Below are 104,423 nucleotides of genomic sequence, written 5' to 3'. Positions count from 1 at the left end.
CCTCCGACTTGCCACCGCGGCCAGCCCGGTCCCGAGTGGCACGGCACCGGCGCCGAGCGCGGCGGCACGGGCGCCGGTCCGCGCCGCGGCCGACCCGCGCCGCGCGAGGCCGGTGAGGTCGGTCGCCGTTGCGGCGGCGAGGCCGTGCGCCCGGAGGTCCGCCGCGCCCTCCAGCGCGGTGGTGGTGTCCCGCAGCGCGGCGATCCGCAGCTCGGCCTCGGCCCGGGCGGCGCCGGCGTCCACCCGCCGGTGCACGGCCAGGACCGTCGCGACCGTGGCCAGCAGCACCAGCCCGGCCGCACCCGCGGCGGCCGGCGACACCAGCGCCAGCGCGGCGGCCGTGGCCGCGGTGACGACGCCGGCCACCAGGGCGGGCGGCACCACCCGCACCGAGAGGTCCTGCACGAGGCCGACGTCCCCCACGACGCGGGCGAGGGCGGAGCCCGGCGTCCGGTCTGCGGCGATGCCCTGCCGGGCCAGCGCCCGCCACACCCCGACCCGCAGGTCGGCGGCCATGCGGAGCGCCGCGTCGTGCGCGGTCATCCGCTCCACCCAGCGCAGGCCGGCCCGGCCGAGCCCGAACGCCCGCACGCCCACGATGGCGACGAGGAGCGTGAGCACCGGGGGCATCTCCGCCGCGCGCACGATGAGCCAGCCGGAGACGGCGGTCAGGGCGATCCCGGCGCCGGCCGACGCGGTGCCGGCGGCGACCGCCCGCGCCAGCGCCCTCCGCGGCCACCCGAGCGGGCGCAGCTCCGGACTCTCGGCGTGGAGAGGGCGGTCAGTCCGGTCGGGGGGCGGACTTTCCGCGCCGGAAGTCCGGTCATGGTCCGGACTCTCGGCGCGGAGGGTCCCGTGCGGGAGGGTGACCGTCCGGTCGGCGAGGGCGGCCAGGGCGGGGTCGTGGGTGACCAGGACGATCGTCACCGTGCCGCGCAGGGCGGCCAGCACGGCGGAGACCCGTGCGGCGGCCGCGTCGTCCAGGTGCGCGGTCGGCTCGTCCAGCAGCAGCAGGCGGGCTCCGCGGCGGATCCGCACGAGCGCGCGGGCGAGCGCGACGCGCTGCAGCTCGCCGGGGGACAGGGTGGCGCAGCTGCGGCCCGCGAGCTCGGCCGCTCCCACCCGGGCCAGCGCGTCGACGGCGAACGCCTCACCCACGACCTCGTCCACCCCGGGCTCCGAGGCCGCGTGCCGGCGGAGCTCGTCGGCGACCGTCTCGCCGGTGGTGCGCGGGTGCTGCGGCACGACCGCGACCGCACCGGCAGGGACGCCGGTCACCGTCCCCTCCACCGCGGCCGTCGGCGGCAGCAGCCCGGCCAGGACGGCGAGCAGCGTCGACTTGCCCGAACCGCTGGCCCCGGCGACGGCGACCAGCTCGCCGGGGCGGACGTCCAGGTCCACGGGCGGCAGCGCCGGGACGGCCCGCCCGGGGTGGCGCACGGTCAGCCCGCGGACGGCGACGTCGGCACCCCGCGGGTCGTCGTCCGCCGGCTCGGGGATGACCGGCGGGAGTGCCGGTGCGGCCAGCACCGTGCGCGCCTCGGCCGCGGCCAGGGCGGCGTCCTCCGAGGCGTGGTGGGCGGCGCCGAGCGCGCGCAGCGGGGCGAAGGCCTCCGGCGCCAGCAGCAGCGCGGTCAGCCCGACGGCCAGCGCGAGGTCGCCGTGCACCAGCCGCAGGCCGACGGTCACCGCGACCAGCGCGACCGAGAGGGTCGCGATCAGCTCCAGCACCAGGGCGGAGAGGAACGCCAGCCGCAGCGTCGCCAGCGTGCGGCGTCGGGACGCCTCGCCGAGCTCGGCCAGGGTGGCGGCCTGCTCGGCGGCCCGGCCCAGCCCGACCAGCACCGGGAGTCCGCGGACCAGCTCGGCGACGTGCGCGGCGATGCGGTCCAGGGCGCGGGCGGCGGCGGTCGTGCCGTCCCGCGTGGTGAGGCCGACCAGCACCATGAACACCGGCACCAGCGGCAGCGTGACCGCGACCAGCACGGCCGAGAGCAGGTCGGTCCAGGCCAGCACGACCAGCAGGGCCGGCGGGACGACGAGCGCCTGCGCCAGCGCCGGGAGCTGGGCCGCCAGCCCGGGACCGAGGTCGGCCAGCCGGGTCGTGGCCAGCACCGCCGCCGGCCCGGGGCCGCCGGCCGCCGCCACCGCGGCCGGGGAGTCGGCGAGCCGGGCGACCAGCGCGGCGCGCAGCTCCTCCTCGGCGCGGCAGGCGTCGCGGTCGGCGAGCAGCTCGCCGGCCCACGCGGTGACCGCGCGCAGAGCGACCCCGGCGGCGGCCACCAGCAGCGGAGCGGCCACCGGCCCGTCGGCGTGCCCGGCGGCGCGGGCGACGGCGTGCGCCAGCCCGGCGGCCAGCAGCACGAGACCCGCCGTCTGCACCAGCGCGACGGCGGCCTGCCGGACCAGCGCGGCGGTCAGCCCCGGGACGCCGGCCAGCGCCGCCAGCGGCCCGCGCCCCCGGCGGTTTCCGCGGAAATCGCCGGTCGGGGCGGGCCTCCCGCGGCTCATGCGTGCACCGGCTCGGCGGTCAGCCGCTTGCGGAACACCCAGTAGGTCCAGGCCTGGTAGCCGAGCACCACCGGCAGGCCGATCCCGGCCGCCCACGTCATGACGGTCAGCGTGTAGGCGCTCACCGAGGCGTCGGTGACCGTGACGTCGAACGCCGGATCGATCGTCGAGGGGACGACGACGGGATACGCCGCTCCGAAGACGGCCGCCGCGGCGGCGACCAGCATCCCGCCCCACGCCGCGAACGCCTGCCCCTCCCGCCCGGCCCGCAGCCGCGCCCACGCGACCACGACGGCCAGCGCCGCGACCGCCCACAGCACCGCGGTGACCGGGGTGCCGTACCGCAGGTGCGCGATCCCGGCCCAGGCCAGCAGCGGCAGTGCGGCCACCGGCGCCCAGCGCCGGGCGAACGCGCGGGCGGCGACCCGCACCGGCCCGTCGGTCTTCAGCGCGAGGAACACCGCGCCGTGCACGACCGAGAACGCGAGGACGGCGGCCGCGCCGAGCAGCGCCGGCCACCCGAGCCCGGCCAGGGCGCCGCCCACCCGGGAGCCGTCGGCGTCGATCGGCAGCCCCAGCGTGGTCGCACCCAGCGCGGCACCGATCCCGGCCGCGGCGATGAGCGAGCCGGCGGTGATGACCCGCGTCCACGTCGCGTCCCAGGCCTCGGTGTGGTGCGAGTGCCGCCACTCGAAGGCGACCGCCCGGATGATCAACCCGAACAGCACGAGCACGAACGGCAGGTACAGCGCCGGCAGCCAGGTGGCGTACCAGCCGGGGAAGGCCGCGAACACCGCGCCGACGGCGGTGATCAGCCAGACCTCGTTGCCGTCCCACAGCGGGCCGATGGTCCGCAGCAGGAGGTGGCGGTCGGCGGGGCGGCGGCCGAGCACCGGCAGCAGCGCGGCGACGCCGAAGTCGAACCCCTCGAGCAGCAGGAAGCCGATCCAGAGCACCGCGACGGCGGCGAACCAGAGGGTCTGCAGGTCCATGGTCAGCTCCAGCTCAGTAGGCGAACGAGAGGACGTCGTCGTCGCGGTCGGCCGGCCGGTCGGCGTCCGGCGGGTGTCCGGGTGTGGGCGCGCCGTCCCCCGTGGTCACGCCCCGGCGGACGAAGCGGGTGATCAGCCACAGCTCGACGACGGCGAGCGCTCCGTAGACGGCGGTCAGCGCGATCAGCGACGTCCACACCTCGGTGGCGCTGATGCCGGGGGAGACGGCCTGCGCGGTGAAGAACCAGACCTGCTCGTCGACGGGCACGTCCGGGTTGGGGTAGACGACGAACGGCTGGCGGCCCATCTCGGTGAAGATCCAGCCGGTCGCGTTGGCGACGAACGGCGCGGCGACGGCGAGCAGCGCGCCGTACACGCCGATCCGCCAGGTCGGCACCCGTCCCCTGCGCGTAGCCCACAGCGCGTAGGCGGCGACGCCGGCCGACACCGCGCCCATGCCGATCATCAGCCGGAAGCTCCAGTAGGTGACCCCGAGCAGCGGCGTGTAGTCGATCTCCTCGCCGGCCAGCGCGCCGAAGCGCGACGGGTCGTCGGGGTAGGTCTCGCCGTAGACCTCGCCGTAACGCTCCTGCAGCTCGTTCACGCCGGGAACGGCGGTCGAGAAGTCGCCGTGGGCCAGGTAGGAGAGCAGGTACGGCACGGTGATCGAGTGCACGTCGTCGCACTCGTTGGAGCCGAGCTTGCCCCAGGCGAAGATCGAGAAGGAGGCCGGCGCCTCGGTCTCGCACAGCGCCTCGGCGGAGCTCATCTTGAGCGGCTGCTGCTGGTACATGAGCTTGCCCTGCCAGTCGCCGGTGAGGGCGACGAGGGCGAAGGCGGCCAGCGACACCCAGCCGCCGAGCCGCACCGACCGGCGCCACACGGCGTGGTCGACGTCGGTGGTCGGCCGGTCCGCCAGCTTCCGGCGGCGCAGGTGCCACAGCCCGACGCCGACCAGCAGCGCGCCGGCGACCATGAGCGCGGCGACGATCGCGTGGCTGAACGCGGCCAGTGCGGTGTTGTTGGTGAAGACGGCGAGGAAGTCGACCTGGACCGGCCGCCCGTCCTCGCTCACGGCGACGCCGACCGGGTGCTGCATCCACGAGTTGGCCGCGATGATGAAGTACGCGCTCACCACCGAGCCGATGACGGCGGCCCAGAGCGCGGCCAGGTGCAGCTTCTTCGGGATCCGGCCCCAGCCGAAGATCCACAGGCCGAGGAAGGTCGACTCGAGGAAGAACGCCAGCAGCGCCTCGAGGGCCAGCAGCGAGCCGAAGACGTCGCCGACGAACCGGCTGTACTCGCTCCACGCCAGGCCGAACTGGAACTCCTGCACCAGCCCGGTGGCGACGCCGAGCACGAAGTTGATCAGGTAGACCCGGCCCCAGAACCGGGTCATCCGCAGCCACTCGGGCTTGTCGGTCCGCACCCACATCGTGTGCATGACCGCGACCAGGATCCCCAGGCCGATGGTCAGCGGGACCATCAGGAAGTGGTAGACGGTCGTGATCCCGAACTGCCAGCGCGCCACGTCCAGGACGTCCACGGCCGCTCTCCTCACTGGGCGACGTACGATCGGTCGATTTCTTTCTACGCCGGGTAGAAGACGAAGTTCTACGATACGTAGAAGACGGTCGTGTGATCCGCAGGACAGGAGGACCCGTGGCGTCGCTGGGCGAGCTGGAGCGGGCGGTGATGGAGCGGCTGTGGTCGGCCGGCGGTCCGGTTGCGGCCACCGAGCTGCGCGACGGGCTGGCCGACCGGGGCCTGGCGCTGACGACCGTGCACACGGTGCTCAGCCGGCTGGAGCAGAAGGGCTTCGTCGTCCACGACGAGGCCCGGCCGCGCCGCTTCCGGGCGCGGGCCACCCGCGAGGAGCACGCCGCCGAGCTCATGCACGAGGTGCTCGGGCAGGCCGGTGACCGGCAGGCGGCGCTGGCCCGGTTCGTCGGGGGTGTCGACGCAGACGAGGCGCGGCTGCTGCGCGAGCTCCTGGCCGGGGCGGGTCCCGACACCGCGCGCTGAGCATGCTCCCCGCCACCGCGGCCGCCCTCGCCGTGCTGGCCGCGCTGCTGGCCTGGCCCGTGCCGGCGCTGCTGGCCCGGGCCGGGTGGCCGCGCCGCGACCCGCTGGTCGCGCTGGTCTGCTGGCAGGCGATCGGGCTGGCCGGTGGCCTGTCCATCATCGGCGCGCTGCTCGTGCACGGTCTCGCGCCGTGGGGTCACTCGCTGCCGGAGGCGGGCTGGTCGGTGCTCACCGGGCACCCGGCGGCGGACCCGGTGCGCGGCGACCACTGGGTCACGCTGACCCTCGCCGCGGTGCTCGCCTCGGAGCTGGTCGGCGTCCTGCTGCTGTCGTGGCTGCGCACCGCCCGCACCCGCCGCCGCCACCGGGAGCTGCTGGAGCTCGTCGTCCGCCCGGCCGCGGTGCCCGACGCGCGGCTGCTCGAGCACCCCGCGCCGGTGGCCTTCTGCATCCCCGGCGCCAGGCCGCTGCTGGTGCTCTCCTCCGGGATGGTCGCCGAGCTCGACGCCGACCAGCTGGCCGCCGTCGTCGCGCACGAGCGCGCCCACCTGCGCGAGCACCACCACCTGTACCTGCTGCCGTTCGTGGCATGGGAGGCGGCGCTGCCGGTGCTGCCCGCGGCCGCCCGAGCGCACGCCGCGGTGCGGGCGCTGGTGGAGATGCGGGCCGACGACGTCGCGCTGGGGTCCCTCGGCGGGGCGGCGCCGCGGCGGACGCTGGCCCAGGCGATCGTCGTCGCGGCCGGCGGCGCCGGGGGAGCGGTGCCCAGCGGGGCGCTGGCGGTGACCGGCGGGGCGGTCGGCGCGCGGGTCCGGCGGCTGCTCGAACCGCCGTCCCCCCTGCCCGGCTGGGCGCGGGCGGCGGCGCTGCTGTCGGCCGGCCTGCTCCTCCTGGTGCCGACCGCCCTCCTGCTCCTCCCCGCCCTCTGACCCCGCCGGTCCCCGCGGAAACCGACGGAAGGGTCGCGGACTCCCGGCGGGGACTTGCGGCGCGGAGAGTCCGAGTCGGTCAGGCGGGGACGGCGGTGGTGGCGTCGGCGTTGCCCGGCAGCGGGGCGAACCGGCGCAGCCGCAGGCTGTTGGTCACCACGAAGACCGAGCTGAACGCCATCGCCGCGCCGGCGATCATCGGGTTGAGCAGCCCCGCGGCGGCCAGCGGCAGCGCGGCGACGTTGTAGGCGAACGCCCAGAAGAGGTTGCCCTTGATGGTCGCCAGCGTGCTGCGGGCGAGCCGGATGGCGTCCGCGGCCGCGCGGAGGTCGCCGCGGACCAGGGTGAGGTCCGAGGCCTGGATCGCGACGTCCGTGCCGGTTCCCATGGCCAGCCCGAGGTCGGCGGCGGCCAGCGCCGCGGCGTCGTTCACGCCGTCGCCGACCATGGCCACGACCCGGCCCTCGGCCTGCAGCCGCCGGACTACGGCCACCTTGTCCCGCGGCAGCACCTCGGCGACCACCTCGTCGATGCCGACCTCCACCGCCACCGAGCGGGCCACCGCCGCGTTGTCCCCGGTCAGCAGCACCGGGTGCAGGCCGAGCCCGCGCAGCTGGGCAACCGCGGCGGCCGAGGTCGGCTTGACCACGTCGGCGACGACCAGCAGCCCGCGCGCCGCGCCGTCCACCGCGACGAGCACGGCGGTGCGTCCGTCGGCCTCGGCCGCTCCCCGGGCCCGCTCCAGCTCGACCGGCAGGGCGACGGACTCCAGCAGGCGCGGCCGGCCGACCAGCACCGCGGCGCCCTCGACGACGCCGCGCACGCCGAGCCCCTCGAGCGAGGTGAACCCGTCGACCGACGGCAGCGGACCGGCCCGCTCGGCGGCGGCCGCGGCGACCGCCCGCGCGATCGGGTGCTCCGAGCCGTGCTCCACGGCACCCGCCAGCCGCAGCACCCGGTCGGGGTCCTCGCCGTCGGCCGGGACGACGTCGACCAGGGTCATCCGGCCGGTGGTGACCGTGCCGGTCTTGTCCAGGACGACGGTGTCGACGGCGCGGGTGGACTCCAGCACCTCCGGCCCCCTGATCAGGATGCCGAGCTGGGCGCCGCGGCCGGTGCCGACCATGAGCGCGGTCGGCGTGGCCAGCCCGAGGGCGCAGGGGCAGGCGATGATCAGCACGGCCACGGCCGCGGTGAAGGCGGCCGGGAGACCCGCGCCGGCGCCGACCCAGAAGCCGAGGGTGGCCACCGCCAGCACCAGCACGACCGGCACGAAGACGCCGGACACCCGGTCGGCCAGCCGCTGCACCTCGGCCTTGCCGTTCTGCGCCTCCTCGACCAGCCGGGCCATCTGCGCGAGCTGGGTCTCCGCGCCGATCCGGGTGGCCCGCACGACCAGCCGGCCACCGGCGTTCACGGTGGCCCCGACGACGGCGTCGCCCGGTCCGACCTCCACCGGCACCGACTCCCCGGTGACCATCGAGGCGTCGACCGCCGAGGCGCCCTCGGTCACCTCGCCGTCCGCGGCGATCTTCTCCCCGGGCCGGACGACGAAGAGGTCGCCGACCGCCAGCTGCTCGACCGGCACCCACCGCTCGGCGCCCCCGCGGAGCACCGACACCTCCTTGGCGCCCAGCTCCAGCAGGGCCCGCAGCGCCGCACCCGCCCGCCGCTTGGACCGCGCCTCGGCGAACCGCCCGGCCAGCAGGAACGTGGTCACCCCGGCGGCGGCCTCCAGGTAGATGGTCGCGGCCCCGTCGCTCCGGGCGATGGTGAGCTCGAAGGGGTGTCGCATCCCGGGTTCGCCGGCGGTGCCCAGGAACAGCGCGTACAGCGACCAGAGGAACGCCGCTCCGGTGCCGAGCGAGACGAGGGTGTCCATGGTCGCGGCGCCGTGCCGCAGGTTGGTCCACGCAGCCCGGTGGAACGGCAGCCCGCCCCACACGACCACCGGGGCGGCCAGCGTCAGCGAGAGCCACTGCCAGTACTCGACCTGCAGCGCCGGGACCATCGCCATGGCCACCACCGGCACGGTGAGCACGGTGGAGACCACCAAGCGGGTGCGCAGCGGGTCCGCGGCCGGGCGCTCCTCGGGACGGGGCCGGGGCAGCGTCGCGGTGTACCCGGTCTTCTCGACCGTGGCGATCAGGTCCGCGGGGGTGACCGCGCCGGCGTAACTGACCCGCGCCTTCTCCGTGGCGTAGTTGACCGTCGCGGTGACGCCCTCCAGCCGGTTGAGCTTCTTCTCGATCCGGGCGGCGCACGAGGCGCACGTCATGCCGCCGATCGCGAGCTCGAGCTCGCCGGCCGGGGGCGGGGTGGTGGTGCTCACACGGGTCTCCTCAGTCGCCGTGACCGTGGCCGGCCGGCGCGTCGGGGGCGGTCGCGTCGCCGTCGGGGCCGACGCCGCCGGGGTCGACGCGGACGGTGAAGGCGGCGGTGTGGACGGCGTCGTCGTGCCGGAAGTCCAGGAACAGCCGGTAGGTCCCCGGGGACGCCGCCGGCGCGACGTAGGTCTTGTGCGGTCCGGCGGTGGGGGCGGTGCCCGCCGGCGGCTCGGCCGGGTGCGGGTGCAGGTAGGCGAGGTCGCCCGTCCGCAGCGCCACCAGGATGCCGTAGGCGCCGAGGTAGGGCTGCAGGTCGGTGACCGGCCGGCCGTCGCGGCTGACGCTGAAGGTCAGCTCCGACTCCTGCCCGGCCGCGAGCCCCCCGGTCAGGGCGACCGAGTAACCGTCGACCTCGGCGACCGCGGCGGGCTCCGGCAGCGGCTGAGGGTCGTAGCCGCCGGCCACCTGCAGGTCGGTGCCCAGGGTCAGGTTCCGGCCGAGGGCGCTCGGGGTGAAGTCGGCGACCACCCGCCAGCTGCCCGGCGTCAGCTCCAGCGGCACCCGCCACGTCCCGTCCGGGCCGAGCTCGGGGTGCAGGCGCTGGTAGCCGGTGAGGTCGCGGCGGGCCGCGACGAGGTGCAGGTCCTCCACGTGCTCGACGTCGTAGTCGGCCACCGGAGCGCCGTCGGGCCCCAGCACACGGAAGGCCAGGGACGCCGTGCCGGCCGGCAGCCGGTCCTCGAGGGGTTCCAGGACGTACCCGGACCCGGTGACGGCCAGCCCGCCGTCGGCGGCGCCGGACGGGGGCGCGGGTGCGGCGGCGGGCGTGGCCGCGGCGGGGGACCCGGGGCCGTCGACCGGTCCGACGACGAGGCCGACGCCCACGGCGGCGGCGAAGACCGCGCCCAGGCCGAGCGCGACCACACCGAGCTTCAGCGGGGTGTTCATGGGGGTCCTCCCCAGGGTCGGCGGCGGGCGGAGGGCAGGCGCGGTCCGGCCGGCCCGCCGGTCAGCCGCCGGCCACCTCGTAGCCGGCCTCCTCGACCGCCGCGCGCACGGCGCCGTCGTCGACGGGCTCGGTGCTGGTGACGGTCAGGCCGCCGGTGGTCAGGTCGACGTCCACCGAGGTGACGCCGGGCAGCGCCTGCACCTCCTCGGTGACGGCGGTGACGCAGTGCCCGCAGGTCATGCCGACGACGGTGTAGGTGGCGGTGCTCATCGGGGGGTCCTCTCGGGGTGGGTGGTCACGAGCGCACCAGGCGGGCAATGGCCTCCGAGGCCTCGCGGACCTTCTCGTCGGCCTCCCGGCCACCGGCCTGGGCCGCCTGGACGACGCAGTGCGACATGTGCTCCTCGAGCAGGCCGAGCGCCACCGACTGCAGTGCCTTCGTCATCGCGGAGACCTGGGTGAGGATGTCGATGCAGTACTTCTCGTCCTCGACCATCCGCTGCAGCCCGCGGGCCTGGCCCTCGATGCGGCGCAGCCGCTTGAGGTAGTCGTCCTTGCGGTGGATGTAGCCGTGCGGGCCCGGGTGCGGGTCGCTCTCCACGTCGGTCCTCCTGGCGGCTCGGGAGCTCGTGCCAGGAACCATACCCCCCCAGGGTAGAAGCGTCGAGGAGACCCGGGTCACCCGTCCGGGGGCCTGGCGCGCAGCCGGTCGACGATCTCCTGGAGCCGCTCGCTGTCGGCCCGCGCGTCGGCCAGCTCGTCCTGCAGGTAGAGGATGACCTCCGCCGAGGCCAGGGTGTGCCCGTCGTCGAGCAGGCCGCGCAGCCGCGCGGCGAGGGTCAGCTGGTGCCGGGAGTAGCGGCGGTGGCCGCCGGGGGAGCGGTGCGGCTGGAGGACCCCGGAGGAGTCGAGGCTGCGGAGGAACGCCGCCTGCACGCCGAGCAGGTCGGCGGCCTGGCTCATCGTCAGCGCCGGGTAGTCCGGGTCGTCGAGCCGGCGCAGCGCGTCGCCGTCCCGGGAGCTGTCGGCCACGGCGGTGCCTCCGGTGTACTGATGCGCAGAGGCCGGGTCCGTACGGACCCGGCCTCTGCGGTGGGTGTGCCGATCAGCTCTCGACGGACCGTTGCTCCGTCGAGGCGCCCGCGGACTCGCCCTCGATGGTCCGGCCCTCGACGGCGACCGGCGTGTCGGCCCGGGTCACCGTGATCTTGCGGGCCCGCGCCTTCTCCGCGACCGGGATGCTCAGGGTGAGGACCCCGTCGTGGTAGTGCGCCTCCAGCCGGTCGGTGTCCAGGCTGCGGCCGAGGACCAGTTGCCGGGTGTAGCTGCCGTAGGGCCGCTCGGCGATGCTCCACTCCGCGTTCTCGATCTGCGGGACCGAGCGCTCGGCCGTGACCGTCAGCGTGGTGCCCTCGACCGACAGGTCGATCGAGCCGGGGTCGACGCCGGGCAGGTCGAAGTGGGCGACGAAGTTGTCGCCGACCCGGTAGGCGTCCATCGGCATCCCCGACAGCGGTCGGGCGGTCATGGAGCCCGGGCGGCCGGTGAGCTGGTCCAGCGCGCGGAAGGCGGCGGACGTGGCGGCGAACGGGTCGTAGGCGGTCAGCATCATCTGTGTGCAACCTCCGTGTGCGGTGCTGTCGTGTTCGCTGCCCGAGGTGGAACCTCTAGTGGCAACTGGAGATTACCTCGGGTGCGCACCGGTGTAAACATCCAACTTCCACTGATTTCTTCCCGGTCAGTGCACCCACCGCAGGGCGGCGGTCACCTCCTCCGGTGACCGCCCCGCCAGCGCCGCGACCTCCCCGCGCCGGACGTCGGCGATCGTGGCCGCCACCTCCTCGCCGAACGCCGCCCTCAGCACGTCGTCCGCCTCGAAGGCGCGCAGCGCCTCCTCCAGGGACGACGGGACCGCGCGGATGCCCGCCGCCCGCCGCTGCTCGTCGGAGAGGGTGCCCGGGTCGACGTCGACCGGGGCGGGCAGCGTCGCCCGGGACGCCACCCCGGCACGGCCGGCGGCCAGCAGCCCGGTGAGCAGCAGGTACGGGTTGGCCGCCGCGTCGATGCACTTGACCTCCACGTTCGCCGCGGCCTCCCGGTGGCCCCGCGGGCCGGGGACGAGCCGGAGGGCGGCCTCCCGGTTCTCCGGGCCCCAGACGGCGAACGCGCCCGCCCAGTGCGAGGGGACCAGCCGCAGGTAGGAGGCGATGGTCGGGGCGCCGACCGCCAGCAGACCGGGCAGGTGCTGCAGCAGCCCGGCGACGAACGCCTCGCCGCCGGAGGTCAGACCGCAGGCGCGGTCGCCGCCGGTCATGAGGTTCGCGCCGTCGCGCCACACGGACAGGTGCACGTGGCCGCCGTTGCCGACGCTGCCGGCCAGCACCTTGGGGGAGAAGGAGGCCCGGACGTGGTGGCGGGCGCTCACCGCCTTGATCGTGTGCCGGACAAGGACGGTCGTGTCGGCGGCCGCGACCGGGTCCTCCGCCGCGACGCTCACCTCGAGTTGCGCGGCGGCGTACTCGGGGTGGAACTGCTCGACAGCGATCCCCTGATCGGCGAGGGCGGTGAGCAGGTCGCGGGCGTAGTCGGAGACCTCGACGTGCCGGGCCATCCCGTAGGCCGGGCCGGAGAACGCCGGGACGAAGGCCCCCGGCTCGCTGCCCGCCGGCAGGTCGGCCAGCCCGAGTACCCACTCCACCTCGAAGGCGGCCCGCACGGCGAGCCCCTCGCTCGCCAGCGCGTCGACCGTCCGGCGCAGCAGCAGCCGGGAGTCCTGCACGTGCGGCTCGCCGTCCAGGTCGTACCGGTCGGCCGGCGCCCACGCCCAGCCGGGCTGCGCGGCGAGGACGGTCAGCCGGTCCAGGTCCGGGTGCAGCCGGAGGTCCCCGACGGCACTGCCGGCGAAGCGCCCGGCGATGATGGAGTCGTCGAACAGGAAGGCGTCGAACACCGGGCTCATCCCGACGCCCCAGGCCGCCGCGTCCGGCAGCCGGTCGACCGGGACCGCCTTTCCCCGGGTCACCCCGCTGGTGTCGACCCACGGCAGCACGACGCCCACGACGCCGGCACCGCGCAGCCGGCTCGCCAGCCGTCCGCCCTGCTCCCGCCGCCGGTCCCGCTCCTCCTGCTCCACGGGGTTCCTCCCGTCCCGCCCCGTCGACGGACGGGGTGTCTGCTGGGCGCACGGCCCGGGCCCTCCCGCGCCGCCGTGGGCGGGAGCACACTCCTGCCGCCCGACGTGCGCAACGGTCCCCGCGACGAGGAGCTCCGCATGCCCGTGTTCTCGGCCGGCCCCTCCGGGATCGCGGCGGAGGTGGCGGCCCTCCCGCTGGTCGACCACCACTGCCACGGGCTGGTCACCCGGGAGCTCGACCGCGCCGGCGTCGAGGACCTCCTCACCGAGGCGGACGGCTCCGGTCCGCTCGGTGGTTCGCTGTTCGACTCGCAGATCGGGCTGGCCCTCCGCCGCTGGTGCGCCCCGGTGCTCGACCTCGAGCCGCACGTCCCCGTCGATGCGTACCTGGCCCGCCGGGCCGAGCTCGGACGGGCGGAGGTCGACCGCCGCATGGTGGCGGCCACCGGCATCGCCACCTTCCTCGTCGACACCGGCTACCTGCCCGAGCCCCTCACCACTCCGGCGGAGCTGGCCGCGCTCGCGGGTGCAACGGCCGGCGAGGTGGTCCGCCTGGAGACGGTGGCCGAGGAGGTGCTGGGCGCCGGCTGCTCCGCCGCGGGGTTCGGCGACGCCGTCCGCGCGCGGCTCAGCGAGCGGGCCGCCGGCGCCGTCGCGGTGAAGACCGTCGCCGCGTACCGGGGAGGCCTCGACCTCGACGGCGCGCGGCCGACCCCCGGCGAGGTCGCCGCAGCGGCCGGGGCCGCACTGCGCGCCGTCGACGCCGGGGCCGGCCCGCGGGTGGCCGATCCGGTGCTGCACCGCTTCCTCGTCTGGTGCGGGGTCGACCTCGGCCGGCCGGTGCAGGTCCACGTCGGGTACGGCGACGCCGACATCGACCTGCACCGCAGCGACCCCCTGCTGCTCACCGGCCTGCTCCGGGCCACCCGGCCGACCGGCGTGCCGGTGATGCTGCTGCACAACTACCCGTTCCACCGCCGGGCCGGCTACCTCGCGCAGGTGTTCCCGCACGTGTTCGTCGACGTCGGGCTGGCCACGCACAACGTCGGGCGGCGGGCGGGCGCGGTGCTGGCCGAGCTGCTGGAGCTGGCGCCGTTCGGCAAGGTGCTCTTCTCGACCGACGCGTGCGCCCTCGGCGAGCTGTACCTGCTCGCCAGCACGCTGTTCCGGCGGGCACTGGGCCGGCTGCTCGCCGACGGGGTCGCCGACGACGACTGGACGGCGGACGACGCGTTGCGGATCGCCGCCGCCATCGGCTCCGGCAACGCCGTCCGCGCCTACCGCCTCCCCGGCGGGGAGCCGCCGCCTGGAGGAACGCCGGTGCGGGTGCCCCGTCCGGCCGTGTGAACCGGGCCCCGAGCGGCTACCGGGGGTGCGTGGACGAGACGACAGCCCCCCGAGCGCAGGGGGAACCGCAGCACGCCCACCGCAGCGCGGGGGAACCGGAGGTCACCACGGCACAGGACGGCGACGTCGCCACGGTGACCGTCCGCGGAGAGCTGACGGAGGAGGCGCGGCGGCCGCTGGTCCGGACGATGACCGACCTGCTGCTCGCCCGCACCGACCTGCGCCGGGTCCGCCTGGACACCCGCGGGGTCACCTACCTCAACTCCGCCGGCATGGCCGTGCTGGTGCAGCTGCAGAAGCTGGGCCAGCCGCGCGGTGTCGACCTGGTGCTGGTCGACCCGCCGTCCACCGTCGCGCGGCCCCTGCAGCTCAGCGGGCTCTGGCTGCGGTTCGCCGTCGAGGAGGCGCGCTGAGCGCGGGCGGAGCCGGCGCACCGGAGTGGCCGGGCGAGGCCCGGGAGCCGAACTCCTAGCCTTACCGGGTGCCGCCCAGCCACACCCACAGCCACGGTCCCGACCCGGACGCGCCGCCGCCGACCCCGGAGGTCCTGACCCGGAGGCGGCGGGCGGTCTGGCTGATGCTGCTGCTGCTCGTGCCGGTCGGCCTGGCCACGATCGTCGGGCTGGTGGTGCTCTGGCCCGACGGCGAGCCCACCCGCGCCGAGCAGGCCGCCGTGCTGGTCCTCCCGCCCGGGACGACCTATCCCGAGGGGCGGGTGTCGACGGTGGAGCCGTTCGACTGCTCGCTCCCCGGCGCGGAGCAGCAGCCCGCGCAGCAGCTGACCTGCGCCGTCGTCGTCGTCGAGGTGCTCGACGGCGTCGGCGCGGGGGAGTTCCAGCAGCTCGAGGTCCCGGCGGAGGTCTACGCCGCCGGCATCGCCGAGGGCGACGTCCTCGTGCTCACCCGCGACGCCGGGGCGGAGGGCGCCGGCCAGTACGCCTTCTACGACTACGACCGGGACGTGCCGATCGTCGCCCTGACCGTCGCCTTCGCCGTCGTCACCGTGGCGGTGGCCCGGCTGCGCGGCCTGGCCGCCCTCGTCGGGCTGGCGTTCGCGTTCTTCATCATGCTGCAGTTCCTGCTGCCCGGCCTGCTCGGCGACGCCTCGCCCACGCTGGTCAGCCTGGTCGGCTCGGCGGCGATCATGTTCGTCGTCCTCTACCTGGCACACGGCTTCTCCGCGCGGACGACGACGGCGCTGGTCGGCACCCTCTTCGGGCTGGCGCTGGTCGCCGTCCTCGGGGCGGTGGGGGTGGCCACGGCGCGGTTGACCGGGCTGACCAGCGAGGAGACCACCACGCTGCTGGGGTACGACCCGGCGCTCGACTTCTCCGGGCTGGTGCTCGCCGGGGTGGTCGTCGCCGGCCTCGGCGTGCTCAACGACGTGACGATCACCCAGGCCTCGGCGATCTGGCAGCTGCACGAGGTCGATCCCGACATGACGTGGCAGCAGCTCCACAGCCGGGGGATGGCCGTCGGCCGGGACCACATCGCCTCGACCGTGTACACGATCGTCTTCGCCTACGCCGGCGCCTCGCTACCGCTGCTGATGCTCTTCGAGGTCTACGCCCAGCCGTGGGACGTCGTCCTCACCAGCTCGGCGATGGCCGAGGAGGTGATCCGCACGCTGGTCGGCTCGATCGGGCTGGTGCTCGCCGTCCCGGTGACGACGGCGGCCGGCGCGTTCTTCGCCAAGGTCGCCGGCACCGCGGCCGGCGCGGCCACCGACCGGCGGATGACCGCCCTGCGCGCCCGGTTCGCCCGGTGAGCCACGCTGGGGAGGTGACCGCCGACCTGCTCACCGCCGCCCGCGCCGCGCCCGGCTTCATGCCCGACGACGAGGGGACGGCGCTCTACGAGGCGGCCCGCTCCGTCGGCGTGCCCGGACCGCTGCTGGAGATCGGCAGCTGGATGGGCAAGTCGGCGCTGTACCTGGCGGCGGCGGCCCGTGAGACCGGCCGGCAGGTCGTCACCGTCGACCACCACCGGGGCTCGGAAGAGCACCAGCCCGGCTGGGAGTACCACGACCCGTCGCTGGTCGACCCCGCCGTCGGGCTGATCGACACCCTGCCGCGGTTCCGCCGGACGATCGCCGACGCCGGCGCCGAGGACGTCGTGATCGCCGTCGTCGCCCGCTCCGAGATCCTCGCCCCGCTGTGGTCCACCCCGCTGGCGCTGCTGTTCCTCGACGGCAGCCACACCGAGGAGTCCGCCCGCCGGGACCAGGACGCGTGGGTGGCCAAGCTGGCGCTCGGCGGCACCCTGGCGATCCACGACGTCTTCCCGGACCCCGCCGACGGCGGCCAGGCGCCCTACGGGGTGTACCGGCGGGTGCTGGAGTCGGGGGAGTTCGACGAGCTGCCGGGCACCGGCTCGCTGCGGCTGCTGCGCCGTGGGTGAGGACCCCCTGGTGGCCGAGCGGGCCGCCGTCCTCGCCCAGATCGCGGCGCTGACCGGGGAGTTCGACGCGGTGGTGGCGGCCTCGCGGTCGTCGAACGCCGACGACGAGCACGACCCGGAGGGCGCCACGATCGCCTTCGAGCGGCAGCAGGTGGCCGCGCTGCTGGCCGCGGCGCGGCGCCGGCTGGCCGACGTCGAGGCCGCCCTGGCCCGGCGCGCATCCGGCGACTACGGAATCTGCGAGGCCTGCGGCCGGCCGATCGCCGCCGAGCGGCTGGCCGCCCGTCCGGCCGCGCGCACCTGCATCGACTGCGCGGTCTGACCGTCGAGGCATAGGAAGCAATACCCGCGCATCGGCGCCCCCGACGTGGGCATTGCTTCCTATTCCTCGGGCTCAGCTCACGTACTTGCGGGCGGTCGAGGTCCGCTGGGCGTGCTCCAGCGCGGCGAAGCGGGCCTCCGCGTGCGGCGGCAGCACCCGGCGCTCGCGCAGCACCCACGGCGCCCCGCGCAGCGCGTCGAGCACCCCGAGCGCGCTGAGCCGGTCGCGCGGGACGGTGCGCAGCAGGTGCGCGGTGCGCCGCAGAGCCGGCCGCACGGGCCGGCGCAGCCACGTCGTCCACAGCGTGTTGCGGATGCCGTCGCGGCGGCGCTTGTGGGGGTCGCGGGCGGAGCTGGCCTGGTGGTGCACGGTCAGCGCGGGCAGGTAGCACAGCTCCCACCCGGCGGCGGCCAGGTCGCCGGCCATCAGCTCCTCCTCCCCGCCCAGCCACAGCCGCTCGCAGAAGCCGCCCACCGCGGTGAAGGCCTCGCGGCGCAGCACCGACGCCCCGGCCAGGAACGAGCCGAGCGCCGGCCCGGGCAGCCAGTCGGCGCCGCGGACCGGCGAGTCGCGCAGCTCGGGCACGATCGGGTCCTCGCGTCCGCCGGGCTCGACGAGGATCCGCGCGGTGACGACGGCCAGCCGCGGATGCGCGTCGAGGACGTCGGCGGCGGTGCGCAGCGAGCCCGGGTCCCACCACGTGTCGTCGTCGCAGAACGCCACGTAGGGGGTGGCCACCCGGGCGACGCCGACGTTGCGGCCGACCGCGCCGAGGTTCTCCGGGCTGGCGACCAACTCCACCTCGGGGAAGCGCTCGGCGACCGCCGCGGCCGTCCCGTCGGTCGAGCCGTTGTCGACGACGACGACGTGCGGCTGCTCCGGCAGCGCCCGCAGCCGGGACAGCGCCAGCAGCACCTCTTCCCGGCGCTGGTGGGTGATGACGACGACGGCGACCCGCGCGTCGTGTCGGCCCTGCGTCGCCGACGGGGCCGCCTGGGTCGCCGTCATGCCGAGTGCCCGGCCAGCAGCCGCACGCCGGCCCACACCCGCTCGGGCAGCCGCCGCCGCGCCCGGAGCGCGGCCGGCACGTCGGGGACGGCGCGCAGCAGTCCCCGCATCCCCGGCCGGCCGGCGCGCACGGCGGAGACGAGCAACCGGGGGAGGGTCGGCAGCGGGTGGCGCATCAGCGCGGTGAGGACCCGGCTGCGCCAGACCGCGGCCTGCCGCCGGGCCGGGGCGTCGCGCCGCGGCGACGGGTGGTGGTGGATGGTCACCCCGTCGACGTAGGCCAGCCCCCAGCCGGCCGCGGCGAGGTCGAGGGCCACCCGCTCCTCCTCGCCCGGGAACCGGACGACGGCGTCGAAGCCGCCCACGGCCGCGAACGCCTCGGTGCGCACCAGCGCGGCGCAGGCGACGAAGCCGAGCAGCGACGGGCCGGGGAGGTCGGGCGCGGTGCCCAGCGGGCTGTCGGCCATCTCCGCGCAGACCGGGTCGAGCCGCTCCTCGGGGCCGACCAGGATGCGGGCGTTGAGCAGCGCCAGCCGCGGGTGCGCCCGCATGACCTCCACCGCGCGCGCCAGGTCGCCGGGCGCCCACCAGGAGTCGTCGTCGGCGAACGCCACGAACTCGGAGCCCGCGTGCTCGGCGCCCAGGGTCCGGGCGCGGGCGCCGAGGTTGTGCTGCAGCGGGAGCACGGTCACCGCGGGGTGCGCGGCCCGGACGGCGTCCACCGTGCCGTCGGTGGAGCCGTTGTCGACCAGGACGACCGGCGCCTCGTGCCGGGGCAGGGAGGCGAGCAGGTCCTCCCGGCGGTTGCGGCTGGCCACCACGACGGTGACGGGGGGTCCGGTTCGGGCTGCGGCGCCGGTCGAGGTCACGGGGGCAGCGTGCCCGCACCGCCCGGGACCCAATCGGCGGGGTCCGGTGAACTCTCGGTGCCGGCCGGTGGCAGCGCCCCCGGATCGGTGAACAGGCCGGCGGCGGGGGAGGCGCCCGAGAGCGCGTCGGCGGCCAGCACGACCGCGGCCGCCGTCCAGGTGGTCCGCTCGACCGGCCACCGGGCGTCGTCGGGGTAGACGTACCCGGTCCAGTAGGAGCCGTCGTCGTGCCGCAGGTGCTGCATCGCGGCGACCTGTTCCAGGGCGGCGTCCGGCTGCCCGGCGGCGGCGAGGGCGAGCGCGAGCTCGCAGGTCTCGGCGCCGGTGACCCACGGGCGGTCGGCGACGCACCGCGCTCCGAGTCCCGGGACGACGAACCGGTCCCAGCCGGCGGCCAGCCGGTCGCGGGCCGCGGCGCCGGTGAGCGCGCCGCCGAGCACCGGGTAGTACCAGTCCATCGAGTAGCGGGAGCGGTCGGCGAACGCCTCGGGCCGGCCGCGCAGCGCGGCGCCCAGGTCGGCGACGGCCAGCTCCCAGTCCGGTTGCGGCTCCCCGGTGAGGCCGGCCAGCGCGACGCCGCAGCGCAGCGCCTGGAAGAGGCTGGCGTTGCCGGTCAGCAGGGCGGTGTCGTCGGGGCTGCCGTCGGGGCGCAGCGCCCAGCTCACCGCACCGCCGGGCAGCTGCATGCGGGTGACCAGGTCCAGGCCCCGGCGGACCGCCGGCCACAACCCGGCCACCGGCTCCTCGGCGCCGGTGCTCAGCCAGTGGTGCCACAGCCCGACGGCCAGGTAGCCGGCGTGGTTGCTCTCCGCCGCGGACGCGGTCTCGGCGCCGGCCCGGTACTCCGCCGCCCAGGAGCCGTCGGGCCGCTGCCGCCCGGCCAGCCAGCGGTAGGTGGCGCGGGCGCGGTCGTGCGCGCCGCCGACGTCGAGGGCCATGGCGGCCTCGATCGCGTCCCAGGGGTCGAGGGGGCCGCCCCGGAACCAGGGGAGCGCGCCGTCGGCGTGCTGCTCGGCGGCGATGGCGGCCACCGTCGCGCGCAGCTGCTCCGCGCCGAGCACCCCGGGCAGCTCCGGCAGTTCAGACAGCGGTCCGCTCCCGTCGTGGGCCGTCGAGCGACCAGGAGCGGGCCGCCGGCCGCCCGGGGACGGCGGGCTTGTCGGCGTAGACCACGAGGCTCTTGCCGAGCACCGGGTCGAGCAGCCGCTCGGCGGTGCGGGTCAGCCACGGCCGCGCCACGAGGTCCCACACGAGCAGCCGGTGGTACGCCCGGACGGCGAGGGGGTCGCGCTCGACGCCGACGGCGCACTTGAGCCACCAGAACGGCGCGTGCAGCGAGTGCGCGTGGTGCTGCCCGCCGGGCTCCAGCCCCGCCGCGGCGAGCCGGGTGCGCAGCACGTCGCCGCGGTAGATGCGCACGTGCCCGCCCTCGTTGGCGTGGTAGGCGTCCGACAGCGCCCAGCAGACCCGCTCGGGCCCGTACCGCGGGACGGTGACCGCCACCCGGCCGCCGGGCTTGAGCACCCGCGCGATCTCGGCGAGGGCGGTCGCGTCGTCGGGGATGTGCTCGAGCACCTCGCTGGCGATCACCCGGTCCACGCTGGCGTCGGGGACCGGGAGCGCCAGCAGGTCGCCGCGGACCACCTCGGCGGCGGCGCCCGTCGGTGCCTCGCCGGCCTCGGCGATGGCGGTCAGCCAGTGCCGGGTCGTCTCGACCTCGTGCGCGCCGTGGTCGATCGCCACCACGCGCGCGCCGCGGCGCAGGGCCTCGAACGCGTGCCGGCCCTCGCCGCAGCCGAGATCCAGCACGGTCATCCCCGGCCGCAGGTCGAGCAGGTCGTAGTCGACGGTCAGCACGACGCCTCCTCGCCCGTCGTCGTCACGTCCGGCCCGTCCGTTCCAGCACCTCGGCGTACCAGTCCGCCGTCCGTTCGGCGGTGGACCGCCAGGTGTAGGAGGCCAGCACCCGGCGCCGCCCCGCGCGGCCCAGCTGCTCGGCCAGCGACGGCGAGTCGAGGACCAGCGCCAGCGCGGCGGTGAGCTCGCCGACGTCGCCGGCCCGCACCCGCAGGCCGGCCCTGCTGCCCACCACCTCGGGCAGCGCCCCGGCGTCGGTGGTCACCAGCGCCGTGCCGCAGGCCATCGCCTCGACGGCGGGCAGCGAGAAGCCCTCGTAGAGAGAGGGGATCGCGACCACGGCGGCCTCCTGCAGCAGCCGGACCAGGTCGGCCTCGGGCAGCGGCCCGGTGAAGCGGACGGCGTCGCCGAGCGCCAGCCGGTCCAGCGCCGCCTCGGCGGGGCCGCCCGGCCGTGCGGTGCCGACGACGGTCAGCCGCACCGGCCGCTCGGTGCGCAGCTTGGCCACTGCCTCCAGCAGGTGCACCAGGCCCTTGAGCGGGACGTCGGCGCTGGTGACGACGACGATCGAGGTGGGGTCGCGAGGGCGGTCCGGCGGGGGCGGGGTGAAGACGTCGGGGTCGATGCCCACCGGGACGACGCTGATCGCGGCTCCGGGAACACCCAGGTGGGTCTCGATGTCGCGGCGAGAGTTCTCCGACACCGTGGTGATGCCGTCCAGCCGCGGCGCGACGGCGGCCTGCATGCGGGTGAAGCCGTACCAGCGGCGCAGGGTGAGCCGGCGGCGCCGGGACGGCGCGGCGGCCAGTTCCAGGTCGCGGTCGATGGCGACCGGGTGGTGGACGGTGGCGACCGTGGGCACCCCGGCCCGGACCAGCCGCAGCAGCCCCCAGCCCAGGCTCTGGTTGTCGTGCACGACGTCGAAGTCGCCGGCGCGGGGCAGCAGCAGCCGCGCCGCCCGGAGGCTGAACGTGGCCGGCTCGGGAAAGCCCGCGGTGCACATCGTGGCCCACTCGGCGAGGTCCACCCAGTCGCGGAACTCCGACGGCCGCGGGATGCGGAAGGGGTCCGGTTCGCGGTAGAGGTCGAGGCTCGGGACCCGGGTGAGCGGCACGCCGTCGTCCAGCTCGGGATAGGGCTGACCGCTGAAGACCTGCACGTCGTGGCCGAGGGCGGCCAGCTCCCGGGACAGCGCGCGGACGTAGACCCCCTGGCCTCCGCTGTGCGGCTTGCTCCGGTAGGACAGCAGTGCAACGCGCAACGACCGTCCCATGGTCGGCGACTCTAACTACCGCTGGTGACGGGCTCGTGTCGTGCGTCCGGCGCCCGCCTGCCAGGGTGGCGGGCATGCTGCGCCACGTCGTGCTCTTCACCTGGTCCGACGACGCCGACGACGAGCGCCGGGCGGCCACCGTCGCCGCGCTCCGCCGGCTCCCCGAGGAGGTCGGCGGGATGACCGCCTTCGCCGTCGGCCCCGACGCCGGGCTCCGCGAGGGCAACGCGCACACGGCGCTGGTCGCCGACTTCCCCGACGTCGAGGCGTGGCGGCGCTACGCCGAGCACCCCGCCCACCTGCAGGTGATCGCCGAGCACGTCGCCCCCTTCCTCGCCGCGCGCACCGCCGCGCAGTACGAGGTCTGAGGCCGCTGCACCGGCCGCCGCCCGCGGCTACCGTCGGCGGCATGAGGACGGACCCTCCGGCCCCCCGCCACTCGCGAGCTCGCGGCTGGCCCCCGCAGGAGGGCCGTCGTGGCCGCCGGGTCGCCGTCGTCAGCGCGGTGCTCGTCGTCGGGGGCGTGCTGGCCGGCTGCGGGCAGGACGCCGGCATCCAGGAGGCCGCGTCGACGGAGTCGGCCGCCGTGACGACGGCCCCGGCCGCCGACCTGGCCACGGGCCTGCTGCCCGCGTCGGCGTTCGCGCCCGGTGCCACGGTGATCCCCCTGACCGAGGAGCTGCTGGGCTCGCGCGAGCTGCCGATGGGCGGGCTCCCGGCCGGGCTGCAGCTGGACCTGGGCGGGTGCGCGGACCTGCTGACCTCGCTGCAGGCGGCGGCCGCCGCGGGGGTCGACGACGCCGCCGGGCAGGCGGTGCTCGAGGGCGCGCAGGCCACGGTGCAGGGGCTGGTCAGCGGGCCCGCGGCCGAGGAGGCGGTGGCGACCGTCGGCGGAGCACTCGAGGACTGCGACCGCGCGTCGGTGACCGTCCCGGAGCGCGGCGCCGCGACCGTCACCGTCGGCGACGTGTCGGCACCCGACCTCGGGGACGCCGCACTCCGCGTGCCGGTCACCGTCGAGGCGACCCTGCCCGACGGTCGCCCGGGAACGGCCGAGGCGCTCGTCGCGCTGGTGCAGGACGGCGACCGGGTGCTCGCCCTGGCCACCGCCGGGCTGCACGGCGCCGCGCTCGACGAGGCGACGTTCGACCGCCGGCTGGCCGAGGCGTACCGGGTGCAGGCCGAGGCACTGGGCTGAGACATCCCGGCCGGGTCCCTCCACAGGCCCGGCCGCGGTCCACAGATCGCTCCGCTCGCACCCCGGCGGCGCCCTCGGCCGCGAGGGTCGGCGCATGGACGACCCCACCCGCCCCGAGGTGTTCCTCTCCGACCCCGGCGACATCGCGGCCGCGCTGCCGCAGCTCATCGGTTTCCACCCGGACGAGTCGGTCCTGCTGGTCGGGCTCGGCGGCCCCAGCGGCGGCCGGCTCGGGCTGACCGTCCGCGCGGACCTGCCCGAGCGCGCGCACGCCCCGGCGGTGGCCGCGCTGCTGGCCCGCAGCCTGGCCACCGACCGGCCGGCCGCCGCGGTGCTCGCGGTGGTCTCCGAGGCCGCCGACGAGCGGGACGACCCGGTCCGGCCCCCGGGCGAGGACCGCGGAACGACGCTGCCGCACCGCGGGGTCGTGCACGAGCTGGTGGTCGCGCTGGCCGATCTGGGCATCCCGGTCCGCGAGACGCTGCTCGTCCGCCGGGGGAGGTGGTGGTCCTACGACTGCCCGGAGCCCTGCTGCGCCCCGGGCGGGGGCACCGCGCTGCCCGGGGGCGTCACCCCGCTGGAGGCCGCGTCGGTGGCCGCCGGCGTGGTCGTCGTCCCGGACCGCGCCGCCCTCACGGCGCGCATCGCCCCGGTGGACGGTCCCGAGCAGGCGGCGATGGAGGCCGTGGCGTGGCGGGTCGGGGACCGCCACGCGCGGGCGCGGCTGGCCGACCCGGACGCCGAGGCGCGCCGCTCGTGGGACACCGTCGTGCGGGCGCTGGGCCGCTGCCGGCCGGGGGCCGCGGGTTCCGGCCGCCTGGAGGACCGGGACGTCGCCCGCGTGCTGTGGGCGGTGGCCGACATCCGGGTGCGCGACCGCGCGCTCACCTTCGCGCTGGGGGACGACGCCGCGGCGGCCGAGGTCCTCTGGACCGAGTGCACCCGCCGGGCGCCGTCTCCGCTGGACGCGGCTCCGGCGACCCTGCTGGCGGTCAGCGCCTGGCTGCGCGGGGACGGCGCGATGGCCAACGTCGCGCTCGAGCGGGCCCTCGCGAGCCTGCCCACGTACACGTTCGCCCAGCTGCTGGCGCAGGGCCTGGCCGCCTGTCTGCCGCCGAGCGAGCTGCGGGCGATGGTCGCGGCGGCGGCCGACGACCCGCACGCGGTCTGGGCCGCGGGGTGATCGCCGGCACGGCTCTGCGCGGGCGCGAGGCCGGACCGCTCACCGGGGGTGGACCGCGCACGGTCCGTGGCGTCGGGCTGCACACACGGGTGAGAGCGGCGACACGATCGGGCGGAAGCGCGGTCTGCGGGTTCTCGGCGGGACGCGGCGTCCCTAGCGTCACCGGCCGCAGCGGGGCCCACCGGATGGGTCCCGATCGACCCGCGGAGGTACCCGTGCGCCGCTCGCTCCTGACTCTCGTCGTCGCCGGCACGACCCTGGCGGCGGGGTGCGGGGTCGCCGAGGTGACCGACACCGGCGCCGTGGGGGCGGCCCCCACGGCCGAGACCACCGCGGTCCGGCTGGGAGTCATCCCGCTCGTCGACGTCGCCCCCGTCTACCTGGCCCAGCGGGAGGGCATCTTCGCCGAGCACGGCCTCGAGGTGGAGGCGTTCCTGGCCCAGGGCGGGGCGGCCATCGTCCCGGCCGTCGTCAACGGCGAGGCGCAGTTCGGGTTCTCCAACGTGACCAGCCTGCTCCAGGCCGAGTCCCGGGGCGTGCCGTTGGGCCTGGTGGCGTCCGCGGCCGGGCCGACGGGGGATCCGGAGGCCGACTACGCCCTGATCGAGGTCCCGGACGGCGGACCGGTGCGGACGGCGGCGGACCTGGCCGGCCGCCGGGTCGCCATCAACTCGATCAACAACGTCAGTGACACGGTGGTCCGGGAGAGCGTCCGGCTGGCCGGCGGGGACCCCAGCACGATCGAGTTCGTCGAGATCCCGTTCCCCGACATGGCCGCCGCGGTGTCCACGGGCTCGGTGGACGCCGCCTTCCTGGTGGAGCCGTTCGCCAGCCTCGGGCTCGCCCAGGGGCTGCGGTCGGTGGCGGCGCCGTTCTCCGAGATCGACCCGGATCTCACGGTGGCGGGTTACTTCACCTCCGACCAGTACGCGGCGGAGAACCCCGACGTGGTGCGCCGCTTCGCCGACGCGATGCGCGCGGCCCACGCGTACGCCCAGGACAACCCCGACGCGGTCCGGGAGATCCTCGGCGAGTACACGAGCATCCCCCCGGAGGTGGCCGCGCAGCTGACGCTGCCGGACTTCCAGACCGACATCAACCGGGACTCCGTCAGCCGCCTGCTCGAGCTCGGCCGGCAGGACGGGATCATCGAGGGCGACGTCGGCGTGGAGGACGTGCTCCCCGCCGGGGAGTGACCCGCGGCCGGCGCCGCCCCGCGCCGGCCCGCCGTCAGAGCAGCTCGGGCCGCTGCCACTCGTCGCCGAGGACGTGCTCGGCCAGGAAGGCCAGGACGGTCTCGTACCAGACCTGGGCGTTCCCCGGCGTGAGCACCCAGTGGTTCTCGTCGGGGAAGTAGAGGAACTTCGACGGCACGCCCCGCTTCTGCAGGTCGTACCAGAGCCGCAGCGCCTCACCGATCGGCACGCGGTAGTCACGGTCGCCGTGGATGACCAGCACCGGGGTCCGGATCGCGTCCGCGAAGCGGTGCGGCGAGTTCTGCTCGTACCGCTTGGGCTGCTGGAGCGGGTCGCCCCACTCCTTCTCCCAGTAGTACGCGGCGTCCGTCGTGCCGATGAACGAGTCCACGTGCCACAGGCTGGCGTGGGTCACGATCGCCCGGAACCGGTCGGTCTGGGTGGCCACCCAGTTGGCCATGTAGCCGCCGAACGAGCCGCCCATCGCCGCGGTGCGGGAGGCGTCGACCTCCGGGCGCTGCTCGGCGGCGTCGACGGCGGCCATGAGGTCGGTGTAGGGCGCCTCGCCCCACTCGCCCCAGCCGCGGCGGACGAAGTCCTGGCCGAACCCCTGCGAGAGCGCCGGGTTGGGCAGCAGGACGGCGTAGCCACGGGCGGCCATCAGCCAGGGGCACCACCGCCAGGACCAGGAGTTCCAGCTCATGAGCGGACCACCGTGGATCCACAGCAGCAGCGGCACCGGGGACTGCGCCGACGCGCCCTCGGGCAGCACCAGCCACGACTGCACCCGGCTGCCGTCGGCGGCGGTGGCCTCGACCTCGTGCAGCGTGCCCGGGAGGCCCCCCAGGGTGCCGGGGTTGGGCAGCGGCTCGGGGTGCTGGCCGGTCGCCTCCGGGTCCAGCCGCACCGGCGCCGGCGGCTCGTCGTAGGCCGAGCGCAGCGCGTACAGGGCGCTGCCGTCGCGGGCCACCTGAAGGTCGCTGTAGGCGCCATCCGTGGTCAGCCGCACGGGCGCCCCGCCGTCCACCGGGACCCGGAACAGCGCGTGCCGGCCGTCGTCGTCGGCGAGGAAGTAGACCGCGGTCCCGTCGGCGCTGAACTGCGGGGCGCTGGGCCAGCGGTCGAAGCCGGCGGTGAGGTCGTGAGCGGCGCCGCCGGCGACGTCGACGTGCAGCAGCGTGAAGTCCGGCGGCTCCTCGAAGGTCGGCAGGGTCTCGCGGACGCAGACCAGGGCGCTGCCGTCGGGGGAGAAGCGCGGCGAGTGGACGTCGGCGAGGGGGTCGTCGACCAGCACGCGGGCGGTGCCACTCGCGGTCTCCACGAGCACCAGGCGGTCGCGCTCCCCGGCGGGTCCGTCGGGCACGGTCTCGATGCGGGCCAGCACCCGCCCGTCGGGGGAGAGGGCGACCGACTCGCCGGCGCCCTTGGGCGGCCGCGCGTCGGGAGTGAGGTCGCGGAGCGCCACCGGCTCGGGTTCCGCGCCGGCGGCCGGCTCGGCGGGCAGCCGCCCGGCCCAGAACAGGTGCGGCGCGGCGGGGCCGAGGTCGTGGTCCCAGTACCGCACCGGGTATGCCTCGTGCAGGATCGCGCTGACCCCGGCCTCCTTGCGCTGCTTGCGCCGCGCGGCGTCGGCCTCGGCGTCCGCCACCCCGGGCATCGCGGAGGCGACCACGACCACGTCGCCGGTGTCGGCGGCGACGGCCACCCCGCCGACCCCGCCGGGATGGGTCAGCACCGGCCGGGCCTCACCACCTCCGGCGGGCAGGCTCCACAGCGCCGGCTTCGGGTCCTCGGCTCCGTCGCCGGGACCCGACCCACCCCTGGCGCCGGGGTCGGGCCGCGCGGAGGTGAACAGCAGCGAGCCGTCGGGCGCCCACACCGGCGCGGACTCCCCGGGCGCGCTGCGGGTGAGCCGCCGGGCCGGCTGCTGCCCCGCGGGGTCGACCTCCCACAGGGCCGATTGCCACTTCGTGCCCTCGGCGTCGAGCGTCTGCACGGAGACGGCCAGCCGGGAGCCGTCGAGGGACAGCGCCAGCCCGGCCACCCGCGGGAGGGCGACGAAGGCCCGCAGGTCGTCGAAGGGGGACGTCGACTCCGGGGCCGGCGTGGACTCGTCGGACGGCTCGCTCACCCTGGTCACCGTAGCGACCGCCCACGGCACCCGGTGGCCCCCGTGCGGGGACCCGCCGCGAGCGTGCGAGAGGCGGGGGCAAGGGGTCCTCTGTCAGAGGCGGGGGGCCGCCTCGACGGGCGTGAGCTCCTCGTCCAGGGCGCTGACGAACACGTGCTGGGCCACGCCCGCCGGCAGCACCTGGCCGTCCAGGCTGACCGAGCCGGCGGCCAGCTGGGCCATCACCGTGGCGCCGGGCCGCAGCCCCTGGTCGGCGAGGGCGCGCATCAGGTCGGCGTCCTCCTGCAGCTGCTCGCTGATCCGCTTGATCTCCACCCGCCGGCCCTCGGCGGTCGCGGTGGTGGAGAGCAGGGTCAGCGAGTCCAGCACCGCGGAGGTCTCCCCGCCGAGGGCGTCCAGCCCCGGAATGGGGTTGCCGAACGGCGAGACGGTCGGGTTGCCCAGCAGGTTGAGCAGCTTGCGCTCCACGGCCTCGCTCATGACGTGCTCCCAGCGGCACGCCTCCTCGTGGACGTCGGCGTAGTCCAGACCGATGACGTCCACGAGCAGGCACTCGGCCAGCCGGTGCTTGCGCATGACCGCCGTGGCCAGCTGCCGGCCCTGGTCGGACAGCTGCAGGTGCCGGTCCCCCTCGACCGTCAGCAGCCCGTCACGCTCCATGCGGGCGACCGTCTGGCTGACCGTGGGACCGCTCTGGTGCAGCCGCTCGGCGATCCGGGCGCGGAGGGGGACGATCCCCTCCTCCTCCAGCTCGAAGATCGTCCGGAGGTACATCTCGGTGGTGTCGATGAGGTCGTTCACAGGTCTCCTCCGTGTCGCCCCAGATGGTACGGGGAGTCGGGGCGTGCGCCGGGTCACCGGAGCGGCCACCGGGAGCCGGGACCCGGCTCCCGGCGGTAGCGTCGCCCCGGGAGCGGCCCCGCGGCCGCAGGCAGGGCCCACCCGCGCCGCGAGCAGGGGCACCCCCGCTCGGAGGGAGAGCGAGGAGAGCCGGTGAGCGACTCGGTCGCGGTCGTCTGGGACGACGCGCTGCTCGGCTACACGATGGGCGGGGACCACCCCCTGCACCCGGTCCGGCTGGACCTCACGATGCGGCTGGCCGACTCCCTCGGCGTCCTGGCGGCCGACCGGCTGGAGGTGCTGCGGCCCACCCCGGCCGACGTCGACCTGCTGACCCTCGTGCACGACCCGGCCTACCTCGACGCGGTCAAGCGCGCCCCCTCCGACCCCCACATCGGGTTCGGCCTGGGCACGGCGGACAACCCGGTCTTCGAGGGCATGTACGACGCCGCCGCGCTGATCACCGGTGGCAGCGTGCTGGCCGCCGAGCAGGTGCACAGCGGCCGGGCGCAGCACGCGGTCAACATCTCCGGCGGCCTGCACCACGCCATGCGCGACCGCGCGTCCGGCTTCTGCGTGTTCAACGACGCGGCGATCGCGATCGCCTGGCTGCTCGCCCAGGGGCACCAGCGGATCGCCTACGTCGACATTGACGTGCACCACGGCGACGGCGTCCAGGCCGCCTTCTACGACGACCCGCGGGTGCTCACCGTCAGCGTCCACCAGACCCCGCTCACCCTCTTCCCGGGCACCGGCTACCCCGAGGAGACCGGCGATCCGGAGAAGGCGCTGGGCAGCGCGGTCAACCTGGCCCTGCCCAACGGCACCGACGACTCCGGCTGGCTGCGCGCCTTCCACGCCGTCGTCCCCAGCGTGCTCAAGGCCTTCCAGCCGGAGATCCTCGTGACGCAGTGCGGGTGCGACGCCCACCACGAGGACCCGCTCGCCGACCTCGCGCTCACCATCGACGGGCAGCGGGCCAGCTACCAGGCGCTGCACGACCTGGCCCACGACGTGTGCGACGGGCGCTGGATCGCGCTCGGCGGCGGCGGGTACGGCCTGGTCCGCTGCGTGCCGCGGGCGTGGACGCACCTCATCGCCGAGGCCAGCGGACAGCGGCTGGACCCCGCCACCGAGATCCCGGAGTCCTGGCGGGAGGACGTCGTCCGGCGGGGGCTGCGGGCCCGCCCGCCGACGCACATGACCGAGGGCGGCTACACCGGCTTCTCGCGCTGGGACCCGTTCACCGAGTCCCGCGTCGACCGGGCGATCTCCCGCACCCGCCACGCGGCGTTCCCCTACTTCGGCCTCGACCCGGACGACCCCCGTGACTGAGCAGCAGACCGAGATCCCGCCCGCCCCGGTGCAGGAGCCCGCGGAGGCGCCCACCGCGCCGGCGCACTGGGAGGCCGACATCATCGCCGCCGACGGCGGCACGGTGCACCTGCGCCCGATCCGGCCGAGCGACGCCGAGGGGCTGGTCGGGATCATGGACCGCAGCTCCGAGCAGACCCGCTACTACCGCTTCTTCGGCCCGATGAAGCGGCTGTCCGACCGCGACCTGCACCGCTTCACCCACGTCGACCACGACTCGCGCGTGGCCTTCGTCCTCGTCCTGGGCGACCAGCTCATCGGCGTGGGCCGCTACGACCGCTACCCCGACACCAGCGACGCCGAGGTCGCCTTCCTCATCGAGGACGCCCACCAGGGCCGCGGGCTGGGCTCGGTGCTGCTCGAGCACCTGGCGGCCGCGGCCCGGGAGCGGGGGATCGAGCGGTTCGTCGCCGAGGTGCTGGCGCAGAACAACCGGATGGTGCGGGTCTTCCTCGACGCCGGGTACACCCCCGAGCGCACCTACGAGGAGGGCGTCGTCCACCTGACCTTCCCGATCGCGCCCACCGAGACGGCGCTGGCGGTGCGCTACGAGCGGGAGCAGCGCAGCGAGTCGCGCTCGATCGCCCGGCTGCTGACCCCGTCCTCGGTCGCGGTGGTGGGGGCCAGCAACGACGAGGAGAAGCTGGGGCACGCCGTCCTCCGGCACCTGCTGGACTACGGCTTCCGCGGGCCGCTCTACCCGGTCAACCCCGGCACCCGGCACGTCCGCGGAGTGCCCGCGCACGCGTCCATCGAGGCGATCCCCGACGACGTCGACCTCGCCGTCCTGGCCGTGCCCGCCGACGAGGTCGCCGGCGTGGTCGAGGCCTGCCGGCGCAAGCGGGTCCGCGGGCTGGTGGTGATCTCCGGGGGCTTCGGCGAGTCCGGTCCGGAGGGCAGGGTGGCCGAGCGGCGGCTGGTGGCGGCGGCCCGGGCGTCGGGGATGCGCGTGGTGGGGCCCAACTGCCTGGGCATCGTCAACACCGATCCGGCGCTGCGGCTCAACGCCAGCCTGGCGCCGCGCATCCCGGGCCGGGGCCGGGTGGGCTTCTTCGCGCAGTCCGGCGCGCTGGGCTCGGCGCTGCTGGAGCAGGCGCGCAGCCGCAACATCGGCCTGTCCAGCTTCGTCTCGGCCGGCAACCGCGCCGACGTCAGCGGCAACGACCTCCTGCAGTTCTGGGCCACCGACCCGGCCACCGAGGTGGTGCTGCTGCACCTGGAGAGCTTCGGCAACCCGCGCAAGTTCGCCCGGCTGGCCCGCCGGGTCGGCCGCGACAAGCCGGTCGTGGCGGTCAAGAGCGGCCGGCACGTGCGCATGACCGAGGGGCTGGCCGGCACGTCGGTCGCGGTGCCCGAGGAGTCGGTGGCCGCCCTGTTCGCCTCGGCCGGGGTCATCCGGGTGCAGACGCTGGCGCAGCTGTTCGACGTCGCCACCCTGCTGGCCCACCAGCCGCTGCCCGGCGGCGACCGGGTGGCCGTCGTCGGCAACTCCACGGCGATGGGGGTGCTGGTCAGCGACGCCGTCCTCGAGGAGGGGCTGCGGCTGGCCCGCGAGGCGCCGACCGACATCGGCGCCGGCGGCTCGGCCGAGCAGTTCCGCGCCGCGCTGCAGGAGGCGGTCGACGACGACGGGGTGGACGCCGTCGTCGCGGTGTTCCTCCCGCCCATCAACCGCGGCTCGGCGGAGTTCGGCCGGGCACTGCGCGAGGTGGCCCAGGGCACCGAGAAGCCGGTGGTCGCGACCTTCCTCTCCTCCGAGGGCATCCCCGCCGAGCTCGTCGTGCCCGGCGAGGACGGGACGCCGGCGCGCGGGTCGGTGCCGTCGTACTCCACCCCGGAGCGGGCGGTGATCGCGCTGGCGAAGGTCGCCGAGTACGCGCGGTGGCGGCGCCGGCCGGTGGGGGAGGTGCCGGAGCTGCCGGACGTCGACGAGCGGGCGGCCCGCGAGCTCGTGCTGACCGCGCTCACCGACTCCCCGGGCGGCCGCCAGCTCACCGACGAGGAGACGATCGCGCTGCTGGCCGCCTACGGCGTGCCGCTGCTGGGCACCCGGACGGTCACGGATGCCGAGGCCGCGGTCGCCGCCGCCGAGGCGATCGGCTACCCGGTCGTGCTGAAGTCGACCGCGCCGTGGCTGCGGCACCGCTCCGACCTGGGCGGGGTGCGGCTCGACCTGGCCGACGCCGACGCGGTGCGGGCCGCCTTCGCCGCCATCCCCTCCGGCGACCCGGTGATCGTGCAGGAGATGGCCGCGCCGGGCGTGGTGACCGTCGTCGAGATCGTCGACGACCCGTCCTTCGGGGCCCTGGTCAGCTTCGGTCTCGGCGGGGTGGCCACCGACCTGCTCGGCGACCGCGCGTACCGGACGCTGCCGCTCAGCGACCTCGACGCGGCCGAGCTGGTCCGGGCGCCGCGGGCGTGGCCGCTGCTCGACGGCTACCGCGGCTCGGAGCCGGTCGACGTCGCCGCGCTGGAGGACCTGCTGCTCCGGGTCGGCCGGCTGGCCGACGACCTGCCCGAGGTGCTGCAGCTGTCGCTGGAGCCGGTGATCGTCGGCCCGGCCAACCCGTGGCACGGCGGGCGCTCGCTGGTGGTGGCGGGCGCCGTCGTGCGGGTCGGCCCGCCGACCGCCCGCCTGGAGCCCGGCCCCCGCCGGATGCGCAGCCCCGGCGGCTGAGAAAGGACCCCTCTGCCCCCCGCCGCTCGCAGGCTCGCGGCGGGACCCTGCAGAGGGGCCGCCCTCAGGTCTCCGGCGTGCGCGCGGCGACCAGGTGCCCGCGGAACGGGGCGGGCAGGGCGCCGTCGGGGTCGGTGAACGGGGCCAGCACCTCCCGCGCCCCGGTGCGGATGCGGGCGTACACGTCGGGCGAGATCTGCCGGGCCAGGGGTGAGCCCTCGACCTCGGTCACCGCCATGGCCTCGGCCGACTCGAAGGCCGCCGTGCCGAGGTGCGTCCGCGTCTCCAGCACGGCCAGGCCGGCGTCGGTGAGGCTCGTCCGGAGCGCGTCCAGGTCGCCGCAGGCCCAGTAGGCGCCCATCAGCGGCCGGGCGACGGGACCGGCGTGCCGCACCACCAGGTCGACGAAGGGGGCGTAGGCCGGCTGGTCCTCCAGGGCGGCCGGCACGCAGAGCGCGACGACGCCACCGGACCGGGTCACCCGGGCCATCTCGCGCAGCGCCGCCGTCCGGTCGGGGAAGAACATCAGCGCCATCTGGCACAGCACCGCGTCGAAGGACCGGTCCGGGAACGGCAGCGCGGCGACGTCCCCCTGCCGCCACTCCAGCTCCGGCCGGACCCGCCGGGCGACGGCGAGCATCGCCTCGTTGAGGTCCAGCCCGACCACGCGGCCGGTTCCGGCGAGCCGGTCGGCGACGGTCCGGGCGACGATGCCGGTGCCGCACGCGACGTCGAGCACCTCCTGCCCGGGCCGCACGCCGGCCACGTCGGCCAGCAACGGCGCCCACTCGGCGAAGAGGGCCGGGACGAACCGGGACTCGTAGAGCTCGGCGGCCTCGGCGGTCACCTGGAAGGCCTCGGTTCCGGACCGGTCCGCGGTACTGGTCATGGCGTCCTCCCTGTGCGCGGGAACGGGTCCAGGGTCGTGGGGGAGGAGCCGCGGGTCATGGGTGCACGCACCCAGGACCCCGCCCATCCGCGCACCGTGGGGGTCCCGCCGGGGACGGGCGGTGGGACCCTCGGACCATGGCAGGCGGCGACGTCCTCCTGGCCCGGGGCGAGGCGGCGCTGGAGCGCGGCGACTGGTCCGCCGCGCGGCAGGTGTTCGCCGACGCGCTCGGCCGTTCCGACACCCCCGACGCCCACTACGGCATGGCCCGGGCGCTGGAGTGGGCCGGCGACTTCGAGGGCGCCATCCGATGCTACGAGCAGGCGTTCCGCGGCTGCCGGGCGCAGGGCCGCGCCCGCCTCGCCGCGCTCATCGCCGGACGTGAGCTGAGTTTCCTGCACGCCGCGGTGCGCGGGAACGGTGCGGCGGCGGAAGGCTGGCTCGCCCGGGCGAGGAGCCTCGTCGGCTCCGACGACTGCGTCGAGCGGGGCTGGGTGGCGCTCGCCGCCGCGGCCGGCACCGACGTCGCGCACGAGGTGGCCGCGGCCGCGGAGGAGGCCGCCGGCGTGGCCCGGCGGTGGGACGATCCCGACCTGCACTTCTGCGCGCTCGCCTACCGGGGCGCGGGCCTGGTCCTGCGCGGGCAGGTTCCCGAGGGGATGCGGTGCGTCGACGAGGCCGCGGTGGCCGCGGGCAACGGCGAGGTCCGCGACCACCTGGTCATCGGCGAGATCTACTGCAAGATGCTGCTCTGCTGCGAGCTGGCGCTCGACGTCCACCGCGCACAGCAGTGGCTCGCCGTAGCCGATGCCGCCGGCCGGGCGTCGAACGACCTGTGGGTGTCGGCCATCTGCCTCATGCACCACGGCGGCGTCCTGATCGCGGCCGGCCGGTGGGCCGAGGCCGAGGCCGAGCTGACGACGGCGCTCGGGCTCTACGACCGCGGGATGCGCGCCCTCCGGGCCGGCGCCGCGCTCCGCCTCGCCGACCTCCGGGTCCGGCAGGGCCGGCTCGAGGAGGCCGCCGGGCTGCTGGCCGGCAGCGAGTTCGACGGCGCCGCCGTCCTGCCGCTGGCCCGGCTGCACCTGCTGCGCGGGGAACCGGAGAGCGCGGCGGCGGTCCTTCGCCGCTGCCTCGCCGGTGCGACGGTCCTGCACGCGCCGGCGATCGCGCTGCTGGCTCAGCTCCAGGCGGACGCGGGCCGGATCCACGACGCCGAACGGCTGCACGGCCGGCTGCGGGGCCTGGCCGCCGCGAGCGGGCTCCTGCACGCGCAGGCGCTGGCCGAGCTGGTGGCCGGCGTGCTCGCCCGGACCACCGGCGGTGCGCCGGCCCTGCCGCACCTCGAGGCGGCCCTCGTCGGGTTCTCCCGCGCCGGCCTGCCGTGGGAGGCGGCCGGCGCCCGGCTCGCGGTCGCCCGTGAGCTGCGCGACGAGGCCCCCGACCTGGCGAGGGCGGAGGGCCGGACGGCGCTGCGCACCTTCCAGGAGCTCGGCGCGGCGCGGAGTGCCGACGAGGCGGCCGCGCTACTGCGGAGCCTGGGCGCCCGCCCCGGGCCGTCCCCGCGGTCGGGCGGGGAGCTCACCACCCGGGAGCGGGACGTGCTGCGGCTCGTCGCCGAGGGGCTGTCCAACGCCGAGATCGCCCGGCGGCTGTTCCTCAGCAAGCGCACCGTGGAGCACCACGTCGGCGCCATCCTGGCCAAGTCGGGTGCGGGCACCCGCGCCGAGCTGCTCGCCCGCATCGTGCGACACGGCTCCGCCGGGCTGTAGAGACACCGAGAGCCCGCCGCCCGGAAGGGCGGCGGGCTCTCGGCCGGCCCCGTCGTCAGGGGGACGGGGTCCTCTCTCAGGCCAGGTAGTCGCGCAGCGCGTCGGCGCGCTCGGGGTCGCGGAGCTTGGCCATCGTCTCGCGCTCGATCTGGCGCACCCGCTCGCGGGACAGCCCGAACTGCTTGCCGATCTGCTCGAGGGTCCGCGGCTGGCCGCCGTCCAGGCCGAAGCGCAGCACGACGACGTCGCGTTCGCGGTCCTCCAGCGTGCCCAGCACGGTGCGGACGTCGCCCTTCATCATCTGGAAGGCGACGGCGTCCTCGGCGACGGCGGCGTCGGCGTCCTCGATGAAGTCACCGAGGCGGGACTCCTCGTCGGCGCCGACGGTCTGGTCGAGGCTGACCAGGTCGCGGGAGTACTCGAGCAGCTCGGTGATCCGCTCGGGGGTCATGTCGAGCTCGAGGCCCAGCTCCTCGGCGGTGGGCTCGCGCTCCAGCTCCTGGTGGATCCGTCGCCGGGTGCGCACGACCTTGTTGACCTGCTCGGCGAGGTGCACGGGCAGCCGGATCGTGCGGCCGGAGTCGGCCATCGCGCGGGTGATGGCCTGGCGGATCCACCACGTCGCGTACGTCGAGAACTTGAAGCCCTTGGTGTAGTCGAACTTCTCGACCGCGCGGATCAGACCGACGTTGCCCTCCTGGATGAGGTCCAGGAACGTCATGCCGTGGCCGGTGTAGCGCTTGGCGACCGACACGACCAGGCGCAGGTTGGCCTCGAGCAGGTGCCGCTTGGCCGCCTTGCCGTCGATGGCCAGCGTCTTGTAGTCCCGCTGGAGCGCGGGCGTGAGCTGCCGCTCGTTGAGCAGCCGCTCGGCGTACAGGCCGGCCTCGATCCGCTTGGCGAGCTCGACCTCCTGCTCCGCGGTGAGCAGCGCGGTCTTGCCGATGGTGTTCAGGTACACCCGCACGAGGTCGGTCGAGACCAGACCGGTCGTGTCGGGCTCGCGGCGCGGCGAGCGCACCTCGAGGGTGTCGGTGGGGGAAGACTGCAGCAGCGTCACGATCTGTCTTCGTCCTTGCCTTCGGTACGGATGCACCTGCTCGCGTCGTCGTGGCGCGGTGCACCCGGATGTCGTGGGTGGGGGCCCCGGTCGGCCGGCCTGCTCTGCCAGGCGGCCGCAGCCCTCGCTCTCGTTGTCCGTTGTGGTACGCCCTGCACAACGGCCCCGACCCCGTCAGGTGTTCCGCGTGTGCCGGCTTCACAGCAAATGCACAGGGCGTGTGTTGCGTCACCCGGTGATACCCAAGGCGTCCGGGCTCAGACCTCCAGGAGCAAGGTCATCGGTCCCTCGTTGACCGAGGAGACGAGCATGCGGGCGCCGAACACCCCGGTGGCCACCTCGCTGCCCCGGCGGCGCAGCTCGGCGACCACCTCGGCCACCAGGGGTTCGGCCACCTCGGCGGGCGCGGCGTCCTGCCACGAGGGACGGCGGCCCTTGCGGGTGTCGGCGTAGAGGGTGAACTGGCTGATCACCAGCACCGGCAGGCCGAGGTCGCCGACGGAACAGGCGCCGCCCTCACCGGGGAAGACCCGCAGTTCGTGCACCTTGCGGGCCAGGGCGCGGGCGCGGGCCGCGTCGTCCTCCCGGCCGACGCCGACCAGCGCCAGCAGGCCGCGGCCGATCTCGCCCACCACGGCGCCGTCCACCGTCACCGCCGCCGTCCCGACCCTGCTCACCACCGCGCGCACCCGCCGATCCTCGCCGCGCGGTCGCGGTCGACCAAACCGCGGACCGCGCGGCACGGCGGGTGCGCCGCCGTCGGACGGCGGTCAGAGGTCCTGGCCGCGGTACTTGCGGCCCCAGATCCCGGACTTGCCGGGCGCCATGATCGAGTGGGGGTCGAGGGCGTCCTTGACGGCCTCGTGGAACCGCAGCAGCGCGCCGTCGCCCCAGTTGTAGGTGCCCATCACCTGGTCCATGAGGGCGTTGTGGGTGCGGTACTCCCCGTAGCCCTCGGCGGCGGCCTCGTCGATGAGCACCCGGGCCAGGTCGAGGGTCTCCTGCCGGGCCTGCGCGTCGGTGGTGTCGAACAGCAGCAGCGCGATGTGGTGCATCTCCCGCAGCCCGACGATGAACTGGGCGGCGTAGTCCTTGCGGTACTCGTCGGCCCGCCGGCGCACCATCTGCGCCTGGCGCAGCGCGTCGGCGCCGTCGGGCGCGGAGACCGGCGAGAAGCCGATGTGCCCGCCGTTGGGCACGAACTCCATCAGCTTCATCTCGTCCAGGCTGGGGATGCCGTTGTTGATCCGGTGCCGGTCGTGCAGCACGTGCGCGCCGCGGTCGGTGGCCTCGTCGCGGTCGTGGTGGGTGGCGAAGGTCGACCCCGGCACCTGGAGGAAGGCGTCCTTGATCATCCCGAGGTAGGCGTCGACGACGGGCGGGGGACCGTAGACGGTGCCGTAGAGGTTCCAGTACCCCAGGCCGAGCTCGGACTTCATCCGCTGGATCGCCTCGTCCGGCAGCGGGCCGTCGCCGTCGTGCCACTCGGTGCGCTTCGAGACGACGCCGGCGTCGAGGATGATGTTGCGCAGCACCGGCACGTTCTGCAGCGGCGCCATGTTCACCCGCAGCGGGAACATGATGTCGACGACCTGCGCCAGGTCCTCCTCCCGGTCGAAGGTGATCACGAACGTGGTCGCAGACGGTGGGCGCTGCATGAGCTGGATGCCCATCTTGGTGACGATGCCCAGGTTGGACTGGGTGAACAGGCCGTCGGGGAAGGGCCCGAAGCCGTACTGGAACAGCTGCCAGGTGTCGCTCCCTGGCACGGCTCCCATGCCGGTGCGCATGACGTCGCCTGTGGGCAGCACGACCTCCAGGCCGGCCTGCCACATCAGGTGGTCGCCGTAGGGGGTGTAGCCGACGCCGCGGTCGAGGGTGTTGCCGACCACCGAGCCCCAGCCCAGGTCGGGGCAGTCGAGCATCAGCGACGGCGCGTTGGCCTGCAGGTACTCGTACAGGTCGAAGTACGAGACGCCCGGTTCGAGCAGCGCGTAGCCGTACCTCTCGTTGACCTCGATGATCCGGTTCATCCGCTCGCCGGTGTTCACGACGACGGCACCCGACAGCCGCGGCTGGCCGCCGCCGTAGCCGTTGTTCTTCCCGGTCGAGATGGGGGAGAGCGGGATGCCGAACTCGTTGGCGATCCGGACGATCTCCTGCACCTGCTCGGTCGTCTCCGGGGAGACCGCCGCCGACGCGCCGGCCGCCGGCTCGCTGCCGACCGGGTACGGGTCGCGGTAGCGGGCCAGGTCGCCGTCCTCGGTGGCGACGTACTTGTCGCCGACGACGTCCCGGAACCGGGCGATCGCCGTGTCGAAGTCGGACTCGGACAGCCCAGGGGGCAGCAGACGGGCCACGGGGGACTCCTTCGTCGGTGGCGGGCGGGACGTGCCCGACCCACAGCCAAGGACGGATGTGGCGCCGGCCACAACGGTTTCCCGGCAACTGGTCGCATACTGGCCCGCGACGGTCGTCCGGCGGATCACACCGGTGGAGGCGCCATGACCGCTGCCGGGGAACCGGTCCGCCCGCGGCCGTTGCCGGAGGTGTCGGTCCGCAGCGGCGACCCCGACGAGGCGCGCGACGTGGGCACGCGGGTGTTCCACAGCCACCGGGTCACCGTGCTCGGTGACGCGAGCCGCTTCGCGATGACCCTGGACGCCGCCTCGCTGGGCCCGCTCACCGTCGGCTGGTTGAGCTACGACACCGAGGTGCGCATCGAGAGTGCCCACGACGGCCACTACCAGGTCAACGTCCCCACCGCGGGCACGCTGACCGTGACCAGCGCCGGCCGGAACGCCGTCGCGGGGCCGGGCGCGGCGGTCGTGCACGTCCCCGACCGCGCCGCCGTGTTCAGCGGCTGGGCGACCCCGGCTCCGGTCCTGGCCCTCCGCATCGCCCAGCCGGCGCTCGAGCACGAGCTGGAGCAGCTGCTGGACCGGCCGCTGCGCCACCCGGTCGACCTCGACCTGGGCATGGACGTCTCGACCGGTCGCGGCGCACAGTGGCTGGCCCTGGTCCGGTCCCTGGCCACCGACCTCGCCGACGAGAACGCCCTCGTCCGCCAGCCGATGGTGGCCGCACCGTTCACGCACAGCGTGATGTGCGGCCTCCTGCTGACCGCGCTGCACGAGCACCGCGACGAGCTGGCCGCACCGGCGCCCGCCGCCGGCCCGTCGGTCGTGCGCCAGGCTCGGGACTACATCGAGGCCAACGCGGACCGGCCGGTCACCGTCGCCGAGATCGCCCGCGCCTGCGGCGTCGGCGTCCGGGGCCTGCAACACGGCTTCCAGCGGGCGATGGACACCTCGCCGACCGAGTACCTGCGGCACGTCCGGCTCCGGTGCGCGCACCGCGACCTGCTCCTCGCCGACCCGGCGACGACCACCGTCGAGGCGGTCGCGCAGCGCTGGGGGTTCCCCCACCGCGGCCGGTTCGCGGCCCGGTACCGGCAGCGCTACGGCGTCCCGCCCGCGGAGACGCTCCGGCAGCGCCCCTGAGCGCCGAGCCGGCCACCCGGTCGACGGCGCCGGTGCACTGTGACCGTTTCGTGGTTGTCAACGCAGTAAGCGCACCCTAAGTTTGGTTAGCCAAGCCTTACTAGAGCGACGTGCACCCATGAACGCGCAGCAGGCCGGTCCCCGGCCGCTGCGCGCCTGTGCCTCGCCCACAGCCGGGCCACGACAGCGCGCTGCACCGGGCGGCGCCGCACCACGACCGGAAGGACACCATGCGTCGCGCACCGAGATGGGTCGCACTCCCCACGGCAGCCCTGCTCGCGGGCGGGCTCGCCGCCTGCTCCTCGGCCTCCTCGGCCTCGTCGGCCGCGGGCGAGGCGGAGGGCGCCACCGACGTCACCGCCATCACCGTCGAGCACGCCTTCGGCACGACGACGATCGAGTCGCAGCCCGAGCGGGTCGCCACGGTGCAGTGGGCCAACCACGAGGTGCCGCTCGCGCTCGGCGTCGTCCCCGTCGGCATGGCCGCCGCGAACTTCGGTGACGACGACGGCGACGGCCTGCTGCCGTGGGTCTCCGAGCGGCTCGAGGAGCTCGGCGCGGAGACGCCGGTGCTGTTCGACGAGACCGACGGGATCGACTTCGAGGCGGTCGCCGACACCGACCCCGACGTGATCCTCGCCGGCTACTCGGGCCTGACCCAGGAGGACTACGACACCCTCAGCGAGATCGCCCCGGTCGTCGCCTACCCGGAGGCGCCATGGGCGACGCCGTGGCGCGAGATGATCGAGATCAACGCCGCGGGCATGGGCATGGCCGAGGAGGGCGAGGCGCTCGTCGCGAGCCTCGAGCAGGACATCACCGCCGCCGTCGGCGAGTACCCCCAGCTCGAGGGCAGGTCGACGATGTTCCTGACCCACGTGGACACGGCCGACCTGAGCGAGGTCAGCTTCTACACGCCGTTCGACACCCGCAGCGCCTTCTTCGAGGACCTCGGGCTGTCCACCCCGGCCAGCGTCACGGCGGCCTCCACCGACCCCGAGCAGTTCTCCGGCACGGTGAGCGCCGAGCAGGTCGACGCGTTCGACGACGTGGACATCATCGTCACGTACGGCGACCAGGCGCTGGTAGACGCGCTCAACGCGGACCCGCTGCTGTCCCAGATCCCGGCCGTCAGGAGCGGGGCCCTCGTCCTGCTGCCCGACACCCCGCTGGGCACCGCGGCGAACCCGACCCCGCTCGCGATCTCCTGGGTCCTCGAGGACTACGTCTCGATGCTCGCCGAGGCAGCTGACAAGGGGCAGTGACCACCGCTCCTCCCGTCCCGGCCTCGGGCGCCGCCGTCGTGCGGCGCCCGAGGCCGGGACGGTCCCTCTGGCTGCTGGCCGTCCTCGCGGTGCTCGTCGCCCTGGCGATCGCCTCGATCACGGTGGGCTCGCGGGACGTGGCCTGGTCCGACATCCTCGCCGCCCTGGGCGGGTCCACCGAGAACATCGGGCAGGCGGCCGTCACCAAGCGGATCCCGCGCACCCTCCTCGCCGTCGTCGTGGGCGCGGCGCTCGGCCTGTCCGGCGCGGTCATGCAGGGCGTCACCCGCAATCCGCTGGCCGATCCCGGGGTCCTCGGGATCAACATGGGTGCGTCGCTGGCCGTGGTCGCCGGGCTGGCCTGGTTCGGGCTGTTCTCGTCGACCAGGATCATCTGGACGGCGATCGCCGGCGCCGCGCTGGCGGCGGGGTTCGTCCACGCCGTCGGGTCGCTCGGGCGCGGCGGGCCGACCCCGCTGAAGCTCGCCCTGGCCGGCGCGGCCACCTCGGCCGCCCTCACCTCGTTCATCACCGCCGTCGCCCTGCCGCGCGGTGACATCGCCGAGAGCGTGCAGTCCTGGGAGATCGGCGGTGTCGGCGGCGCGACCTTCGAGAGCATCGGCACGGTGCTGCCGTTCCTGGCGGTGGGGTTCGCCGTCAGCCTGCTCTCGGCCCGCAGCCTCAACTCCCTCGCGCTTGGCGACGAGCTCGCGGCCGGCCTCGGGGAGCGCGTCGCCGTGGCCCGCGGGATCGCGGCCCTCGGCTCGGTGCTGCTGTGCGGCGCCGCCACGGCGGTCGCCGGCCCGATCGGCTTCGTCGGGCTCGTCGTCCCCCACCTGTGCCGGCTGCTGGTCGGGGTGGACCACCGCTGGCTGCTGCCGTTCTCGGCGCTGACCGGTGCCTGCCTGCTGACCGCCACCGACGTGCTCGGTCGCATCGTGGCCCGCCCGGCCGAGATCGACGTCGGCATCATCACCGCGCTGGTCGGCGCCCCGTTCTTCATCGCGATCGTCCGCCGGCAGAAGGTCCGTGAGCTGTGACCGCCGTCGTCGCGCCTGCCTCCTCCACGGTCGACGCCGTCGCCCGGAACCGGGTCCGCCGCGCCGCCCGCCGGCGCCTGGTCGTCGCGGTGCTCGCGGTGCTCGTCGTCGCGACCTTCGCCGTCACCCTGATGGTCGGGCGGACCTCCTACCCGCCGGGGGACGTGCTCCGGGTGGTGCTGGGCCAGGACGTCCCCGGCGCCACCTTCACGGTCGGCCGGCTCCGGCTGCCGCGCGCGGTCCTCGCGGTCGTCGCGGGGCTGAGCTCCGGCCTCGCCGGCGTCACGTTCCAGACGATGCTGCGCAACCCACTGGCCAGCCCGGACGTCATCGGCATCAGCGCCGGGGCGAGCGCCGCGGCCGCCTTCGCGATCGTCCTCCTCGGCTGGAGCGGGACCGCCGTCTCGATCACCGCGATCGTCGCCGCGCTCGTGGTGGCGCTGCTCGTGTACGTGCTGGCGTTCAAGGACGGGGTCGCGGGCACCCGGCTCATCCTCATCGGCATCGGCATCGCCGCCATGTCGAGGAGCTTCATCGCCTACGTCCTGGACCAGGCCGGAGCGTGGGACTTCGCCGAGGCGCTGCGCTGGCTCACCGGCAGCCTCAACGGCAGCACCTGGGAGGCGACGGTGCCCGCCCTGATCGCCCTGGTGGTGCTCGGGCCGATCCTGCTGACCCAGACGCGGGAGCTCTCGGCGCTGCAACTCGGGGACGACATCGCGTCCGCGCTCGGCATCCGCGTCGAGCGCACCCGCATCGTGGCGATCGTCGCGGCGGTGGGCCTGATCGCCTTCGCCACGGCCGCGTGCGGGCCGATCGCCTTCGTCTCGTTCCTCGCCGGACCGATCGCGGCCCGCATCGTAGGACCGAACGGCTCGCTGCTCGTCCCCGCGGCACTGGTCGGGGCGCTGCTGGTGCTCGTGGCGGACGTCGTCGGCCAGTTCGCGCTGGGGACCCGCTTCCCGGTCGGCGTCGTGACCGGCGTGCTCGGCGCGCCCTATCTGATCTACCTGATCGTCCGCACCAACCGCGCCGGAGGTTCTTTGTGAGCGACTCTGCTGGCCTGGCGGCTCCGCCGCGCGGAAGCGAAGGGAGAGCGCTGTGAGCACCACCCACTCGCTGGCGGCGGAGGACCTCACGCTCGGGTACGGCGACCGCGTCGTCGTCGAGGACCTCGATCTCGTCGTGCCGCCCGGCCGCATCACGGCCATCGTCGGCGCCAACGCCTGCGGCAAGTCGACGCTGCTGCGCTCGATGTCGCGGCTGCTGGCGCCGCGCGGCGGGCAGGTCCTGCTCGACGGCCGGGCCGTGCACCGCATGCCGGCCAAGGAGCTCGCCCGCACGCTCGGCCTGCTGCCGCAGTCGCCGATCGCACCCGAGGGCATCACCGTCGCCGACCTCGTCGGGCGGGGCCGCCACCCGCACCAGGGCGTCTTCACCCGGTGGAGGAGGGAGGACGACGCCGCGGTGGCCGCGGCGCTGGAGGCCACACAGACGACGGAGCTGGCCGAGCGCGCCGTCGACGAGCTCTCCGGGGGCCAGCGCCAGCGGGTGTGGATCGCGATGGCGCTGGCCCAGCAGACCGATCTGCTGCTCCTGGACGAGCCGACCACGTTCCTCGACGTGGCCCACCAGGTCGAGGTGCTCGACCTGCTGACCGACCTGAACCGGACCCGCGGCACGACCATCGTGATGGTGCTGCACGACCTCAACCTCGCGGCCCGCTACGCCGACCACCTCGTCGCGCTGGCCGACGGGCGGATCCACGCCTCCGGGGACCCGGCCGACGTGTTCACCGAGGACTGCGTACGCGCCGTCTTCGGTCTCGACAGCCGGGTCATCGTCGACCCGACCTCGGGCAAGCCCCTCATGCTGCCGCTCGGCCGCCACCACGCGGTGGCACCGGTCGACGCGCTCCGCGGCGGCACGGCGACCTGACGGCGGGGCGCCGGCATCGCCACGACGGGGGAGCTGTCGACTGTCGCCACCCTGCTGTCGACACCGCGGCGATAGGATGCGGGCCGACGAGGAGGTGCTGTGAACGTGGAGCCACTGGCCAGCCTGGATCGCAGCACCCTGCGTGAGCGGGCGCTGGAGTCGGTCCGCGCGGCGATCCTCTCCGGTCAGTACCGCCCGGGGGACCACCTCGGCGAGGTGGAGCTGGCGGGCTCGCTCGGGGTGAGTCGTGGCACGGTGCGCGAGGCCCTCCGGCACCTCCAGCAGGAGGGGCTGGTCACCGCCGGCAACCGCGGGATGCTGCGGGTCAACAGTCTGAGCCCGGCCGAGGTGCGGGAGCTGTTCCAGGTCCGGGCGGCGCTCGAGGGGCTGGCGGTCCGGCAGATCATCGCCTCCCCGCGTCGGGACGCCGCCGTCGCCGCGCTGCGGACCGCGCTCGGGCACCTCAGCGACGACGGTGCGGACCCCACCGCGCGGATCGAGGCCGACCTGGCCTTCCACCTCGAGCTGTGCCGGCTGTCGGGCAACTCCATGCTCGTCGAGGCGTGGCAGCACCTCGCCGGCCGCATGCGGGTCGCGATCCTGAACGGGGCGGCGTGGCAGGCGCCGATGATGGCGCGCGACCGGCACGCCCCGATCGTCGACGCCATCGAGCGCGCCGACGTGACCGCCGCCCTGCACGTCGTGGACGAGCACATGGCCTCGGCCGCGGACCGCTTCGCGGAGTCACCCGAGTCCGCCTGAGCTCCCTGCGGCAGGAACGACCCCCCTTCGCTCGCGCGCTGACACCTCCCCGGCCCTCGGCCGGACCTCGTGCTGCCCGGCGGGCGGCCGCCACCAGCGGCGACGGATTCGTCCCGACGTGACCCTTGACACTGTGACGCGGGCAACGCAGACTTCGTCATCAGTTGACTGTTAACAGTCAACCTAACGCGGGGATCCGACGCCCATCCGCTCACCGGAGGTCACCCATGACCGAACGGCACTCTCCAGTCCGCGATCCGCACCTCGAGGAGGTCGCGGCCTGGCACCCGATCGACGGCACGCCGACCAAGAAGAAGGTCGCCGTCGGCAGCTCGATCGGGGCGACGATCGAGACCTACGACTTCATCGGCTTCGGCACCGCCGCGGCGCTGTACTTCAACGACGCCTTCTTCCCCGCGAACGACCCGCTGTCGGGCACGCTGCTGTCCTTCGCGACCCTCGGCGTCGGCTTCGCCGTCCGCCCGCTGGGCGGGATCATCGGCGGCTACCTGGGTGACCGGATCGGCCGCAAGCCGGTGCTGGTCGGCTCGCTGCTGCTCATGGGCGTCGCGACGGTGCTCATCGGGCTGCTGCCCACCTACGCGCAGGTCGGCGTCTGGGCGCCGATCCTCCTCGTCGCGGTTCGGGTCGTGCAGGGGCTCGCGTTCGGTGCCGAGTGGGGCGGCGCGATCCTCATGTGCTTCGAGCACGCCCCCTGGCGCAAGCGCGGCCTCTACACCGGCATCACCCAGGCCGGCTTCCCGGTCGGGCTGCTCCTGGCCAACCTCGCGTTCCTGGCCAGCGTGCCGCTGGGCGGCTCGTGGGCATGGCGGGTGCCGTTCCTGCTCAGCGCCGTCCTGATCGTCGTGGGCATCCTCATCCGGCTCAAGCTCGAGGAGTCCCCGGAGTTCGAGGAGCTCAAGGAGGAGGGCGACCTCTCCAAGAACCCGCTGCTGGAGGTCCTCCGCGACGACTGGCGCAACGTCCTGCGCGCCTTCTGCCTGCGCACCGCCGAGACCGCCGGTTACGCCGTGGCGGTGACCTTCATGCTGTCCTACCTGACCAGCGAGGGCCTCGCCGACCGCGCGGTCACCCTGACCGCGTTGATGGTCGCGGCCGGCATCGGCATCTTCGCGACGGTCTTCTGGGGTGCGCTCACCGACCGGGTCGGCCGGCGGCCGGTGTACCTGTTCGGCACCGCGATCACCGTGCTGTGGGGCGTCCCGCTCTTCCTGGTGGTCAACACCGGCATGGCGACGGCGATCGTCGTGGCCTTCGTCATCAGCTACGCCGTCTGCCAGAACTCCCTCGCCGGCGTCCAGGGCGCGTGGTTCTCCGAGCTCTTCGCGGCCAAGACCCGCACCACGGGGGCCTCCCTGGCCTACCAGCTCTCTGCCGTCGTCTCCGGCTTCACCCCGCTGGTGGCCACCGCGCTGTACGCCGGGGTCGGCTGGGTCGGCCCGGCGCTGCTCTTCACCGGATACGGCCTGCTGGGGCTGGTGGCGACGTTCCTGACCCGCGACACCTGGGGCCCGGTCGAGCGCGAGGAGGTCGCGGCCCTCGAGCGGAGCTTCGCGACGCCGGCCGCGTCGGACGGGGTCCCCGCCCCCCGCACCGTGGCGCACGAGCGCCGGACGACCGCCGACTCCACGACCGACTGACCCGACGACGAGAACGGAACACGCCATGACCGCACTGAGCACGCCGCTGGCAGCGGGGGAGCGCCCCGCCGACCCGACGGAGCGGATCGCACGCATCCGCCAGGCCGCGTACCGCATCCGACGCAACGCACTGGACATGGGGGAGGTGCAGGGGCAGGGCTACATCGGCCAGGCGCTGGGCGTCGCCGACGTCCTCGCGGTGGTCTACACCGACCAGCTGCGCCACCGTCCCGACGACCCGCACTGGCCCGACCGGGACCGGTTCCTGCTCTCCATCGGCCACTACGCCATCGCGCTGTACGCCGCGCTGGCCGAGGCCGGGATCATCCCGCTCGAGGAGCTGGAGACCTACGGGTCCGACGACAGCCGGCTGCCCATGTCGGCCATGGCGTCCTACACCCCGGGCACGGAGATCTCCGGCGGCTCGCTCGGCCACGGCCTCGGGGTCGCCACCGGCATGGCCCTGGGGCTGCGCCACCTCGGCAACCCCGCCCGGGTGTTCAACCTGCTCTCCGACGGCGAGCTGGACGAGGGCTCCACCTGGGAGGCGGCCATGTCCTGCGCCCACCACGGCCTGGACAACGTCACCGCGATCGTCGACGTCAACGCGCTGCAGGCCGACGGGCCCACCGCCGGCGTCCTGCGGACCGAGCCGGTCACCGACAAGTGGCAGGCCTTCGGCTGGCACGCCCTCCGCGTCGACGGCAACGACGTCGCCGCGCTGGTGGCCGCGTTCGACGAACTCCGCGACCACCGCGGCTCGCCCTCGGTGCTGATCTGCGACACCCGCATCGGCTCCGGCGTGCCCCTGCTGGAGAGCCGGGAGAAGGCCCACTTCATGCGGGTCGAGGAACACGAGTGGCAGATCGCCCGCAACCAGCTCGAGGAAGGACTGGCCCGATGACCAGCACCGCTCCCCGCAAGAAGCTCACCACCTCGGCGATGATCGCGTCCTTCGCCGACCCCGGGCAGCGCACCGCGAGCGCCCCGTTCGGGCACGCGCTCAACCGCCTGGCCGAGGAGCGCCCCGAGATCGTCGGCCTCTCCGCCGACCTGGCGAAGTACACCGACATGCACGTGTTCCGCGACGCCCATCCCGACCGCTTCTTCCAGATGGGCATGGCCGAGCAGACCCTGCTCGGGGCCGCGGCCGGCATGGCCGAGGTGGGCCTGGTGCCCTTCGCGTCCACCTACTCGGTGTTCGCCACCCGGCGCGCCTACGACTTCCTCTGCCTGGACATCGCCGAGCCCGGGCTCAACGTCAACGTCGTGGGCGCCCTGCCCGGTCTCACCACCGGGTACGGCCCCAGCCACCAGGCCACCGAGGACCTGGCGATCCTCCGCGGCTGCCCCAATCTGACGATCGTCGACCCCTGCGACTCCGTCGACATCGAGCAGGCCGTGCCGGCGCTGGCGGCCGCACCCGGCCCCACCTACCTGCGGCTGCTGCGCGGCGCGGTGCCCACCGTGCTCGACGAGTACGACTACCGCTTCGAGCTCGGCAAGGCCGCCGAGCTCCGCACCGGCCGCGACGTCGTCCTCATCTCCACCGGGCTGATGACCATGCGGGCCCTGCAGGCCGCCGCCCGCCTCGAGGCCGACTCCGTCGACGTGGCCGTGCTGCACGTCCCGACCATCAAGCCGCTGGACACCGAGGCCATCCTGCGCGCGGCGCGGACCGACCGGCTCGTGGTCACCCTCGAGAACCACACCGTGATCGGCGGGCTCGCGGAGTCGGTCGCCGCCACGCTGGCGTTCGCCGGCGTCGGCAGCCGCGTCGTGCCGATCGCCCTGCCCGACGAGTTCCTCGCCGCCGGTGCCCTGCCCACGCTGCACGACCGCTACGGCCTGTCCACCGACGCCGTCGTCGCCCGGGTCAAGTCCGAACTCGGCGGCGTCGCCTGGCCCGCCGACCCGGTCCCCGCCACCGCCTGATCCCAACCCACCCCCTCGCACCGCCCCACCTCCCGGAGGAACCATGTCCGTGTCCGACAAGACCGCGCTCGTCACCGGAGCCGGCTCCACCCGCGGCATCGGCCGCGCCACCGCCCACACCCTGGCCGCCGCAGGCTGGAACGTCGCCATCCTCGATCTGGACGAGGCCAGCGCGAAGGACGCCGCCCACGAGATCGAGGAACGGCACGGCGTGCAGGCCCTCGGCATCGGCTGCGACATCACCGACGAGACCTCCGTGGAGAACGCGCTGGCCGTCCTCGCCGACTCCCTGCCGCCGGTCGGCGCACTGGTCAACAACGCCGGCATCACCTCGCCGACCCCGTTCCTCGAGGTCACCGGCGCGGAGTGGGACCGCATCTTCGCCGTCAACGTGCGGGGCGCGTTCAACGTCACCCGGCGCATCGCGCCCGGCATGGCCGAGCGCGGCTTCGGCCGCATCGTGTTCCTGTCGTCGGTCTCGGCCGAGCGGGGCGGCGGGGTCTTCGGCGGGGTGGCCTACTCCGCGGCGAAGGCCGCCGAGCTGGGCTTCACCCGGGCGCTGGCCCGCGAGCTCGGACCCGACGGCGTGACGGTGAACGCGGTCGCCCCCGGGCTGATCGACACCGACATCACCGGCGGGGCCCTCGAGGGTGAGCGCAAGGCGCAGCTCGTCGCCGGCATCCCCGTGGGCCGCAACGGCAGCGTCGCCGACGTCGCGGACCTCATCACCTACCTGTGCCGGGAGGAGTCCGGCTACATCACCGGCGCCACCTACGACGTCAACGGCGGCGCGCACATCCACTGACCCGCCGCCGCGGCCCGGACCGGCTGCCCCCGCAAGGGGGTGGCCGGTCCGGGCCCGTCGGCGGTCAGTCGACGCGGACGGTGCCGAGCCGGCTGACCATCGCCGGGTCGCGGTGGTCGAAGAAGGCGCTGGTGCCGGTGTCCATCGCGGCGATGCGGGCCATCTCGTCGTCGGTGAGCCGGAAGTCGAAGACGTCGATGTTCTCGGCCATGCGCTCGGCGCGGACGGACTTCGGGATGGCCACGACGTCGCGCTGGACCAGCCAGCGCAGGACGACCTGGGCGACGGACCTGCCGTGCGCGGCTCCGATCTGGCTGAGCACCGGGTCCGCGAACAGGTTGTTGCGGCCCTCGGCGAAGCCGCCCCAGGACTGGAGCTGGACGCCGCGCTCCCGCATCAGCTCCTGGTCGGCGGTGCGCTGGAAGAACGGGTGGGTCTCGATCTGGTCGACCGCGGGGGTGACCTCGTTGTGCTCGATGAGGTCCACCAGCCGGTCGGGGTGGAAGTTGGCGACGCCGATGGCCCGGCTCAGGCCCTCGCGGTGGAGCTCCTGCATGGCGCGCCACTCGCTGTAGTAGTCCCCGAACGGCTGGTGGATCAGGTACAGGTCGACGTGGTCGAGGCCCAGTCGCTGCAGCGACCTCTCGAACGCGCGGCGGGTGTTGTCCTCGCCGGCGTCCTGGATCCACAGCTTGGTGGTGACGAACAGCTCCTCGCGGGGGAGGCCGCTGGCCTTGATGGCCCGGCCGACGGCCTCCTCGTTGCCGTAGGCGGCGGCGGTGTCGAGCAGGCGGTAGCCGGCGGCGAGGGCCTCGGTGACGGCCTGCTCGGTCTGCTCGGGCGGGATCTGGTAGACGCCGAAGCCGAGGATCGGCATCTGGACGCCGTTGTTCAGGGTGACTGTCTGCATGACGTGTCCTTCTGGTCGGTCGGATGGATGGGGTTCGAGAGGGGGCCGTCGCGACGCCCGCCATCGTCTTTTCGGAGTACTGCGCCCGCCTGGAGCCTCGAGGGCCTCAGCTGCCCGGGGATCGGAGCTCCACGACGGTGATCTCGGGGCGGGCTCCGATGCGCATCGGTGGGCCCCAGTAGCCGGCGCCGCGGGTGACGTAGAGCTGGGTGTCCCCGAACCGGCTCAGCCCCTCGATGGCGGGCTGGTCCAGCCCGATCACGTAGTCGAAGGGCCACAGCTGACCGCCGTGGGTGTGTCCGGACAGCTGCAGGTCCACGCCGGCCGCGGCGGCCTGCGTCACCTGCACGGGCTGGTGGGCGAGCAGGACCACGGGGGTGGCGTCGTCCCGGCCGTCGAGGGCGGCGTCGAGGTCAGCGCCGTGGCCGGGCAGGCCGGAGGCGGCCGCCGTGCGGTCGTCGATGCCGGCGAGGTCGAAGGTCGCGCCGCCGCGGGTGATCGGCACGCGCTCGTTGCGGAGCACGTCGACGCCGAGGGTGGGCAGGTGCCGCAGCCAGGCGCGGGTGTCGACGAAGTACTCGTGGTTGCCGGTCACGAAGTAGACGCCCTGCTCGCTGACCAGGTCGGCCAGCGGGGCCACGTCCTCGCGGAGGTCGTCGACCTCGCCGTCGACCAGGTCACCGACGACGGCGACGACGTCGGGGCGCTGGGCGTTGACCAGGTCGACCAGTCGCTCGAAGCGCCGTCCGCCGAAGGTGCGGGACAGGTGGCCGTCGGAGAAGGTGACGATCCGGAAGCCGTCGAGCGCGCGGTCCAGGCCGCGCAGCGTGACCGGCACCCGGTGGACGACGGGCGCGGCGTCGGCGGAGTACGCCCCGGTGCCGGCGGTGGCCAGGGCCGCGACGCCGGCCGTGGCCGCCAGGCTGCGGGCGAGGAACAGCCGCCGCGACGGGTCGGGGACGTCGGGCTCGGCCGGGGCCGCACCGCGGTCGGGTGCCGGCCCTCCCTCACCCGGAGCCGCACCATCCGCCGCAGGCGGAACGGTCGGCACGAGGTCCCGTGCCGGCTCCGGGGCGTCGGCCGCCGGTGCGCGGCGACGTTCCAGCAGCCCGATCCCCAGCCGCACCGGCTCGAGGACCAGGAGGGCGACGAAGAGGTAGAGCGCGATGCCCAGCCAGCTGTAGGCGACCCAGTCCAGCGCGGTGGCCACGCCGGCCGGCACGAAGCGGCTGACGAGGTCGGCGATCCCGGGCAGGACGGCCAGGACGGCGACTCCCGCGACGAACAGGACGGTCAGCCGGCGCCGGGTGCGGCCGGGCAGCGTGGTCGAGCGCACCAGCCGCCACCAGAAGTAGCCCGGCAGCAGGACCAGCGCGGCGAGCGCGACCAGCAGGAACAGGACGAACGTGACGGACAGCGGAGCTCCCGGGACGAGGGCCGGCGGTGGGCGTGTGCGGGCGACAAGGACTCAGATGGGGATCCCGCGCCGTGCAGTGCGGCGGGGCGGAGGCGGCGGACGAGCAGCCAGGTGGCCGCCGCCAGGGCCAGCGGGACGGCGGCGACGGTCAGCACGTCGCGGACCAGCGGCAGCGCGGCGCCGGCGAGGGCACCGGTGGTGACCAGGGCGATGGACCAGACCAGAGCCGCCGGCGCCGTGCCGCGCAGCATCGTCGCGAGCGGGACACCGGCGGATGCGGCGAGGCGGGGGGCGAGCGTGCGCGCGCCGACGACGAACTGGGCCGTCGCCGCGGCCCGCACCGGCCGGCGTCCGACGGCCTCGCGCCACGGCGTGGTGGTCCGGTCGAGCAGGCGCGTGACCCGCGCCGGTAGGCGGCGGCCGAGGAGGCCGCCGGCCACCAGCGGTCCGCCGTCCGGCCGGCGGCGGACCGCGCGGTGCCCGAGTGCGGCACCGAGCACGGTGGCGGCGGCGACGACGAGCGCGACGAGCGGCAGCGACACCACGCCGACCCCGCCGAGCACGCCCAGCCCGAGGACCAGCGACCCGGCCGGCAGGACGACGCCGATCAGCAATCCGGCCTCGAGGACCAGCACCAGCGCGACCGTCGCCGGTGCCGCGACGGCGCACATGCGGAGCAGGGTGTCGATGTCCACGTCAGCTCCTCTCAGGTCGGGTCGGACGGGAGACGGCGGAACGGGGACCTGCTCGTCGGCCGGGCACCGGCCTCCGCGTTCTCGGCACACCTGCCAGGGAACCCGTCCGCAGCCGGTCGTGGCAGGACCTGCTGATCCACGTACTGGCAGACCACCCCTCAGCGGTGGCGGCCGACCTAGCCTCGATGCCGTGAGCGACCGCAACCGTCCCGAGGTCCGGGACTTCCTCGCCTCCCGCCGGGCCCGGATCAGCCCGCAGCAGGCCGGCCTGACCACCTTCGGCCACCGCCGCGTGCCCGGGCTGCGCCGCGAGGAGGTCGCCACCCTCGCCGGCGTCTCGGCCGAGTACTACGCCCGCCTCGAGCGCGGCAACCTCACCGGCACCTCGGACAGCGTGCTCGACGCCGTCGCTCGTGCCCTGCAGCTCGACGAGGCCGAGCGGGCGCACCTGTTCGACCTGGCTCGTGCGGCCAACGCCTCCCCGGCGAGCCGGGTGCGGCGGCCGGCGCCGCAGCGCATCCGCCCCGGCGTGCAGCAACTGCTCGACGCCATGACCGGCGTGGCGGCCGTCGTCGGCAACGGGCGGGGCGACACCCTCGCCGCCAACCGGCTCGGCCGCGCACTCTTCGCGCCGGTGTTCGACGGCCCGGCCCGCGGCAACGGCGCCCGGTTCACCTTCCTCGATCCGCGCTCGGTCGACTTCTACCCCGACTGGGAGCAGGGCGCGCACTCGATCGTGGCCGCCCTCCGCGGCGAGGCCGGCCGCAACCCCGACAAGGGCCTCACCGACCTCATCGGCGAACTGGCCACCCACAGCGACACCTTCCGCACGCTCTGGGCCGCCCACGACGTGCGACTGCACCGGACCGGCACCAAGCGCATCCACCACCCTGTCGTCGGCGACATGACCCTCGCCTACGAGGTGATGGCGCTCACCGCCGACGACGGACTCGCCCTGAACGCCTTCACCGCCGAGCCGGGCTCTGCCTCCGCGGATGCGCTGGGCCTCCTCGCCAGCTGGGCCGCGACGCTCGACCGGCCGACCACGGACACCGAGCGCGCCCGCGAGCACCACAACGGCTGACCGCGCGGGTCCGGCGCTCCTGCGGAGGGTCAGGAACTCCGGGCTGCGGACTCGGGCTGCACCCGGCCCGGCGTCGCCGCCCAGCTGGCGAGGAGCGCCAGCTTCTCCGCGGACTCGGAACCCGGCTCGGCGGTGTACACGGTCAGGGTGAGCCCCGGGTCGGCCGGGAGTTCCGTCGCGTTGAAGCCGACGGTGAGGTCGCCGACCACCGGGTGGCGGAAACGCTTGGTCCCGGTGTGGTGCAGCCGGACGTCGTGGGCCGCCCAGCGGGTGCCGAACGCGTCGCTGCGGGTGGCCAGTTCGCCGACGAGGTCGGTCAGCGCCCGGTTGTAGGGGTCGCGGCCGGCCTCGGTGCGGAGGATCGCGACGGTCGTGTCGGCGGCCTCCTCCCAGTCCGGGTAGAGGTCCCGGGCGCTGCGGTCGAGGAAGCAGTAGCGGGCGAGGTTCACCGGCTCCGCGGCGCCCTCGTAGAGCGGCGTGTAGAAGGAGCGCCCGAGCGGGTTGATCGCCACGATGTCGAGCCGGCTGTTGCGGACGAACGCCGCAGCCCCGGTCATCGCGTCGAGCAGGTGCTGGACGCTGGGCCGCACCTGCTGGGTCCGGGCCCGGCGGCGGGGCTCCCGCGTGGCGCCGGCCCGGGCGGCGCGGGCGAGGTCGAGCAGGTGCGCCCACTCCGCGTCGTCGAGCTGCAGGGCGCGCGCGATGGCCTCGAGCACGCTGTCGGAGGCGCCGCGCAGGTTCCCCTTCTCCAGCCGGGTGTAGTAGTCGGTGCTCAGCCCGGCGAGCTGCGCGACCTCCTCGCGACGGAGCCCGGGAACGCGACGGCGCTGACCGTAGAGCGGCACCCCGGCCTGGTCCGGCGTGAGCTTGGCGCGGCGCGTGCTGAGGAACTCGCGCACCTCGGTCCGGTTGTCCACGCGATCCACGCTACGGCGCGGCGCACGGCGCAGGGGGGTTCTGTCAGGACCCGGATGACCCGGCCCTGCCACGCGCGCGCGAACAGGGGTTCCCTCGGATGTGCCGGTGCAGGGCCTCACGACGTGGCCGCACCGGACAGACGCCAGAACTGTCACCCGACGACGAAGGACGCGTGTGCCCTCTCCGAGCACCCCTGTGACCGCCTCGAGGCCGGCCTCGCCGGCCGTCGGCCGTGCCCTGGCCGTCGTCCTGAGCCTGCTGACCGTGTTCGGGCCGATCTCGATGGACCTCTACCTGCCCGTCCTGCCGGCGCTGACCGACGAGCTGCGGTCGGCGACCTCGACCGCGCAGCTGACCATCACCGCCTGCCTGCTCGGGCTGGCGGCCGGGCAGCTCGTCGCCGGCCCGCTGTCGGACCGGTTGGGCCGCCGCCGCCCGCTGCTGATCGGCGTCGTCGCCTACGTCGCCGTCTCGCTGCTGTGCGCCGCCAGCCCGACCGTCGAGACGCTCGTCGCCGCGCGCTTCGTCCAGGGCCTCGCGGGCGGGGTGGGCGTGGTCATCGCCCAGGCGGCCGGCCGGGACCTGTACTCCGGCGGCCGGCTGCTGCGCTACTACGGCCGGCTGACCGTCCTCGGCGGGCTCGCCGCCATCGTCGGCCCGGTGATCGGCGGCCAGCTGGCGTCGGTCACCGACTGGCGCGGGATCTTCGTCTTCCTCGCCGCGGTCGGCGCCGCGATCCTCCTGGCCTGCCTGCTCGTCTTCCGCGAGACGCTGCCCGCCGAGCGGCGCGTCAGCGGCGGGCTGGCGCAGACCGGCCGGGACATGCGCCGGCTGCTGGCCGACCGGGTGTTCCTCGGTGCCGTCCTGGTCACCGGCTTCGTCAACGCTGCCCTGTTCGCCTACCTGTCCGGGGCCACCTTCGTGCTGCAGGGCGTCTACGGGCTGTCGCCCCAGGGCTACTCGCTCGCGTTCGGGCTGAACTCCCTGGGCTTCATGGTCTTCGGCTTCCTCGCCGGGCGGATCTCGGAGCTCTGGTCGGAGAGCGGCACGCTGCTCGCCGGGATCGCGATGTGCGGAGCCGGCGCCGTCGGCCTGGTCGCCACCGCGGCGCTGCACCTCCCGCTGATCGTCGTGATCGTGTCGCTGGTCACGATGGTCAGTGGCGTGGCCGTGACGACCCCGCCGGCGACGTCGATGGCGCTGGCCGACCACCCCGACATCGCCGGCACCGCCTCGTCCTTCCTCGGCGTCGCCCGCTTCGCGTTCGGCGGTCTGGCCGCGCCCCTGGTGGGTCTCGGCGCCGGCGTCACCCCGCTGGCCGTGGTCACCCTCACCGCCGCCGCCCTCGGCGCTCTCGCCTATGCCGGAACCGTCCACCGCCCCGCCCGGGCGACGACGCCCGCCGTCGACGTCGATCCCGGCCTGACGCTGGTGAGCCGGTGAGGCACCGCCGCCGGCGGCCGACCGTCGTCGCCGCCGTCACGGCCCTGGCCGCGCTGGCCACGGCGGGCTGCGCGATCGTCGAGGGGCCGTCCCCCGCAGCGGTCGGCACCACGACGAACGGATCCACCGGCCACACCTCCCGGTCCGACATCGCAGCACTCCAGGAGGAACCCATGAGGATCCGGCTGACCATCGCGGATCGGCAGGCCACCGCCACGCTGGAGGACAACCCGGCCGCACGGGACCTGCTGTCCATGCTGCCGGTGACCATCCCGATGGGCGACCTGTTCGGCCGGGAGAAGCCCGGCCCGCTGCCGCGGGCGCTGGCCGGGGACGTCGAGCCGGTCTTCCGCTACCGGGTCGGCCAGGTGGCGTACTGGCCCCCCAATCACGACATCTTCGTCGTCTACGCAGGTGAGGGCCTACCGGTCCCCGGCCCGGGACTCGTCCCGCTCGGCACCGTCGACGACGGCCTGGACGTCGTCGCCGACGCCGGCGACGACTTCGAACTGACCATCACCGCCCTCGACTGAGCCGCCACCCGTGGCGGACGAGGAGTCGGCGAACACCGGCCGGTCGACGGGGCCTCCCCGATGGGCCGTCGCCGAGCAGGCCGTCCACAGCAGCTGACCCGTACCGCAACCGAGAGGAACACCCACCATGCGAGGAGCAGTTCTCCACGCCCCCGGCGACATCCGCGTCGAGCAGCGCCCCGACCCGACGATCGAGCAGCCCACCGACGCGGTCATCCGGCTGGCCGCCACCTGCGTGTGCGGCTCGGACCTGTGGCCCTACCGCGGCATCGAGTCCGTGGACGGCCCGGCGCCGATGGGCCACGAGTACGTCGGCGTCGTCGAGGCGGTCGGCAGCGACGTCACCACGATCACGCCCGGCCAGTTCGTCGTCGGCTCCTTCTTCGCCTCCGACAACACCTGCGAGATCTGCCGGGCCGGCTACCAGTCCCGCTGCGTGCACGCCGAGCTGGTCGGCGCGCTGGGCACCCAGGCCGAGTACGCCCGGATCCCGCTGGCCGACGGCACCCTCGTCGCCACCCCCGAGCTGCCGTCCGACGACCTGGTCCCGAGCCTGCTGGCCGCCTCGGACGTGCTCGGCACCGGCTGGTTCGGCGCCGTCGCCGCCGACGTGCGGCCCGGCACGACCGTCGCCGTCGTCGGCGACGGTGCCGTCGGCCTGCTCGGTGTCCTGGCGGCACAGCAGCTCGGTGCCGAGCGGATCATCGCGATGAGCCGGCACGAGTCCCGGCAGAAGCTCGCGCTGGAGTTCGGCGCCACCGACATCGTCGCCGAGCGCGGCGACGACGGCGTCGCGGCCATCAGGGAGCTCACCGGCGGGCTGGGCGCGCACTCGGTGATCGAGGCCGTCGGCACCCAGGAGGCGATGATGCAGGCCATCCGCGCCACCCGCCCCGGCGGGCACGTCGGCTACGTCGGCGTCTCCCACGACGTGGCGCTGCCCGGCGACGAGCTGTTCTTCTCCGGCGTGCACCTGCACGGCGGACCCGCCCCGGTGCGCCGCTTCCTGCCCGAGCTGATCGACCTGATCTGCACCCGCGAGATCGACCCCGGCAAGGTCTTCGACCTCACCCTGCCGCTGGACCAGGCCGCCGAGGGCTACCGGGCGATGGACGAGCGGCGCGCGATCAAGACGCTGCTCACCGTCTGACCCCCGCAGAGGACCACGCAGTGGAACTGCAACCCGTCCGCCCCACGGTCACGACGCCGGCGTCGAACGTCACCGGCGACGTCTACATGACGCCGATCCACGTCGGCGCCGAGCCGTCGCGGATGACCGTCGCGCTGGTGCGGTTCACCCCCGGCGCCCGTACCAACTGGCACCGCCACGCCGTCGGCCAGACCCTGCACGTCACCGAGGGCGTCGGCCTGGTCGGCACCCGCGACGGCACGGTGCTGCGCATCCGGGCCGGCGACACCGTCGTCTGCCCGCCCGACGAGGAGCACTGGCACGGCGCCGCCGGCGACAGCTTCATGGCCCACCTGGCCATGCTGGAGAACCTGCCCGGCGGCGGTGACCCCACCACCTGGCTCGAGCCGGTCCCGGACGAGCGGTACCGGATCGCCGACCAGCGCTGACCGCTCGGGAACGCCCCGGCGGTCATCCCCGGGGCGTTCCCGCCCGGCAGACCCGCAGCGCAGCGGAGGTCGCCGTCTTCGAGCCCACCCGTGCCTGACGATCCCCGCCCGGAGGGAACCACCCCCATGGCGCCGCCGCGGTCCCCGGTCGTCGGGTTCGTCGGGGCGGCCTGCTCGCTGGCCGCGGTGTTCGCCGCCTCCGGCAGCCCGATCCCGCTGTACGAGACCTACCGCCGCGCCGACGGACTGACCACCGGCGACCTGGCGCTCACCGCGGTCGCCTACTTCGCCGGCGCGATGCTGGCCCTCCTCTCGCTCGGCCGGCTCTCCGACCACCTGGGCCGCCGACCGGTCACCCTGGCCGCGCTGGCCCTGTCCGCGGCCGGCTGCCTCGTCCTGGTCGAGGTCCACGGCGCCGGCACCCTGGTCACCGGTCGGGTGCTGCAGGGCCTGGCCTGCGGCCTGGCCTCCAGCGCCGTCGCCGCCTACGCCGTCGACACCGCCCCGACCCGACCCCGCTGGCTGGCCGCCGCGACCACCGCCGGCGCGCCGATGATCGGCCTCACCGTCGGCGCGCTGGCTTCCGGCGCCCTCGCCGAGTACGGGCCGGCCCCGCGGACCCTGGTCTACCTCCTGGCCGCCGGCCTGCTCGCCGGCTGCGCCGTGCTGGTCGCCGTCGCCCCGGAGACCGTCGCCGGCACCCCCGGGGCTGCCGCATCCCTGCGCCCGCAGGTGCGCATCCCCCCGGGCGCCCGCCGCTTCCTGCCCGTCGCCGGCGCGACCTTCCTCGCCACCTGGGCGCTCGGCGGCTTCTACCAGGCCTTCGGGCCCACCGTGGCCGCCGATCAGCTGGGCACGGCCAACGCCCTGGTCGCCGCCGCGGTGTTCGCCTCGCTGATGGCACCCAGCGCCGTCGGCGGACCGCTCGCCGGCCGGCTGACCCCCGCGACCGCCCAGCGCGTCGGCATGGTCGTCCACCTGCTGGCCGTGGCGGTCGTCCTCACCTCGCTGCGGCTGGGCACCGTGCTGCTCTTCCTGGTCGCCAGCGCCGTCGCCGGCGCCGCGCAGGGCGCGACCATGACCGGCAGCATGCGCGCCCTGCTCGCGCACACCGGGCCGGCCGACCGAGCGGGCCTGCTCGCCGCCGTCTACCTCATCTCCTACGGCGGCGCCGCCATCCCCGGCCTCATCGCCGGCCGGCTGTCCGCCAACCTCGACCTGTTCTCCATCGCCGTCGGCTACGGCATCCTCACGGCGCTGGCCTGCGTCGTCACCCTCGCCGCGGCCCGGAACCCCGCGCCGCGGCCCGCACGCGACGTCGGTCCCATCGAACCCGCGGGAGGGTGAGGCCCCTCTCCGGCGGAGTCCCCGGGGCCCTGGACGGTGGACCACTTTCGCGTTAGCGTGACCAACGTGAAACGGGCGTACCGCCAGACGTCCCGCGCGGAGACCACGAGGCGCACCCGAGAGCGGATCCTCGACGCCACCGACGAGCTCTTCCAGGGCGAGGCGGGCGCGGCGTTCACCCTCGAACAGGTCGCCGCGGGCGCCGACACGACGGTCATGACGGTGCTGCGGCACTTCGGCAGCCGCGACGGCCTGCTCGCGGCCGGCGCCGATCGCTTCCGCGGTCGCCTGCAGGCCGACCGCGACCTCGTCCCGACCGGTGACCTGGACGCCATCACCCGCTACCTCGACGAGCACTACGAGCAGACCGGCCGGGGTCACCTGCGGCTGTATCCGCTGGAGGAGACCCATCCGCCGATCGGGTCCCTGCTCGCGCACGGCCGCGAGTTGCACCGCCGCTGGGTGGTCCGCGTGCTGGCGCCGCACCTCGACGGCCTCGACGGCGAGGACCTGACGCGCCGGACGGCCCTGCTCGTCGTCGCCACCGATCTGCTCACCTGGCGGCTGTTGCGGCTGGAGCAGGGCCTCGACCGCCCGGCCTACCGCGCCGCCGTCCTCGACCTGCTCTGTGTACTGCGTCCGGCGGACCCGCCGCCGGGCTGATCGAAGGGGTCGCCATGAGCACCGTCCTCTGCCTCACCAGTCCCGCCCGCGGCCATCTGTTCCCCGTGGTCCCGGTCCTGCTCGAGCTGCAGCGGCGTGGTTCCGACGTCGCCGTCCGCACGCTCGGGCGGCACGTCGCGCATCTCACCGACCTGGGACTGCGCGCCGCGCCGCTCGACACGGCGACCGAGGCGCTGGTGCACGACGACTGGCGGGAGAAGAGCCCCATGCGCTCGCAGGCCCGGGCGATGGACACCTTCGCCCGTCGCGCCCCGCTCGAGGCGGCCGACCTGCGCGCTGCGATCGCCACGGAGCAGCCGGACCTGCTGCTGGTCGACAGCATGGCCTTCGGTGCGGTGGCCGCGGCGGAGGCGTCCGGCCTGCCGTGGGCGACGTGGCTGCCCTACCCGGCCTGGCTGCGTCGCCCCGGGGTGCCGCCGTTCGGCCCCGGCCTCCCTCCTGCGCCCGGTCCCCTCGGCCGGCTCCGGGACGCCCTGGTCGCCAAGGCGGGCACCGGGCCCGAGCGGCGGCTGACGGCGGCCGTCAACGTCGGCCGGTCCGCCGCCGGGCTCCCTCCGGTCGGGCACGCCGACGACGTCCTGCTGCGCTCACCGCTGGCCCTCTCGCTCACCGCCGAGCCGTTCGAGTACCCGGGCGGCTGGCCGGCGTCCTTCCGCCTCGTGGGCCCGATGTGGTGGGAGCCGCCGATGCCCGAGCCGGCCTGGCTTGCCGCGGACGATCGTCCGGTCGTGCTGGTCAGCACCTCGTCGGAGTTCCAGGACGACGGCGCGCTGGCCCGGGTCGCGGTGTCCGCGCTGGCAGGTCGCGAGGACGTGCTGGTCGTCGTCACGCTCCCCGCCGATCAGCAGCGAGGCGATGACCTGGCGGGGAGCGGTGTCCGGGTCGAGCGCTTCGTCCCGCACAGCGCCGTGCTCCCTCGGGCGTCGGTGGTGGTCTGCCACGCCGGTGCGGGCATCACCCTCAAGGCGCTGGCCCACGGTGTCCCGGTGTGCGCGGTGCCGTTCGGTCGCGACCAGCTGGAGGTGGCCCGGCGGGTGGAGCGCAGCGGGGCCGGCACCCGGCTGCCGCGGCGCCGGCTGAACCCCGAGCGGCTGCGGGCGGCGGTGGCCGACGCCGAGGGCAGGCGGACCCGCGCCCAGGAGGTGGGCCGGGCCCTGCGCGCTGCGGGCGGGGCGCCGGCGGCGGCCGACGCGCTGGAGTCACTCCTGGCCTCCGCGGCGCCCGCGGGCCGGTCGGCGTAGCCGTCACCGTCCCGCGCGGGAGGGGGCGGCCATGCGGGTGGCCGTCGTGGGAGCCGGCCCGGCCGGTCTGCTGATGGGAAGTGCCCTGGCGAGCCGCGGTCACGAGGTCGTCGCGGTGGAGCGCGACTCCGGGCCGCCACGGCAGGGCGTCTGGGCGCGGCGCGGGGTGATGCAGTTCCACCACGCGCACGGCTTCCGGCCGCAGGTGGGGCAGGTGCTGCAGGAGGAGTGGCCGGCGGCGTTCGCGGCGTGGACGGCGCTCGGTGCCGAGCCGATCACCTTCGACGTTCCCGGTGTCGGGCCGGTGCCCGGCGGCCACCGGTCCCGGCGGGACACGTTCGAACGTGCTCTGCGGGCGACGTCTGACGGCGTGGCGGGCTTCGCGGTCCGGCAGGGACACGTGGACGGCGTGGTGTCCCGGGGTGGACGGGTCCGCGGGATCGTCGTCGACGGCCGCCCGCTCGACGCCGACCTCGTGGTCGACGCCTCCGGCCGGTCGGGGCGGGCGGCCGACGACGTGCGCGCCCCCTCGAGGGTGGGCGGTCCCTGCGGGATGGCGTACGTCGACCGTCAGTACCGCCTCCGCGACGGCGCCGATCCTGGTCCGATGGCCAACCCGCTGTTCTGGCGGGCCGACTTCGACGGGTACCAGGCCATCGTCTTCCTGCACGAGCGTGGCCACTTCTCGGTGGTCCTGGTCCGGCCGACGGCCGATGCGGCCCTGAAGGGGCTGCGTCACGCGGCCGCGTTCGACGCTGCGTGCTCGGCCATCCCGGGGCTGGCCGAGTGGACCGACCCGGCGCGCGCACGACCGGTGACCCCGGTGCTCCCCGGTGGCGCGCTCCACAACGTCTACCGAGGGCAGCGGGGGACCGGAGGCGGATCCGGGCTGCCCGGCCTGGTGAGCGTCGGGGATGCGGTGGCGACCACCACCCCGACGGTCGGTCGTGGCCTTGCCATGGCCTTCCCCCAGTGCTCCCGGTTGCTGGCTCTCCTGGACGCCGAGGCCGATCCGGCGCTGGTGGGGGAGCCGTTCGACGCCTGGTGCGAGGACAACACGCTGCCGTGGGTCCGTGACCACATCCGGGTGGACGGAGACCAGATCCGCCGCTGGCAGGGCGGCGACGTCGACCTCACCCGGCCGCTGCCCTCGGACCTGATCCTGGCCGCGGCCCGGGTCGACCGCCGGATCGATCGGGCGGCCCCCGGTTACCTGGGCATGGTCGACCTGCCCTCCTGCCTGGATCCGGTGGAGCCCCTCGCGCGCGCCGTCTACGAGTCCGGCTGGCGCCCCACGCCCGATCCGGGTCCCACCCGCGACGAACTGGTCGGCCTCATCGAAGCCGCCGTCGACCGGGGCGGGCGGATCGCCGCAGACGGGTGGTGACCCCGCTGCTGGGCTCCCCGGGGCCGGATGGCCATGCGGCGGATGCGGCTGAACCGCTCGGGTGCCGCCCTGACCCTCACCCGCAGGGGCCACCGCGCCGAAGCCGCCCGCCACCGCGGTCGCAGCGACCCGCAGGGAGCCGTGCGTCGCGGGTGCTTTCGTTCACTGGACGGTCGGGCCTCGACGGTTCGCTCAGCCGCCTATCTCCGAGACCCTCTCCTTGGGATGCTGCCGTGCGAGGGGAATGGTTAGGCAGTCGGTGGTGAGGGACAACCGATGGACAGCCCGCGGAGCGCGGAGCGGCTGGCGGTGCTGGCTCGCCTCCTGCAGGCCGAGCAGGACGTCGCCGCGATGCTGAAGCTCGTCGTCGACGCGGCCCTGCGGGAGCTGCCCGGAGCTGACCACGTCAGCGTCACGGTCCGGGGCTTCGACGGCGCACCGTCCCGGGTGTGCACCGACGTGGTGGCAGGCGAGCTGGATCAGCTGCAGTACGACACCGGCGCGGGGCCGTGCCTGGCCGCGGTCTCCGAACACGAGGTCGTGCGCGTCGACGACCTGGCCGCAGATCCTCGCTGGCCGGACTTCGGCACCCAGGCGGTGCGGCGCGGCGTCGCCTCGGTGCTGTCCGTTCCGCTGTTCGTCGAGTCCGGTGGCCTGGGTGCGTTGAACCTGTACGCGGCCGCACCCTCCGCCTTCCCCCCGGAGGCAGTACGGGCCGGTGGGCTGTTGGGGACGCACGTGGCGGTCGCGCTGGTGGCTGCACGGACGGCGGCCGGGCTGCGTACGGCCCTCGCGAACCGCGACACGATCGGTCAGGCCAAGGGCATCCTGATGGAGCGGAACAGGATCACCGCCTCGCGCGCGTTCGAGCTGCTCGTCGATGCCTCCCAGCGCAGCAACCGCAAGCTGCGGGAGGTGGCCGAGCAGCTCGCGCTCACCGGTGACCTCACCCGGCTCGGCGTGGTCGACGTCGGCCCGGGAGCACGGCAGAAGAGTCCGGGGCGCCGACCGGCCTGACGTGTCGGCCCTGTGCGGGCGCGGGCTGCAGCGGGGCGCCTGACACTTGCTGCCCGGCCGGACGACCGTCGACGCTGACGCAGGAACTGCCGCCGGACCAGGCCGCGTCGGGCCGCATGCCGCACTGACTGTGCGGGGGCACCGCACGGGGGGACGATGCTGGGGGAGGTAAGACGGTGGGCGCCGAGGACGCGGCGCCGGGAGAGCCCCCATGCAGACGATCTTCGAGAGCGATGACCTGGACGCCACCCAGGCCTACCTGAGCGGCGCCTACTCCGCGATGCGGCTGAGCGGCACCGGCAGCCGTTCACGTGCGCGCATCGACAGCTCGAGCGTGGGGTCGGTCGGCTTGGCTCGGATCGACTTCGGCTTCGACATGGACTACACGGTCGAGCCGACCGGCCTGATCACCATCGGCCATCTGCGCTCGGGCACCATCCCGAGGCACGTGACCGGGGGGAGCGAGTACAGCTGCGGCCCCGGCGATCTGCTGGTCTTCGCCGCCCCGGACCAGCCCTGCGCCGGACGGCACAGCCGGCTCGCCTACGACCTCGTCTCCCTGGATCCGACACTGCTGGCCCGCGTGGCCGCCGCCGCCCCCGACCACCGCCCGGTACCGGTGCGGCTGCTCGGCCACCGCCCCGTCGGCCCGGTCGCCACCCGGCACCTGCAGGACACCCTCGCGTTCCTCCGCGACCACGTGCTGGCCGAGCCCGAGCTGCGCGACGCTCCGCTGATCGCTGCCAACGCCGGCCAACTGCTCGCCGCCGCCGTCCTGACCGCGTTCCCGAACACCGCGCTGACCGATCCGACCGCCACCGACCGCTGCGACGCGACTCCCGGGGCGCTGCGCCGAGCCGTCGCCTTCATCGACGAGAACGCGCACCGCGACATCAGCGTCGCCGACATCGCGGCCGCCGCCCACGTCACCATCCGTGCGCTGCAGTACGCCTTCGCCCGCCACCACGGCACGACCCCCACCGGCTACCTGCGGCAGGCCCGGCTCGCCCACGCCCACCAGCACCTGGTCGACGTCGACCCGAGCGGTCCCGACACCGTCACCGCCATCGCGGCCCGCTGGGGTTTCGCCCACGCCGGGCGCTTCGCGGCCCTGTACCGCCAGACCTACGGCCGGACGCCCCGGCAGACGCTCCGCGGCCGATAGCCGACGGGCGGTCCCGCGCGGTCCGCGAGGCCGTCCCGACCGACCGCCGGCACCGGTGCGGCACACTGCCCAGGTGAGCGCGACGCGCCCGGACCAACGGTGACCGTTGCCGAGACGGTTCGCCGCCATGTGTCGGCGGGCGATCGCCGCGGGATCGCCCTACGGCACCATCTTCGGTGTGCCCACCCTCCGCCTCCTGGAGTTGGTCACGTTGGAGGAGCGGTGGGATCTGCTGCGATGACTCGCGTTCAGTATCCCGGCCCAGTCCGCCGCTCGATGCGATCTGCGGTGGTCAGCGCGCCGAGCCGGACCGGGCCAGCACCGCGTCGGACACCGTGCTCGTTGCCCAGCGCTCCCACCGCTCCGGCGCCCAGCCACGCTCGACCGTCAGCAAGACATAGACCTCCAAGCTGATCAACGCGAACAGGATGTCGGCGGCCTCGTCCACCGTCAGGCCGGGGCGCAGCGCGCCCTTCGCGTCCAGGGTCTCGGCGAGCATCCGGTGAGCGGTGTGGCGCTGCTGCTGGTTGGTTTCCCACTGTGCGGCCATCTCCGCGTCGCTGCCCGCGGCATCCCGGACGATGTGCAGGATCGGTGCCACCCGGCCGAAGATCTCGCGGCTGACCCGGAGCCAGACGGCCACTGTCTCCGGCCCGCCTGACGCCGCGCGCAACTCCTCGATCCACGGGCGGTCCAGCAGCGCGACCGGCTGATCGTCACCCACGGCGGCGAAGTCGGCGACCCGCTTGAGCAGGGTCCGCTTGTTGCCGAAGTGGAAGTAGACGGTCTGAACGGCGACGCCTGCCTCGTCGGCGATCTGCTGCAGGGTTGTCGCCGCGTAGCCATGCTGCGTGAACAACCGGCGGGCTGCATCTACGACGCGGCGCCGGGTTGCGACCGCCTGGTCGGCTCGCGAGACGTGGGGCGCTCCCCCCTTGACAGCCTTACTCATTCGCTAGACTCTACTCTAGAGTTGACTCTAGCGAATCTTCGTGAGGTGGCCATGCCTGCGTTCAGCGGTTTCCACCACGTGAAGCTCCCGGTCAGTGACGTCACCCAGAGCCGGGACTGGTACCAGACCGTCCTCGGTCTGGTCGTGGACCTGGAGTTTCTCGAGGGCGACGTGCTCATGGGCGTTGCGCTCCGCGACCCCACCGGCACTGTGAGCCTCGCTGCCCGGTACGACCCCGAGCGGGCGGTCGCACTCGCCGGCTTCGATCCCATCGCAGTCGGCGTTCCGAGCCGCGCAGAGCTCGAGGCGTGGGTGGGTCGGCTCGACGCCCTCGGTCAGCCGCACGGGGGCATCGTGACCGGCCACCAGGGATGGGCGCTGATCGGACTGCACGACCCTGACGGCATCGAGATCCGGCTCTACACCATCGAACGGCACGACGAGGGGATGGCGACATGAGCTCCGATGCGCAGGGCTACGTCCTGGAGGCAGGCACCGGGGAGAGCCGGTGGTTCCTGGACACCCGCATGACCGTGAAGGCCGGAGGCGCCCACACCGCGGGCGCGCTCACCGTCATCGAGTGGTCCGCGCCGGTGGGATTCGGACCACCGCGCCACGTGCACCACGCCGAGGACGAGATGTTCTACGTGCTGGAAGGGGAGATGGTCGTCGATTGCGGCGAACAGCGGTGGACCGCCGGGCCCGGCGACTTCGCCTTCCTGCCGCATGGCGTCGCGCACGTCTTCGTCGTGTCCCGCGGCCCGGTACGCGGCCTGCAACTCACCACCCCCGCGGGTTTCGAGGTCTTCGTCGAGGAGGTCGGCCGGATCCCGGACGGCCCCGGACTGCCCGAGCCGTCGATGCCCGACGTGCCCCACCTGGTGGAGGCAGGCCGGCGCCACGGGAACGACATCGTCGGCCCGCCGCTGTCGCTGGACGAGGTCGCGACCCGCGGCTGAGCCGCTGAGAAGCATCCGGTGCGGGGCGCCCTCGGGTGGCCGGGCGCGGGTCGACGTCGTCGCCGAGCACGGCAGGCGGCTCAGCTCGCCGCTCGGCAACCTCGAAGAAGCGCACCGGCGGTGGGGCGATTGCCGAGCGCGGCCTCGCCTGCACTGTCCTGTCTCGTGGGGCACGGGCGGCACGACCCTGCAGCTGCCGCATCGGGCAGGATCCCCGGGGTGCCCACCGTGACCATCACCCAGGACCCGGCGGCCGACGACCTGCTCGGCCGTGACCCGCTCGCGCTGTTGCTCGGGATGCTCTTCGACCAGCAGTTCCCCATGGAGCGTGCCTTCGCCGGCCCCCGTCTGCTGGCCGATCGCATGGGCGTCGACACCCTCTCGGCCGCCGAGATCGCCGAGGCCGACCCGGAGCGGATGACCGCCTGGTTCCAGGGCCCGCCGGCGATCCACCGCTACCCGGGCTCGATGGCCGGGCGCGCCCAGGCGGTCTGCCGCCTGCTGCTGGAGCGCTACGACGGCCGGGCCGAGGGGCTGTGGAACGACGTGGCCGACGGCGCCACGCTGCTCGAGCGGGTCGGGCAGCTCCCCGGCTTCGGGGCCCAGAAGGCGAAGATCCTCGTCGCGCTGCTCGGCAAGCAGTACGGCGTCACGCCGCCGGGCTGGCGGGAGGCGGCGGGGGAGTACGGGGAGGACGGCGCGCGCCGCTCGGTCGCCGACATCACCGGACCGGCGTCCCTGGTGGAGGTCCGCCAGTTCAAGCAGGCGAAGAAGCAGGCCGCGAAGGCCGCGACGGCGACCTGAGGACGGCGCGCGGGGTACCTGCACCGCCCGCGAACGGGTGGCACCATGGGCGGGGCACCCGGGCTGCGCCGGGATCCGGACGCCGTCGGGACGTCGGGCGGAGCAGCCCGCGGAGGGGATCTGCCGAGCGCCGCACTCCGGCCGGCAGAGGGAAGGAAGCCCGTGGCCTCGAGCCAGCAACCGGCGCGGCCCCGTCGGCCGGAACCCGTGCTCATCACCGAGGCCCAGCTCAGCCTGGACGAGCAGCACGCGATGCGGAAACGGCGCTACGTGCTGACCATGGCCGTCCGCGCCGTGGCTCTGGTGCTCGCTGCGGCCTTCTACCAGACGCTGTGGCTGGCGCTGATCTTCGCGTTCCTCGGCGTCGTGCTGCCCTGGGTCGCCGTGATGATGGCCAACGACCGGCCGCCCAAGAAGAAGCTCGCCGTGAACCGCTACGCACCCGGCCGGCCGGACCGGATCCTGGAGAACCCCGCCCGCCCGGGGCGCGTCATCGAGCACTGACGAAGGACCCCCTGCCCCCACCGCTCGCCCGCTCGCGGCGGGCCCCTGCAGGGGGCCTCAGCGGGCGCCGGCCCGCGCGACCACGGCGGCCGCCCGGGCCAGGCCGGCCTCCAGCGCCCGCACCGCGTCGGTGGGGTCGGTCAGCCACACCGACAGCAGGCCGGCGGCGAAGGCGTCCCCGGCACCGGTGCTGTCCACGACGGTGGCCGGGTGCGCCGGCCGGTGCAGCACGGTCCGCCCCGACGCCCACAGCGCGCCCTCGGCGCCCAGGGTCACCACCGCGACCTCGTGGCGGGTGGCCAGGGCGCGCGCCGCCGCCTCCGGGTCCGTGCAGCCGGTGAGCAGCCTCGCCTCGGCCGCGTTGGGCAGCACCAGGGTGGTGGCGGCGGTGTCGGCCAGCCACCGGTCGACGCCGTAGCGCGCGAGGGGCCCGGTCGACGCGGGGTCCACCGAGACGGTGCCGCCGGCGGCGGCCGCGGCCGCGAGCGCGGCCAGCCCCGCGGCGCGCGGCCGCGGGTCCAGAAGCGTGTAGCCCGAGAGGTGCAGGTGCCCGCCGGGCGGCAGCGGCGGGACGTCGTCGGGCCGCAGCTCGAGGTTCGCCCCGCGGTCGGCCAGCATGCTGCGCCGGCCGCCCGGCTCGACCAGGCTCACCACCGTTCCGCTGGGGACACCGGGCACGGTCCGCACCGCCGGTGTGACCCCGGCCGCTCCCAGCTCCGTCACGAGCCCGATGCCCGCCGGGTCGTCCCCGGTGCAGCCGGCGAAGACCACCGGCACCCCGAGCGCGGCGAGGTGGGCGGCGACGTTCGCACCCGCGCCCCCGCCCCGCGTGCGGATCCGGGCGGGCCGGTCGGACTCCGGCGCCGGCTCGCCGGAGAGCACCACGACGACGTCGGTCGCCAGGTCGCCGACGACGAGGACGGGACGCACCGCGCCGCTCAGCGGGGGAGTGCGGCCAGGGCGGCCGCGATCCGGCCGGCCAGCTCGGCGTTGCGCAGCACCAGGCGGACGTTGACCGCCAGCGTGGCCCCCTCGCTGGCCCGGTGCAGGTGGTCCAGGACGAACGGGGTGACCGCCTTGCCGCGCACCCCCGCCGTCTCCGCGGCCGCCAGCGCGCCGGCGATCACCCGGTCGTGCAGCTCGGGGTCGAGCTGCTCGTCGGCCGGCAGGGGGTTGGCGACGACGACCGCGCCCGGCGCCAGGTCCCGCCGGGCGGCGAACACGGCGGCGGCCTGCGCGGCGTCGTCCACCGACCAGTCCAGCGGCGAGCCGGAGTCGGAGACGTAGAAGCCGGGGAACGCGCGGGTGCGGTAGCCGACCACGGTCACCGACAGCGACTCCAGCCGTTCCAGGGTGGCCGGGACGTCGAGGATCGACTTGACCCCGGCGCAGACCACGACCAGCGAGGTGCGCGCCAGGGCGGTGAGGTCGGCGGACTCGTCGAACGTGTCGGCCGCCTGCCGGTGCACGCCGCCGAGCCCGCCGGTGGCGAAGACCGGGATGCCGGCCGACGAGGCGAGCAGGGCGGTGCTGGACACCGTGGTGGCCCCGCTGACGCCGAGCGCCGCGGCGACCGGCAGGTCTCTGACGCCGAGCTTGGCCAGCTCCGGGTCGGCGCAGACCCGGTCCACCTGCCCGGGCGTCAGCCCGACGTGCGGCACGCCGTCGAGGACGGCGATCGTCGCGGGCACCGCACCGCCGGCGCGGACCGCGGCCTCGACCCGGTCGGCCGCGGCGCGGTTGTCCGGGTGGGGGAGCCCGTGCGCCAGGAGCGTGCTCTCGAGCGCGACGACTGGGCGCCCCTCGGCGAGGGCGGCCGCGACCTCGGGTGAGGTCCGGACGGCGAGGGGCGGGTGGTCGGCGTGCACCCTGCCATCATGGTGGGCGGGGGAGCCGCGCCCGGGTGGGCGTCTCCCGGTCCACGTCCCCGCGAGCCGCCAGGGAGCAGCGCGTGAGCAGCAGCGACATCCTCGAGAAGCCCGACGTCCGCGAGGGCGACACCGGCAACGCCAACGAGGTCTTCCACTACGTCCGCAAGAACAAGATCGCCGAGAGCGCCGTCATGGGCACGATGGTCGAGGCGCTCTGCGGCGAGGTCTTCCCGGTGACCAAGGCGCCGAAGCCCGGCAGCCCGGTGTGCCCGGCCTGCAAGGAGATCTACGAGCAGCTCCGGAAGTAGCAGCGCCCCGCTGCGCGGGGTTCACATGAGGTCGATGCGGCGGGCGCGCTCGAGCTTGGCCGCCCGCCGCTCCTGCCGGCGCCGCTCGTGCCGGCGCAGCGCCGCCGGCCAGCGCGCCTGGATGGTCGCGTTGAGCTCGGCACCGAGCAGCACCGCCATGCCGAAGAAGAAGCAGAACAGCAGGGCGGCGATGGGGGTGGCGAGCGCGCCGTAGGGCAGCGTCGCGGTGAGGATGTCGGACACGTAGGCCCGCAGCAGCAGCACGGCCACGAGGAAGAACCCGACCGCCAGCAGGGTCCCCGGCAGGTGCCGCTTCCACGGCAGCCGGCGCGGCAGCACCACGTGGTAGAAGCAGGTCAGCGCCAGGACCAGCCCGAGCAGCACCACCGGCCAGTAGACGGCGTTGACCAGCACCGTCCCGGTGTCCTGCCAGTCGCGTGGCAGCAGCGACACCAGCACCCCGCGGCCGAGGACCAGCAGGGGGAGGGTCAGCACCGCCACCACCATGCCGACGACGAACAGCCACAGCGCCATCAGCCGGGTGGCGATCGGGCCGCGGACGTCGCGCTGGTCGTAGGCGATGACGATCGTGTTCATGAACGTCGCCGTCGCCGAGGAGCCGGCCCACAGCGACAGCAGGAAGCCGACGCTGACCAGGTCCAGCCGCCCGGAGCCCAGGATGTCGGCCAGCGTGGGGCGCACCAGCGAGTCGACGACGTCCGGCGTCAGGGCCTCGGCCGAGGCCGTCAGCAGCTGCTCCTCGATCTCGGCGACCGACGCGTCGCCGATGAAGCTGCCCAGGTAGCCCAGCGACCCCAGCAGCCCGATGAGCAGGGGCGGCACCGAGAGGATCTGCCAGAAGGCGGCCTCGGCCGACAGCCCGAGGATCCGGTCCTGCCACGCCTTGGCCAGGGTGCGGCCGAGCACCTGCAGCGGCACGCGGAGCGGCGCCGGCCAGCGGACCAGCCGGTCCCGCGGCGCGGCGGCCACCGGGAGGCGTGCGGCACCGTCCGAGGCCGGATGGTCGGCGTCGACACCGTCCGGCCCGCTCCCGGCGCGGGCCGTGGAGCCTCCGGGCAGCACGGTGCTCACCGGCTCAGTGTGCACGTCAGGCCTGGGGTCGAGCCCCGCCCGACCCCGGCGAGCCGCCGCGGTCGCCCGAACGGGCGAGCGGTCAGCCCCCCGGAGTCGGCGCGGGGGCCGGCACGGGTGCGTCGGGGTCGGCGACCGGGACGCACCGGATGACGGGCTCGGCGGCGTAGCGGGCCCGGAAGTCCTCCCGCTTGACCTCCGCGCCGCCGCCCGGGTCGCGGAACACCCGGGTGACGGTGATGTCGAAACCGGTCGACCCGGCCTGCGGGCTGCAGCTGCCGTCGTCGGGCTTCTCCTGCACGACCGGCTGCCGGATGTTGAAGCGCTCGCTGCTGACCGACTCGATGTCGTAGCGCTTGGTCCCGTAGAAGGTGATCGTCAGGGAGCTCGGCGTCCACTGGGTGTCGACCAGGACGCCGGCGTCGCTGTCGTTGCGCCACTTGAGGTCGATGGAGTCGTAGTAGACCGTCGCCTCGCGGCCGGCCGGATACCGGCTGATGTAGTAGCTGTGCGGTTTGTGGTAGACGTCCTCGAGTCCGGCGAAGAAGACCGCGTTGAACATCGTCGTCGCGACCTGGCTGACGCCGCCGCCGACGGCGGTGGTGAACTCGCCGTTGTTGATCACGCCGGCCTCGACGTAGCCCTGCGCGGTGGTGCGCGGGCCGGTGTACCCGTTGAGGCTGAACGTCTCGCCGGGCTGCACGACCGCGCCGTCGAGCTCGGCCGCAGCCACGCGGATGTTGGTGCCGCTGGCCGCGCTGGTGAAGTTCGTCGTGAAGGTGCTGATCTCCTCGCGGATGCCCAGCGCCTCGGCGTCGGCGGTGCTGAACTCGGCCTCCACCGGCCCGAGCGCCGCGGTGACCGAGCGCGGCGCGGGCTGCGGCAGCACCTCCAGCAGCTGGCCGGCGAGGGCCGTGGGGTCGACCCCGGTGCCGTCCACCGACGGGACGACGGTCACCGCGCCGCCGGAGACCTCGAAGCGTGCGTCCTCGGCGGGCGTGCCGAACTCGGCGAAGCCGTCGCCCATGGCCTCCTGGAGGCGGGCGGGGTCGACGGCCACGGCGAGCGCGCCGTCCTCCTGCGGCGTGAAGGCGAGCGCGGCGGCGAGCGCGGTCTCGGGGATCTCGACCGACGTCCCGCCGTCCTGGCTGGCCACGGTGACCGGCGCGGCGAGGGCCGGGGTCACCGTCGCGTCCAGCACCCGCTGGGCCTCCTCGGCGTCCACCGCGCTCGGGGTGACGTCGACCGGCAGCTCGATCGGCGTGCTCGGGTCCCCACCGGCGGCGAGGAAGTCGGTGACCGCAGCCGCGGCGCCCTCCCGGTCCAGCGTGCGGCCGTCCTGGGGCTGGACCACGGTGGCGGTCGTCCCGTCGATCGCGATCGTGGCGTCCACCGGCGCCCGGTCGACCTGCTGGGCGATGGCGTCGACCTGGGCGGCCAGCGCGGTGTCCTCACCGGTGATCACCGGCGCGATCTCGCGGTCGCTGAACACCGAGACGAGGCGGGTCCACGGGTTGAGCGGCTGGTCGCCGGCGGCCTCCAGCGTGCCGGGGACGTCGAGGGTGATCCCGGCGGTGGCGGGGGAGAGGGTGGCCTGCACGTCGTCGGCGACGACCGTGTGGTCGGCGGTGACCCGCGGCGCCAGCTCCGACTCCAGCTCCTCGGACGCGGCGGCGGGCGAGAGGCCACCGATGTCGACGCCGGCGACGACGGTGTTGCGGGGGATGTCCCCGCCGGCCACCAGCACGTCGGCGCCGTAGACCGCAGCGAGCACGCCGACCGCGGCCACCGGGGTGATGAGGGCCGGGCGGCGCCACCAGGGACGGCGCGGCGCGCCCGCGCCGGGGGCACCGTCGTCGCCCGGACCGCCCGGGCCGGCGCTGATGTCGCTCCCCAGGCGGGTGTCGGCGGCCGGACCGTCGGTCGCGGTGGTCGCGCCGCCGGCCGGAGGGGGCGGGGTGTCGCCCGGTGCCTCGCCAGGGGCGAAGCGGATGTCCTGCGTCGCGCCGTCGTCCTCGGGCGGGGCGTCGGGAGCCTCCGGAGTCGCGGCGGGCGTCTCGGGCGTCCCGGCGGCCGGCGCCTCGCGGGCGCTCGGCGGCTCCGCGACCGGGACCTCCGGCGTGGTCGACGGCCCGGCGACCGGCGCCGGCTTGCCGGAGACGTCGGGGCCGACCGGGCCCCGGTCCCGCGGCACGGGCCGGGTGTCGTCGGAGAACGCCTCGGACTCGATCCGGGCGGTCTGGTCCTGCTGAGTGGGGTGCTGTGGCATCGCGGGATCTCCGGGTGGCCGTCGACCGGGGATCCCCGGGAACGACGGAGCCGCCGGCGTCCCGTCCGCGTGGTGCGGATCAGGGACGCCGGCGGCGGCGTCGGGTGAGGGCTTCATCGCTGTGAGCGACGATAACCTCTCGGTCAGGTCGTGAGGCGCTGCTCGCCGTCGGTGTCGATGATGTCGACGGCGATGTCGCGCAGCTTGCCCTCGTACTCACGGGCGTGGTGACCACAGAACACGAGGTCACTGCCACTGGCGAGGACCACCCGCACCTTGGCCAGCGCGCCACAACGGTCACAGTGGAAGGGAACGACCAGCTCGTCGGCGGAGGGGGTCGTCGTCAGCGTCTGGGTCATCTGGGTCATCACTCGCTCTCTACCGCACGGACCCGCGGCTGCGGATCGGCCTCCTGCACAGCGCCAGGGCGACCTCCTGTGTTCCCGGTCCTTCCGGCCGGAGGGCAGACTCGCTGGTGGCGGGCCTGTGTCCTTCGTCACGGTGGGGCGGGTCAGCAGGGGACGTCACTGGGTCGGGCAGGACTGTTTCGTCAGGGTGGTCTCGTCGTTCCGTGCGCCGGTCATCGTCCGGCTGGTGGGTCCGCTGCTGTCTCGACGTCCCTCACGCTACGCCGCTTACCCGGCGGATGACGGCGTACACGACCGGTCCGCCTCGTGTGGGTGAGATCGTGACCTTCCTGACATCCGGCCGTGACGGGCGGGACGCAGTGACACCCGCCCGCAACGCGAAGGGGCCCCGGCCGGTGGCCGGGGCCCTTCGTGCGGGACGGGGTTCTTCCTCAGTCGAGGTAGTCGCGCAGCACCTGCGAGCGGCTGGGGTGGCGCAGCTTCGACATCGTCTTGGACTCGATCTGCCGGATCCGCTCACGGGTGACGCCGTAGACCTGGCCGATCTCGTCCAGCGTGCGCGGCTGGCCGTCGGTCAGGCCGAAGCGCAGCCGGACGACGCCGGCCTCGCGCTCGGACAGCGTCTGCAGCACGCTGGTCAGCTGGTCCTGCATGAGCGTGAAGCTCACCGCGTCGACCGCGACGACCGCCTCGGAGTCCTCGATGAAGTCACCGAGCTGGCTGTCGCCCTCGTCGCCGATGGTCTGGTCGAGGCTGATCGGCTCCCGGGCGTACTGCTGGATCTCCAGCACCTTGTCCGGGGTGATGTCCATCTCCTTGGCCAGCTCCTCCGGGGTGGGCTCGCGCCCGAGGTCCTGGAGCAGCTCGCGCTGGATGCGGCCGAGCTTGTTGATGACCTCGACCATGTGCACCGGGATGCGGATGGTGCGGGCCTGGTCGGCCATGGCGCGGGTGATGGCCTGCCGGATCCACCAGGTGGCGTACGTGGAGAACTTGTAGCCCTTGGTGTAGTCGAACTTCTCGACCGCGCGGATCAGGCCGAGGTTGCCCTCCTGGATGAGGTCCAGGAACGCCATGCCGCGGCCGGTGTAGCGCTTGGCGAGGGAGACCACGAGGCGGAGGTTGGCCTCGAGCAGGTGGTTCTTGGCCCGCTCGCCGTCGCGCACGATCCAGTTGAGGTCGCGGCGCATCTGGGGGGAGAGCTTCTGGCCCTCCTCCTCGGCCTGGCGCAGCCGCTCGGCGCCGTAGAGGCCGGCCTCGATCCGCTTGGCGAGGTCCACCTCCTCCTCGGCGTTGAGCAGCGCGACCTTGCCGATCTGCTTGAGGTAGGCGCGGACGGAGTCGGCCGACGCGGTGAGCTCGGCGTCCTTGCGGGCCTGGCGGAGCGCCTCGGACTCCTCCTCGTCGTCCCACTCGAAGTCGCCGCCGACGGCCTCGGCCTCCTCGGGCGTGGGCTCGTCGGCGACGCCGTCGGGGCCGGCGACGACGGCGTCGTCGAGCTTGAGGCCCTCCGGTCCGGCGTCGATGACGGCGACGGGGGAGTCGTCGGTGGCGACGGCGGTCAGCACGGCCCCCTCACCACCACCCGGCGACGGGGCGATGCTCGGCGTGCGGGCGCCCGTGGCGGACTTCGCCGGGGCCTTCTTGCGGGTGGACTTGGCCGGTGCGGCTCCGGCCTCCCCCGCGGATACCGGTGCGCTGGTCCGGGTGGGCCGGGGACCGGCGGCGACCGTCCTGGAGCGCGTGCTCGCTGCGGCGGCGTCCGGTTCTGGCTGATCGGCGGGCACTCAGGTTCCTTCCCGTGCTGGGGTGCGTTCCCCGGAGTCCCCATGTGGTCCCCGGGCAGCGGCCCCGGGCCGGCGTCCCGGGCGCGGGCGTCCCGCGGGCACCCCGGGTTTCACCGGTGCGCGGACGGGGGATGCCTCACGGCTGAGGAGCGACGGAGCGGGGCTTCCCCATTGTAACGACGCGCCAGGGCTATTCCACCGTTCCGTACTGGTCGCGGTCGCCCGCAAGGGGGTCTTCCCCCCCTGATCCGGGACGTGCTCACGCTCCGTGGCGGTCCGGGCGCGCGATGGTCCGCCTCCGTTCACGCACGGTCACCGTCCGATGCGCTCCTCGGCAGCGAGCGCCGCGCCGACGATGCCGGCGTCGTTGAGCAGCTCCGCCGGGACCACCGGGGTGCGGGTGGAGAGCAGCGGCACCCACTTGTGCGCCTTCTTGCTCACCCCGCCGCCGACGATGATCAGGTCCGGCCAGACGCTGGCCTCGAGCACGTCGAGGTAGCGGTCGACCCGCCGCGCCCACGCCGGGTAGCTGAGCTCCTCGCGGTCCCGGGCCGCGGCCGACGCGCGGCGCTCGCCGTCCTCGCCGTCGACCTGGATGTGCCCGAACTCGGTGTTGGGCACCAGGACGCCGTCGGTGAACAGCGCGCTGCCGATCCCGGTGCCGAAGGTCAACATGAGGACGACGCCGTTCCTGTCCCGGCCGGCGCCGTAGCGCATCTCGGCCAGCCCCGCGGCGTCGGCGTCGTTGAGCGTCTGCACGCCGTCGGGCACCCGCTCGGCCAGGCCGGCGGCGAGGTCGGTGCCCAGCCAGCTCTTGTCGACGTTGGCGGCGGTGTGCGCGACCCCGCGCTTGAGCACCCCGGGGAAGGTCACCCCGATCCGGCCCTGCCAGTCGAAGTGGTCCACGATCCGCGCGACGACGTCGTACACCGGCTCGGGCAGGGACGGCTGCGGCGTCTCGATCCGCAGCCGCTCGCCCTGGAGTTCGCCCTTGTCCAGGTCGACCAGGCACCCCTTGATCCCGCTGCCACCGATGTCGACCCCGAAGCCCAGCACGCGGTCAGGGTAGTGACCGGGGCCGCCGGCGCCAGTGGGGCTCGGGCAGGATCGGCGTCGTGACCTCCGACGTGGAACCGGCCGCCCTCCTCGACCTCGCCGTCGCGACCGCGCGGGAGGCGGGGGAGCTGGTGGCCCGCGGGCGCGCCTCGGCCGCCGAGCAGGTCGACCTCAAGTCCAGCCCGGTCGACATGGTCACGGCCGTGGACAAGGCCTGCGAGGAGCTGGTCGTGGCCCGCCTCCTGGGGGCGCGTCCCGACGACGGGGTGCTCGGCGAGGAGGGCGGCGAGCGGACGGGGACCAGCGGCGTCCGCTGGGTGGTCGACCCGATCGACGGCACCACGAACTTCGTCTACGGGCTCCCCGCCTTCGCGGTGTCCATCGCGGCCGAGGTCGACGGCCTGGTGCGCGCGGGTGTGGTCCTCAACGTCGCCACCGGCGAGCTGTACGCGGCCACCGCCGGTGGCGGCGCGACCCTGACGGTGGGCGACGGGGACCCGGTCCCGCTGACCGGCAGCCGCCCGGCGTCGCTGGAGCAGACCCTCGTCGCGACCGGCTTCGGCTACCAGGAGGAACAGCGCCGGGCCCAGGGGGCGGTGGTGGCCGAGCTCCTCCCGCACGTGCGGGACATCCGCCGGCACGGGTCGGCCGCGCTCGACCTGTGCACCGTGGCCGCCGGCCGGGTCGACGCCTACTACGAGCTGCACCTCAACGCGTGGGACTTCGCGGCGGGGGCCCTCGTCGCCGCCGAGGCCGGGGCGGTGGTCACCGGGCTCCCCGGGCGCCCGTTCGCGCAGCCCCTGGGCATCGCCGTGGCGCCCTCGGTCGCCGAGCCGTTCGTCGAGCTTCTCGACCGGCTGCACTGAGCGGTCCCCGTACCGCCCACCCCTCGCCGGTTCGCGGCGGAACCGGGCAGGCCGGCCGTCAGCAGGCCGCGGCGGCGCTCTCGACGGTGCTCAGCGCCTCGGCGACCTGCTCGGCGGTGGCCAGGCTGTCGGGGAACACGAACTCCGGGCCGATCACGAGGTCGACCTGGGCGGTCGCCCGGGTGTCGAGGAAGTCGCCGGCGTCGCGCAGGTGCAGGGCCAGGTAGGCGGCCGCGTCGTTGCCGCGGGGGCCGTGCCGGATCTCGCCCACGCCGGTGACCTCGCGGTCGGTGGGGTCGTTGGCGACCTCCTCGACCACGAAACCGCGGGCCTGCAGGTCGGCGGCGACCGTCTGGGCCAGGCCGGCCGTGTCGGTGGCGTTGAACACCCGCACCGAGAGGGTGCTCGGGTCCAGCGAGGGCGGGGCCGCCGAGGCGGTCGTGCACGCCGCCGCCTGGGCCGCGTCGCGGTCCTGCTCGTCCTGCAGCACGTTCCACCAGACCGCCAGTGCGGCCAGTGCCAGCACGAGCAGGAAGATCAGCGGCGGGATCGGCCGCCGGCCACTGCGGGGGCGCACCGCGGGACGGTCGGTGGGCGGCGCGGTCACGAGCTGGTTCCCCCTCGGAGGCTGACGGTCGGCGGGAGTCTAGAGCCGCCGCAGGGCCCTAGATCGCACCGTCGTCCAGTGCGGCGCGTCCCTGCTCCACGCAGGGGTCGATGCGCTCGGCGTAGCCGGAGGTGTCCTTGCCGGCCATCGCCCCGGCCGCCGAGCGGGCGACGATGCCGGCGACGATCGCGGCGAACTTGAAGTAGGCGAACCCGACGTACCAGTTGAGGTCCGACAGGTCGAGCCCGCTGCGCCGGGCGTACCGCTCGGCGACCTCCGTGCGGCTGGGGAAGCCGGGCAGCGCGGTCACCGTGCTCTGGCCGGCGACGCTCTCCTCACCGGCCTGCGGCCAGTAGACGAACAGCATCCCGACGTCGGCCAGCGGGTCGCCGAGCGTGGACATCTCCCAGTCGAGCACCGCGCGGATCCGGCCCGGGACGTCCGGGTCGAGCAGGCAGTTGTCCAGCCGGTAGTCGCCGTGGACGATCGCGTCGCGCTGGGTGGCGGGCACGGTCTCGGCCAGCCGGGCGGCCAGCGCGTCGAGGCCGGGACGGTCGCGGTCACGGGTGGCGTCCCACTGCTTGGTCCAGCGCCGCACCTGCCGGGCCATGAAGCCCTCCGGCCGGCCGAAGTCGCCCAGCCCCACCGCTTCGTGGTCGACGGCGTGCAGCTCGGCCAGGACGTCGACCAGCCCGTCGCCGATGGCGCGGCGCTGGTCCGGCCCGTCGGCGTACCCGGGGGGGATCCGGTCCACCACGTGCAGCCCGACGACCCGTTCCATCACGTAGAAGGGCGCGCCGAGCACCTCCGGGTCGGTGCACAGGTGCAGCGTCCGCGGCACGGGGACCGGCGTCGGCCCCAGGGCGCTGATCACCCGGTGCTCGCGGGCCATGTCGTGCGCGGTGGCGAGCACGGCGCCGGTCGGGGGCCGCCGGAGGATCACCTCGTCGCCCGGTGCGCCGTCCTCCGGCCTGACCACGTAGGTGAGGTTGGACAGGCCCGCGGCGATGAGCTCGAGGCGCACCGATCGCCACCGCTCGTCCCCGAGGACACCGGCCAGGTACGGACCGACGACGGCTGGGTCAGCACCCGCGGGAGTCGACACGGGCGCAGGGTAACCTCTGGCGCTCCGCACCCCGTCCGACCCGATCCGGCTCCGATTGCGATCGTCGCCTCGCGAGTCGGGCACAAACGGGGACCGCGCGACGTTGGGGGGTCCGCTGGTCGTCCAGCGCCGTCGTCTCCCGCCGTCCGGCGGTGCTCACGGGGACGCGGACAGCCACACCGGCCGGGGCCCGAGAAGCGGGTGCCGGCCTGCAGACCACCGGTCGCCCTGCGACCGGCAAGGACGGCGGCGCCTCGGCGCCGACGTCAGACGAAGCGGGCGCCGAAGCCCGCGAGAACCCCGGAGGAGGGGCACACCCCATGGCCACCGACTACGACGCCCCGCGCCGCAACGAGGCCGACGAGCTCGGCGAGGACTCGCTCGAGGAGCTCAAGGCGCGGCGTGCCGAAGCGCAGTCCTCGTCGGTCGACGTCGACGAGACCGACTTCAACGAGAACCTCGAGCTGCCCGGCGCGGACCTGTCCAACGAGGAGCTGACCGTCCGCGTCCTGCCCAAGCAGGAGGACGAGTTCACCTGCTCGCGCTGCTTCCTGGTGCAGCACCGCAGCCGGCTCGCCGCCACCCGCGGCGACCAGCTGTTCTGCCGGGACTGCGCCGCCTGACGGAGAACCCCGTCCTCCCCAGGACGGGAGCGGTGATCCAGAGCACTCGACGGGAGGAGAGCACGTGACCGAGGACCGGGAGCGCACCGGCGCGGTGCGCGACGTCCCGCCGCCGCGTCCGGTGGCCACCACCGGGCCCGGCGACGGACCGGCCGTCGAGAGCCCCCTGGGCCGCGCCGGCCGGGTGCTCGCCGACGCCGTCTCCGGGCTGCTGGGCGGTGCGGCCGGCACCCCGGTCGAGGACGGGCGCCGGCCGGCCGCCGCCACCCTGCGGGATGTCGTCTCGGCGGTCGTGTCGGCCGCCGGCAGCCGGGTCGGGCGCGGCAGCGCGCCCGCAGCCGGCACCGCGTCCGCCGCCGAGGGTGACGACAGGTCGCCGGTCGCCCTCCTGGGCGACCTGCTGGCCGCCGCCGCGCCGCGGCTGCCGATCCGGGACGCCGCCCGGCTGCGGGTGGCGTACCCGGGGGCGGCCGACGACGAGATCGCCGACCTGCTGGTCGCCCGCGCCGGCCGGCTCACCGCCGGCATCGGTGCGGCGACCGGCGGCATCTCGGCCGCGCACTGGCTCGCCCCGCCCTCGCTGCTGGCGCTGCCACTGGAGCTCGCCGCGGAGACGGTGCTGACCGCGGCGGTCGAGGTCGTCCTCATCGGGGAGCTGCACGAGCTCCACGGTCGGCCGGCCCCCGGCGACGCCCGCGCCCGCGCCGGCGCGTACCTGTCCAGCTGGTCGGCGCAGCGCGCCGTCGACGGCGCGGCGGTCGCCCCGGGTCTCGGCGCCCTGCTGGGCACCGCCGGGCTGCGCACGCTGCGCCTCCGGATGACCCGGCGACTGGCCCGCTCGATCCCCGCGGCGGCGCCGTTCCTCGTCGGCGCGGCGCTCGGCGGCCGGGGCAACCTCAAGGCCACCGAGAGCCTGGCCGGCCGCGTCCTCACCGACCTGCGGAAGCTGCGCACCTGACGGCGACCGCGCGACCGCGCCACTAGGGTCGCCGACGTGCCCGACCCCGACGCGACCGTCCCCGGGTCCGGCGCCCCCGAGGTGGACGTGCCGGTCCGGCTGTCCGCCCCGGGCGGCGCCGTCCCCGCCTACGCCCTGCCCGGCGACGCCGGCGCCGACCTCACCCTCGCCGAGGACGTCGAGCTCGCGCCGCTCCAGCGGGCGCTCGTGGGCACCGGGGTGGCCGTGGCCATACCGGAGGGCTACGCCGGCTTCGTGCACCCGCGGTCCGGGCTGGCGCACCGGCTGGGACTGAGCCTGGTGAACGCGCCGGGCACCATCGACGCCGGCTACCGCGGCGAGATCAAGGTCAACCTGGTGAACCTGGACCCCACGACCCCGCTCACGCTCCGCCGCGGCGACCGCGTCGCCCAGCTGGTCGTGCAGCCGGTGGTGCGGGCCCGGTTCGTGCCGGTCGAGGAGCTGCCCGAGAGCACGCGCGGCAGCGGCGGGCACGGCTCGACCGGCGGCCACGCGAGCGCACACGCGAAGGGACGCAGCTGACATGCCGTTCGGACGGCGACGCAACCGGATCGACCGCAGCCTCCGCGAACGCGGGGTGCCGCCCGAGCCGCAGCACCGCGTCCGCGAGGTCGAGGAGACCGCGGGCCCCTGGGACGCGGCCGACGCGCCCGACGACGGGGTCGCCCGCGTCGACCTGGGCTCGCTGCGGCTCCCCGCGGTCGCGGGCATGGAGCTGCGGGTCGACGTGAACGCCCAGCAGAAGGTGATCGGGGCGACCCTGCGGGTGGGCGAGTCGCTGCTGCAGGTGTCGGCGTTCGCCGCGCCGCGGGCGGCCGGCATCTGGGACGAGGTGCGGGCCGAGCTCGCCCGCAGCGCCTCGGGTCAGGGCGGGTCGCTCACGGAGGTCGAGGGGCCGTTCGGGACGGAGCTGGCCGGAACGGTCCTCACCACGCCGCCGGCGCAGGCCGGTCAGCCCGCGCCCCAGCCGGTCCGCCGGGCGGCCCGCTTCCTCGGGGTCGACGGCCCCCGCTGGTTCCTCCGCGGGATGCTCAGCGGCCCGGCGGCGGCCGACCCGGAGGCCGCGCCCGAGCTGGAGGAGGCGTTCCGGCGGATCGTCGTCGTCCGCGGGGCCGAGCCGATGCCCGTGCGCGAGCAACTGCCCCTGACCCTGCCCCCACAGGCGGCGGCGCAGGTGGCCGCCCAGCAGGCGGCCCGCCAGCAGCTCGCGGCCCAGCAGGCGGCCCGCCGGCAGGCCCCGCCCGGGGGCGGGACACCGGCTGCCGGCGGCACCCAGCCCGCACCCGGCGCGTGAGGACCTCCTACGGCCCGCACCCCGACCAGTTCGTCGAGCTGACCCTGCCCGACGGCGGGGGCCCGGCACCCGTCGTCGTGCTGCTGCACGGCGGCTTCTGGCGGGCCGCCCACGGCATCGAGCTGGCCCGGCCCCTCGCCGCCGACCTAGCCGCGGCCGGGTTCGCCGCCGTCGCCGTCGAGTACCGGCGGGTCGGCGCCGGGGGCGGGTGGCCGGCCACGCTCGAGGACGTCGCGGCCGCCGTCGACGTGCTGCCCGACCTCGCGCGGGAGGGGGGAGACGCAGCCGGCCAGCTGGACCTCGCCGACGTCGCCGTCGTGGGCCACTCCGCGGGCGGGCACCTCGCCGCCTGGGTGGCCGGTCGCGGGCGCCTGCCGGAGGGGGCGCCGGGCGCGCGCCCGCGGGTGCGGATCGCCGCCGCGGTGCTGCAGGCCGGCGTCCTCGACCTGACCCTGGCCGCCGCCCAGCGGATGGGCAACGGCGCGGTGCAGGGCCTCCTGGGCGCGGAGCCGGACGAGGCCCCCGAGCGGTACGCCGCGGCCGACCCGGTCCGGCTGGTGCCCGCCGGCGCCGACCTGCTCTGCGTGCACGGCCGGTCCGACGAGTCCGTCCCACCGGAGCAGAGCGCCCGCTACGCGGCCGCCGCGGCTGCGGTGGGGGAGCGGGTCGACGTGCGCCTGGTGGACGGCGACCACATGGTCCTGATCGACCCGGCCGGGGCGCCGTGGGCGCTGGTGCGCGACTGGCTGCGGGAGCGCGCCGCGCGCCCGCGGGGCAGATCTACGCTTGCACCGTGACCGATACCCGTTCGGGCGGCTGGCTGGCGCGGACCCTGCAGCGCCTGACCGCCGACGACCAGACCATCGATGCCGAGCAGTTGCGCGAGGGCGCGGCGATCGCCGGCTGCGAGCCGGTCAGCGCCTGCCGCAAGGGGGCGGTCGTCACGGTCACCGGCCGGCTGAAGTCGGTCGTCTACACCCCGCGCGAGACGGTGCCCACCCTGGAGGCCGAGCTCTTCGACGGCTCCGGGTCGGTGACGCTGGTGTGGCTGGGCCGGCGCCGGATCCCCGGCATCGAGCCCGGGCGCACGCTCAGCGCCCACGGCCGGTTCGCCTCCTTCGACGGCCGGCAGGTCATCTACAACCCCCGGTACGAGCTGAGCGCCGGGTGACACCTGTGCCCGAGGGGGAGGGCCGCCCCGGGCCGGCGGAGACCGGCCCTCACCCGGCCGGTGGACCGCCGGGCGGCGAGCCGGCCACCGTGACGTTCGACCGGCACCTGGTGCTCGAGCAGCTCGGCGGCTGGCGGGGCATGCTCGACGCGTCGCTGCCCACGGTGGCGTTCATCGTGGCCAACTCCCTCGGCGGGCTGCGCGCCGGCATCTGGGCGGCGATCGGCGCCGCCGTCCTCGTCTTCGCGCTGCGCCTCGTGCGCCGGGAGAGCGTCCAGCAGGCCGTCAGCGGCCTGTTCGGGGTGGCGATCGCGGTCGGGATCGCCGCCGCGTCCGGCCAGGCCCGCGACTTCTTCGTCCCCGGCCTGGTCCGCAACGTCGCGCTCGGCGTCGTGCTGATCGGCTCGATCGCCGTGCGCTGGCCACTGGTCGGCGTCCTGGCCGAGTTCCTGGCGCCCAGCCACCTGGGGGCGATGGCCTCGCACAAGCTGCCGGGGCTGCGGAAGAAGCTGGACCGGGTCAGCGCGACCCTGCACCACCGACAGCCGCCGGACCCGGAGACCGGCGAGCGACCGGCCGACCCCCAGCCGGAGCGGCACTGGCGCGAGGACCGTCGGATGGTGCGCGCCTACTCCTGGCTGACCCTGCTGTGGGGCGCGACGTTCCTGATGCGCGCCGTCGTCCAGTTCGTGCTGTACCGGGCCGACGAGGTGGAGCTGCTCGGCACCGCGTCCCTGGTGCTGGGCCTGCCGGTGACCGCGGTGGAGGTCGTCGTGACGCTCTGGGTGGTGGCGCGGCTGCACCGGCACCGCTCCGAGCCGGCGGACGCCGGCCCGGAAGAGCAGCGCCCGGCCGCCTGAGGCCTCGTTCAGCCGGCGTGGGCGGGGGAGAGGACCTCCTGCAGCTGCTCCTCGACGTCGGCGTGCGTGATGAACAGCAGCTCGTCGCCGGCCTCCAGCGGCTCGTCCGGGCTGGGGTTGATCACCCGGTCGCCGCGCAGCAGCGCGGTGAGCACCGTCTCCCGGGGCAGGGGTACGTCGCGCAACGGCCGGCCCACCCAGGGCGTGTCCTCGGCGAGGGTGATCTCGACCAGGTTGGCCGCGCCCTTGCGGAAGCTCATCAGCCGGACGACGTCGCCGACGGTCACCGCCTCCTCGACGAGCGCGGCGATCACCCGCGGGGTCGAGACGGCGACGTCGACGCCCCAGGCCTCGGTGTAGAGCCACTCGTTGCGCGGGTCCTTCACGCGGGCGACCACCCGGTTGACCGCGAACTCGGTCTTGGCCAGCAGGGACACCACGAGGTTGGCCTTGTCGTCACCGGTGGCGGCCACCACGACGTCGCAGGTGGCCAGCTGCGCCTCCTCCAGCGAGGAGACCTCGCAGGCGTCGGCCTGCACCCACTCGGCGCCGGGAACGGCCCGGGTGCGCACCTTGCGGGCGTCCTTCTCGATGAGCATCACCGTGTGCCCGTTGTTGAGCAGCTCGCCGGCGATCGACCGGCCGACAGCGCCGGCGCCCACGATGGCCACGCGCATCAGTGATCCCCTCCCTCGGGGCCTCGCTCGACGACCTCGTGCACGCGCTGGGTGACCGCGTCGGTGGCGGCGACGACGAGCTGGTCGCCGTCCTGCAGCACGGTGGCCGGGGTGGGCAGCTGGGCGTCGCCGAAGCGCACCAGCCAGGCCGCCCGCGCGCCGGAGGCGGCCTCCAGCGCCGAGAGCTTCTTGCCTACCCAGCCCTCCGTGACCGTCACGCGCATGAGCAGCACCTGGCCGGTGGGCTCCCGCCACAGCTCGCTGACCTTGACCGACAGCAGCTCGCGCAGCAGCCGGTTCACCGTCCAGGGGACGGTGGCCACGCTGGGGATGCCCATGCGCTCGTAGACCTCGGCGCGCTTGGAGTCGTAGATCCGGGCCACGACGTGCTGGACGCCGAAGGTCTCGCGGGCCACCCGCGCGCTGATGATGTTGGAGTTGTCGCCGCTGCTGACCGCGGCGAACGCCCCGGCGGAGTCGACGCCCGCGTCGAGCAGCGTCTGCCGGTCGAAGCCCAGACCGGTCACCTGGCGGCCGGCGAAGTCGGGCCCGAGCCGGCGGAAGGCCTCGGGGTCCTGGTCGATCACCGCGACGCTGTGGCCGATCTCCTCGAGCCGGCGGGCGATCGCCGATCCGACGCGGCCGCAGCCCATCACGACCACGTGCACTGAGGGCTCCCGATCGCAGATCCGTGGTGCGCCGGGCGCCGTCCGCCCCGCGCTGTCCGGCCGCGAAGCTACACCCGGGGACGTCGCCCGCCGACGTCCGGAGCGCCGGAACTCACCCTCGCGGAGGCGGCGCGCAGGCTCCCGGCGTCCGTACCATCGCCGCCGTGCCCAGCCTGTCCGACCTCGGACAACTCCCGAAACGGCTGGTCGTCGGCCGGCCCGTCCGCAGCGACCGCGCCGGCGAGTCGCTGCTGCCCAAGCGCCTCGCCCTGCCGATCTTCGCCAGCGACCCGCTCTCCTCGGTGGCCTACGCCACGCAGGAGATCCTCATCGTGCTGACCCTCGCCGGGACGGCCTTCCTGTACCTGGCCCCGTGGCTGGCCATCGCGGTCGTGCTGCTCCTGACCACGGTGGTGCTGTCCTACCGGCAGGTCGTGAAGGCCTACCCGTCCGGTGGGGGCGACTACGAGGTCGCGTTCAAGAACCACGGCCAGTTCGCCGGGCTGACCGTGGCCAGCGCCCTGCTCGTGGACTACGTGATGACCGTGGCGGTGTCGGTCGCGGCCGGCACGGACAACATCATCTCCGCGTTCCCCACGCTGAACGAGCACCGGGTGCTCATCGCCGTCGGGCTGGTGGCCGTGCTGGCCGCGGCCAACCTGCGGGGACTGCGGGAGTCCGGCCGCACGTTCGCCGCCCCCACGTACCTGTTCATCACCGGGATCCTGGTGATGGTGGCCACGGGCCTCGTGCGGGACCTGTTCACCGACTCGCCGGTCGTCGCCGAGACCGCCGGCTTCTCGATCTCACCGGAGCCCGGTTACGAGCAGCTGACCGGCCTCGCGCTGCTGTTCTTCGCGCTGCGGGCCTTCGCCTCCGGCTGCACGGCGCTGACCGGGGTCGAGGCGATCGCCAACGGCGTCCCGGCGTTCAAGCCGCCGAAGAGCCGGAACGCCGCCACCACGCTGGCCCTCATGGGCGGCATCGCCGCGGTCATGTTCGCGGGCGTCACCGCGCTCGCCCTGGCCGCGGAGGTCAAGTACGTCGAGCACCCGTGCGACCTCGAGGGCTTCGCGAACTGCGAGACCGAACCGCAGCGGACGGTCATCGCCCAGGTGGCCGCGGCGACCTTCGGCGGGGACACCTCGCCCGGCTTCTTCTACATCCAGGCGGCCACCGCGCTCGTGCTCGTGCTGGCCGCCAACACCGCGTTCAACGGCTTCCCGCTGCTGGGCTCGGTGCTGGCACAGGACCGGTTCATGCCGCGCCAGCTGCACACCCGCGGCGACAAGCTGGTCTACAGCAACGGCATCCTGCTGCTCGCCGGGTTCGCCGCGCTGCTCATCATCGCCTTCGGGGCCGACGTCAACCGGCTGATCCAGATGTACATCGTCGGCGTCTTCACCAGCTTCTCGATCGGCCAGTGGGGCATGGTGCGGCACTGGAACCGGGAGCTGCGCGGCCGGCCCGACCCGGCGGTGCGCAGCCGGATCCGCCGCTCGCAGGCGATCAACGCCGTCGGCGGCACGCTGACCACCGTCGTCCTGGTGATCATCGTCGTCACCAAGTTCACCCGCGGCGCCTGGCTGGTCCTGCTGGTGATGCCGGTGCTGTTCCTGCTGATGAAGGCGATCAACCGGCACTACTCGCACGTCTCCGAGCAGCTGATCCCCGACACCGACTCGCGGATGCTGCCCAGCAAGGTGCACGCGATCGTCCTGGTGTCGAAGGTGCACAAGCCCACGCTGCGGGCGCTGGCCTTCGCCCGGGCGACGCGCCCCGACCAGTTGACCGCGCTGACCGTCAACGTCGACGACGCCGAGACGCGGGCGCTGCAGGGCCAGTGGGAGAAGTACGACATCCCGGTGCCGCTGACCGTCCTGGAGTCCCCGTACCGGGAGATCACCCGGCCGGTCCTCGACTTCGTCAAGGGCATCCGGCGGGACAGCCCGCGCGAGCTGGTCGTCGTCTTCGTGCCGCAGTACGTGGTGGGCCACTGGTGGGAGAACGTGCTGCACAACCAGAGCGCCCTGCGGCTGCGGGCCCGGCTGCAGTTCCAGCCCGGCGTCATGATCACCACGGTGCCGTGGCAGCTGGAGAGCTCGGTCGGGCGGGACGAGGACAACGGCGGCGGTCCGGCGCCCGGCGACCTGCGGCGCGGGCTGACCGACGACGCCGAGGTGACCCCGTATGGATGAGGACCCCGCTGCCCCCCGCCGCTCGCAGGCTCGCGGCCGGCCCCGGCAGCGGGGCCGGGACCGCGGGGCACGGCCGGATCGCGGCGGCGGGTGGACCGGACGCGAGTTCGAGGTCGCCATCGGGCCGGTCGCCCACGGTGGGCACTGCGTGGCCCGGCACGAGGGGCGGGTCGTCTTCGTGCGGCACGCCCTGCCCGGCGAGCGGGTGGTGGTCCGGGTGACCGAGGACCGGCACCCGGGCTTCTGCCGCGCCGACGCGATCGACGTGCTGGCGGCCTCGCCGGAGCGGGTGGAACCGCCCTGCCCGTACAGCGGGCCGGGCCGCTGCGGCGGGTGCGACTGGCAGCACGCCGACCCGGCCGAGCAGCGCCGGCTGAAGGCGGCGGTGGTCCGCGAGCAGCTGGCCCGCCTGGCCCACCTGCCGGACGTCGAGGTGACCGTCGAGGCCCTGCCCGGCGGTCCGCTGCGCTGGCGGTCGCGGGCGCGGTTCGCTGTCGACCGCTCCGGGGCGCCGGGGCTGCGCCGGCACCGGTCGCACGACCTGCAGCTGCTCGACGACTGCCCGATCACCGCCGAGCCGGCCGCCCGCGCGGTCCTGGGACGGCGCTGGCCGGGTGCGGGGGCGGTGGACGTCGCCGTCGACACCACCGGCACGGTGACCACGACCCGGCTGGACCGGCAGGGCCGGCCGCAGTCGACGCGTGTGCTCCGCCCGGGCGAGGACGTCCCCGCCGAGCCGGCCGGCCGCACGTCGCGGTCCGCCGCCGGCCGCGACTGGGAGGTCGAGGGCACCGGCTTCTGGCAGGTCCACCCCGAGGCCGCCGACGCGCTGGTCGCCGCCGTCGAGACGTTCGCCGACGTGCGGCCGGGGGAGACGGTGCTCGACCTCTACGCCGGCGCGGGCCTGTTCGGCGGGGCGCTCGCGCCGCTGGCCGGGCCGGACGGGCGTGTGGTCTGCGTGGAGGCCGACCCGGCCGCCTGTGCCGCCGCCGAGGCCAACCTCGCCGAGCTGCCGCAGGCCGAGGTCTGGCAGGGCGAGGTGGACGCCGAGGGGCTGGCCGGGCTGCTGGACGAGCTCGGCGCCGGGCCGGACGTCGTCGTCCTGGACCCGCCGCGGGCGGGCGCCGGGCAGGAGGTGAGCCGGGTGCTCGCCGCAGCGACCCCCCGCGCGGTGGTCTACGTGGCCTGCGACCCGGCGTCGCTGGCCCGCGACGTCGCCGTCTTCGGCGCGGCCGGCTACCGGCTGGCGGGGATCCGTGCCTTCGACGCCTTCCCCATGACCGCGCACGTGGAGTGCGTGGCGCTGCTGCTCGGGGACCCGGTCCGGCCGTAGGGGAGGCCGGGCGCCGGCTGCCGGGGACGGCGCCGCCGGGCCGCCTGTCGCCGTCCTCCTGGCTCAGGCCGGCTGGTGGCCGTGCACGAGGGGGCTCCCTGCCGGTCTGGGCGGGCCGGCTGCCGGCGATCACCTGGTGGGCGGGTCGCCGTCCCGGGCGCGCGGCAGCGCTGCCGACGGCTGCGGCCGGAGGTCCTGCCGTACCGGTACCGACGCGTCTACGCTGCCACCGGCCGTCGCGAGGAGACAGGCATGGACAGAAGGCAGAGCAGTCGGGATGCCCTGTACGAGTCATATGCCACGACGCACGCGGGCACGGCCGGGAGGACGTCCCCGACGGCCCTCCAGGAAGTGGTGCGGCGGCTCCCCGACGACCGCAGGGGCCCGGTCGTCGACCTCGGGTGCGGCCAGGGTGCGCTCGTGGCGGCCATGCGGGCCGCGGGATACACCCGGGCCCGGGGCATCGACGTCAGCCCTGAGCAGGTCGCCATCGCCCGGCAGTCCGGCATCGACGGTGTGGAGCAGGGGGACGTGCTGGAGGTGCTGTCGGCGTCCCCGGGACAGTTCCTGGCCATCACGGCGACCGACTTCTTCGAGCACCTGACCCGGGAGGAACTGCTGGTCCTGCTGCCACAGGTCCGGGCGGCGCTGCGTGACGGTGGCGTGCTGGTCGGCCGGGTGCCGAACGCGGTGAGCCCGTTCGGCGGCAACTACCGGCACGGCGACTTCACTCACGAGTCCTGGTTCACCGCACGCAGCGTCCGCCAACTCATGGCCGTCGCCGGGTTCGCGGGCGTCGACGTCTACCCGTCGGCGCCCGCGCCGCACGGGGTGGTCAGCGCGCTGCGCCGGCTCGTCTGGACGTTCTACAGCGGCTTCTTCAAGCTCGGCCTGGCCGCCGAGACCGGGGTCCTGCGCGGCAACATCGTCACGCAGAACCTCGTGTTCGTCGCGCGGCGCGGACCGGGCTCTCCGATGACCGCGTGACGGGGCCTGAGCAGCCCCGGCTGCAGGCCGCGGTGGTCCGCGAGCAGCTGACCCGCTTGCCGGACGTCGAGGTGACCGTCGAGGCCTCCGGGTGTGGGGCACGGTGACGGCGAGCCGGACCGAACGGCTCCCCGCGCGGTGGGCTGCGCGGCCTGCGCTCCGGCGTCGCTGACGCGCGACGTCGGGAGCGCACGCTCGGGCAACGCGTCCGCGCCGGAGGTCGCAATACGTGACCGGGCAGTTCCAGTCGGTCATCATGGGGGACATGCGACGACCCGGCACGCGTGCGTGGGCCGCCGTCTCCGCGCTTCTCGCCGTCCTGGTGGTCGTCGGGGTCCGCGAGGCGGCCGTCGCCGCTGGCACCGGGTCCGGCGAGGTGCGCCCGGGTCCGGGGGTCGCTGCGGCGGCCGCACCCGCTCCTGTCTCCGCGGGCCAGCCACCGCTGGCCAGGCTCGAGCACGCCTCCATCGGCGAGGACACGATCAGCGGCCGGCGGGTCCTGACCGTCACGAGCACCCGCCCCGTCAGCGGGCCGCGGCCCGTGGCGCTGATGCTGCACGGTGCCGGGCACGACCGGCGGGTCCCCGTCGAGGAGTCGGCACAACGGTTCACCCAGACGCTGATCGATGCCGGCTGGGTGGTGGCGGCCTCGGATGCGGGCGGGGACGCCTGGGGTTCCTCCGCGTCGCAGGCTGACCACCTGTCCCTCCTCGACCGGCTGCGAGAGGTGTACCCGGTCAGCGGAGTGGTGCTGGTGTCCATGTCGATGGGCGGGGTGGCCGGGTTGAACATGGTGGCCGACGGGTCGGTGCCCGACCTGCTGGGGTGGGTGGGGATCACCGCGGTGACGAACCTGCGTGCGGTGGCCGCGGATCCTCGGTTCACCGACCGGATCGCGGGGGCGCTGAGCGCGGGGGAGATCGCCGCGCGGGATCCGCTCGCCCTGCCGGCCGATCAGCTGGGCGGCGTGCCGCTGGTCGCGGTGGTGTCCCCGTCGGACCCGTGGACCCCGCCGGTGAGCCAGCTGACGCCGTTCGCCGAACACATGGGAGCCGTGAACCCCCCGCGTGTGGTCGAGTGCTCGGACGGGCACCTCGGGGTGGACTGCTACCGAGCCGACGTCGTGATGGAGCTGGTCGCCGGTTGACGGGGTCGGCGCCGGACCCGGGGAGCCGGAGAATCCCTGCCTGACGAGGGTCGCCGTCCCCGACCGGTTACCGTGCTCCCGTGACCACCTGGGAGTACGCCTCGGTCATCACGGCCAACGACGCGGAGTCGCAGCGCGCGGGGGTGAGCGTGAAGCTCCCCGGCGGTCAGCTCGAGCGCCAGCAGGGGGACACCAGCTCGGTGCTCAACCGGTTGGGCAGCGAGGGCTGGGAGCTGGTCAACTACCACTCCAGCGGCGCCGGCACCTGGGGCTTCGAGCAGTTCTGGCTGAAGCGCCCCACCTCGGCCTGACGCCGATCCAGCTCGACAGCGGGCGCGTCCGTCGAACGTCTGTTCGACTGATGGCACACTGGTGCGGTGGACGGGACCCTGCCGCCGGGCTGGCCGGACGCCGTCCGGCCGCCTGGGGCGCCGGACTGGGAGCAGTCCGCCGTCGCCTGGCTGTTCGACCTGGTCCCGCCGGACTACCGCGCCCACGAGGTGCTCCGCCGCTATCCGGTGCTGCTGGCCCGCTTCGCCCGTGACCACGTGGCCGCGGGGCTCGAGGCGGCGCGGGCCGGCTGGCGCACGGTGCGGGTGGAGCTCGGCGACGACCTGCCGGCCGACGCCATGGCCGCCGCGATGACCGCGTACGAGCGGGAGGGCACCCGGCTGGCCGCCGCCGCCCGGGGCGTGGAGGTGGTCGCCGGGGCGCTGCGCGGGGAGCGCTGGGTGCCCCGGTTGTGAGCGGGCAGGGGCGTGAGCACCGCAGCGAGGAACGAGCGAGGAGCGGAGCGCCCCGCGGGAGCGAACCACGGGACCTGTGAGCGGACAGGGGCGTGAGCACCGCGGCGAGGAGCGGAGCGCCCCGCGGGAGCGACCGAGGGCGTTGTGAGCCTGCATCCACCCTCGGTGCTCGAACGGAAGACGTCCGTGAACGCGGCTACAGTTGGTCGGCGGCCGTTGCCGAGCCGTGCACCTGCCGCCGACAGAGAGGACACCACCGCCCCGTGTCGCTCCTGCGATCGCTCCGTACCCCCGCCGACCTCCGTGCGCTGGCTCCCGAGCAGCTCCCCGTGCTGGCCGCCGAGATCCGCGACGCACTCGTCACCAGCGTCGCGCGCACCGGCGGCCACCTCGGCCCCAACCTCGGCGCGGTCGAGCTGACCATCGCCCTGCACCGCGTCTTCGAGTCCCCGCGCGAGCCGATCGTCTTCGACACCGGCCACCAGAGCTACGTGCACAAGATGCTCACCGGCCGGGTGGAGGGTTTCGAGCGGCTGCGCCAGCGCGGCGGGCTCTCCGGTTACCCGAGCCGGACCGAGAGCGAGCACGACTGGGTCGAGAACAGCCACGCCTCCACCTCGCTGTCCTACGCCGACGGGCTGGCCAAGGCGCTCGCCGTCCGCGGGGAGAAGCGGCCGGTCGTCGCCGTCATCGGTGACGGCGCGCTCACCGGCGGGATGGCCTGGGAGGCGCTGAACAACATCGCCGCCGCCCAGGACCGCCCGGTCGTCATCGTCGTCAACGACAACGGGCGCTCCTACTCGCCGACCATCGGCGGCGTCGCCGACGCGCTGGCCACCCTCCGGCTGCGGCCGGGGTACGAGCAGGCGCTGCTCCAGGTGCGCCAGGCGCTGCACCGCGCGCCGGTGCTGGGCTCGGCCCTCTACGACGCCCTGCACGCGATCAAGAAGGGCCTCAAGGACGTCCTCTCGCCGCAGGGCATGTTCGAGGACCTCGGCCTCAAGTACGTCGGCCCGGTCGACGGGCACGACATCGAGGTGATGGAGTCGGCGCTGCGCCGGGCCCGCTCCTTCGGCGGCCCGGTGATCGTGCACGCGGTCACCACGAAGGGCTTCGGCTACCCGCCGGCCGAGACCGACCAGATCGACGCCTGGCACGCCACCGGCGTCTTCGACCCCGACAGCGGGGCCTGCGCCGCCACCGCACGGGACTGGACGGCGGCCTTCTCCGACGAGCTGGTCCGGATCGGCGCCGAGCGGTCCGACGTCGTCGCGATCACCGCCGCGATGCTGCACCCCACCGGCCTGGCGGCCTTCGCCGAGCGCTTCCCCGACCGCACCTTCGACGTCGGCATCGCCGAGCAGCACGCCCTCACCTCGGCCGCGGGCCTGGCGATGGGCGGTCTGCACCCGGTGGTCGCGGTCTACTCGACCTTCCTCAACCGGGCGTTCGACCAGCTGCTCATGGACGTCGCGCTGCACCGCCAGCCGGTGACCGTCGTCCTCGACCGGGCCGGGGTCACCGGCACCGACGGCGCCTCGCACAACGGCATGTGGGACATGTCGATCCTGTCGGTCGTCCCCGGCCTGCGGCTGGCCGCGCCGCGCGACGAGCCGACGTTGCGGGAGGCGCTGCGCGAGGCGGTCGCGGTCATCGACGGCCCCACCGTCGTCCGCTTCCCGAAGGGCGCGCCGCCGGTCGACATCCCGGCGCTGGAACGGCGCGGGCCGGTCGACGTCCTGCGCCGCGGGACGCGGCCGGAGGTGCTGCTGGTCGCCGTCGGCTCGATGGTGCCGCTGTGCCTGGCCGCCGCCGAGCGCGCCGCCGACCACGGCATCGAGGTGACCGTCGCCGACCCGCGCTGGGTGCTGCCGGTCTCCGCCGAGCTGGTCGAGCTGGCCGCCGAGCACCGGCTGGTCGTCACCGTCGAGGACGGCGGCCGCGCCGGCGGCGTCGGGACGACGCTCACCCAGGCGCTGCAGGACCGCGGCTGCGACGTGCCACTGCGGGCGCTGGGGCTGCCGCAGGAGTTCCTCGAGCACGGCAGCCGGGGTCAGGTGCTGGCCGACGTCGGCCTGACCGAGCAGGACGTCGCCCGCCGGATCGCCGAGTGGACCGCGGTCCTGACCGAGCGGGCGGAGCCCGTCGTCGCCGCCCCGGTGGACGGCGCCCAGCGGTAGTCCCGCCCGGCCCGGCCGACGCGCGACAGAGCGCCGCCCCTCCGCGAGGAGGGACGGCGCTCTCGCCGTCTGTCCGGACTCTCCGCGCGGAAAGTCCGGATCAGCCCCGGACTTACGGCGCGGAAAGTCCGGATCCGGCGTCGGTTTCCGCGGAAACCGACGGGATGTTCGTGGCGGTTTCCGCGGAAACCGACGGGATCAGGCGGGGAGGGAGGCGACGCCGCGCGAGAGGAAGCGCCGGCCGGTGACCGCCTCCGAGACGCCGGTGCGGTCGAGGTGGGCGGAGATGCCGCCCAGCCAGAACGGCCACCCGGCGCCCAGCAGCATGCACAGGTCGATGTCCTGCACGGCCTGCACGACGCCCTCGTCCAGCATCAGCCGGATCTCCTGCGCCAGCGCCTCGACCGCCCGCGCGCGCACCTGCTCCTCGGTCAGCGGCGCGTCGCCGGCGTCGAGGCCCGCGAGCTCGGGGTCGACGACACCGGGCTCGGAGTACACCGACGACTTCCCGAGCTCGACCATCCGCCGCAGCGCCTCGCCGACGGCGAACCGGTCGGGGAAGGCCTCGTGCATCCGCTCGGCGACGTGCAGCGCCACCGGCGGGCCGACCAGCGTCAGCAGCTCGAACGGCGTCATGGGCAGGCCGAGCGGGTCGAGCGCGCGGTCGGCGACGGCCACCGGGGTGCCCTGCTCGACGGCGGCGGTGATCTCGCCGAGGAAGCGCGTGAGCAGCCGGTTGACGACGAACGCGGGGGCGTCGGCGACCAGCACGCAGCTCTTCCCCAGGGCCTTGCCGACGGCGAACGCGGTGGCCAGCGTGGCGTCGTCGGTCTGCTCGGCGCGCACCACCTCCAGCAGCGGCAGGACCGCCACCGGGTTGAAGAAGTGCAGGCCGACGACCCGCTCCGGGTGCTCGAGCTTGGACGCCATCTCGGTCACCGACAGCGCCGAGGTGTTGGTGGCCAGCACGCACGTCTCGGACACCACGGCCTCGACCTCGGCGAACACCTGCTGCTTCACCGAGAGCTCCTCGAAGACGGCCTCGATGACGAGGTCGGCGTCGGCGAAGGCGTCCTTGGACAGCGAGCCGGTCACCAGGCCGGTGAGCCGGTTGAGGGCATCGGGCGAGAGCCGGCCCCGGGCGGCCAGCTTCGCCAGCTCCGCGTGCACGGAGCCGACGCCCTTGTCCACGCGCGCCTGGTCGACGTCGGTGAGGACGACGGGCACCTCCAGCCGCCGCACGAGCAGCAGCGCCAGCTGGGCGGCCATGAGTCCCGCACCGACGACGCCGACCTTGGTGACCTTCCGCGCCAGCGCCTTGTCCGGCGCGCCGGCCGGCCGCCTGGCCCGCTTGTTGACCAGGTCGAAGGCGTACAGCGAGGCCCGCAGCTGGTCGCTCATCAGCAGGTCGGTCAGGGCGTCGTCCTCCGCGGCGGTGCCGGCGGGGAAGGCCTCGCCGTCCACGCCGTGGCGCGCGAGGTCCAGCAGCTGCACCGCGCGCAGTGCGCCCGGCGAGGCGTCGCGGGTGCGGCCGGCCACGATCGCGCGGGCCCGGGCGATGGCGTCGTCCCACGCCGAGCGGTCGACGTCGGGGCGGGACACGGTCACGGCGCCGCTGAGCACCCCGGCGGCCCACTCCAGCGAGCGCTCGAGGAAGTCGGCCGGCTCGAACACCGCGTCGGCGATGCCGAGCCGGGCGGCCTTCGGCGCCGGCGTCATCGCGTTCTGCGCCAGGGCGTTCTCGACGACGACCGTGACCGCCGGGTCGATGCCGATCAGGTTCGGCAGCAGCTGCGTGCCGCCCCAGCCGGGCACCAGGCCGAGGAAGACCTCGGGGAAGGCGACCGCCGCGGTGGTGGCGATCGTCCGGTACCGGCAGTGCAGCGCCAGCTCCAGCCCGCCGCCCAGCGCGACGCCGTTGACGAAGGCGAACGTGGGGATCGGCGAGTCCTTGAGCCGGCGGAACACCCGGTGGCCGGTCGCGGCGATCGCCCGGGCGGCCGCGGCGTCGCTCACCGAGGGCACGCCCGAGAGGTCGGCGCCGACGGCGAAGACGAACGGCTTGCCGGTGACGGCGATCGCCGCCGGCGCGGGGGAGTGCGCCGCGATCTCGTCGAGCGCGGCATCCAGCGACGCGAGCCCGCCCGGGCCGAAGGTGGACGGGCGGGTGTGGTCCTGCCCGCTGTCCAGGGTGACGAGGGCCAGCTCGCCGGCCAGGCCGGGCAGGGCCAGGAACCGGACCAACGCCCGAGTCACGACCTCGTTCTCGAAGACGGCGGTCACTTCTCGACACCCTCCCAGTTCGGGTTCTCCCAGATCACGGTGCCGCCCATGCCCAGTCCGATGCACATGGCGGTCAGGCCGTAGCGGACGTCGGGCCGCTCGGCGAACTGGCGGGACAGCTGGGTCATCAGCCGCACGCCGGAAGAGGCCAGCGGGTGGCCGACGGCGATCGCGCCGCCCCACGGGTTGACCCGCTCGTCGTCGTCGGCGATGCCGAAGTGGTCGAGGAACGCCAGCACCTGGACGGCGAAGGCCTCGTTGAGCTCGAACAGGCCGATGTCCCCGATCGAGAGGCCGGTGCGGGCCAGCGCCTTCTCCGTCGACGGCACCGGGCCCACGCCCATGACCTCGGGCTCGACGCCGGCGAACCCGTAGCCGACCAGCCGCATGCCGATGGTCAGGCCGAGCTCCCGGGCGACGTCCTCGGCGGCGAGCAGGCAGCCGGTGGCGCCGTCGTTGAGGCCCGCGGCGTTGCCGGCGGTGACGTGGCCGTGCGGGCGGAACGGCGTCTTCAGGGTGCCGAGGCCCTCGAGCGTGGTGGTCGGCCGCGGCGGCTCGTCCACGGTCGCCAGGCCCCACCCGTGCTCGGCCGAGCGGGTGGCCACGGGGACCAGCTCGGGGCCGATCTGCCCGTTGGCGACCGCCTTGGCGTACCGCTGCTGGCTGGCCAGCGCGAAGGCGTCGGCGCGCTCCCGGGTCAGGTGCGGGAAGCGGTCGTGCAGGTTCTCCGCGGTCGAGCCCATGACCAGCGCCGAGCCGTCGACCAGCTTCTCGCTGAAGAACCGCGGATTGGGGTCGGCACCCTCGCCCATCGGGTGGCGGCCCATGTGCTCGACCCCGCCCGCGATGGCGACGTCGTAGGCGCCGAAGGCGATGCCGGACGCGGTCGTGGTCACCGCGGTCATCGCACCCGCGCACATGCGGTCGATGGCGTAGCCCGGCACGGTCGTCGGGAGCCCGGCCAGCAGCGCCGCGGTGCGGCCGATGGTCAGCCCCTGGTCGCCGATCTGGGTGGTGGCGGCGATGGCCACCTCGTCGATCCGGTCGGCCGGCAGCGACGGGTTGCGCCGCAGCAGCTCGCGGATGCAGCGCACGACGAGGTCGTCGGCGCGCGTCTCGGCGTAGATGCCCGTCGGCCCGGCCTTGCCGAAGGGGGTGCGCACGCCGTCGACGAAGACGACCTCACGCAACGACCGTGGCCGCCGCTCTTCAGATGACACAGGACCTCCGCGAGAGTTCGGAGCCGGCCCGGTGGGGCGCGGCGCCCGCCAAGTTACCCGCCGGTAACGAGAGGTCCAAGCCGACGCGTGCTCCGACCGGGTGATGTCGCGCCGTTCACCTGCCGAAGGCGGCCGTCCGCCCGAGCAGCGGAACCCGGCCGAGGCTGACCCCGCCGGCCGTGACGGCCTCGACGGTGGCCGTGCCTCGGGGGAAGGGCGCGACCACGACGCCGTCGACGGCGGGGTGCTCGGCGAGGAAGGAGCCGCGGGCGCTGTGCGCGCGGACGGTCGTCACCGTCGGCGGAGCGACCACGACCAGGGTGCTCCGCGCCGTGGGGGCACCGACCTCCACGACCGCGCACGACGCCGCGAGGACGCGCCGGTCCAGCGGCACGCCCGCCGGCTCGATGGCGAGGGCGCAGGGGTTGGCCGCCTCGACCCGCTCGGTGGTGGGCAGCCCCCACTCCACCGCCACGACCACCGCTCCGCTCGGCACGGTCACGGTGACGACCACGCCCACCCCGGCGGCGCGTCCGGGGCCTGGTACGGCGCCCACCCAGGGGAGCGCGACGTCGACCTCCGCGGGCGGCAGCCCGATGCGGGTCAGGACCTCGGCCACGACGTCGGCCGCCAGGCGCGTCCCCGCCGACGACGGCGCCCCGCGCCAGGCGTCCGGGGGCGCCGCGATCGCGGTCGGGCCCGCCGCGAGGTCCGGATCGGCGCGGACCAGCAGCGCGCCGTCGCGGAGCACCCGGTACGAGACGGCCGAGGTCGAGGGCACGTCGTTGGGCGGCAGGGCCACGACGGCCACGCCGTCGGTGGTCGGCACCGTCCGGAACGTGCGCGCCGCGCTGCCGTCCTCGGCGATGTCGGGGTGCTCCGAGACCTGCACGACGTCGCCCGGCGCGGCGACGACGACGAGCGCGCCGGCGCGGGGATCGACCACGGCCACCGGCCGGTCGGCTCGGACGCGGTGCGGGACGGTGCGCAGGGTCATCTGCTCCGGCGGCGCGCCCGGTGGTCCGGCGAACCAGGCCGCGGCCAGGTCCGGCCGGCCGCCGTTCCCGGAGGGCGGGGGCACCCCCGGTACCAGCGTGTACGTCCCGACCACGAGCGCCCACCGCCCGCCGGGGACGTCGCCGGCGAAGACCACCCGGCGCGACCCCAGCGGGGCGTCGGGGATGCCGGGCCCGACGGTCGACTCGCGCACCGTCCACGGCAACCGGCGGACGCCGGCGAGGACGGCGGCGTCCCCGGCCAGGGAGCCGCGCGGCGGCAGGAGCACGACCTCCGCGGGCGGGGGGACGGGCGGCGCCGAGAGCGGCAGTGCCGGCCCCTGGCGGGGGAGGAGCAGAGCCGCGGCCAGGGCCGCCCCGACGACGGCGACGAGGACCCGGCCCACGGCGGGCCGGCTCGCGCCGCCGCGCAGCTCACCGGAGGTGCCCATCCCGCCGCCCCTCGCCCGGGCCGGCGCCGGCGGGCTGCCGCGTCGGCCGTCAGGAGGAGCGTGGCACGGCCGGCGGACGCGCGGCGCGGCTCAGGCGCGGGCGACCGCGTCGGTCAGGAGGTCCCGGGTGAGCTCCACCTGCCACTCGCGGGCCCCGCCGGCGCGCAGCGCCGCGGCGACCGAGGCGCTGTCCCGCGACTCGGGCGGCGCCCAGGTCAGCCGGCGCACCAGGTCCGGGGAGAGCAGGTTCTCCACCGGCACGCTGTGCTTCGCCGACAGCTCCGCGAGCCCGGCCCGGGCCACCTGCAGCCGGGTGGCGGCGGCGGGGTCCCGGTCGGCCCAGCGGCTCACCGGCGGCGGGCCGTCGCCCGGCTTGCTGTGCAGCGGCAGCTCCGACTCCGGCAGCTCGCGGCCGCGGGTCAGCGCGCCGAACCAGGTGCCCACCAGCTTGCGGTTGGCGCGGCCGCGGAACACCGGCAGGTCCAGCAGGGCCGCCTCCGTGCGCGGGTCGGCCTGCACCGCGGAGACCATCGCCGCATCGGGCAGCACCCGGCCGGGGGCGACGTCGCGGCGGCGGGCGAGGTCGTCACGGGCCTGCCACAGCGAGCGGAGCATGCCGAGCTGACGGCGGTTGCGCAGGCCGTGCACGCCGGAGGTGCGCCGCCACGGGTCCTGCTTGGGGGCCGGCGGCCCGGCGGTGAGGATCGCCTCGAACTCCTGCCGCGCCCACTCGGTCTTGCCCTGCTCCTCGAGGACGGCGGCCAGCGCGTCGCGCAGGTCGACCAGCACCTCGACGTCCAGGGCGGCGTAGACCAGCCACTCCTCGGGCAGCGGGCGGGTGCTCCAGTCGGCGGCGGAGTGCCCCTTCTGCAGCGAGTAGCCGAGCAGCGACTCGACGACGGCGCCCAGCCCGACCCGCGGCAGCCCGGCCAGCCGCGCGGCCAGCTCGGTGTCGAAGATGCGCGTGGGCACCAGGCCGATCTCGGCCAGGCAGGGCAGGTCCTGGTTGGCGGCGTGCAGCACCCACTCGGCGTCGGCGATCGCCTCCTGGACCACCGAGAGATCGGGGAGCGGGATCGGGTCCAGCAGCCCCGTTCCCGACCCGTTGCGGCGCAGCTGCACCAGGTAGGCGCGCTGGCCGTACCGGTAGCCGGAGGCGCGTTCGGCGTCCACCGCGACCGGTCCGGTGCCGGACCGCAGGGCGGCGGCGTACTCGACCAGGGCGGTGGAGGTCTCGATGACCGGGGGCAGGCCGTCGCGGGGGGCGAGCAGCGGCACCGCCGGAGGGGCGGCCGGCTCGTCGTCCGGCGTCGGGAGGGGGTCGGTGCTCAGGGCAGGTCCACCTTCTCGCCCGTCTCGTCAGCAGTACGACGCCGGCAGCGCACAGCCTCGCGGCACGGGACCGCGGAAGGCCGGGGAGAGGGCGCCGGCGCGGGGGTGTCGCGACCCCCGGGACATCGATGTTAGAGAGTCCCGCCACCCGACGGGCCGGAGGGACCCAGCAGCCGGACGCCGGGGGGCGGCAGACCGGCCGCGGTGCCCAGCACCTCCAGCCACGCGTTCAGGTGCCTGTCGAGGTGGCTGTCCTCCGCCGTCCACGACGCGCGGATCTCCACGTCGACCGAGTGCTCGGGCCCGGCCAGCTCGCCGAACCGCGTCGAGGCGGTGCGGGTGACCGTGCCGCCGACCGCGTGGTGGGTTGCGCCGGCCTCGTCGAGCGCGTCGGTGAGCCAGCTCCACGCGACCTCCGAGAACATCGCGTCGTCCACCATGTGCTCGTCGGTGGTCGCCGAGAGGTACCCGACGCAACGCGTGGTCCCCGCCCAGGCCTCGTGGCCGGCCGGGTCGTGCAGGACGATGAACCGCCCGCTGGCGACCTCGACCTCCTCGTCGCCCTCCGGCTCGGTGACCAGCGCGCCGACCGCGTACGCGAACGGCGCGAGCCGCTGCGGGGCGGGGATGGACTCGAGGACGATCTCGGGGCGCGTCGTCACGCTCGCCAGCGCCGCCAGCCCAGCACGGAACTCCTCCGGGGGTTCGTCCCCGGTCCGGTCGCCGGTGCCGTGCCCGGCTCCGGCCAGGCTGGAAGGCTCCACGTTCGCAGGGTAGGTCGCGACGCCGCCCCGCGCGGCCGACGCGCCGCACCGTTCTGGGAGGATCGACGGTCGTGACCGCCGTTCCCGAACCCGTGCCGACCCCGGGTCCATCCCCTGCCGACTCGGACCTCGTCCGGGCCACCCGGGGCCTGCCGGTGAGCCGGACGCCCGTGTGGTTCATGCGCCAGGCCGGCCGCTCGCTGCCGGAGTACCGGGCGCTGCGGGCCGGCACCCGGATGCTGGAGGCCTGCCAGGACCCCGACCTGGTCACCGAGATCACCCTGCAGCCGGTGCGCCGGCACGGGGTGGACGCCGCGATCCTCTTCTCCGACATCGTGCTGCCGCTGGTCGTCGCCGGCGTGGACATCGAGATCAAGCCCGGCGTCGGCCCGGTCGTGGCCGACCCCGTGCGCACGGTCGCCGACGTCGACGCGCTGCCCGACCTCGAGCCGGAGCGGCTGGACTTCCTGCAGACGGCGGTGCGCCGGCTGGTCGCCGAGCTCGGCCCCATCCCGCTCATCGGGTTCGCGGGCGCGCCGTTCACCCTCGCCACCTACCTGATCGAGGGCGGGCCCTCCAAGGAGCACGCCCGCACCAAGGCCTTCATGTACGCCGAGCCCGCGGCCTGGACCCGGCTGCTGGACCGGCTGGCCGTCTCGGCGGCGACCTTCCTGCGGGCGCAGGTCGACGCCGGCGCCTCGGCGGTGCAGCTGTTCGACTCCTGGGCGGGCGTGCTGTCGGCGGCCGACTACGCGCAGCGGGTGCTGCCGCACTCCCGCGCGGTGTTCGACGGGCTCGGCGACCGCGACGTCCCGCGCATCCACTTCGGCGTCGGTACCGGTGAGCTGCTCGCGCTGATCGGGGACGCCGGCGCCGACGTCGTGGGCGTCGACTGGCGGGTGCCGCTGGACGAGGCGGCCCGCCGGGTGGGCCCGCAGCGGTCCCTGCAGGGCAACCTCGACCCCGCCGTCCTCCTGGCTGACCGGGACACCGTCGACCGGGAGGTCCGCCGGGTGGTCGAGCAGGGCCGGGCCGCCCGCGGGCACGTGTTCAACCTGGGCCACGGCGTCCTGCCGGACACCGACCCGGGCGTGCTGACCCACGTCGTCGAGCTGGTCCACGAGCTGACCACCGTTCCGTGACCCGTCTGGTCGTCGTCGGCGCCGGGATCACCGGGCTGGCGGCCGCCTTCGAGTGGCGGCGCCGGCGGCCGGACGACGAGATCGTGGTCCTGGAGGCGGGCGACCGGATCGGCGGGAAGCTGGACCGGGTCCGGCTGGCCGGGCACTGGTACGACACCGGGCCCGAGGCCGTGCTGGCGCGGGTGCCCGAGGCGGTGCAGCTGGTCGAGCGGCTGGGGCTGGCCGACCGGCTGGTCCGGCCGGCGACGACCCAGGCCGCCGTCGTCCTGCCCGACGGCCGGCACCGGCTGCCTGCCGGCACCGTGCTCGGGGTGCCCGCCTCCGCGGACGGCCTCGACGGCATCCTGACGCCGGACGGCGTGGCGCGGGTCGCCGCCGAGGCCGATCTGCCGCCGCTGACGCCGGCGGGTGACGTCGCCGTCGGCGCGCTGCTGCGGGAGCGGCTCGGCGACGAGGTGGTCGACCGGCTGGTCGAGCCGCTGCTCGGTGGCGTCTACGCCGGGCGGGCCGACGAGCTCTCGCTGGTCGCCACGATGCCCGCGCTGGCCGCCCACCTGCCGCGGGCCCGTTCGGTGCTGGGCGCGGCGGCCGCCGCGCGGGACGCCGGGGAGCGCAGCCGCTTCGACGCCGACGCGCCGGTGTTCGTGACCCTCGACGACGGCATCGGGTCGCTGCCCGCCGTCCTGGTGGCGGCGGCACGCGCCGACGTCCGGCTGCGGACCCCCGCGCACGCGCTGACCCGCACCGCGGGCGGCTTCGAGCTGTCCATCGGCCCGGTCGCCGCCCCCGAGCGCCTGACCGCCGACGCCGTGCTCGTGACCGCGCCGGCGGCCAAGGCCGCGCGGCTGCTGCAGTCGGTCGCGCCCGGCGCGGTCGAGCCCCTGCAGGGCATCCCGTACGCGTCGATGGCCGTGGTCGCCATGGCCTTCCCCGCCCAGCACGTCGAGGCCGGATCCGGCCTGCTGGTGCCGCCGGTGACCGGCCGGCTGGTCAAGGGCGTGACCGTCTCGTCGGCCAAGTGGCCGCACCTGGCGGGGGAGTCCCTGCTGGTGCGCTCGTCGGTCGGCCGGTTCCGCGACGAGTCGGAGCTGCAGCGCACCGACGACGACCTCACCGCCGCCGTGGTCGCCGACGTGGCGGACCTGCTGGGCCTCGCCCGCCCGGAGCCGGTGGCGACGCGGCTGGTGCGCTGGGGCGGCGGGCTGCCGCAGTACCTGGTCGGCCACCAGGACCGGGTGGACGCCGTCCGGGCCGCGGTGAGCGCGGTGCCGGGGCTGGCCATCGCGGGGGCGGCGTTCCGCGGGGTCGGCGTCCCGGCGTGCATCCGGGACGCGCTGCACGCCGTCGACGCGCTGACCGGCTGAGCCGCCCGGCTCAGGGACCGCGCCGCTGCCGGACCGGGCGCAGGTCGTCGTCCTCCTCGTAGACCACGTCGACGTCGTGGCCGAGCGCGTCCAGCTCGTCCTGGACGGCGAAGGCGACGTCCAGCCCCTCCCGCCGCCACGCCGCCCACTCGGCCTCGTCGGCCGCCCGCTGGTCCCGGGGTGGCGTGCCCCAGTCCCACCGTTCGGCGAGCTCCTCGAACCGCCGGACCCAGTCGTCGAGCCGGGCGGTGAGGCCGGGCGACAGGCCGAGGTCGTCGGGGTCGACGTCCCCGTACCGCTCGTGGTCCCGATCCCACAGGCCCGTCCCCTGGTGCTCGGCCATCACCCAGACGACGGGCGGCAGCGGCTCCGGCTCCTCGGGCACGCCGCCCAGTGTGCTGGAGGGTGCGCCGCGCCACTCCGTTCCCGGGCATCCGACGAGCCCGTCCGCTGTTGAGTTCGGGGTGACGTCCCCGCACCACCCCGACCAGATCCGCCCCCGTCCCGTCGTCTGCCTGCGCCACCACGTGTGGATGGCCGCCTGCGACGACTGCCGCGCCGCCCGCGTCAGCGCTCCACAGCGGGCCGCCGGCCGGTGACCGTCGCCGTGGCGAGTTCCGTGCGGTTGGCCAGGCCCAGCTTGGCCAGGATGTTCCGCACGTGGCTCTCCACGGTGCGCTCGGAGAGCACCAGCCGCTCGGCGATCTGCCGGTTGGTCAGCGCCGCGGTGACCAGCTCGGCGACCTCCCGCTCCCGCACGGTCAGCGGGTCGGCCGCCCGGGCCGCCCGCGTCGCGCGCTCCGCCAGCGCCGCGGCCCGCCGCTCCGGGCCCGGCATCCCCAGCCGGCGGGCGTCGGCGCAGGCCGAGCG

At 75.3% G+C, this 104,423-nt stretch carries 101 protein-coding genes; 57 read left to right on the top strand and 44 right to left on the bottom strand.

Annotation, left to right across the window (positions count from 1 at the left end):
• The 3 genes from MY520_RS12015 to MY520_RS12005 form a co-directional block, all read right to left on the bottom strand.
• The coding region (locus MY520_RS12015) for an ATP-binding cassette domain-containing protein (protein WP_436692334.1) at positions 1-2,511 on the bottom strand (2,511 nt) is incomplete at its 3' end.
• On the bottom strand, positions 2,508-3,503 hold the full coding sequence (gene cydB, locus MY520_RS12010) for a cytochrome d ubiquinol oxidase subunit II (protein WP_436692333.1): 996 nt from the start codon (positions 3,501-3,503) through the stop codon (positions 2,508-2,510). The genes cydB and MY520_RS12015, both read right to left, overlap by 4 nt.
• Positions 3,504-3,516: 13 nt before the next feature.
• Entirely contained in the window at positions 3,517-5,049 is a 1,533-nt protein-coding gene (locus MY520_RS12005) for a cytochrome ubiquinol oxidase subunit I (protein ID WP_436692332.1), read from the bottom strand.
• Between the two features lie 116 nt (positions 5,050-5,165).
• Here MY520_RS12005 and MY520_RS12000 point away from each other — a divergent pair, with 116 nt between their 5' ends.
• Positions 5,166-5,528 (top strand): BlaI/MecI/CopY family transcriptional regulator, encoded by a 363-nt coding sequence (locus MY520_RS12000; protein ID WP_436692331.1) that lies wholly within the window; start codon positions 5,166-5,168, stop codon positions 5,526-5,528.
• 2 nt (positions 5,529-5,530) lie between these two features.
• Entirely contained in the window at positions 5,531-6,457 is a 927-nt protein-coding gene (locus tag MY520_RS11995) for a M56 family metallopeptidase (protein WP_436692330.1), read from the top strand.
• A gap of 79 nt (positions 6,458-6,536) precedes the next feature.
• Here MY520_RS11995 and MY520_RS11990 read toward each other — a convergent pair whose 3' ends face one another.
• The 7 genes from MY520_RS11990 to MY520_RS11960 all read right to left on the bottom strand — a co-directional run bounded on the left by MY520_RS11990 (position 6,537) and on the right by MY520_RS11960 (position 12,866).
• A complete protein-coding gene (locus MY520_RS11990; protein WP_436692329.1) occupies positions 6,537-8,789 on the bottom strand; it encodes a heavy metal translocating P-type ATPase in 2,253 nt (750 codons plus the stop codon).
• Positions 8,790-8,799: 10 nt separating this feature from the next.
• Complete coding sequence (locus tag MY520_RS11985; RefSeq protein WP_436692328.1) at positions 8,800-9,732, bottom strand: hypothetical protein; 933 nt, start codon at positions 9,730-9,732, stop codon at positions 8,800-8,802.
• A gap of 61 nt (positions 9,733-9,793) precedes the next feature.
• Positions 9,794-10,003 carry a heavy-metal-associated domain-containing protein gene (locus MY520_RS11980; RefSeq protein ID WP_436692327.1) on the bottom strand — a complete coding sequence of 70 codons (210 nt, stop codon included), beginning with the start codon at positions 10,001-10,003 and terminating at the stop codon, positions 9,794-9,796.
• A gap of 25 nt (positions 10,004-10,028) precedes the next feature.
• Positions 10,029-10,334, bottom strand: a complete 306-nt coding sequence (locus tag MY520_RS11975) for a metal-sensitive transcriptional regulator (RefSeq protein WP_436692326.1) — start codon at positions 10,332-10,334, stop codon at positions 10,029-10,031.
• A 77-nt stretch (positions 10,335-10,411) separates the two neighbouring features.
• Positions 10,412-10,765, bottom strand: a complete 354-nt coding sequence (locus MY520_RS11970; protein WP_436692325.1) for a helix-turn-helix domain-containing protein — start codon at positions 10,763-10,765, stop codon at positions 10,412-10,414.
• A gap of 73 nt (positions 10,766-10,838) precedes the next feature.
• A complete protein-coding gene (locus tag MY520_RS11965; RefSeq protein WP_436692324.1) occupies positions 10,839-11,345 on the bottom strand; it encodes an Hsp20/alpha crystallin family protein in 507 nt (168 codons plus the stop codon).
• A gap of 126 nt (positions 11,346-11,471) precedes the next feature.
• The gene (locus MY520_RS11960; protein ID WP_436692323.1) at positions 11,472-12,866 is read right to left on the bottom strand and encodes a glutamine synthetase family protein; all 1,395 of its coding nucleotides are present in this window, start codon (positions 12,864-12,866) and stop codon (positions 11,472-11,474) included.
• Between the two features lie 138 nt (positions 12,867-13,004).
• Between MY520_RS11960 and MY520_RS11955 the strand changes: the two genes are divergently transcribed.
• From MY520_RS11955 to MY520_RS11935, 5 genes are all read left to right on the top strand, one after another.
• A complete protein-coding gene (locus MY520_RS11955; RefSeq protein ID WP_436692322.1) occupies positions 13,005-14,213 on the top strand; it encodes an amidohydrolase family protein in 1,209 nt (402 codons plus the stop codon).
• A gap of 29 nt (positions 14,214-14,242) precedes the next feature.
• On the top strand, positions 14,243-14,626 hold the full coding sequence (locus MY520_RS11950; RefSeq protein WP_436692321.1) for an STAS domain-containing protein: 384 nt from the start codon (positions 14,243-14,245) through the stop codon (positions 14,624-14,626).
• Between the two features lie 68 nt (positions 14,627-14,694).
• Positions 14,695-15,981 (top strand): YibE/F family protein, encoded by a 1,287-nt coding sequence (locus MY520_RS11945; RefSeq protein WP_436692320.1) that lies wholly within the window; start codon positions 14,695-14,697, stop codon positions 15,979-15,981.
• Positions 15,982-15,995: 14 nt separating this feature from the next.
• Complete coding sequence (locus MY520_RS11940; RefSeq protein ID WP_436692319.1) at positions 15,996-16,613, top strand: class I SAM-dependent methyltransferase; 618 nt, start codon at positions 15,996-15,998, stop codon at positions 16,611-16,613.
• Positions 16,606-16,935 carry a TraR/DksA family transcriptional regulator gene (locus MY520_RS11935; RefSeq protein ID WP_436692318.1) on the top strand — a complete coding sequence of 110 codons (330 nt, stop codon included), beginning with the start codon at positions 16,606-16,608 and terminating at the stop codon, positions 16,933-16,935. Before MY520_RS11940 ends, MY520_RS11935 begins: the two co-directional genes overlap by 8 nt.
• A 72-nt stretch (positions 16,936-17,007) precedes the next feature.
• On the opposite strand, the gene MY520_RS11930 is transcribed toward MY520_RS11935, so the two are convergent.
• Genes MY520_RS11930 through MY520_RS11910 form a run of 5 tightly spaced genes read right to left on the bottom strand, consistent with a single transcriptional unit; the run spans position 17,008 to position 21,942 of the window.
• Positions 17,008-17,943 carry a glycosyltransferase family 2 protein gene (locus MY520_RS11930; RefSeq protein ID WP_436692317.1) on the bottom strand — a complete coding sequence of 312 codons (936 nt, stop codon included), beginning with the start codon at positions 17,941-17,943 and terminating at the stop codon, positions 17,008-17,010.
• On the bottom strand, positions 17,940-18,812 hold the full coding sequence (locus MY520_RS11925) for a glycosyltransferase family 2 protein (RefSeq protein ID WP_436692316.1): 873 nt from the start codon (positions 18,810-18,812) through the stop codon (positions 17,940-17,942). Before MY520_RS11925 ends, MY520_RS11930 begins: the two co-directional genes overlap by 4 nt.
• Positions 18,809-19,873 (bottom strand): prenyltransferase, encoded by a 1,065-nt coding sequence (locus MY520_RS11920; protein ID WP_436692315.1) that lies wholly within the window; start codon positions 19,871-19,873, stop codon positions 18,809-18,811. Before MY520_RS11920 ends, MY520_RS11925 begins: the two co-directional genes overlap by 4 nt.
• A 19-nt stretch (positions 19,874-19,892) precedes the next feature.
• Entirely contained in the window at positions 19,893-20,669 is a 777-nt protein-coding gene (locus tag MY520_RS11915) for a class I SAM-dependent methyltransferase (protein ID WP_436692314.1), read from the bottom strand.
• Positions 20,670-20,691: 22 nt separating this feature from the next.
• Positions 20,692-21,942, bottom strand: coding sequence for a glycosyltransferase family 4 protein (locus MY520_RS11910; protein WP_436692313.1), 1,251 nt, complete (start codon positions 21,940-21,942; stop codon positions 20,692-20,694).
• A 74-nt stretch (positions 21,943-22,016) separates the two neighbouring features.
• On the opposite strand from MY520_RS11910, the gene MY520_RS11905 reads away from it, so the two are divergent.
• The 4 genes from MY520_RS11905 (at position 22,017) to MY520_RS11890 (ending at position 25,519) form a co-directional block, all read left to right on the top strand.
• Positions 22,017-22,310 carry a Dabb family protein gene (locus tag MY520_RS11905; protein WP_436692312.1) on the top strand — a complete coding sequence of 98 codons (294 nt, stop codon included), beginning with the start codon at positions 22,017-22,019 and terminating at the stop codon, positions 22,308-22,310.
• Between the two features lie 41 nt (positions 22,311-22,351).
• Positions 22,352-23,140, top strand: a complete 789-nt coding sequence (locus MY520_RS11900; protein WP_436692311.1) for a hypothetical protein — start codon at positions 22,352-22,354, stop codon at positions 23,138-23,140.
• A 94-nt stretch (positions 23,141-23,234) separates the two neighbouring features.
• Entirely contained in the window at positions 23,235-24,323 is a 1,089-nt protein-coding gene (locus tag MY520_RS11895) for a DUF4192 domain-containing protein (RefSeq protein WP_436692310.1), read from the top strand.
• 215 nt (positions 24,324-24,538) lie between these two features.
• Positions 24,539-25,519 carry an ABC transporter substrate-binding protein gene (locus tag MY520_RS11890; protein ID WP_436692309.1) on the top strand — a complete coding sequence of 327 codons (981 nt, stop codon included), beginning with the start codon at positions 24,539-24,541 and terminating at the stop codon, positions 25,517-25,519.
• 34 nt (positions 25,520-25,553) lie between these two features.
• On the opposite strand, the gene MY520_RS11885 is transcribed toward MY520_RS11890, so the two are convergent.
• Together MY520_RS11885 and MY520_RS11880 are read right to left on the bottom strand one after the other, a co-directional pair.
• The gene (locus MY520_RS11885; protein WP_436692308.1) at positions 25,554-27,650 is read right to left on the bottom strand and encodes a S9 family peptidase; all 2,097 of its coding nucleotides are present in this window, start codon (positions 27,648-27,650) and stop codon (positions 25,554-25,556) included.
• A 93-nt stretch (positions 27,651-27,743) separates the two neighbouring features.
• Entirely contained in the window at positions 27,744-28,451 is a 708-nt protein-coding gene (locus tag MY520_RS11880; protein WP_436692307.1) for a metal-dependent transcriptional regulator, read from the bottom strand.
• Positions 28,452-28,643: 192 nt separating this feature from the next.
• On the opposite strand from MY520_RS11880, the gene MY520_RS11875 reads away from it, so the two are divergent.
• Positions 28,644-29,825, top strand: coding sequence for an acetoin utilization protein AcuC (locus MY520_RS11875; RefSeq protein ID WP_436692306.1), 1,182 nt, complete (start codon positions 28,644-28,646; stop codon positions 29,823-29,825).
• Entirely contained in the window at positions 29,818-32,541 is a 2,724-nt protein-coding gene (locus MY520_RS11870; protein ID WP_436692305.1) for a bifunctional acetate--CoA ligase family protein/GNAT family N-acetyltransferase, read from the top strand. The genes MY520_RS11875 and MY520_RS11870 overlap by 8 nt, the downstream gene beginning before the upstream one ends.
• A gap of 64 nt (positions 32,542-32,605) precedes the next feature.
• Here the strand turns inward: MY520_RS11870 and MY520_RS11865 are convergent, their stop codons facing one another.
• The gene (locus tag MY520_RS11865; protein WP_436692304.1) at positions 32,606-33,430 is read right to left on the bottom strand and encodes a methyltransferase domain-containing protein; all 825 of its coding nucleotides are present in this window, start codon (positions 33,428-33,430) and stop codon (positions 32,606-32,608) included.
• Between the two features lie 137 nt (positions 33,431-33,567).
• On the opposite strand from MY520_RS11865, the gene MY520_RS11860 reads away from it, so the two are divergent.
• A complete protein-coding gene (locus MY520_RS11860) occupies positions 33,568-35,202 on the top strand; it encodes a LuxR C-terminal-related transcriptional regulator (protein WP_436692303.1) in 1,635 nt (544 codons plus the stop codon).
• A gap of 76 nt (positions 35,203-35,278) precedes the next feature.
• Here MY520_RS11860 and sigB read toward each other — a convergent pair whose 3' ends face one another.
• The 3 genes from sigB to MY520_RS11845 form a co-directional block, all read right to left on the bottom strand.
• Complete coding sequence (sigB, locus tag MY520_RS11855; RefSeq protein ID WP_436692302.1) at positions 35,279-36,262, bottom strand: RNA polymerase sigma factor SigB; 984 nt, start codon at positions 36,260-36,262, stop codon at positions 35,279-35,281.
• Positions 36,263-36,519: 257 nt separating this feature from the next.
• Positions 36,520-36,951: a D-aminoacyl-tRNA deacylase gene (gene dtd / locus MY520_RS11850; RefSeq protein ID WP_436692301.1), complete on the bottom strand. Its 432-nt coding sequence runs from the start codon at positions 36,949-36,951 to the stop codon at positions 36,520-36,522.
• A gap of 81 nt (positions 36,952-37,032) precedes the next feature.
• Positions 37,033-38,622: an FAD-binding oxidoreductase gene (locus MY520_RS11845; RefSeq protein ID WP_436692300.1), complete on the bottom strand. Its 1,590-nt coding sequence runs from the start codon at positions 38,620-38,622 to the stop codon at positions 37,033-37,035.
• A gap of 144 nt (positions 38,623-38,766) precedes the next feature.
• Here MY520_RS11845 and MY520_RS11840 point away from each other — a divergent pair, with 144 nt between their 5' ends.
• The 10 genes from MY520_RS11840 (at position 38,767) to MY520_RS11795 (ending at position 49,171) form a co-directional block, all read left to right on the top strand.
• A complete protein-coding gene (locus MY520_RS11840) occupies positions 38,767-39,765 on the top strand; it encodes an AraC family transcriptional regulator (RefSeq protein ID WP_436692299.1) in 999 nt (332 codons plus the stop codon).
• Positions 39,766-39,995: 230 nt separating this feature from the next.
• The gene (locus MY520_RS11835) at positions 39,996-41,030 is read left to right on the top strand and encodes an iron-siderophore ABC transporter substrate-binding protein (protein ID WP_436692298.1); all 1,035 of its coding nucleotides are present in this window, start codon (positions 39,996-39,998) and stop codon (positions 41,028-41,030) included.
• On the top strand, positions 41,027-42,070 hold the full coding sequence (locus tag MY520_RS11830; RefSeq protein ID WP_436692297.1) for a FecCD family ABC transporter permease: 1,044 nt from the start codon (positions 41,027-41,029) through the stop codon (positions 42,068-42,070). The genes MY520_RS11835 and MY520_RS11830 overlap by 4 nt, the downstream gene beginning before the upstream one ends.
• Positions 42,067-43,119, top strand: coding sequence for a FecCD family ABC transporter permease (locus MY520_RS11825; protein ID WP_436692296.1), 1,053 nt, complete (start codon positions 42,067-42,069; stop codon positions 43,117-43,119). Before MY520_RS11830 ends, MY520_RS11825 begins: the two co-directional genes overlap by 4 nt.
• Positions 43,120-43,171: 52 nt before the next feature.
• On the top strand, positions 43,172-44,008 hold the full coding sequence (locus tag MY520_RS11820; RefSeq protein WP_436692295.1) for an ABC transporter ATP-binding protein: 837 nt from the start codon (positions 43,172-43,174) through the stop codon (positions 44,006-44,008).
• A 99-nt stretch (positions 44,009-44,107) separates the two neighbouring features.
• Positions 44,108-44,770 carry a GntR family transcriptional regulator gene (locus tag MY520_RS11815; protein WP_436692294.1) on the top strand — a complete coding sequence of 221 codons (663 nt, stop codon included), beginning with the start codon at positions 44,108-44,110 and terminating at the stop codon, positions 44,768-44,770.
• 227 nt (positions 44,771-44,997) lie between these two features.
• Positions 44,998-46,431: an MFS transporter gene (locus MY520_RS11810; protein WP_436692293.1), complete on the top strand. Its 1,434-nt coding sequence runs from the start codon at positions 44,998-45,000 to the stop codon at positions 46,429-46,431.
• Positions 46,432-46,456: 25 nt separating this feature from the next.
• Complete coding sequence (locus tag MY520_RS11805) at positions 46,457-47,335, top strand: transketolase (RefSeq protein WP_436692292.1); 879 nt, start codon at positions 46,457-46,459, stop codon at positions 47,333-47,335.
• Positions 47,332-48,366 (top strand): transketolase family protein, encoded by a 1,035-nt coding sequence (locus MY520_RS11800; protein WP_436692291.1) that lies wholly within the window; start codon positions 47,332-47,334, stop codon positions 48,364-48,366. The genes MY520_RS11805 and MY520_RS11800 overlap by 4 nt, the downstream gene beginning before the upstream one ends.
• A gap of 43 nt (positions 48,367-48,409) precedes the next feature.
• On the top strand, positions 48,410-49,171 hold the full coding sequence (locus MY520_RS11795) for an SDR family NAD(P)-dependent oxidoreductase (protein WP_436692290.1): 762 nt from the start codon (positions 48,410-48,412) through the stop codon (positions 49,169-49,171).
• A gap of 64 nt (positions 49,172-49,235) precedes the next feature.
• Here MY520_RS11795 and MY520_RS11790 read toward each other — a convergent pair whose 3' ends face one another.
• The 3 genes from MY520_RS11790 to MY520_RS11780 form a co-directional block, all read right to left on the bottom strand.
• Positions 49,236-50,081 (bottom strand): aldo/keto reductase, encoded by an 846-nt coding sequence (locus MY520_RS11790; protein WP_436692289.1) that lies wholly within the window; start codon positions 50,079-50,081, stop codon positions 49,236-49,238.
• Between the two features lie 106 nt (positions 50,082-50,187).
• Positions 50,188-51,417 carry a metallophosphoesterase gene (locus MY520_RS11785; protein ID WP_436692288.1) on the bottom strand — a complete coding sequence of 410 codons (1,230 nt, stop codon included), beginning with the start codon at positions 51,415-51,417 and terminating at the stop codon, positions 50,188-50,190.
• Positions 51,375-52,193, bottom strand: a complete 819-nt coding sequence (locus tag MY520_RS11780; protein WP_436692287.1) for a hypothetical protein — start codon at positions 52,191-52,193, stop codon at positions 51,375-51,377. Before MY520_RS11780 ends, MY520_RS11785 begins: the two co-directional genes overlap by 43 nt.
• A gap of 190 nt (positions 52,194-52,383) precedes the next feature.
• Here MY520_RS11780 and MY520_RS11775 point away from each other — a divergent pair, with 190 nt between their 5' ends.
• Positions 52,384-53,277 carry a helix-turn-helix transcriptional regulator gene (locus MY520_RS11775; RefSeq protein ID WP_436692286.1) on the top strand — a complete coding sequence of 298 codons (894 nt, stop codon included), beginning with the start codon at positions 52,384-52,386 and terminating at the stop codon, positions 53,275-53,277.
• A gap of 29 nt (positions 53,278-53,306) precedes the next feature.
• On the opposite strand, the gene MY520_RS11770 is transcribed toward MY520_RS11775, so the two are convergent.
• Positions 53,307-54,194, bottom strand: a complete 888-nt coding sequence (locus MY520_RS11770) for a helix-turn-helix domain-containing protein (RefSeq protein ID WP_436692285.1) — start codon at positions 54,192-54,194, stop codon at positions 53,307-53,309.
• A gap of 196 nt (positions 54,195-54,390) precedes the next feature.
• Between MY520_RS11770 and MY520_RS11765 the strand changes: the two genes are divergently transcribed.
• From MY520_RS11765 to MY520_RS11720, 10 genes are all read left to right on the top strand, one after another.
• Positions 54,391-55,638, top strand: a complete 1,248-nt coding sequence (locus tag MY520_RS11765) for a multidrug effflux MFS transporter (protein WP_436692284.1) — start codon at positions 54,391-54,393, stop codon at positions 55,636-55,638.
• Positions 55,635-56,171 carry a cyclophilin-like fold protein gene (locus tag MY520_RS11760; protein ID WP_436692283.1) on the top strand — a complete coding sequence of 179 codons (537 nt, stop codon included), beginning with the start codon at positions 55,635-55,637 and terminating at the stop codon, positions 56,169-56,171. The genes MY520_RS11765 and MY520_RS11760 overlap by 4 nt, the downstream gene beginning before the upstream one ends.
• Before the next feature lie 127 nt (positions 56,172-56,298).
• Positions 56,299-57,321 (top strand): zinc-dependent alcohol dehydrogenase family protein, encoded by a 1,023-nt coding sequence (locus MY520_RS11755; RefSeq protein WP_436692282.1) that lies wholly within the window; start codon positions 56,299-56,301, stop codon positions 57,319-57,321.
• Between the two features lie 20 nt (positions 57,322-57,341).
• Positions 57,342-57,749, top strand: coding sequence for a (R)-mandelonitrile lyase (locus MY520_RS11750; protein ID WP_436692281.1), 408 nt, complete (start codon positions 57,342-57,344; stop codon positions 57,747-57,749).
• A gap of 126 nt (positions 57,750-57,875) precedes the next feature.
• Positions 57,876-59,096: an MFS transporter gene (locus MY520_RS11745; RefSeq protein ID WP_436692280.1), complete on the top strand. Its 1,221-nt coding sequence runs from the start codon at positions 57,876-57,878 to the stop codon at positions 59,094-59,096.
• Positions 59,097-59,162: 66 nt separating this feature from the next.
• Positions 59,163-59,759, top strand: a complete 597-nt coding sequence (locus MY520_RS11740) for a TetR/AcrR family transcriptional regulator (protein ID WP_436692279.1) — start codon at positions 59,163-59,165, stop codon at positions 59,757-59,759.
• 14 nt (positions 59,760-59,773) lie between these two features.
• Entirely contained in the window at positions 59,774-61,021 is a 1,248-nt protein-coding gene (locus tag MY520_RS11735; RefSeq protein WP_436692278.1) for a glycosyltransferase, read from the top strand.
• 31 nt (positions 61,022-61,052) lie between these two features.
• Positions 61,053-62,408, top strand: coding sequence for an FAD-dependent oxidoreductase (locus MY520_RS11730; RefSeq protein ID WP_436692277.1), 1,356 nt, complete (start codon positions 61,053-61,055; stop codon positions 62,406-62,408).
• Between the two features lie 276 nt (positions 62,409-62,684).
• Positions 62,685-63,425: a GAF and ANTAR domain-containing protein gene (locus MY520_RS11725; protein ID WP_436692276.1), complete on the top strand. Its 741-nt coding sequence runs from the start codon at positions 62,685-62,687 to the stop codon at positions 63,423-63,425.
• A 211-nt stretch (positions 63,426-63,636) separates the two neighbouring features.
• On the top strand, positions 63,637-64,590 hold the full coding sequence (locus tag MY520_RS11720; protein ID WP_436692275.1) for an AraC family transcriptional regulator: 954 nt from the start codon (positions 63,637-63,639) through the stop codon (positions 64,588-64,590).
• A 292-nt stretch (positions 64,591-64,882) separates the two neighbouring features.
• On the opposite strand, the gene MY520_RS11715 is transcribed toward MY520_RS11720, so the two are convergent.
• Entirely contained in the window at positions 64,883-65,542 is a 660-nt protein-coding gene (locus MY520_RS11715) for a TetR/AcrR family transcriptional regulator (RefSeq protein ID WP_436692274.1), read from the bottom strand.
• 51 nt (positions 65,543-65,593) lie between these two features.
• Here MY520_RS11715 and MY520_RS11710 point away from each other — a divergent pair, with 51 nt between their 5' ends.
• The 4 genes from MY520_RS11710 to MY520_RS11695 all read left to right on the top strand — a co-directional run bounded on the left by MY520_RS11710 (position 65,594) and on the right by MY520_RS11695 (position 67,809).
• Complete coding sequence (locus MY520_RS11710) at positions 65,594-66,001, top strand: VOC family protein (protein ID WP_436692273.1); 408 nt, start codon at positions 65,594-65,596, stop codon at positions 65,999-66,001.
• Complete coding sequence (locus MY520_RS11705; protein WP_436692272.1) at positions 65,998-66,501, top strand: quercetin 2,3-dioxygenase; 504 nt, start codon at positions 65,998-66,000, stop codon at positions 66,499-66,501. The genes MY520_RS11710 and MY520_RS11705 overlap by 4 nt, the downstream gene beginning before the upstream one ends.
• 219 nt (positions 66,502-66,720) lie before the next feature.
• Positions 66,721-67,305: an HhH-GPD-type base excision DNA repair protein gene (locus MY520_RS11700; protein ID WP_436692271.1), complete on the top strand. Its 585-nt coding sequence runs from the start codon at positions 66,721-66,723 to the stop codon at positions 67,303-67,305.
• Positions 67,306-67,512: 207 nt separating this feature from the next.
• The gene (locus tag MY520_RS11695; RefSeq protein ID WP_436692270.1) at positions 67,513-67,809 is read left to right on the top strand and encodes a DUF3099 domain-containing protein; all 297 of its coding nucleotides are present in this window, start codon (positions 67,513-67,515) and stop codon (positions 67,807-67,809) included.
• Positions 67,810-67,866: 57 nt separating this feature from the next.
• Here the strand turns inward: MY520_RS11695 and MY520_RS11690 are convergent, their stop codons facing one another.
• Positions 67,867-68,739, bottom strand: a complete 873-nt coding sequence (locus tag MY520_RS11690; RefSeq protein ID WP_436692269.1) for a carbohydrate kinase family protein — start codon at positions 68,737-68,739, stop codon at positions 67,867-67,869.
• An 8-nt stretch (positions 68,740-68,747) separates the two neighbouring features.
• Entirely contained in the window at positions 68,748-69,677 is a 930-nt protein-coding gene (locus MY520_RS11685) for a pseudouridine-5'-phosphate glycosidase (RefSeq protein WP_436692268.1), read from the bottom strand.
• Between the two features lie 83 nt (positions 69,678-69,760).
• Here MY520_RS11685 and MY520_RS11680 point away from each other — a divergent pair, with 83 nt between their 5' ends.
• Positions 69,761-69,988 (top strand): DUF3039 domain-containing protein, encoded by a 228-nt coding sequence (locus MY520_RS11680; protein WP_436692267.1) that lies wholly within the window; start codon positions 69,761-69,763, stop codon positions 69,986-69,988.
• Positions 69,989-70,009: 21 nt separating this feature from the next.
• Here the strand turns inward: MY520_RS11680 and MY520_RS11675 are convergent, their stop codons facing one another.
• From MY520_RS11675 to ppgK, 5 genes are all read right to left on the bottom strand, one after another.
• Positions 70,010-71,080 (bottom strand): YihY/virulence factor BrkB family protein, encoded by a 1,071-nt coding sequence (locus tag MY520_RS11675; RefSeq protein ID WP_436692266.1) that lies wholly within the window; start codon positions 71,078-71,080, stop codon positions 70,010-70,012.
• Between the two features lie 82 nt (positions 71,081-71,162).
• Entirely contained in the window at positions 71,163-73,349 is a 2,187-nt protein-coding gene (locus MY520_RS11670) for a VanW family protein (RefSeq protein ID WP_436692265.1), read from the bottom strand.
• Between the two features lie 143 nt (positions 73,350-73,492).
• A complete protein-coding gene (locus MY520_RS11665) occupies positions 73,493-73,717 on the bottom strand; it encodes a DUF7455 domain-containing protein (RefSeq protein WP_436692264.1) in 225 nt (74 codons plus the stop codon).
• A gap of 431 nt (positions 73,718-74,148) precedes the next feature.
• A complete protein-coding gene (locus MY520_RS11660) occupies positions 74,149-75,504 on the bottom strand; it encodes an RNA polymerase sigma factor (protein ID WP_436692263.1) in 1,356 nt (451 codons plus the stop codon).
• Between the two features lie 312 nt (positions 75,505-75,816).
• On the bottom strand, positions 75,817-76,560 hold the full coding sequence (gene ppgK, locus MY520_RS11655; RefSeq protein ID WP_436692262.1) for a polyphosphate--glucose phosphotransferase: 744 nt from the start codon (positions 76,558-76,560) through the stop codon (positions 75,817-75,819).
• A 59-nt stretch (positions 76,561-76,619) separates the two neighbouring features.
• Between ppgK and MY520_RS11650 the strand changes: the two genes are divergently transcribed.
• Positions 76,620-77,426, top strand: a complete 807-nt coding sequence (locus MY520_RS11650) for an inositol monophosphatase family protein (RefSeq protein ID WP_436692261.1) — start codon at positions 76,620-76,622, stop codon at positions 77,424-77,426.
• A gap of 58 nt (positions 77,427-77,484) precedes the next feature.
• Here MY520_RS11650 and MY520_RS11645 read toward each other — a convergent pair whose 3' ends face one another.
• A complete protein-coding gene (locus MY520_RS11645; protein WP_436692260.1) occupies positions 77,485-78,033 on the bottom strand; it encodes a LytR C-terminal domain-containing protein in 549 nt (182 codons plus the stop codon).
• Positions 78,034-78,091: 58 nt separating this feature from the next.
• Complete coding sequence (locus tag MY520_RS11640) at positions 78,092-79,138, bottom strand: phosphotransferase family protein (protein ID WP_436692259.1); 1,047 nt, start codon at positions 79,136-79,138, stop codon at positions 78,092-78,094.
• Between the two features lie 320 nt (positions 79,139-79,458).
• On the opposite strand from MY520_RS11640, the gene MY520_RS11635 reads away from it, so the two are divergent.
• The 7 genes from MY520_RS11635 to MY520_RS11605 all read left to right on the top strand — a co-directional run bounded on the left by MY520_RS11635 (position 79,459) and on the right by MY520_RS11605 (position 84,065).
• The gene (locus tag MY520_RS11635) at positions 79,459-79,761 is read left to right on the top strand and encodes a DUF4193 domain-containing protein (RefSeq protein WP_097206154.1); all 303 of its coding nucleotides are present in this window, start codon (positions 79,459-79,461) and stop codon (positions 79,759-79,761) included.
• A gap of 64 nt (positions 79,762-79,825) precedes the next feature.
• Complete coding sequence (locus tag MY520_RS11630) at positions 79,826-80,719, top strand: hypothetical protein (protein WP_436692258.1); 894 nt, start codon at positions 79,826-79,828, stop codon at positions 80,717-80,719.
• 36 nt (positions 80,720-80,755) lie between these two features.
• Positions 80,756-81,262 carry a dUTP diphosphatase gene (gene dut, locus MY520_RS11625; RefSeq protein WP_436692257.1) on the top strand — a complete coding sequence of 169 codons (507 nt, stop codon included), beginning with the start codon at positions 80,756-80,758 and terminating at the stop codon, positions 81,260-81,262.
• A gap of 1 nt (position 81,263) precedes the next feature.
• The gene (locus tag MY520_RS11620) at positions 81,264-82,034 is read left to right on the top strand and encodes a DUF3710 domain-containing protein (protein ID WP_436692256.1); all 771 of its coding nucleotides are present in this window, start codon (positions 81,264-81,266) and stop codon (positions 82,032-82,034) included.
• Positions 82,031-82,831, top strand: a complete 801-nt coding sequence (locus MY520_RS11615) for an alpha/beta hydrolase family protein (RefSeq protein ID WP_436692255.1) — start codon at positions 82,031-82,033, stop codon at positions 82,829-82,831. Before MY520_RS11620 ends, MY520_RS11615 begins: the two co-directional genes overlap by 4 nt.
• Positions 82,828-83,205, top strand: coding sequence for an OB-fold nucleic acid binding domain-containing protein (locus tag MY520_RS11610; RefSeq protein ID WP_436692254.1), 378 nt, complete (start codon positions 82,828-82,830; stop codon positions 83,203-83,205). The genes MY520_RS11615 and MY520_RS11610 overlap by 4 nt, the downstream gene beginning before the upstream one ends.
• Before the next feature lie 89 nt (positions 83,206-83,294).
• A complete protein-coding gene (locus tag MY520_RS11605; RefSeq protein ID WP_436692253.1) occupies positions 83,295-84,065 on the top strand; it encodes a DUF3159 domain-containing protein in 771 nt (256 codons plus the stop codon).
• A gap of 8 nt (positions 84,066-84,073) precedes the next feature.
• Here MY520_RS11605 and MY520_RS11600 read toward each other — a convergent pair whose 3' ends face one another.
• Positions 84,074-84,742 (bottom strand): potassium channel family protein, encoded by a 669-nt coding sequence (locus MY520_RS11600; protein ID WP_436692252.1) that lies wholly within the window; start codon positions 84,740-84,742, stop codon positions 84,074-84,076.
• On the bottom strand, positions 84,742-85,410 hold the full coding sequence (locus MY520_RS11595; RefSeq protein WP_436692251.1) for a potassium channel family protein: 669 nt from the start codon (positions 85,408-85,410) through the stop codon (positions 84,742-84,744). Before MY520_RS11595 ends, MY520_RS11600 begins: the two co-directional genes overlap by 1 nt.
• Before the next feature lie 164 nt (positions 85,411-85,574).
• Between MY520_RS11595 and MY520_RS11590 the strand changes: the two genes are divergently transcribed.
• The 7 genes from MY520_RS11590 (at position 85,575) to dxs (ending at position 94,001) form a co-directional block, all read left to right on the top strand.
• A complete protein-coding gene (locus MY520_RS11590) occupies positions 85,575-87,608 on the top strand; it encodes an APC family permease (protein WP_436692250.1) in 2,034 nt (677 codons plus the stop codon).
• Complete coding sequence (locus MY520_RS11585; protein ID WP_436692249.1) at positions 87,601-88,941, top strand: class I SAM-dependent RNA methyltransferase; 1,341 nt, start codon at positions 87,601-87,603, stop codon at positions 88,939-88,941. The genes MY520_RS11590 and MY520_RS11585 overlap by 8 nt, the downstream gene beginning before the upstream one ends.
• A 252-nt stretch (positions 88,942-89,193) precedes the next feature.
• The gene (locus MY520_RS11580) at positions 89,194-89,928 is read left to right on the top strand and encodes a class I SAM-dependent DNA methyltransferase (RefSeq protein WP_436692248.1); all 735 of its coding nucleotides are present in this window, start codon (positions 89,194-89,196) and stop codon (positions 89,926-89,928) included.
• Positions 89,929-90,157: 229 nt separating this feature from the next.
• Positions 90,158-91,075 (top strand): alpha/beta hydrolase family protein, encoded by a 918-nt coding sequence (locus tag MY520_RS11575; RefSeq protein ID WP_436692247.1) that lies wholly within the window; start codon positions 90,158-90,160, stop codon positions 91,073-91,075.
• A gap of 80 nt (positions 91,076-91,155) precedes the next feature.
• Positions 91,156-91,386, top strand: a complete 231-nt coding sequence (locus MY520_RS11570) for a DUF4177 domain-containing protein (protein ID WP_436692246.1) — start codon at positions 91,156-91,158, stop codon at positions 91,384-91,386.
• 66 nt (positions 91,387-91,452) lie between these two features.
• Positions 91,453-91,821 carry a hypothetical protein gene (locus MY520_RS11565; protein WP_436692245.1) on the top strand — a complete coding sequence of 123 codons (369 nt, stop codon included), beginning with the start codon at positions 91,453-91,455 and terminating at the stop codon, positions 91,819-91,821.
• A 263-nt stretch (positions 91,822-92,084) separates the two neighbouring features.
• Positions 92,085-94,001 carry a 1-deoxy-D-xylulose-5-phosphate synthase gene (gene dxs / locus MY520_RS11560; RefSeq protein ID WP_436692244.1) on the top strand — a complete coding sequence of 639 codons (1,917 nt, stop codon included), beginning with the start codon at positions 92,085-92,087 and terminating at the stop codon, positions 93,999-94,001.
• Positions 94,002-94,199: 198 nt separating this feature from the next.
• On the opposite strand, the gene MY520_RS11555 is transcribed toward dxs, so the two are convergent.
• The 5 genes from MY520_RS11555 to MY520_RS11535 all read right to left on the bottom strand — a co-directional run bounded on the left by MY520_RS11555 (position 94,200) and on the right by MY520_RS11535 (position 101,047).
• Complete coding sequence (locus MY520_RS11555; RefSeq protein ID WP_436692243.1) at positions 94,200-96,284, bottom strand: 3-hydroxyacyl-CoA dehydrogenase NAD-binding domain-containing protein; 2,085 nt, start codon at positions 96,282-96,284, stop codon at positions 94,200-94,202.
• Positions 96,281-97,504 (bottom strand): thiolase family protein, encoded by a 1,224-nt coding sequence (locus tag MY520_RS11550; protein ID WP_436692242.1) that lies wholly within the window; start codon positions 97,502-97,504, stop codon positions 96,281-96,283. The genes MY520_RS11555 and MY520_RS11550 overlap by 4 nt, the downstream gene beginning before the upstream one ends.
• Positions 97,505-97,619: 115 nt before the next feature.
• The gene (locus MY520_RS11545) at positions 97,620-98,951 is read right to left on the bottom strand and encodes a hypothetical protein (protein ID WP_436692241.1); all 1,332 of its coding nucleotides are present in this window, start codon (positions 98,949-98,951) and stop codon (positions 97,620-97,622) included.
• 90 nt (positions 98,952-99,041) lie between these two features.
• The gene (locus MY520_RS11540; protein ID WP_436692240.1) at positions 99,042-100,229 is read right to left on the bottom strand and encodes an HRDC domain-containing protein; all 1,188 of its coding nucleotides are present in this window, start codon (positions 100,227-100,229) and stop codon (positions 99,042-99,044) included.
• 185 nt (positions 100,230-100,414) lie between these two features.
• Entirely contained in the window at positions 100,415-101,047 is a 633-nt protein-coding gene (locus MY520_RS11535) for a DUF3000 domain-containing protein (RefSeq protein WP_436692239.1), read from the bottom strand.
• 71 nt (positions 101,048-101,118) lie between these two features.
• Between MY520_RS11535 and hemE the strand changes: the two genes are divergently transcribed.
• Together hemE and hemG are read left to right on the top strand one after the other, a co-directional pair.
• Positions 101,119-102,189 carry a uroporphyrinogen decarboxylase gene (gene hemE, locus MY520_RS11530; protein ID WP_436692238.1) on the top strand — a complete coding sequence of 357 codons (1,071 nt, stop codon included), beginning with the start codon at positions 101,119-101,121 and terminating at the stop codon, positions 102,187-102,189.
• The gene (gene hemG / locus MY520_RS11525) at positions 102,186-103,553 is read left to right on the top strand and encodes a protoporphyrinogen oxidase (protein ID WP_436692237.1); all 1,368 of its coding nucleotides are present in this window, start codon (positions 102,186-102,188) and stop codon (positions 103,551-103,553) included. The genes hemE and hemG overlap by 4 nt, the downstream gene beginning before the upstream one ends.
• A 10-nt stretch (positions 103,554-103,563) precedes the next feature.
• On the opposite strand, the gene MY520_RS11520 is transcribed toward hemG, so the two are convergent.
• The gene (locus MY520_RS11520) at positions 103,564-103,938 is read right to left on the bottom strand and encodes a hypothetical protein (RefSeq protein ID WP_436692236.1); all 375 of its coding nucleotides are present in this window, start codon (positions 103,936-103,938) and stop codon (positions 103,564-103,566) included.
• Positions 103,939-104,120: 182 nt separating this feature from the next.
• Positions 104,121-104,423 (bottom strand): response regulator transcription factor (locus MY520_RS11515; RefSeq protein WP_436692235.1); only part of this gene is annotated, 303 nt, incomplete at its 5' end.

Source organism: Geodermatophilus sp. CPCC 205506 (assembly GCF_051383635.1).
Lineage (GTDB): Bacteria > Actinomycetota > Actinomycetes > Mycobacteriales > Geodermatophilaceae > Geodermatophilus.
This window is presented reverse-complemented; position numbering and strand designations above follow the sequence as displayed.

Coding starts and splice junctions, on each gene's coding strand:
- cydB (WP_436692333.1), bottom strand. CDS start 3,503: ATGGACCTGCAGACCCTCTGGTTCGCCGCCGTCGCGGTGCTCTGGATC.
- MY520_RS11995 (WP_436692330.1), top strand. CDS start 5,531: ATGCTCCCCGCCACCGCGGCCGCCCTCGCCGTGCTGGCCGCGCTGCTG.
- MY520_RS11985 (WP_436692328.1), bottom strand. CDS start 9,732: ATGAACACCCCGCTGAAGCTCGGTGTGGTCGCGCTCGGCCTGGGCGCG.
- MY520_RS11980 (WP_436692327.1), bottom strand. CDS start 10,003: ATGAGCACCGCCACCTACACCGTCGTCGGCATGACCTGCGGGCACTGC.
- MY520_RS11965 (WP_436692324.1), bottom strand. CDS start 11,345: ATGATGCTGACCGCCTACGACCCGTTCGCCGCCACGTCCGCCGCCTTC.
- MY520_RS11955 (WP_436692322.1), top strand. CDS start 13,005: ATGCCCGTGTTCTCGGCCGGCCCCTCCGGGATCGCGGCGGAGGTGGCG.
- MY520_RS11930 (WP_436692317.1), bottom strand. CDS start 17,943: ATGACGGCGACCCAGGCGGCCCCGTCGGCGACGCAGGGCCGACACGAC.
- MY520_RS11910 (WP_436692313.1), bottom strand. CDS start 21,942: ATGGGACGGTCGTTGCGCGTTGCACTGCTGTCCTACCGGAGCAAGCCG.
- MY520_RS11905 (WP_436692312.1), top strand. CDS start 22,017: ATGCTGCGCCACGTCGTGCTCTTCACCTGGTCCGACGACGCCGACGAC.
- MY520_RS11900 (WP_436692311.1), top strand. CDS start 22,352: ATGAGGACGGACCCTCCGGCCCCCCGCCACTCGCGAGCTCGCGGCTGG.
- MY520_RS11895 (WP_436692310.1), top strand. CDS start 23,235: ATGGACGACCCCACCCGCCCCGAGGTGTTCCTCTCCGACCCCGGCGAC.
- MY520_RS11865 (WP_436692304.1), bottom strand. CDS start 33,430: ATGACCAGTACCGCGGACCGGTCCGGAACCGAGGCCTTCCAGGTGACC.
- MY520_RS11860 (WP_436692303.1), top strand. CDS start 33,568: ATGGCAGGCGGCGACGTCCTCCTGGCCCGGGGCGAGGCGGCGCTGGAG.
- MY520_RS11840 (WP_436692299.1), top strand. CDS start 38,767: ATGACCGCTGCCGGGGAACCGGTCCGCCCGCGGCCGTTGCCGGAGGTG.
- MY520_RS11835 (WP_436692298.1), top strand. CDS start 39,996: ATGCGTCGCGCACCGAGATGGGTCGCACTCCCCACGGCAGCCCTGCTC.
- MY520_RS11810 (WP_436692293.1), top strand. CDS start 44,998: ATGACCGAACGGCACTCTCCAGTCCGCGATCCGCACCTCGAGGAGGTC.
- MY520_RS11805 (WP_436692292.1), top strand. CDS start 46,457: ATGACCGCACTGAGCACGCCGCTGGCAGCGGGGGAGCGCCCCGCCGAC.
- MY520_RS11800 (WP_436692291.1), top strand. CDS start 47,332: ATGACCAGCACCGCTCCCCGCAAGAAGCTCACCACCTCGGCGATGATC.
- MY520_RS11795 (WP_436692290.1), top strand. CDS start 48,410: ATGTCCGTGTCCGACAAGACCGCGCTCGTCACCGGAGCCGGCTCCACC.
- MY520_RS11790 (WP_436692289.1), bottom strand. CDS start 50,081: ATGCAGACAGTCACCCTGAACAACGGCGTCCAGATGCCGATCCTCGGC.
- MY520_RS11755 (WP_436692282.1), top strand. CDS start 56,299: ATGCGAGGAGCAGTTCTCCACGCCCCCGGCGACATCCGCGTCGAGCAG.
- MY520_RS11745 (WP_436692280.1), top strand. CDS start 57,876: ATGGCGCCGCCGCGGTCCCCGGTCGTCGGGTTCGTCGGGGCGGCCTGC.
- MY520_RS11735 (WP_436692278.1), top strand. CDS start 59,774: ATGAGCACCGTCCTCTGCCTCACCAGTCCCGCCCGCGGCCATCTGTTC.
- MY520_RS11730 (WP_436692277.1), top strand. CDS start 61,053: ATGCGGGTGGCCGTCGTGGGAGCCGGCCCGGCCGGTCTGCTGATGGGA.
- MY520_RS11725 (WP_436692276.1), top strand. CDS start 62,685: ATGGACAGCCCGCGGAGCGCGGAGCGGCTGGCGGTGCTGGCTCGCCTC.
- MY520_RS11720 (WP_436692275.1), top strand. CDS start 63,637: ATGCAGACGATCTTCGAGAGCGATGACCTGGACGCCACCCAGGCCTAC.
- MY520_RS11715 (WP_436692274.1), bottom strand. CDS start 65,542: ATGAGTAAGGCTGTCAAGGGGGGAGCGCCCCACGTCTCGCGAGCCGAC.
- MY520_RS11710 (WP_436692273.1), top strand. CDS start 65,594: ATGCCTGCGTTCAGCGGTTTCCACCACGTGAAGCTCCCGGTCAGTGAC.
- MY520_RS11705 (WP_436692272.1), top strand. CDS start 65,998: ATGAGCTCCGATGCGCAGGGCTACGTCCTGGAGGCAGGCACCGGGGAG.
- MY520_RS11670 (WP_436692265.1), bottom strand. CDS start 73,349: ATGCCACAGCACCCCACTCAGCAGGACCAGACCGCCCGGATCGAGTCC.
- MY520_RS11665 (WP_436692264.1), bottom strand. CDS start 73,717: ATGACCCAGATGACCCAGACGCTGACGACGACCCCCTCCGCCGACGAG.
- MY520_RS11635 (WP_097206154.1), top strand. CDS start 79,459: ATGGCCACCGACTACGACGCCCCGCGCCGCAACGAGGCCGACGAGCTC.
- MY520_RS11620 (WP_436692256.1), top strand. CDS start 81,264: ATGCCGTTCGGACGGCGACGCAACCGGATCGACCGCAGCCTCCGCGAA.
- MY520_RS11600 (WP_436692252.1), bottom strand. CDS start 84,742: ATGCGCGTGGCCATCGTGGGCGCCGGCGCTGTCGGCCGGTCGATCGCC.
- MY520_RS11585 (WP_436692249.1), top strand. CDS start 87,601: ATGGATGAGGACCCCGCTGCCCCCCGCCGCTCGCAGGCTCGCGGCCGG.
- MY520_RS11580 (WP_436692248.1), top strand. CDS start 89,194: ATGGACAGAAGGCAGAGCAGTCGGGATGCCCTGTACGAGTCATATGCC.
- MY520_RS11545 (WP_436692241.1), bottom strand. CDS start 98,951: ATGGGCACCTCCGGTGAGCTGCGCGGCGGCGCGAGCCGGCCCGCCGTG.